This window comes from Desulfovibrio piger (assembly GCF_900116045.1).
In the GTDB taxonomy this organism is placed as follows: Bacteria; Desulfobacterota; Desulfovibrionia; order Desulfovibrionales; family Desulfovibrionaceae; genus Desulfovibrio; species Desulfovibrio piger_A.
Genome location: NZ_LT630450.1, coordinates 2,452,547 through 2,564,760, shown reverse-complemented (window position 1 = coordinate 2,564,760; position 112,214 = coordinate 2,452,547). Strand labels below are relative to the sequence as shown.

The following is a 112,214-nucleotide window of genomic DNA, read 5'->3' as shown; positions in this document are numbered from 1 at the left end:
CTGTGGCGGCATCATTCGTCCCAGAGCAGGCGCAGGGGACCGGCCGGGGCCAGTTTTTCCAGCGGGATGAAGACGCGCTGCGCCCCCGCGGCCCAGGGGGCCACCTGATAGGGCTGGAAATAGACGCGTACCCCGCCGGGCACCAGGGCCAGCGCGGAAAAATTCTCCGCCACGGGCACGGTGCCGTCATGGATCATGCTGTCCTCCCGGCCGCCGCCCAGACGGATGGCGAGCTCCTTGCGGGATGCGTCGGACATGATCTCCAGGGCCTTGTCCACGTTCTCGAAGATGTCCACCAGCCCCAGGCGCTGCCCGGAGATCAGGCTGTACGTCAGCGGGATCACGTCCAGGTTGCCGTGCGCGCCGCCGGTGTAGGTCCAGATCTCGAAGACGATGCTCAGGGCATTGGCCGAAGGGCGCGTCAGGGTATAGGAGCCCATGAGCTCGCAGGGGGGGCGATCCTGCTGCTCCAGCTCGAGGGACCGCGGCGCCAGCTCGGCTTCGAAGGTCGAGGCGATGCGCTCCACCCAGCCGGCCACGTCGCGGTCCACGTCCTTGCGGCCCAGCATGGGATAGCTGACGGTGATGTCCGGTTTGCCCGGCCGGGAGACACGGCGGAGATTGCACTCCGTGACGGAGATGGGGGCATGGGCAGGCTCGGGGCGCGAATCGGCCATCATGGTCCCGTAGCCGTGCGCGGCACGGGCCGTGGGGCACAGGTCGGGAGACAGGGCAAAGCACGACAGCAGGGCCGCCAGCGCAAGCAGGCGGGCGGGACGGCAGGATCCCGGCAGGTGACGAAGATTCCCGGAGCTGGACATCATTTCCCCCAGACGACAAAAAAAGAGATGGCGGCATGGTGCCGCAAGCTGCTTGTAGAGGGCTCCTGCGGCCCTGTCAAGCCTTACGGGGCCAAATAAAAAGGCCGGTCCCCCCAACCCGTGTGAACAGGGGGAAGACCGGCCGTGCGGCGCCTTTCCTCCGAACGGAGGAAGGGAAGCTAATGATGCACGATATCCCGCACCTTGACATGGAAACCGTAGCGCAGCTCGGCCACCAGGCGCCAGTGGCGCAGCAGGAACAGGCCCGCCAGGATCAGGTACGTCCAGGCATAGAAGTTGTGCAGGCGCAGCGGGTCATGGGGCAGGCCCAGCAGGGCTTCCAGCTGCACGTCATAGAAGGGCGAGAACAGCTGGGCCAGGAAGAGCACCAGCAGGGCCGTCGCCTCGCGCAGGCCCAGGCGCAGGTCCAGCAGCAGGGCCACGGCAAAGATGGACTGGGCGGCGGTGAGGAAGATCTCCTGGAACTGGTGCGGGTCGAGGTTGATGGGGGCGGTGCCGCCGGAAGACACGGCGTAGACGCCGGGGATCATGCCCACCAGCAGGGTCCACTGGTTGAGCTTGGAGGACAGCAGGCTGCCCAGGGCCAGACCGGCATTGCCGCGGAAGGCGAACATCAGGGCCACGATGAATTCCGGCGCTTCGGACGCGATGGGCGCCAGCCACTGCACCAGCAGGAACTCGTTGATGCCCAGGATCTTGCCGCTGGCCACCAGGCTTTCACTGAAGGGCTCGGCATTGAACAGGATCACCAGGGCCGCGAAAAGAAAAAGACCGGCCACGGTGCGCATGCGGGCGGGACGCGAGAGCCTGGCCAGGGTGGCCGCCGGGCCTTCGGGCTCCTCTTCCTCGCAGGGACGGCGGGCGATGATGCACATGTAGCCCACATAGATGCCCAGGAAGACCACGCCGTCGAACAGGGTCAGGGAGCCCTTGAGCGGGATCAGCAGGGCATAGAGGGTGGCCAGGCCCAGGAAGAGGACATCGGTGCGCTTTTCCTCATGCAGGGCCACATAATTGTGGAAACGGCCCGCGAAGATCAGCACGATGGCTGTCCAGCCGATACCGATGAGCAGCCGGTTGGCCCCTGTCATGTTGGCGATGGCATAATGCGAGTAGGCGCTCTCGGGGTGCTGGCCCGCCATCCAGGTGAAATACATGTCCACGGCGTATTCGGGCAGCACGGCGATGAAGGCCACCACGGCCACGGCCACGGCCTGGGGGATGTCGAGCTGGGCCACCTCACAGGCCCAGGTCAGCAGGAAGGACGCGCCCAGGATGGCCAGACCGGCCAGCACGGCCACCAGCATGGGGGAAACATCCGCCGGGGCAAGGCGCAGGGCCAGGCCCGGCAGGGTCATGAGGACAGCCAGAAGATAGGGACGCAGGTCGCGCAAAGACATGACGGTCTCCTTGGCGGTGTTGGGGGTTGCACATAAAAAAAGACCCTGGCTGCATGCAGTCATGCGGCCAAGGTCTCACTAGTCGGCAGGGCCAACGGCAGCACCAGACGTGATGTCAGGCTGTTGATGCTGCCAGGGTCTCAAGGACCCAGTTACTCCCCTCAGGTACGGTAAAGGATAGTCGCGCTCCTCCCGTCTGTCAAGCCCGCACCGCCTTTTCCGCCCCGCGCCCCCTGCCGCCGGATTGCAGGGCTGGTGCCTCTCTGCTATGAGTAGCGTCATGAACATCATCTGCCCACACTGCGGCTTCAGCCGTCCCTTCCCTCCCGACCGTGCCCCGGCGCATTCGGTGATCGCCACCTGCCCCCAGTGTTCCTGCCGCTTCCGCTTCCATCCCCAGGACGGCAGCAGCGAGCAGCTTTCGCCCGTCCGCCACGACGCCGCCCCGGCGGCCGGCGACCTGCCCCCCGGTGCCGTCATCCCCGGCACGGGTGACGACGGGACAGGCGGGGCCCCCTGCCGCCGTGAACCTCCCCGCGAGGAGCTCCCCCCCTTCCGTCCCCGTGACCGGCAGGAAGAGCCCGCGCCGCAGGCGGACCACGAGCCGCCCGAAGACGACGAGGTCCGGGATGAGGACGGCGACGACCGCCCCGGCCTGCCTTCCGGCAACCCCTGGGACATGGCGCCCGCGCCTTCGGGCTGGATGGTGGCCTTCTACCGCACGGCCACACGTGTCATGTTCGGCGCACCCGCCTTTTTCAGCTGTCTGCGGCCGCACCGCCGCTCCCTGCGCGCCCTGGGCTTCTACCTGATCGTCAGCGTCATCCTTTCCGTGGTGCAGCTGCTCTGGATGCGCGGCATGACCTCCATGCTCATGGACGGCGGCATGGACCCGCAGATGCAGCAGATGATGGCCAGCACCCTGACCATCCATGAGAGCATGCCCCTGTTCGTGCTCAAGCAGGTGGCCTTCGTGACCCTGCAACTGTACGGACAAAGCGCCCTGCTCTACCTCATGTACAGGCTCATCCTGCGCGACAAGCCGGAATTCGACCTTATCTTCCAGGTGAGCGCCTACGGCTCGGCCCCCATGCTGCTGTGCGTCATCCCGGTGGTGGGCGCGCTCACCGGCCTGGTCTGGAGCCTGGCCTGCACCCTTGTGGGCTACAAGACCGTCCTGCGCCTCGACTGGGGCCAGACGCTGGCGGGCTACGCTCCGGTCTTCCTGCTGGAGATGTTCCTGCTCCTGCAGGTGATGCGGATGTTCTAGTCCCCCTGCCGTCCCCTGACCGTCCCGGGCCCGCCGCTGCCGCCAGCGCGGGCCCTTTCCCCCCTTCTGACCCGTGCATCCCATGAACGAGACCCCTTCCCCACCCGTCCAGGAGGCTCCCGCCCCTGCGGAAAAACACGCTTTCGACCCGACCCGGCTGCTGCTGCCGGGAGGCATCGTCCTGGCCCTGTGCCTTTTGCTCTGCGTCTGGCTGTGCATCGACATCTTCACCTGGCCGCTGGGCACGCGCCAGCGCATCCTCATGTGCCTGCTGCTGCTCGCCCTGATCCTGCTGCTGGGCCTGGGCGCCTGCCTGTGGCGCGGCATCTACCTGCCCCTGCTCACGGCCCTGCGCGAACTGGGCCCGGACGCCGACGGCCGCATGCCGCAGGGCGCGCCCGTGCCCGCCATCACCCGCCGCATCCGCCGCATGCACGAGAACATGCAGCGCACCCGTCTGGCCCTTGAGGAAAGCCACGAGAACCTGCGCCAGAACCTGCGCCAGACCGAAAAGATGGCCCTGGTGGGCAAACTGGCCGCCGGTGTGGCCCACTCCATCCGCAACCCGCTGACAGGCCTCAAGCTGCGCCTGTTCTCCTTCACCCGGGGCATGGAACTCTCCCCGGCCCGGCAGGAGGACGTGCAGGCCATGAACGAGGCCGTGCGGCACATGGAAGCCATCACCAGCAACTTCCTGGAATTTTCCCGCCGTCCGCGCCTGAGCAAGGAACCGCTGGACATGAGCGAGGTGCTGGACCGTACCCTCATCCTGCTGCAACCGCGCATGGAGGCCTACAAGGTGACCCTGCGACGCACGCGCCACGCCCCCCTGCCGCGGGTGGACGGCGATGCCGAACAGCTGCGCGAGGCCCTGGCCAATCTTATCATCAATGCCTGCGAAGCCGCCGGTACCGACGGGGAAGTGCGCATCAGCGAAGAACGCGGCCGCCTGGCCCCGCTGGGGCCCGTGGTGGTCATCCGCATCGAGGACAGCGGCCCCGGCGTGCCCGAGGAGCTGCACGAGGTCATCTTCCAGCCCTTCATGAGCACCAAGGTGGAAGGCACGGGCCTGGGCCTGCCCATCGCGCGCCGCATCTTCGAGGAACACGGCGGCTGGCTGCACCTGCACAACGCGCCGGGCCACGGGGCCAGCTTCGTCATGGTGCTGCCTGTCCGCAAAGGGGACGACGTATGGCTGAGATCCTCATAGTCGACGACGACCACCACCTGCGGCAGGGCTTCCAGCGCCTGCTGGATGCCGAAGGCTACGAGACGCGCACCGCCGCCTCGGCCGAGGAGGCCCTGAACCTCATGCGGGAAAGGATGCCGCAGTGCGTGGTCATGGACGTGCGCATGCCCGGCATGGACGGCCTGGAGGCGCTCAAGCGGATGCGGGCCCTAGGTAGTGTCTACACGAGATTTATATTATGAGGAGTGCATCAATTCTGCAAGGATGTGCTTATGACGAATCCTCAACGCCGCCATGACATTTCGGATGCTGCGTGGGCCTTATTGGAACCTCATCTACCTGGGCAAAGCGGGCAATGGGGAGGTGTAGCAAAGGATAATCGCCTCTTTATCAATGCCGTCTTCTGGATATTGCGTACTGGTGCGCCGTGGCGAGACCTGCCACCGGAATATGGCAAATGGGGAACCGTTCATCAACGCTTTATTCGTTGGCGAGACAAACGAGTATGGGAAAAACTCCTTGAAATATTGATTGATGAGCCAGATTTTGAATGGTTGATGATCGATGCCAGCCATTGCAAAGTCCACCCCCATGCGGCAGGGGCTAGAGGCGGTAATCAGGGTATGGGCCGCACAAAAGGGGGCTCAACAGTAAAATACACCTGGCCGTGGATGCGCATGGTATGCCGGTCAGAGTTGCTGTTACAGCTGGTACCACAGCGGATTGCACACAAGCCGTAGCCTTGATTGACGGTATTACCGCTCAATGTTTGTTGGCGGATCGCGGATATGACAGCAATGAGCTCATAGATAAAGCAACTGAGACTGGTTGCGAAATTGTTATTCCCCCCAAAAGGAATCGTAAGACGCAACGTTGGTATGATAAGAGCCTCTATCGAGTGAGGCACTTGGTGGAGAATGCTTTTCTCCATCTCAAACGGTGGCGCGGTATCGCTACAAGATATGCGAAGATGCTCACTTCATTTGAGGCTGCTGCACAAATACGCTGTATAGCGATATGGCTTAAGGTATTAACTTAAACTCGTGTAGACACTATCTAGAGGGCTGCCCGCCGGTGCTCATCATGACGGCCTACTCCACCACCGAGACCGCCATCGAAGCCACCCGCCTGGGGGCCTTCGACTACGTGCTCAAGCCCTTCGACATCCCGCAGGTGCTGGAGCTGCTGCAACGGGCCCTGGCCGCGGGCGAGAGCCGGCGCCGCCACGAGGCCCGGTCCGCCGAAGAGGTGCTGGGCGAGGAGGACGACATCCGCCTGGTGGGCCACACGCCCCCCATGCAGGAACTGTACAAGGCCATCGGCCGCGTGGCGCCCACCGATGCCCTGGTGCTGATCCGGGGCGAATCCGGCACGGGCAAGGAACTGGTGGCCAATGCCATCTGGCGCTACAGCCCGCGCTCCCGCCGCCCGTTCTCGGTCATCAACTGCGTGGCCATCCCCGACACCCTGCTGGAGAGCGAGCTTTTCGGCTATGAGCGCGGGGCCTTCACCGGCGCGCAGCACCGCCGTATCGGCCGCATCGAGCAGGCCGCGGGCGGCACCATCTTCCTGGACGAGATCGGCGACATGCCGCCGGGCATCCAGGCCAAACTGCTGCGCCTGCTGCAGGAAAAGCAGATCCAGCGCCTGGGCGGGCACGACTCCATCGACGTGGACGTGCGCATCATCGCCGCCACCAACGCCAACCTGGAACAGGCCGTGGCCGACGGGCGCTTCCGCGAGGACCTGTATTACCGCCTCAAGGTGGTGACCCTCTGGACCCCGCCGCTGCGCGAACGCCGTGAGGACATCCCGGCCCTGGCGGCCTTTTTGCTGCACCGGCAGGCCGCCGGGCTGCACCGGCCCGACCCCGGTCTGGAAGAAGAGGCCCTGCGCTATCTGGCCGGTCTGGACTGGCCCGGCAACGTGCGCGAGCTTTCCAATGCCCTGCAGAAGGCCCTGGTCTTCAACAGCGGCGCCCCGGTGAGCATCCGTGACTTGCAGCTGGTGCTGGACTCCCCGGCAGGGCACCCCCCCGCCGCGGGCCCCGGCCCCAACGGCAACGGCGATGCCGCTCCTGCCCCGGGCATGCGCCGCGCCCCCGCCGGCATGACCGGGAACGCCATCCCCGAAAGGGAAAGCCCCGGTGCGGACACCGCTGCCCCCGTCCCTGCCGCTCCCGCCGCAGGCCACAGCGACGGGCAGCGCAGCCTGGACGACATCGTCACGGCCTGCCTCCGGTCCGGCGATCCCTCGCCCTTCGACACCTGCATGGACATCATGGGCAGGGCCGTGGTGCGCGAGGCCCTGCGCCAGTGCGGGGGCAACCGCTCGCAGGCCGCCCGCCTGCTGGGCCTTTCCCGCCCCACCCTGCTGGCCCGCATGGAAAAATACGGCCTGAAGATCGAGACCCGCATCAGCGACGAATGAGGCCACCGGGGCAAAAGCGCCTCGCCGTCCGTCATCTGCGGCAGTCCGGGGCCCTGCCGCCATCCGGCGGACCTCTTTTTTCGCCTGCCCGGCACAACAGCCTGCCCGGTACTCCCCGCGCGCGCTCCACGGCAAAGACCGCCCCGGCCACAGGCGCGCCACGGCGCCGCCCCGTCGACCTGCCCGCGCCGCCCCCTGCCTCAGCCCCGAACGGTCCGGGCGCCAGGCGGCGGCTGCCCCCGTCAACCAGGCTTCCCGCCACGGCAAGGGCATCGTGCCCGTCCGGCGGGCACAAAAAAAGGCGCCACCCCGAAGGGCAGCGCCTGGAAAACCCGGACAGGCGAACTTACTTGTTCAGGCAGCAGACATCGTCCACCTTGATGAAGGCAGCGGCCTTGGCGCCGCACACGGGGCAGCTATCACAGGGGCCTTCGTGGGTGTAGCCACAGACCTTGCAGACATAGAAGTCCACGTTGTCGAACGCGTGGTTGTCAGCGGCGGCCTTCTTGTACAGGTTGGCGTGCACTTCTTCCACCTTGTTCACCATTTCCATGTACTTGGCCACGGCGGTCTGGCCTTCGGCCTCGGCTTCCTTGATCATTTCAGGATACATCTTGGTGAATTCGTAGGTCTCACCACCGATGGCGTCCTGCAGGTTGGCAGCGGTGTCACCGATCTTGCCGGCGTTCTTCAGGTGGGTGTGGGCATGGATGGTCTCGGCAGCGGCAGCGGCGCGGAACACCTTGGCCACACCGGACAGACCTTCCTTGTCGGCAGCCTGGGCATAGGCGAGGTATTTGCGGTTGGCCTGGGATTCGCCGGCGAAAGCAGCCATCAGATTTTCAAGGGTCTTGCTCATCATGGTTCTCCTTGGAAGGTATATGTTCAAAAAATCTTGCTCAATCAGGAACGATTCCTATTTACTGGAAAGCCCTGCCTTTGTAAAGCACTTTTTGGCATCTTTTTTTACTTTTCCTGCCTCCAGAAAAGATAAGACGGGAACGGCCGGCGTCAATGGCGCCTCCCCGTGCCGGCGGCCCGTTTCCCGGCGGACAGGGGCCGGGCCCGCGTTCCCGTGGCCGCAGAGCTTGCGGGCCGGGCCAAGGCAGGCTAAAAAACAGGTATGACAGTGATCCAATCCCATGTACACGCCCTTTCGGCCCAGGAGATCATCCGGCACTACGACCTGATGCCCCATGTGGAAGGCGGCCATTACCGGCGCGTCTGGTGCAGCACGCAGGACCTGCAGCCGGAAAGCCTCCCCTGCGGCATCTGCGGCAGCCGTCCGTGCAGCACGAGCATCCTGTATCTGCTGCAGGCGGGCGAGCGCTCCCGCCTGCACCGCATACGGCAGGATGAATTGTGGCATTTCCATCTGGGCGGGCCCCTGCGCCTCTATTGCCTGACGCCCGACGGCCGGGAACTGGACCGGGTGCTGGGGGCCGACATCCTGGCCGGGCAGCATCTGCTGCTGCCCATGCCCGGCGGCTGCTGGTTCGGCGCCGAGCCCTGCCCGGGGACGGCCTTTTCCCTGGTCTCCTGCACGGTGGCGCCGGGCTTCGACTTTCGTGATTTCGAGCTGGCCCGGGCGGCCTGTCTGGTACGCCGCTACCCCTTTGCCAGGGAGCGCATCGAACATTTCTGCCGGCTGCCTGACGGCTGTCCCGCGCCCGGGGAAGGCGGGCAGGCATGAGCCGCTTTCCCGTCCCTGCCGCCGATGCCGCGTCCCCGTTCCAGACCGAGATCATCATCCGGCGCAGCCGCTTTTTGACCCATTGCGCGCATACGCCAGGCATGGAGGCCGCCCGCGCCTTCGTGGAGCAGATCCGCACCCGGCACGCCGACGCCACCCACAATTGCTGGGCCTTCGTGGCCGGGCCTCCGGGGCACAGCGGACAGGTGGGCTTTTCGGATGACGGCGAACCGCACGGCACGGCCGGACGCCCCATGCTGCAGGTGCTGCTGCATTGCGGCGTGGGCGAGATCACCATGGTGGTCACGCGCTGGTTCGGCGGCGTCAAACTGGGCACCGGCGGCCTGGTGCGGGCCTATCAGGACTCGGTGCGCGAAAACCTGGCCGCCCTGCCGCTGGCGGAAAAAGTGCCCACCGTGGAGCTGGACGTGCAGCTGGACTATGCCCATCTGGACCGCCTGCACCGCCTGCTGCCCGCCTTCGAGGCCCGCGTCAGCGCCGAGGCCTATGACCAGGCCGCCCGGGTGCGCATCCGTCTGCCCGAGGCCCTGCGCGGCCCCTTTGAGGAAGCCCTTGCCGGCCGCACCGACGGCCGCGCCCGCTGTACGCCGGCCGGGGACGCGTGATGCATGACGCCCTTGCGGGCGGTGGAGGCGGACGTCCCTAGGGCAGCACCTCCACCGGCACATCGGGGGCCAGACGCACGATGCCGTCGATGATGACCCTTTCCCCGGCCTTGAGCGCGCCTTCCACCACGCTGGTGTCACCGGTCTCGAAAAGGATGTCCACCTTGCGGTAGGAGGCCTTGCCGTCAGCACCGGCCACATAGAGGTAATGTTCCTCGCGCCCGCTCTGCACCGCCCGGCTGGGGATGGCCAGGGCCTGGCGCGCCATGCCCAGCGGCAGTTCCACGGTCACGAACTGGCCGGGCCAGAGGCGGCGGTTCTCGTTGGCGAAGGTGGCACGCAGCTGGATGGTGCCGGTGGTGGTATCCACGCTGTTTTCCACCAGGGTCAGCAGGCCCTTCTCGGCCTGCCCGCCCGTGGGGGTCACGTCCACTTCCACCGGCCCGGCGTGCATGCGGTCGAGGATCAGCGAAAGATGCCGTTCCGGCACCGAGAACGTCACATAGATGGGGGAAAGGGTGTCGATGCTGACGATGGGCGTGGTATCGGAGCTGCGCACCATATTGCCCTTGTCTACCTTGAGCCCGCCCACGCGGCCGCTGATGGGGGCCCGCAAGGTGCAGTAGGAAAGATCCAGGGCGGCGCTTTCCACCGCGGCCTTGTCGGCCTGCACGGTGGCGCGCAGGGCCGCGGCCTCGGTGGCGGTCTGTTCGTAGGCTTCGCGGCTCACATAGCCGTTGCCCACCAGTTTGCCGTAGCGGCCCGCGTCATTGGTGGCCTTGCGCAGCTGGGCCTCGGACTTGGCCAGCTGGCCCTGCTTCTCGCGCAGGGTGGCTTCAAAGGGGCGGGTATCGATGGTCAGCAGCACATCGCCTTCCTTCACGTCCTGCCCTTCCGTAAAGTGCACCTTTTCTATCTCTCCGGTCACGCGGGGGGTGAGCCCCACACTGGCGGAAGCCCTGACATTGCCCACGGCGCCGAGCACGCGCGGCACGTCCCGCGGCTGGACCGTCATCACATGCACGGGGGCGGCCTGTCTGCCGCCCTTTCCGTCCTTTTCGCCGGAGCAGGAGGCCAGCACGGGGACGAGCAGGAGCAGGAAGATGACAAGATGTTTCATGGCAGTCCTCACGATTTTCTGGATGATGCCCCAAAAACGTTGCACACCCGACACACCGCGTCAAGAAAACAAGTGGGGGACCCGCCCGGGAGGGCTTGCCCGCCCTGGCTTCCCGGACCTGACCGGAAGGCGGGACAATTGACTTTCCCCCCTGTGCGGGCATAATACTCCCGCGGCGGGAGCGCCCGCATGACCCATCTGAAATTTCCGATGCTGGAGGCACAAGAATTGGCAAAAAACCGCGCATTGCAGCAGTGGCGGGTGGAGGATTCCATCGAGCTGTACGGTATCCGCAACTGGGGGGCCGGCTTTTTTACTGTGTCCGACGAAGGGGACGTGGTCGTCTGCCCGCAGGGCCCCAAGGGACCGCAGATATCCATCCCGGAGGTCATCTCCGGCCTGCGTGAGCGCGGCTACGACATGCCCGTGCTGCTGCGCGTGGAAAACATCCTGGACTCCCGTATCGCCAGCCTGCACGAGTCCTTCCGCAAGGCCATCAAGAACCTGAACTATCAGGGCGAATACCGCGGCGTCTTCCCCATCAAGGTCAACCAGCAGCAGCAGGTGGTGGAAAAGATCGCCCAGTTCGGGGCCCGCTATCACCACGGCCTGGAAGTGGGCTCCAAGGCCGAGCTCATCGCCGCGGTCTCCCTGATGCGCGACACCGAGGCCTGCATCATCTGCAACGGCTACAAGGATGAGGAGTTCATCGACCTTGGCCTGCAGGCCCAGCGCCTGGGCCTCAACCTTTTCTTCGTGCTGGAGATGCCCGGCGAACTGGACGTGCTGCTCTCCCGCAGCCGTGAACTGGGCATCCGGCCCCACATCGGCGTGCGCGCCAAACTTTCGGTCAAGGCCAGCGGCCACTGGACCGACTCCGGCGGCGAGCGCTCCACCTTCGGCCTTTCCCCGGCCCAGATCGTGGACGTGGTGGACAAGCTCAAGGCCTGCGACATGCTGGACTGCTTCCGTCTGCTGCACTACCACCTGGGCTCGCAGGTCTCCAACATCCGCGACATCCGCACCGGCGTCATGGAAGGCGCACGCCTCTATGTGGGCCTGGTGCAGGAAGGCGCGCCCATGGGCTACCTTGACCTGGGCGGCGGTCTGGCCGTGGACTACGACGGCTCGCACACCAATTACATCTCGTCGCGCAATTACAATCTGGACGAATACAGCGCCGACATCGTGGAAGCCATCATGAGCATCCTCGACGAGCAGCAGGTGCCGCATCCGCACATCATCACCGAATCCGGCCGCGCCACCGTGGCCTACTATTCCGTGCTGCTGTTCAATGTGCTGGACGTGAGCGCCGTGGAAGAGGCCCAGCTGCCCGCCGAACTGCCCGAAGACACGCCCGAGCCCGTGCTGAACATGCGCGAGGTCTACGGCAACATCAGCCTGCGCAACCTGCAGGAATGCTACAACGACGCCATCTACTACCGTGACGAGATGCGCAAGCTCTTCTCCACGGGCCGGGTGAACCTGCGCCAGCGCACCCTTTCGGAGCGCTTCTTCTGGGCCATCATCATGCGCATCGCCCAGGAGAAGGTGAAACTCAAGACCGTGCCCCGCGACCTGCAGGACATCGACGTGAGCCTGGCCGACATCTACTACGGCAACTTCAGCGTCTTCCAGTCCCTGCCGGACAGCTGGGCCATCGACCAGCTCTTCCCGGTGATGCCGGTGCACCGCCTCAACGAGTTCCCCTCGCGCCAGGGCATCATCTCGGACATCACCTGCGACTCTGACGGCCGCATCGACCACTTCATCGACCCGCAGGGCCTCAAGACCACCCTGGACCTGCATCCCCTGAAGGACGGCGAGGAATACTACCTGGGCGTCTTCCTGGTGGGTGCCTATCAGGAGACCCTGGGCGACCTGCACAACCTCATGGGCGACACCAACGTGGTCTCCATCCGCGTCAATCCCGACGGCGGCTATGAGTACGTGCGCGAGATCCGCGGCGACTCCGTGGCCGACATCCTGAGCTATGTGGAATACGACCCCCGCCGCATCCTGGACGACCTGCGCGCCACGGCCGAACGCGCCGTGCGGGCCGGACGCCTGACGCCCAGCGACCGCTTTGCCGTGCTCCAGGCTTTTGAAGACGGCCTGCGCGGCTATACCTATTTTGAACGCTAGGAAAAGAGGCCTCAAGGGGAAGGACTTTTCCTGACGCTGAAAGGCCCCGCCTCCTCGTGGCCCGGCCCCCAAAAGCGCTTTCCTGCAACATCAAACGCCCGGCATTTCCTGCCGGGCGTTTTCGTTTTGCCGCCAGGGATGCACCGCGCGCTGCACGCATGGCCGCATGCGGCCATCGCAGACCGGATTCAGCTCCGGGGAGCATGCTCTCCCGATGCGGGCATCGCAGGAAGCGCGGCCATCACTAGCCCTTCAGACCGCGTTTGGACGCCTTGAGGGGGTTGATCTTTTTCCTGGTCTCGTCGGTATAGACCGGGATGCGGTGGGCATTGGCCTCGGCCAGACGGACGGGGTCCAGATCAAGGGCCAGCAGGCGGGCTTTGGTGGTGGCCCGGCTGCCGGAATAGCGGTGGGGGTCGGCCAGGTTCTTGTCCAGATAGCGGGCGCTGGTCAGATACAGGCCGCGCTCGTCGATGGCCAGACAGAGTTCCTGCCCGTTTTCCATGACGGTCTGGATGACCATGCCGGAGGTGGTGCCGAAGCGATTGTCCATACGGTCTCCTTTGCTGGGGATTTGCTCCAATTTATAGAAAAAGAATTTCATTTTCAATATAAATCTCCCAGCACGGACAAAGACAACGCTTCCCGCCGCCACGAACAGCCAGGAAGGCCCGGAACGACCGCGCATCCCCATCCCGGTGTCCGGTGGACGCGCACGGCATCCCGGAACACGCCACGTCCCCGCCTCTCCCGATAAAATACGCCCGGGGAGGAAGATGCAGGGGGAGGGCGCGTTGCGCACGCATTGGCGACCAGACGGCGGCCCGCAGGGCCGTGCCCGTGCGATGAAGGCAGCTACGGACACGGGCAGCAGCGCGAGGGCCGCTTCCCTCCCCCTGCCCTGAAACAGCGCTCACGCATACAGATGGCAGCGGACCCGCCAGCCCGGCTCCAGCTCCTTCCACGACGGCGCTTCCTCGCGGCAGCGTTCCGTGGCCTGCGGGCAGCGGGGATGGAAGCGGCAGCCCGACGGCGGATCCAGCGGGCTCGGCAGCTCGCCCCGGATGTTCTGCCGGGGGGCGCGCACCGGGCTTTTGCCGTCACGCAGATCCTCGAAGGAAGGCACCGAGGCCAGCAGGGCGCGGGTATAGGGATGGGCGGGCTCCCGGAGCAGACGCTCGCGCGGGCCCTCTTCCACGAAGCGGCCCAGATACATGACCAGGATGCGGGGACACATGAAGCCCACCACGGCTAGATCGTGGGAAATGAACAGATAGGCGGGGCCGAAGTCCTCCTGCACCTGCCGCAGCAGGTTGAGGATCTGCGCCTGCACCGAGGCATCCAGCGCCGAGACCGGCTCGTCGCAGACGATGAGATCGGGATGGGTCATGAGCGCCCGGGCCACGGCGATGCGCTGCCGCTGGCCGCCGGAGAACTCGTGCGGGTAACGGCGCTCCAGGCCGGCCAGGCCCACGGTGGCGAACATGTCCCGCACCCGCTCCCGGCGTTCCTTGCGGGCCGGGCGCTTCCCGGCAAGCAGGCTCTCCTCCACCGAGGTCCCCACGGGGCAGCGGGGATCGAGGGAAGAGAACGGGTCCTGAAAGACCATCTGGATGCGTCCGGCCGCCATGCTGCCCGCGCCGGCAGGCGGCAGCGGCTCGCCCCTGAACAGGACACGGCCGCCGGTAGGACGCTGCAGGCCGCAGGCCAGGCGCCCCAGCGTGGACTTGCCGCAGCCGGATTCGCCCACCAGCCCGAGGCTCTGGCCGGGCCGCAGGACAAGGTCCACCCCGTCCACGGCCCGCAGATGGCGCACTTCGCCCAGCATGCCCTGGCGCACCGGAAAGTGGCAGCGCACATCCTCCAGCGCCAGCACATCGTCCCTGTTCCCGGTCTCCATCACAGGCCTTCGTCCACCTGGGCTTCGGCAAAGGTGGCCATCTCGTTGAAGATGTTCACGGCGCAGCGCAGCAGGTGATAGGCCACGGCACCGCCGGTGCCCTCGCCCAGCCGCATGTCCAGATGCAGCAGGGGCGTGCCGCCGTCCAGCGCGCCCAGGGCGGGCACATGGCCGGGCTCGGCCGAAGCGTGGGACAGGATGGCGTACTGGGCCACCAGCGGGCAGATGCGCACCGCGGCGGCATAGGCGGCGCTGCAGATGAAGCCGTCCACCAGTATGGGCAGGGAACGCGACGCGGCCCCCAGCATGATGCCGGCCATGATGGCCAGCTCGAAACCGCCCAGCGCGGCCAGGATGTCCACCCCGTCGCCCTTCAGGGCCTCGGCGTTGACCTCCAGGGCGCGGCGCACGATGGCGGCCTTGTGGCGCACCCGTTCGGGATCGGAACCTGCCCCCGGGCCCGTGGCCGCGTCAGGGTCGAAACCGAAGAGCGCGCAGTTGATGGCCGTGGCCGGCGTGGAGTTGCCGATGCCCATCTCGCCGGTGCCGAAACAGCGGTAGCCCTTGTCCGCGAACTCTTCCACCAGGGCGATGCCGTGGCGCAGGCCCCGCAGGCAGGTCTCCCGGCTCATGGCCGGGCCCTTGCTGATGTCGGCGGTGCCGTCACCCAGGCGGCGGTCGATGAGCAGCTCGTGCGGCTCATAGGGGCCGCCGGCGCAACCGGCATCCACCACGCGCAGGTCCATGCCGCTGCTGCGGCACAGCACGTTGATGCCCGCGCCGCCATTGAGGAAATTGCGCGTCATCTGGCGGGTCACGGCCTGCGGCATGGGCGAGACTCCCTGGAGCGCCACGCCGTGATCCCCGGCCACGGTCAGCATCAGGGCCGGGCTCACGCTCAGGGGGGTGACGCCCCCGGCCATGGCGTACAGACGCCGGGCCAGCTCTTCCAGGCGGCCCAGACTGCCGCGCGGTTTGGTCAGGTTGTCCAGATGGGCCCGGGCCTGCTCCAGCAGGGAGCTTTCCAGAGGACGGACAAAAAGGCCCGGCAGGGCGGGCACTTCCACAGCCTCACGATATACGGGAACGTGTTTCATGTTTTCTGTGTAACGTCTTGCCCGGTCCGGCGCAAGCATGGCCCGTCTTTACCTGCGTGGCGGCCTGTATTAGAAAGGGCGGGTCTTGACGGGAAAGCCGCACCGGGCATGGCCTGCCCGGGCAGCGGCACGTCATCGCCGCTGTCCGTCCGCGGCGGCCCGCCCCTGCCTTTCCGGCCTTCCCGTCCTTTTTCCATCCGCAACGATCACGGAGTTGACCATGCATCCGTCGTTTTTCCTGTTCCCCGGCCTGCGCCGCGCCGCAGGCACCCTGGCCTGTCTGGCCCTGCTCTGCGCGGCCACGTCCCCCGCCGCCGCGCCCGTGCCGGATTCCAGCCCGCGCATGACCCCGGTGGTGCGCGCCGTCCAGGCCACGGCCCCCGCCGTGGTCAACATCACCAGCACCCATGTGGTGGAGCGCCAGCGCATCTCGCCCATGGAGCAGTTCTTCGGTTTCGGCCCGGGCTTCGACCAGCCCCGCCGGCAAAAACGCGTGAGCCTCGGCTCCGGCGTCATCGTGGACGGCAAGCGCGGCCTGGTACTGACCAACGCCCACGTCATCGCCGGTGGTGACGAGGTCATGATCAACCTGCAGGACGGCCGCCAGTTCCCCGCCGTGGTCAAGGGCGCGGAGCCGGACTTCGACCTGGCCGTGCTGGAGATCCAGGGGCCCCATGACCTGCCCGCCGTGCCCCTGGGCGATTCCTCCGACCTCATGCCCGGCGAGACCGTCATCGCCATCGGCAACCCCTTCGGTTTCAACCACACCGTCACCACGGGCGTGATCTCGGCCCTGGGCCGCACCATCCGCAGCGAGAGCGGCGTGTTCACCGACCTGGTCCAGACCGATGCCGCCATCAATCCCGGCAACAGCGGCGGCCCCCTGCTCAACCTCGAAGGCCGTCTGGTGGGCATCAACACCGCTGTCCACGCCCGCGGCGAGGGCATCGGCTTCGCCATCCCGGTGAACAAGGCCCGCCGCGTCATGGATGACCTTGTGGGCCAGGGCCGCGTGGCGCCCCTGTGGCTGGGCCTGGCCGCCGACGACGTGGACCAGCGCATGGCCATGGCCCTGGGCCTGCGTGAGCCCCGCGGCATCATCGTCACCCGCCTCTACCCCGGCAGCCCGGCGGGCAAGGCCGGCATCGAGCCCGGCGACGTCATCGACAGCATCAACGGCTCGCCCGTGCGCGACCGCCGCGAATATGTGAACATCCTGCGCAACCAGGTGCCCGGCGCCGAGCTGACCCTGGGCGTGCTGCGCGGGGACACGCCGGAAAAGATCCGCGTGAAGCCCACCTCCTTCGACGATGCCACGGCCCTTTCCCTCATGCAGGAGATCTGGGGCCTGCGCGTGCGCGAGGCCGACGGCCTCATGCTGGTGCGCGAGACGCGCCGCCCCGGCCCCACGGACTTCCTGCGCCCCGGCGACGTCATCGCGGCCATCGGCGGCATGCGCATCCGCTCCACCGCCGACCTGGTCAATGCCTTCCGCCGGGAACGCCTGGCCAATCAGGTACTGATGCAGATCGTCCGCGACGGCCGCCCGTATTACGCGCGCGTGCTGCTGCAATAAACGCGCCGGGGGGCCACGCCACGCACCTGTGCAAAAAAAATCTTCCCTTGACAGCCCAGGGGGGGGACGCTATGCATTCCTTTGGGTGGGAGCCCCTTCCCCCCGAGGACTACAAGAAACGTACGTTTCAACATCTGGAGGACACAATGGGCTACAATGTGAATGTCGATACCGACAAGTGCGTGGGCTGTGGCGAATGCGTGGACGTTTGCCCCGTGGAAGTTTACGAAATCAAGGACGGCAAGTCCGAACCCGTGAACTCCGAAGAGTGCCTGGGCTGCGAATCCTGTGTGGAAGTCTGTGAAACCAGCGCCATCACCGTTGAAGAAGCCTAAGCCCTGAGGGTGCCCAAGCACCTGCAAATCAAAGTGCCGCCGGGCGTTTCGTCTGGCGGCACTTTCATAACCAGCGGAACGATCCCAATGATTCCTGATCTTCAGCCCATTTTTGCCGAATACGAAAAACTCCGCGCCAGCTGTGACGCCGTGTTCGAACGTATCCGGCACGACCATGCCCAGTGCGTCACCTGCAAGGAAGGCTGCAGCGACTGCTGCCATGCCCTGTTCGACCTTTCCCTGGTGGAGGCCATGTACATCAACCGGGCTTTCCAGCAGGCTTTCGACTACGGTCCGCAGCGTTCGGCCATCCTGACCAGGGCCGCCGAGACCGACCGCCATCTGACCCGCCTCAAGCGCGAGCTCTTCCGGGAAGAAAAGTCCGGCAAGAGCCCCGAAGCCATCATGGAAGAAGCCGCGCGCATCAAGTGCCGCTGCCCCCTGCTGGGCGATGACGACCGCTGCCTGCTCTACCAGGCCCGTCCCATCACCTGCCGCCTCTACGGCGTGCCCACCGCCATCGCCGGCCAGGGCCACGTCTGCGGCTTCGCCGCCTTCGAAAAGGGCAAGCAGTACCCCACCGTCTATCTGGACAAGATCCAGAGCCGCCTGGAAGACCTGAGCCGCGAGATCGGACGCGCCGTCAACAGCCGCTTCCGCGAGCTGCACGAAGTCTACGTGCCGCTCTCCATGGCACTCATCACCAATTACGACGAGGCCTACCTGGGCATCGGCCCGGCCAAGCCTGAAAAATAGGGAGCGCACCATGCCTTCCGAGCTCAGTTTCATTCCCGCTACCGTGTTCCGCGACGGCACGCCCCAGCGCCTCAACGCAGAACAGGAACAGCTCAAGCGTGAGATCTACGAGCGCATGAACCCGCGCCGCCGCAAGTTCGTGGACCGCATCGGCTACGACAACTGGGACCCCTTCCAGAAGCCCAACGATCCTCTGGACGTGCGCCTGGACGTGACCAAACGCACCACCCAGCAGCTGGTGCGCGAGTTCCTCCAGCTCAAGGCCGCCAGGAACGAACAGTACGGCAACGACTACGGCCGCGGCGTGCTGGAATGCGCTCTGGGCATTGTGAACCGTGACGAAAAATTCCAGGGCATCACCGACTTCTGCCTCTGGTATCATGATCTGCTGAAAAAAGAGGGCCACATCCTATGAAACAGCGTTACGACGATATCGACGAATATATTGCCGACCTCAAGATGGAAATCGCGGCCAACGAGCAGTGCGCCAACCATCACTACAACCTGGGCCTGGCCCTGCTGAGCAAGCGTGACTTCGTGGGCGCCGAAGAGGCCCTGCTCAACGCCGTGCGCAACTCCCCCCACCTGGCCGAGGCCTATGTGCAGCTCGGCGGCATCTGCCTGGAACGCGGCGACCTGGAAGGCTGCCTGCGCTACAACGAAGAAGCCGCCCAGTGCCGCGCCAAGTTCCCCGTGCCGTGGAGCAACATCGCCTTCGTGCACCTGCAGCGCGGCGAGCCGGACAAGGCCATCACCGCCCTGAAGAAGGCCCTCAAGTGGGATCCCGACTTCGTGCAGGCCAAGAACGCCCTGACCACCGCCTACTACATGCAGGGCGATTTCGAAGCCTGCGAAAAGCTCTGCAAGGAGATCCTGGACAAGGAACCCGGCTTCGCTCCCGCCTGGAACAACATGGCCCTTGCCCAGTTCGACCTGGGCAAGTACGCCGAAGCCCGCCAGTCCGCCGACAAGGCCGCCGAGCTGGGCTTTGAAGTGCCCGAAGGCTTCCTGGAAGAGCTCAGGGCCAAGGGCGTCTAGCACACGACGCGCGCCACCGCTGCCCTGGGGCAGTGTTTTTTTGATGAGGGGGAGAGGAGACCTTTTTCCAAAAAGGTCTCCTCTCCCCCTCCTGCTCCCCCGCTCCTCCCAAAAACTTTTATTCTGGTCTGTATGGCGGGTCCCCGTCTTCGGATGACGGACAGGACATCCCCCCTGACCGCCAAGGGGCAGACATGACCGGACTGGGGGAGTGAGCACCCGTCCGCGCCTGCCGCCTCCGAAAAATCTTTTTCGCACGAAGCCAGCCCCGCCCCGATTCCTTCGCATCAAGCGGCCCGCACACTGCCCCGCCAACAGACAGCACGCCACCGAATGACGTCATTATCCCGCCTGAAAACAGGAAGCGGGCAGCCGTACGGCTGCCCGCTTCCTGTAATAAAGCGCGTTTGGGGGAGGATGGGGGGCCCGGGGGGAAGGGACCCCCTTTTCGCGCTAGCTAAAGGGGGTCCCTTCCCCCCGGACAGCCCCGCTCTCCTGCTCTCCGGCATCCACTACATCGGGCAGACTGTTCTTTTCCAGCTGCCAGCGGCTCAGACCGTTGAGGATGCAGCGGCGGGAATCCCTGGCCACACCGTACAGGGCCTTGAGGGTCTCGCCCATGTCGCTGCGGGCGGTATGGCCGGCCGAAGGGCAGGCATTGGCCCACAGGGGCAGCTCCCACTGTTTGGCGGCCTTGATGATGTATTTCTTCTCCACCAGCAGCAGCGGCCGGATCAGATGCAGCTTGCCGCCGAAAAAGGGCTCGTTCATGCTCATGCCGTCCACGCGGCCGTTGCGGCACAGGTTCATGAAAAAGGTGGAGACCAGGTCCTCGGCATTGTGCCCCAGGGCCAGATGGGTGAGCCTGTACCGCGCGCAGAGCTCGAACAGGCGCTTGCGGCGCAGCCAGGCGCAGCGGAAACAGGGGGAACGGCGCTGGTTCCCGGCCGAATGGGCATGCGGGCCGAAGTCCGTCACCTCCAGATGCGAGGGGATGCCGTGCCGCGAGAGCCAGGCGGCCAGCGGCATATGGCTTTGCGGATCGAAGCCGGGGTTGAGATGGATGGCCATGATCTCGAAACGGAAGGGCACGATGCCCTGCCGGATGTGCAGGGTCTTGAGCAGCACGAAGCTGTCCACCCCGCCGGAAACGGCCACGCCGATGCGGCAGCCGGGCCGGATCATGCCTGTCCGCTGCATGGCCTTGCCGGCGCTCTTGACGCAGACCTCCTGCGCATAGGAGCGTTTTTCGCGCATATGTCCTCCTGCCCCGCAGGGCATGTGTTGCGTTGATTGGGGACGGCAGGCAGGGCAGGGACGATTTTCCGCGCCTCCGGCCTTGACAGCCGCACGAAAGACCAATAGCATAACTCGCTTGGGCAGGCAAAGAGTTCTGCCCCTCTTGCGCCGCGCCCGCTGCTGTCGGGTACGGCGGCATTCATTTTTACACTCCGCCCGCTGTCTCGCGGGCAAGCCGGAGGAACTATGGCCCGCATTACTGTGGAAGATTGCCAGGAACGCGTGAACAACCGCTTTTTGCTGGTCCAGATGGCCATCAAGCGCGTGCGCCAGTACCGTGAAGGCTATGAGCCCCTCATCGAAAGCCGCAACAAGGAAGCCGTGACCGCGCTGCGCGAGATCGCCGCGGGCAAGGTGCTGCCTGACGACATGAGCCTGTACAATCCCCTGCCCGAAGGTCAGGAGCCCGCCAAGAACGAAGGCTAGAGGTCATGGTAGAGCGAGACTATTACGAAGTTCTGGGGGTGGAACGCGACGCCGGCGAAGAGGAGATCAAAAAAGCCTACCGCAAGCTGGCCATGCGCTACCATCCCGACCACAACCCCGGTGATGCCGAAGCCGAACAAAAGTTCAAGGAAGCCGCCGAGGCCTATGACGTGCTGCGCGACGCCGAAAAGCGCGCCCGCTATGACCGCTTCGGTCATGCCGGCGTGCAGGGCGGCATGGGCGGTGCGGGCTTTACCAGCAACGAAGACATCTTCGCCCACTTCAGCGATATCTTCGGCGACCTTTTCGGCTTTGCTTCCGCCGGCGGCGCACGCGGTCCCCGTCCCATGCAGGGCGCCGACCTGCGCTACAACCTGAAAGTCACGTTCGAGCAGGCCGCCACAGGCGACGAGATACCCCTGACCCTGCCCAAGCACGTGACCTGCCCCGACTGCTCCGGCAGCGGCGCCGCCCCGGGCAGCAAGCCCGAGACCTGCCCCCAGTGCCACGGCACCGGCCAGGTGCGCCATTCCCAGGGCTTCTTCCAGATCGCCATGCCCTGCTCCACCTGCCAGGGGACCGGTCAGGTCATCAAAAAGCCCTGCCCCCGCTGCAAGGGCCAGGGCATCGTGGAAGAACGCCGCGAGATCGTGGTGCGCGTCCCTGCCGGTGTGGATACCGGCACCCGCCTGCGTGTGCGCGGTGAAGGGGAACCCGGCGAGCACGGGGGGCCCCCAGGCGACCTGTATGTGGTCCTGCATGTGGAGCCCAGCAAAAAATACGAACGCCAGGGCCAGGACCTCATCTATACCTGCGAGATCAGCTTCGTGCAGGCGGCCCTCGGCCACCGTGTGGACGTGCCCGGCCTCAAGGGCCCGCTGCCCCTGGACATCCCCAAGGGCATCCAGAGCGGCACCCTGCTGCGCCTCAAGGGCGAGGGCATGCCCTATCCCGGCCGCAGCAACCGCGGCGACCTGCTGGTGGAAGTCAAGGTCCTGACCCCCACCCGCATCTCGGACAGGCAGGCCGAGCTGCTGCGTGAATTCGAGCGCCTGGAAAGCGAAAGCCCGCTGGAAAAAGTCAAGAATCTTGGCAAGAAGCTGAGCAAAAAAATGGGCCTGGACTAGGGCGCTGATGCGCACGGGGACGGGATTCCGCCTTTACAGACAAGCTCTCATACGAAAGGGTGACAGTCACGAAGACCGTCACCCTTTTTTGTTTGGCTTTCCGTGGCACGGGCCGCCGTTTCCATGCGCCCTGAACTGTCGGCAATCTATCGAGGAAGCGGAGACAGCGGGGGAACGCCCTTCCGCGCACTGCCACGCACTGCACGCAGCGGGCGCTGTGCCGTCCTCTGCCCGGGCCGCGGGCTCCTGCCCCCGCGCTCCCGGCTACCTGCCCTGTCCGTCCCGCATGGCCAGGGCCCGCAGGCTCCGGTGATCCACCTTGCCCGAGCCCAGCAGGGGCAGGGCCGCCAGCCGCTGCACCCGGCGCAGCATATGCAGGCCGGAGAGGCCTTCCTCCCGCAGCACGGCATTGGCCCGGGCGCAATCCAGCGGCAGGGTCGTGAACAGCACCAGCACGGTCTGGCCCTCCTCTTCCAGCGCATCCACGGCCAGCACCGGGCCTTCCTGTCCGGCGGGGGCCGTGAAATGGCGCCCCAGCACGGCTTCCAGCTGCGGCAGGGAGATCATCTCCCCGCCCAGCTTGACGAAACGCTCCCGCCGTCCCGCAAAGGTCATGTGACCGCCGCCGTCCGCCCGCACCAGATCGCCGGTGCAGTACCAGTCCTCGCCGTCCAGGCGCAGGAAGGGCGACGCCGGGCCGCCATCGCTCCCCTGCCCCAGATAGCCGCTGAACACATTGGGGCCCCGTACCAGCAGCAGTCCGATCTCTCCGGCCGCCAGCCGCTGCCGGGGCTCCTGCAAAGACACGATGGCCGTGCGCACCGAAGGCAGGGGACGGCCGATGGTGCCTGCGCGGGCATCGCCGGGCAGGTTGAGGCTGATGACCGGCGAACATTCCGTCACACCGTAGCCCTCGCACAGCAGGCCACCGCCACTCAGGCGGGCGAAGTCATCATAAAGGCGCCGCGGACAGGCTTCCGCGCCCACGAAGGCCACACGCAGGGATGCCAGATCCCCGGGCCGGGCCTGACGCAGCATGCCGTCCAGAAAGGTGGGGGCCGCCACCAGCAGGGTCGGCCGCCACTGGCGGCACACGGCATCCAGACGGGCGCCTTCCGTGGGGTTGGCATGGAAGACCACCGGCATGCCGAAACAGAGGGGCAGCACGATGTTGCCCGTGAGGCCCAGCGTATGGAAGGGCGGCAGCATGGCCAGCATGGCGTCATGGCTGTCCAGGGCCAGGATGGCCGCCACGTCCCGGCAGTTGGAAAGGATGTTGTCATGGCTGAGCGGCACGCCCTTGGGCGCCGCCGACGAGCCCGAGGTGAACAGAATGGCCGCCAGCGGGGACGGCTTCCGGGGCACGACGCAGCCTTCGAGCCCTGCCAGCGAGAGGAACGCACGGCAGGCGGCCTCCAGACGCAGACAGGGGGACAGGGAGGACGCCGCATCTTCCAGCGGCAGCCATGCGGCCCCGGCCTCTCCGGCGGCTTCGCGCAGGCCGCTGCCTTCCAGACGATCCAGCAGGGCCCGGGCAGTGAGGATATGGCGCACCCCGGCCAGACGCAGGCAATGGCACAGATTGCGCGGGCCTGTGGTCCAGTTCAGCATGACCGGCGTCTGTCCGGCCAGCAGCACGGCCAGCCAGGCCACACAGGCCGCTGACGAGGCGGGCAGCATGATGCCCACCCGCTGCCCGCCGCCCGGACGGCGGCGCAGATACAGGGAAAGGGCCACGGCCCGTATCCAGAACGCACGCGCCGTCAGTATCCGGCCGTTGTCGGCCAGCAGGGGGCGGGACGGGGCGCGCCGCGCCTGCCGCAACATGACCAGCGGCAAATGGGGAGCATCAGGCAGGCCGAGCGCCCGGGCGGGCCGGGCCCGCACGGCATCCAGCCAGGGAGAGGGAGCTTCCTCCGCCTCCGTCGGCGCGGCCTCCGGCAGCTGCCCGGCGGCCAGCAGCAGACAGTCCCCCACAGTACGCAAGCCTTCCAGACTGGCGGGCGCGTGGCCGGAGCGCCCTTCCAGCTGCACGGCCAGTTCGGCCAGGGCCAGGCTGTCCAGCCCCAGATCAGTGTCCAGGCGCTGGTCTTCCTTGAGGCCGGCCCACTCCGGGCCCAGGGGCGACGCGTCCGCCAGCAGCCGCAGCACGGCTTCCCGGTCAGCAGCGGCGAGCGGGGGCGGCGTGGCGGCCGTCCGGGCCGGTGCAGCCCCCGTGCCCGCCACGGACAGCACTCCGGCGCGCCAGGGAAAAAGGATCTGCGGCCGGGCCTTTTCCCCGCCGTCGGCATCATAAAAGGCTTCCAGCAGGGCATTGTACGCACGGGCCCCCTCCCCGGCCACGGGACGGCGGGACGGCAGGGCGCAGGTGATGCGCACCTCCCGCCGGGGCAGGAAGAACAGGCCGTGACAGAGCAGCGACACCAGCCCGCGCAGCAGGGCCCGGCCCAGCACGGGTTCCCCCGCCGCCCGGCTGAAGGACGAGCCCCAGAGACCGCGCGTGCGCACGAGGACCAGACCGCAGTCGGGCACGGCCTGCAACAGCCGGAACGCGCCGCTGTTGCCGCCCAGATGGGTGCCGCCGTCCCGGCTCAGGCCCCCGGAGGGATACAGAAGGACGTTCTCGCCCCGGGCCAGCGCGGCGGCGCAGCTGTCCAGCGCCTCCCTCACCCGGTCACGGGCGGAGAGGCCGTCACGGCACAGGTCCGGCAGGGCGATGCAGCCCGTCAGCGCGGCCAGCGGCCGCAGCCATGGACGGCTTATCTGATGGCTGTCCGCCAGCGGCCGCAGGTCGAAAGCGGCGAGCTGCGTACACAAGAGGGCCGGATCCATGAAGGCGGGATGGTTGGGCAGGACAAGCACCCCCCTGCCCCGCTCGCGTGCCCGTTCCGCTTCGGCCTGCAGGATGTCCAGCCCTTCCAGGCGGACACGGTAGCGCAGGGACAGTAGGGCGCGGCCGCAGGCCAGCAGCATGCGGGAGAACAGAATACGGACACGGCTCCCGGCCCGGTGCGGGCCCCGGGGCCCTCCAGTCTCCCCCTCGCCGCCCCCTGCCCCGCCGTTGTGTCCGCTGTCGCCGCCATCAGGAAAAGCGTCCCGGAGACGGCGGGACAGAAAGACGGCCCAGATCAGGGCAAGGCCGCCCAGCAGCATGTGGGCCGCGGAGGGCGGCAGGAAGGACAACAGGGCGTAGACCGGCCCGGCCAGGGCCATGCCGGAAAAGGAAAAGAAATTGCTGGTGCCGAGGATGCGGCCCTTTTCCTCCGCTGCCGGAAGCAGCTGGATCTGGCTGGACACCGGCACGATGTACAGGCTGCCGCAGATGCCCACCGCCGCATAGCAGGCAAAGAGCAGGCCGAAACGGAAGGCCCCGGGCGCGGCGGGCACACCACCGGCGACCGCCAGCAGCAGGCCGATACCGGCACAGGCGCGGGGCACGCTCCGCCGCCAGTCCGCGCGGGCACGGCGGGCCGCCAGACCGGCCCCGGCGCAGATGCCCAGCATGAGCCCGCCGGGCAGCAGGCTGGCCAGGGTGGGGCCAAGGCCCAGCTGGGCCACGCCGTAGGCATTGATCTCCAGCAGGACGAGGGTGGACAGGGTGTAGAAGAAGGCGTCGGCGCACAGGCACCCAAAGATGCCCTTGCGGGCGCGCAGGCGCCACAGCTCACGGGCGGAATCCAGGGCCCCCAGCCAGGGGAAGGGCGGCAGCTCTTCCCTGCGGGCGGCGGCGGGCCGGCAGGGGATGAAGAACACGGAGAGCAGGCCCAGCACCGCCACGCCCACGGCCACGGCCGCCACCAGCCAGCGCCCGAAGGGGATCTCCGTGGCGAGCCATTGCCGTTCCAGGGCCCCGCCTGCCAGCGTGATGCCCAGCAGGATGGACGCCGTGGTGGTCAGCTTGAACAGGGCGTTGACGCGGGGCACGTCCTCGCGGGCGAACAGTTCCGGCAGGGAACCGTTGAGGGCCGGGCTGAACAGGGTGGCGCTGGCCCCCATGCAGAAGAGCATGGCCAGCATGCCGCTCCAGTGCAGCTGGAGCAGCCCCCAGCCCCCGGCCAGCATGGCGCACACTTCCAGGGCCTTGGCAGCCAGCACCAGACGGCACTTGGCATAGCGGTCGGCCAGCCAGCCCGCCCAGGCGGAGAACAGGACGAAGGGCAGCGAAAAAAGCACGGTGCCCCAGGCCTGCACGGCCGTATGGCCCATGCCCACGGCCAGCAGCAGGATGGCCTGCTTGAAAAAATTGTCGTTGAAGGTGCCGAGGGTATAGCTCACCCCCAGCGAGACGGTCTGTCGCAAAAATCGCCTGCTCATGCGCACTCCTTGCAGCACCCGTGCATGGCGGCGATCCCTGCCGGAGGCCTGCCCGGCCGGGCGGCTCAGGAACGGTCGCCCTGCTCCGCGGCCAGCTCGGCCAGCGCGTAATCCCGCACCCGGTCGAGCATCTCCAGGGCAAAGGGCAGGTCGCGCCGGTAAAGCACTTCCCGGCCCTGCCGCCGGGGGATCAGCAGCCCGGCCCGCACGAGGACGTTCACATGATGGCTCACGGCCGTGCGGCTCAGGCCCACAGTGGTCACAAGGCTGCTGAGACTGATGCTTTCCCCGGGTTCGAAGAGCAGAAGGATCTTCTGCCGGGTGGCATCCCCCATGGCGGAAAAGACCCGCGCCACGCGTTCCCAGTCGTCCGGCAGGGCGGTGATGTACGAGGAATTCATGCCCTTGGTGTAGACGCTGGGAAAGTATGCTGTCAACAGCAAACTAAAAAAGTAGTTTTATCATGTCAACTAAAAAACTAGTTTTATAGTTTTATTATCGGATCTTCCCGACCTGTGCGCCCCCGGACACACGTCCTTGCCTGCCGGGCGTGACACGTTCCCCCTGGAGAGGGCACAAAAAACAGGGCCGCACGACACCGGTGCAGCCCTGCCCATATTGACATATTCAACAGATATTTCTGTATGTTACTGATAAAAATAGTGCCGTATGGCGCTCAGCGGCGATGACAGGCCGACAGCCACACGGGCACGGCCTGCCGCCTCCATGCCCGAAATCCGCCGGCCCGCGCGGGACGGAGGCCCCACCCCACGGCACGGCTCCCCTGGCCTCCTGCCACCGCAGGCCCAAGGAAGTCAGGCCAGGGAGGCCGAGGCCAGCCGCGTCATGGGCAAGCGCTCCGGCAACTGCTCCTGCGGCAGGGAAAGGCGCAAGGCCCGGCCCCCGGCCAGCGCCACGGCCAGCACGGCGCAGATGCGCAGCCAGGCCCGGCCCGGCTCCTCCGGCAGGGCCCCCAGACACAGGAAAAAGGCCAGGCCTTCGGGCGGCGGATCGCCCAGCAGGGCCTGCTCGGCCGCTGTCAGCCGCAGAGGCACGGCACAGCCCAGGGCGCAGGCCTCGCCCAGCAGCAGGCCCTCTTCCGGCCGCCCGGCAGGGTGCAGCACGCCCACGGGGCTCCCCGCTGCCCGGCGCCAAAAGCGGAAGGCCCGCGCACCGGGAAAATCTGCCAGCCCGGCCGGGAACTGCCACTGCGCCGGGATGGCGTCTCCTGCCGGGGACAGGGGACGGCACAGCGGCCCGGCGTCCGCCCCCTCCGTCAGGGCGTCGTGCCGGCTCACGCGGCCGGCCCCGCCAGCTTCCGGGCCATCTCCCGCCCCATGACGAAGGCCTGGCGGCAGTCCTGCGGGAACTGCTCCTCGCGCTGGCGCCGTTTGTCCGCCACGGAAAAGCGGTCGGCCTTGTATCTGGCGTAGTCGTCGAACTGCCAGGTATCGTTCACATAGAGGACGGCGGGCTCGCTGAAGATGCGCCCCAGATAGCCCTCCATGACGGCCAGGGTCGCGGGATAGCCGTACTGCCGCATGGTGGCCGCATCCACGTTCATGGTGTAGATGCAGGCCGTGGCCAGACGGCGGGGCGCGATGGTGCTGCCCTGACGGTCATAGACCACATAGGGGAAGCACAGGCGTTCCTGGAACGAACGCATGGCGCCCGTCACGTTGCCGAAATAGACAGGGCTGCCCAGGACCAGGCCGTCGGCCTGCTCCAGGGCGGCCAGCACGGGCGCAAGATCGTCCTTCAGGGCGCAATGTCCGTACGAGGCCCCGCCCAGGCGCTTGCAGGCGAAACAGCTGCGGCAGCCGGAAGCATGCAGGCCGTAAAGGTGGACCAGTTCCGTGTCCGCCCCGGCGCTGCGGGCCCCTTCCAGAAAATGATCCAGCACCGTGGCCGTATTGCCCTTTTTGCGCGGGCTGCCGTTGATGGCGATTATCTTCATGGCATCGTTCCTCCGGTTCAGGCGGCCTTCGTGCCGCTGCGGTTGCGGGCCAGGGTACAGCCCACGGCCAGCAGGCTCAGGACGCCGAACAGCACCATGTCCACCCGCATGCAGTGCAGGAAGGCGCCGATATTGTCCCTGCCCACCGGCTCATGGCCCAGAAAAAGGCTCAGGGTCAGGGTGATGATGGTCAGGTTGCCCAGCATGCCGGCCGTGCGCACCGTGCCCACCAGCCCGGAAGCCTGTCCCACCCGCTGGGGCCCGGCCGCCTCGAGGATGATGGTGGTGTTGGGCAGGGCGAACAGGCTGACGCCGGCGCCGATGAGGCATTGCGCGCCCACGATGACCCAGAGCGAGGAATCCATGTCCAGGAAGGCGGCGCTCAGCAGGCCCAGGCCGCAGAACACCGTCCCGGCGGTGCTGATGAGGCCCTGGTCATAGCGGTCGCAGAGGCGGGCGGCCAGCGGACTGGACAGGGACTGCACGGCGGCCTGCAGCGCCAGCAGCAGACCGGCTTCCTGCACGCTGAAGCCCCGCCCCACCTGCAGGTAGAGGCTGAAAAAAAAGACCATGCCGAAAAAGGAACAGTAGTTGACGAAGGCCGCCACCAGCGACAGGCTGAGGACCCTGTTGCTGCGCAGCAGGCGCACGTCCACCATGGGGAAGGGGCTGCGCAGCTCCCGCCAGACGAAGCAGGCCAGCAGCACGAGGCAGAGCAGGAAGAGCCCCCCGCCCAGCAGATGGTCGTCCGCGATGCAGGAGGCGCCGAAGGTCAGTGCCGCCATGGCCCCGCCGTAGAGCAGGCAGCCCGGCACGTCGAAGGGTTCCTCGCCGGCGGTGCGCCATTCCAGGGGCACCCGGAAGACCATGATGCACATGGCGGCCAGGGCGGCCAGGCCCGTGCCCCAGAACAGCCAGCGCCAGCCCAGCCAGCCGGCCACAAGGCCGCCCACCGGCGGCCCGCAGGCGATGCCCGCGTAGACGGCCACATTGCTGAGGCCCAGATAGCTGGCCCGCATCTCCTTGGGCGCGGCGGACGCCAGCAGGGCCAGGCTGGCCGAGCTCAGCATGGCGGCCCCCATGCCCTGGAACAGGCGCAGGCCGATGAAAAGGTCGATATACGGGATGAAGCCCAGCACAAGGGCCAGCACACTGAACAGGCTCAGGCCGAAAAGGAAGATCCGGCGCCGCCCGTAGATGTCGCCCAGGGTGCCGCCGGCCAGCTGGAACACCACCAGCCCCAGCGTGTAGACGGCCCCCAGCAGGCTGAGCTCGCGCGCACTGGCGCCCAGGCTTTCCCCCAGGGGCGGCAGGACGGCGTTGACCCCGGCCACCATGAACGGCATGAAGAACTGCGCCGCGCAGACAGCCAGCAACAACCAGCGATGTTCTTTTGCGATACTCATGGGCAACCCTAAAACCCGGGGGCGGGGACGGTCAACAGGAGACGAGTATCGTGAAAAAAAGCACATCCCCCGCGGGCGCTATGCTGCGCGGGCTGCGGGGCTGTCCCCGGATCTGCCGCACCGGAGGCGGACGCCCTGCACGCGCCGGGCAGCCCTGCCCGCCACGAAGGCGGCCCCTGTCCCTGCGGCGGTCCCGTCGCGGCGGCCATCAGAAACGGGAAGGGACATGCCCTTCCCGCCCGGCGCCGGGACCGCGGACGATCCCGGCGGCACCCTTATGCCGCGGCCTTCCGCCATGCGGCACGGGATCTACAGGCCCGCTTCTTCCACCAGGCGCAGGCACATCTCGGATTTGTTGAGGCTGTACAGATGGATGCCGGGCGCGCCGCAATCCAGCAGCTGCCGGATCTGGCGCACGGCGAAGCGCAGGCCCGCCTCGCGCACGGCCTCCACGCCCCCCTTGTTGTGGGCCGCTTCCAGCTCCAGATAGAGCTTGCCCGGGATGTTGGCCCCGCACAGCGACAGCACGCGGCGCAGGGAGTCGAAGCTCTGGATGGGCAGGATGCCCGGGATGACCGGCGCCTCCAGTCCGGCGGCGCGCAGCGAGCTGACCAGGGACTCGTATTCGCGCACGTCGAAGAAAAGCTGGGTGATGACGAAGTCCGCCCCGGCGCGCAGCTTGTCGGCCAGATAGGCCCGATCCGAGGCGAAGGTGGCCGCATCGGGATGGGGCGCGGGATAGCCCGCCACAGCGATGCCCAGGTCGGGATGCTCCGAGCGCAGGAAGTGCACGAGATCACGGGCATTGTGGAAATGCCCCGCGTTCCAGTCCCAGCCGCTCGCGCCGCGCGGCGCATCACCGCGCAGGGCCAGCACGTTGTGGACCCCGGCACGGCGCAGCTTGCCCACGAAATCGCTGATGGCCTGCGGCTCGGCGCCCACGCAGGTCAGATGGGCCATGACGGTGAAGCCCCGCCGGGCCAGTTCTGCCGTGACGTCCAGCGTGTTCTGCTGCTTGCCGCCGCCCGCACCGTAGGTGACGGACAGGAAGAGGGGATCGACCGAACGCAGACGCTCCACGGTCTTGTAGAACTCCGGCAGATGACATTCCTCGGCAGGGGGAAAAAATTCCAAAGAAACAAAAGGCCTGGTTGCCTGGCGAAGAGCCTGGGCGATCTGCATGACATAACTCCTGGGAACGGTGGATCGGAAAAAACGGTTTCGATGCCCCCAACTATATCAATATAACTTGATAAGTCAATATAGTTTCTCCTCCTCTCCCGGCCGTGCCGTGATGCTTGCCAAAAAACCAAGGGCGCTCTATGTCAGCAGGTATGGACGCTTCGGTCGCACCCGTTTTTTTTCGCCCCGCCACCCTCCTGCCCGCCGGCCGGCCCCGCCGCGGACGGCAGGACAGCCTCGCCTGCTGCCTCCGTCCGCTCTGCCTGCTGCTCTGCCTGCTGCTCTGCCTGCTGCTCTGCTGCCCCTGGGGAGCCGCTGCCGGAGGGAGCGCCCCGCCCGCGTCCCCTGCCCCCTCCCTGGAGCTGGAGCAGCTCGACCTTTCCGGTCTGCCCGGTCTGCCGCCCCTGCCCGCCGAGGACGACATCCTGCCTGCGGCAGCCTCCCGCTCCCTGCCGCTCCCGGAAGAGGCCCCGGCAGCGGACGCCGGTGCCGGGGCCGATGCGGCCCTGCCGGAAGCCCCCCGCTGGAATGCCCTGGAAGCGGGGCTTGAGTATGCGGAGTTCTCCCTGCAGTCCGAAGCCGGCCAGCAGGCCTCCCTGACCGTCCTGCGCATCGACCCGGAACGGTTCGATTTCCGCCTCTATGCCAGCGCCGCCCACAGCCACCCGGCCCTGACCCTGGGCCAGTGGGCCGACAGCCATGATCTGGTGGCCGCCATCAATGCCAGCATGTACCTGCCTGACGGTGTGACCAGCACCGGCTACATGCGGCAGGACGACTATATCAACAACAAACGCCTCGTCCGCCGCTTCGGCGCCTTCTTCGTGGCCGGCCCCCGGCAGGAGGGCCTGCCCCGCGCCGACATCCTGACCCGCGAGGATCCCCGGTGGCAGGAACTGCTGGGGCAGTACCGCCTGGTCATCCAGAACTACCGCATGATCAATGACGAGCGCCGCATCCTCTGGTCCCCCGGCGGTCCCCTGTACGCCATCTCGGCGGTGGCCGAGGACGGTGACGGCCAGATCCTCTTCCTGCACTGCCGCGAACCGCTGGAAGCCTACAGCTTTGCCCATGCCCTGCTCCACCTGCCCCTGGATGTCCGCACCGTCATGTATGTGGAAGGCGGCATGCAGGCCGGCCTCGTGATCCGTTCCCCCGGGCTGCACCAGGAGCTGCGCGGCCGCCACCTGGCCGATTTCTGGGTCACGGGCAATGTGCGGGCCCAGCTGCCCAACGTGCTGGGCATCCGGCGCCGCCATGACCCGCCGCTGCCGGACTGCCCCGTCATGCCCCGGCAGGCGCCCGCCCCCTCCCCCGAGGGGCGCTGACGCGCGGAACAGGGCAGCCATGCTCGCTTTTTTATCTGTGATGCCTGCTGCGGGAAGGACAGCGTTTTTGTGAAAATCTTCTTTATTGATAAAAATTACTATTGCACGCTAAAAACCCCTTTACAGCGGGCCCGTCTTGGTTCAAAGTAATCCCGTCGGAACACGTTCCGGCACCCCCATACACGGTTCCCAACTGTCCGGTTGCGGACAAAGGTAGACAAATATCATGCCGAACCAGCTTGAAGTTTATAAGTGCACCCATTGCGGCAATATCGTTGAAGTCCTCCACGGCGGCGGCGCCAGCCTGGTCTGCTGTGGCGAGAACATGAAGCTCATGAAGGAAGGCTCCACCGACGGCGCCATGGAAAAACATGTGCCCGTGATCGAAAAGATCGACGGCGGCTACAAGGTGAGCGTGGGCAGCGTGGCCCACCCCATGGACGAGAACCACTACATCCAGTGGATCGAACTGCTGGCCGGCGACCAGAGCCTGACCTGTTTCCTGAAGCCGGGCGACAAGCCTGAAGCGGTGTTCAAGACCGACGCCGAAAAAGTCACCGCCCGCGAATACTGCAACCTTCACGGCCACTGGAAGGCCGAAAACTAGGCCCACAAGGAGAGACACCATGAAATACGTTTGCAGCGTGTGCGGTTACGAATATGATCCCGCCGAAAACGACAACGTGCCCTTCGATCAGCTGCCTGATGACTGGACCTGCCCCGTCTGTGGCGTGAGCAAGGACCAGTTCGAACAGGCCTAGGCCCTGTTTCCTCCGCCTTTTCCGCCTGCCCTGCCGCCTTGCGGCAGGGCAGGCTCGTTTATGCCCTTTTGGGCATCCTGACCGCGAACACTATCCCCCCAATGGAGATTTTTCATGCAGCCCGTTGAAATCAAAAAAGATATTTTCTGGGTCGGTTGCGTGGACTACGATCACCGTGACTTCCACGGCTATTCCCGCTCCCCCGAAGGCTCCACCTACAATGCCTACCTGATCCGCGACGAAAAGAACGTCCTCATGGATACCGTGTACCCCGGCTGGGCCGGCAGCATGCTGTGCCGCATCGCCAAGGTCATGGATCCCGAAAAGATCGACTACATCGTCTGCAACCACATGGAACCCGACCACGCCGGCAGCCTGGCCGAAGTGGTGGCCCGCGTGAAGCCCGAAAAGATCTTCGTCTCCACCCTGGGCTACAAGTCCATGCAGGGTTACTTCGACTGCAAGGACTGGCCCGTCGAAGTGGTCAAGAGCGGCGACAAGCTGAACATCGGCAAGCGCAACATCATCTTCCAGGAGACCCGCATGCTGCACTGGCCCGACAGCATGGTCTCCTACATCCCCGAAGACAAGCTGCTCATCAGCAACGACGCCTTCGGCCAGAACATCGCCACCAGCTACCGCTATGCCGATGAGCACGACCAGGGCGACTTCGTGCGCGCCATCAAGGAATACTACTACAACATCGTGCTGCCCTACTCTCCCCAGGTGCTGAAGACCCTGCCCATCGTGGAGAGCCTGGACATCGACATGATCGCCCCTGACCACGGCCTGATCCACCGCGGCGAAAAGCCCGTGAAGTTCATCGTGGACATGTACCGCCAGCTGGCCGAGCAGAAGCCCCAGCAGCGCGCCATGGTGATCTACGACACCATGTGGCATTCCACCGAGAAGATGGCCTATGCCGTGTGCAGCGGCCTGGAAGAAGCGGGCGTGCCCACCCGCCTGATGTCCGTGAAGAGCAACCACCACAGCGACGTGATGACCGAACTGGCCAGCTGCGGTGCCGTGATCGCGGGCTCCCCCACCCACAACAACACCATCATGCCCCTGATGGCCTCCACCCTGACCTACATGAAGGGCCTGCGCCCCCAGAACCGCGTGGGCGGCGCCTTCGGCTCCTACGGCTGGTCCGGTGAATCCGCCAAGGTCCTGCACGAGATGCTGGCTTCCATGGGCATGGACATGCCCGCCGATTTCGTGAAGTGCAACTGGACCCCGCGCCACGAAGCCCTGCGCGCCTGCGTGGAGCTGGGCAAGACCGTGGGCGAGGCCCTGAAAAAGAAGTGCCAGGGCGAATAGGCCCGCCTTTTCCTGCATGCCCGCGACGGCGTCCCCGAACGGGGGCGCCGTTTTTTATGCCCTGCACGCATCTGGGGCGGGCTGCCCCCCATCCCGCAGGCGGGCATCGTCCGGCAACGTGGCGGGCCGGGCCTGCGCCGCCTCCGTCAGATAGCCACAAGAGGCCAGCAGGCGGGCCGCCTCGGCCACGGAAAATCCCTGCCAGGGGCCCCGGACCGCCCCTTCCTCGTCCCGGGGGATGGCACCGGTCTCCACCACCAGGACATTGGCTCCCCAGTCCACCGCCTGCGCCACGGGCGGATGCACGCAGATGTCCGGTGTCCCCGGCCCGCAGCAAAGGCGTGTCACCGCCACCAGCTGCGCCAGCCGCCCACCGCTCACCGGCGGGAAGGATGCCAGCGGACTTCCGGGCACCGGGACCCGGGCCATGACGCCACAGACCTTCGTCCCGGACTCCAGACCGGCCAGCAGTACGTCCGCGATCTCTTCGTCGGTATGCTCACTGCCCACCGGTTCCACAAGATGGGCCGGGCCCAGTCCCTCCGCATGGATCCTGTGCAGGCTCTGCCGTCGTGCCCGGGGATCAAAGGGCGTGTCCCGCCCCTCACCCAGCCGCAAAGCATGGTAGAGCAGTCCCACGCCGGCCCGCCGCAGGGATGCGGCCCCGGGGCCGTCAAGCTGGCGGGTATTGGCCACCAGGCAGCAGGAGGACGGCAGGACGTTGCGGACCCGCGCCGCCAGCCCGCACAGGGCCTCCAGGCCGTAAGCCTCCGTCGTGCGCAGCACCACCCAGGATGCCCCGGCTGCGGCAAACGCTGCGGCGGCCCGAACCACTTCTTCACCGCGCCAGCGCCGGGCCCGGCGCACGATGCCCCGGCTCTGCCCGAAAGCGCAGAAGGCACAGTCCATGGGGCAGGGGACGCAGTCCACACCTATGGCTGCCCAGACCTTTCCCCTGTTGCCTGCCAGCAGGCGCGCCATATGGCGGGCCGTCTTTCCCAGCAGGACCGCCTGCGGCGAGTCCGCCTTCCAGGCCAGCATGGTCAGGATATCGTCCCTTGCCGGCAACTTGCCCTCCAGTGTGCGGCGGCGTACCTTTTCCAGCAGCAGGACGTCCTCCCGGCCAGCGGCAGGGGCGTCCCCCTCTCTCTTGATGCCCGTCATGACAGCACCTCCCGGGAAATGGTTTGACAGGAACCTTTTCCCTGCCTATGTTCAACCTATAGTAGACTAACTCCAATATTATGTTCGTGCAAGAAAGTTCCCTTTTTGACGGCTGCCCGTGCAGCGGCTGCCACCTGCCACGCTTCGTCCTGCCCCTGCTGCTGGGCCTTCTGGCCGATGGCCCGCAACATGGCTACCAGCTCTTGCAGCGGCTCAGGGACTTTCCCACCCTGCGCGACACCCCGCCGGACCAGGCCGGGATGTACCGTCTTTTGAAACAGATGGAGGACAACGGCCTTGTGAGCGGCGAGCAGGGGCCCGGCCGCACCGTGGGCAAGCGCAGTTTCACCCTGACGGCACGGGGGCAGGCCTGCCTGGCCACCTGGGCCGGGACGCTGGACCGCTATCAGGAAGACATAGCCTGTATCGTCAGCTTCCTGCGCCGCGGGAAGGTCGGGGGCGACCATTCCTGATATCCGCACAGGCCCGGGCCTCCTGCCGTCCGAAAACACTTTGGAGGCATCATGGATCATCAGGAGATCGCACGTCAGTTCGCGGCCTGCATCGCTTGCAGCCAGCAGATATGCCGCCATTTCGCGCCCCGGCTGGGCATCGACGACAGCCTGGCCCTGCGCATGGCCGCGGCTTTCGGCAGCGGCATGGGCCATGCCGGGACCTGCGGCTGCTTCACCGGCGCCATGCTCGTCCTCGGCCTGCGCTTCGGACCGCATGAGAGCGCCACGGCGTCCGCCTGTACGGAACGGCTGGCCGGAGAAATCCGCCGCTTCGAAGGGCTGTTCCGGCAGGCGCACGGCAGCCTGCTCTGCCGCGACATCCTCGGTATCGACATCTCATCCCCCGAAGGACTGGCCCGGGCCTGTGCACAGGGGCTTTTCAGCTCCGTCTGTGCGCCGCTGGTGGCCCGGACATGCGCCCTGCTGGAATGCGGCTGGGAGGGGCCGCGGGTGGAGGGCTCTCCAGAGACGCCAGGCCCCGGTGCTGCGGATGCTCCCTGCCCGCAGCGCCCGTGAAGGCCCTGCGGGCTCTGGGGCCGGGACAGCCTGCCCCAGCAGCAGGACGGTCTCCTTTCCTCCGGCAGGCTGCTACCGGCACGGCCGCGCCTGTCAGAAAGGCCTCCCGCCTCCGTACGGTACGCCCTCTGGCAGGGCCCAGCAAAAAAGGCCGGAGCCTCAAGGGCCCCGGCCTCCGGTTGTCCGTTGTCAAAAAATGCTAGCGTCCGCTTTCGCGTTCTTCCTGGCAGGCGCGGCACAGGCCGACGCCGGGCAGGGCCTCCAGACGCTTCTGGGGGATGGGCTCACCGCATTCGCGGCAGCAGGCCACGCCGTCGATCCAGTCGGGACCGCCCTGATCCAGGGCAGCGCGGGCGCGGGAGAGGGCAGCTTCACGGTCCAGACGTTCAAGTTCAGTGGCCTGGTCAAAAACATCCATGCATCTGTCTCCTTAAAGCAAGCGGCAATCCCGCATACGCCGGGATTGCCGTAGTGGATTGGTGCGGGCCTGTGTAGCACAGGCGCCCCATCCTGTAAAGAGGCCGCCCGCAGGCCCAAAGAAAAAATCAGGATGGCGGGCCCCCGAGACGGCCGTGATGGGGCCGCCCCCCAAAAGACGGTAAAAAGAGGCCCCCGCGCCGGCCGGCGGCACGGGGGCCCGGAGGGTCTCTGGGGAAGGCGTGCCTACTTCGCCGTGCGCAGGATGTCTTCCAGCGTGTCGATGAAGGCGTCGAGGTCGGCCTTGTCGATGGTCAGGGCGGGCAGCAGACGCAGGGTCACGCCGTGGCTCAGGTTGCAGATGAAGCCGCGGGAGATGAGTTCGCGCCACACGGCGGCGGCATCCACGGCCAGCTCGATGCCGATCATCAGGCCCAGGCCGCGCACTTCACGCACGGTACCGGGCAGCTTGTCCTGGATGGCGCGGACGCGGTCCATCACATGCCTGCCCAGCACGGCGGCACGGTCGGCCAGCTTGTCGCGGAGCATGATCTCCACGCACTTGGCCGCCACACCTGAGGCCAGCGCGCCGCCGCCGAAGGTGGTGGCATGGCTGCCCGCCTCGAAGCCCCTGGCCATCTCGTCGGTGGCCAGCATGGCGCCCATGGGCAGGCCGTTGGCCAGGGATTTGGCCATGCTGATGGCGTCCGGGGTCAGGCCGTGCTGCTGGAAGGCCCAGAAGGTACCGGTGCGGCACAGACCGGCCTGCACTTCGTCGCAGATGAAGAGGATGTCGTGCTTGCGGCACAGGGCTTCCACACCGCGCAGGTAATCGCCCGGCAGGGGCACGATGCCGCCTTCGCCCTGCACCACTTCCAGCAGCACCGCCGCCGTGGCGGGCGTGATAGCGGCCTCCAGGGCGGCCAGGTCATTGGCGGGCACCTGCTTGAAGCCGTCGGGCAGCGGCGTGAAGCCGTCGCTCAGGCTCTCGCGGCCCGTGGCGGCCAGGGCGCCGAAGGTACGGCCGTGGAAGCAGCCGCCCAGGGTGATGATCTCGTAGGCGTCGCGCTGCTTGACCTTGCGCATGTAGCGGCGGGCCAGCTTGATGCAGGCCTCGTTGGCCTCGGCGCCGGAATTGCAGAAAAAGACCTTGCCGTGATGGCTGGTGCCCAGCAGCAGGCGGGCCAGCTCCAGCTGCTCTTCCTGATAGAAGAGGTTGCTGACGTGCCAGAGCTTGTGGGCCTGGGCTTCCAGGGCGGCGCAGACCTCATCGTTGCAGTGGCCCAGGGCGGTCACCGCGATACCGGCCAGCAGGTCCACATATTCCTTGCCGTCCACGTCCCACAACCGCGAGCCCTTGCCTCGGACCACAGCCACGGGATATCGGCTGTAGGAACGGCAAAGCAGTGCTTCTTCCTGGGCTTTGATGGCGGAAAATGCGTCGGACATGGTCAACTCCTTTGCTGGGAGGCCTTGCGCCCTCCCACGGGGCACGCGCCCCGGCAATGATGAAACAGAAATGGCTTCGCAAAAAACGGGAGGGCCGCCGGAAACACATGCCTCCGGCCCGCCGGCGGGCTGGGCCCGCGGCGCACGCGGCCCCGGGCGGCGGCATCCCTCTGGCGGCTAGCGCCCCGTATGTCCGAAGCCGCCCGCACCGCGCTCCGTGGCGGAGAGGCTCTCCACCTCCTGCCAGACAGGGCGGACAAAGGGCTGGAAAACAAGCTGGGCCATGCGCTCCCCACGCCTGAGGACGCGCTCCTCGCCCGAGGTGTTGAGCAGCATGACGAGGATCTCGCCCGTATAGTCGGGGTCGATGACCCCCACGCCCTGGGCCACGGTCAGGCCCTCACGCGCGCCGAGGCCGCTGCGGGAATAGAGGAAGCCCGCAAAACCGGCCTCGCAGGGCTGCACGCTGATGCCCGCGGGCACGCAGAAGCGGCCCCCGGCAGGGATGCGCACGCAGTCCTCGTCCAGACAGGCGCGCAGGTCGATACCGGCCGAAAAGGCCGTGGCCGGTTCAAGCCGGCCGGCATACAGGGAACGGGCCCCTTCGCGCACGAAAGCGAGGCGCACGGGGCAGGCGGGTACGGAAAGAGTGCTCATGGCGTGAGATGTAGCGCACATGCGGGCAGCGGGCAAGAGGCGCAGGCCGCCGCACGCCCGCAGGCCGCGTCCCGGGGACGGCCGTTTCGTGCCCGCGCTCACGGACAGGCCGTGCCGGCGGCCCCGGACAGCCCTGGCGGCGCCCTGTCCATGTCCTCCCCACGGCGCGGACCACGCCGCCTGCCGGGATTTTCAGGAACCATTGCCGGCAGAGCTCCGGGCGGAGCCCCGGCAAAAAAATTTTTTTCAGTCCGCCCTGCCGGATGCCCTGTGACGGCCTGTGTTCCCCCAGCCTTCTTCCTTGCAAGGGAGGCCCGCGCCCCGCCGGCTTCCCCCGCTCCCTTCCCGGGCCCTCCGCTCCTGGCCCCTTGCCTTCCCGGCCCGTATCAGGCAAAGATGCGGCCAACAAAAGGAGATGGCGTGACTGAACACAGCTATGCGGTTATTGGTGGCGGCCTGGCCGGTTGCGAATGCGCCCTGCGCCTGGCGCGGGCAGGCCTGCAGGTGACCCTGTTCGAACAGAAGCCGGCGTTCCGTTCCCCGGCCCATGTCAGTGACGGGCTGGCGGAGCTGGTCTGCTCCAATTCCCTGCGCTCGGACGAGCTGACCTCCGGCATCGGCCTGCTCAAGGCCGAGATGCGCGAACTGGGCAGCGACTTCATGGAGCTGGCCGACGCCCACCGCGTGCCCGCGGGCAAGGCCCTGGCCGTGGACCGCGAGGCCTTCTCGGCGGCCATGACGCGGCGCATCCTGTCCACGCCCGGCATCACGCTGGTCCACCGGCAGATCACCTCCCTGGACGATCCCGCGCTGGACGGCTTCGGGACCGTGGTGCTGGCGGCCGGGCCCCTGGCCTCGGAAAACCTCTCCGCCTCGCTGGCCGGGGTGGTGGGCGGCGACCACTGCTATTTTTATGATGCCATCGCGCCCATCGTCTGGACGCATTCCCTGAACAGGGACATCGTGTTCCGTGCCTCGCGCTACGGGCAGGAAAAGGGCGAGACGGGCGGCGACTATCTCAACTGCCCCATGAACAGGGAAGAATACGAGGCCTTCTATAACGCCCTGCTGGAAGCGCAGAAGGTGGGCGCACGGGACTTCGAGAAGGAAAAGCATTTCGAAGGCTGCATGCCGGTGGAGGCCCTGGCCGAGCGCGGCCCGCGCACCCTGACCTTCGGGCCGCTGAAGCCCGTGGGCTTCGTGGACCCGCGCACCGGCCGCCGCCCCTGGGCCATCCTGCAGCTGCGGGCCGAGACCCTCAACGGCGAGACCTGCAACCTGGTGGGCTGCCAGACCAAGCTGACCTATGGCGAGCAGGCACGGGTGTTCCGCATGGTGCCCGGTCTGGAGAAGGCGGAATTCGCCCGCTTCGGCAGCATGCACCGCAACACCTATGTGAACGCGCCCGTGGCCCTGAACGCCGACCTTTCGCTCAGGGCGCGGCCCCGGGTGTTCCTGGCCGGGCAGATCACCGGCGTGGAAGGCTATCTGGAATCCGCCGCCTGCGGCATGTGGCTGGGCATGCTGCTGGCCGCGCGCGCCCGGGGGCGGGAGCTGGCCCTGCCGCCGCTGGAATGCGCGCTGGGCGCCCTGCTCAACCACCTGCGCACCCCGGCGAAGCACTTCCAGCCCTCCAACGCCCATTTCGGCCTCATGCCGGAGCTGGACGAGAAGGCCAGAAAGAAGGACCGCAAGGCCCTCTACTCGGCCCGGGCGCGCGAGCGCTTCGCCAGCTGGCGCGCGGAACAGGGGCTGCTGACGGCCGGGATGTGAGGAGGGCCGGGGAAAAACTTTCTGCCGGACATGCCTTCCTTTGCCCCTGTTGTGCCGGGGCGGACGGCCGCCTGTGACGCCCATGCCGCAAAACGCTCAGGCACAGGGGCCGCAGTGCGTCCATAACCACCTGAAAAGACAAAAATAAAAAAAATCCCCAAAAAGTTGTTGACTCGCAAGGTGGTTTTCGCTAGATAAGACTTCGCCTCTTGGAGTAGGAGCGTAGCTCAGGTGGCTAGAGCACTTCCTTGACACGGAAGGGGTCAGCAGTTCAAGTCTGCTCGTTCCTACCAAATAAAATAATAAGGGCATGAGCCCGTGGCGACAGGGGCGGTGCCCGCCAGATAGCTGCATGAAAGCAGCACGTTTTTTGAAGATGGGGAGGTTTTTCAGCCTCCCCATTCCTTTTTTTGTACCATACGCCCGACAGGGCGCCTGAAGGAGTATAAACATGGATGTCCGCGTGGAAGGACAGGTGGTGGACGCCCCCGAACAGGGTGATGTGGCCGCTGTTCTGCAGAAAGCGCTGAGCGGCAAAAAATTCAAATCCGTGGTGGCTGCGCGCGTGACCGCAGGGGGCACGGAGACTTTGTGCGACCTTTCCGCCACCGTGCCCGCCCAGTGTACCGACATCACTCCCGTGTACGCCGATTCTCCCGAAGGCCTGAGCATGATCCGCCATTCCACGGCCCATGTCATGGCCGCCGCGGTGAAAAAGCTTTATCCCTCGGCCAAGGTGACCATCGGTCCCGCTGTGGAGAGCGGCTTCTACTACGACTTCGACGTGGAAAAGCCCTTCTCCAGCGAGGACTTCCCGGCCATCGAGGCAGAGATGCAGAGTATCGCCGGCGAACGCCTGCCCTTCGTGCGCACCACCATGAGCAAGGCCGACGCCATCGAGAAGTTCCGCAAGATGGGCGAGAACTTCAAGGTGGAGATCATCGAAGGCATCGAGGGCGACACGGTCTCCCTGTACACCTGCGGCGATTTCACCGACCTGTGCCGCGGCCCCCACGTGCCGCACACCGGCTTTTCCAGGGCCAGCAAGATCCTTTCCGCTGCCGGCGCCTACTGGCGCGGCGACGAAAAGAACCCCATGCTCTCCCGTCTGTACGGCACCGCCTTTGCCGACGAGAAGGCCCTCAACGCCTATCTGAAGCAGCTGGAAGAAGCCAAGCGCCGCGACCACCGCAAGCTGGGCCGCGAACTGGGCTTCTTCACCTTCCATGAAGACGTGGCCCCGGGCATGGTCTTCTGGCTGCCCAAGGGCATGCTGATGCGCACCATCCTGGAAGACTTCTGGCGCCGCGAGCACCTCAAGCGCGACTACGACCTGGTGCAGGGCCCGCAGCTGCTGCGCGTGGAGACCTGGCAGCGCTCCGGTCACTACGACCATTACCGCCAGAACATGTATTTCACCCAGATCGAGGACGATCAGTACGGCATCAAGCCCATGAACTGCATCTCGCACATGCTGATCTACCGCAACGATCTGCGCAGCTACCGTGACCTGCCCCAGCGCTACTTCGAGCTGGGCGTGGTGCACCGCCACGAAAAGAGCGGCACCCTGCACGGCCTGCTGCGTGTGCGCCAGTTCACCCAGGACGATGCCCACATCCTGTGCACGCCCGAACAGCTGGAAGGCGAGATCCTCGGTGTCATCCACCTGATCCGCGACCTGATGCACCTGTTCGGCTTCGACTACAAGGTGGGCATCTCCACCCGTCCCAAGGACAGCATCGGGACCGACGAAGCCTGGGAACTGGCGACCAATGCCCTGATCGAGGCCGTGAAGAAGGCCGGCATGCCCTACGAGATCAACGAGGGCGACGGCGCCTTCTACGGCCCCAAGATCGACGTGCGCCTGCTGGACTGCATCGGTCGTGAATGGCAGTGCTCCACCATCCAGGTGGACTTCACCCTGCCCGAACGTTTCGACCTGACCTATGTGGGCCAGGACGGCGAACGTCATCGCCCTGTCATGGTGCACCGGGCCATCATGGGCTCGCTGGAGCGCTTCATCGGTGTGCTCATCGAGCAGTACGCCGGCGCCATGCCCACCTGGCTGGCGCCCGAACAAGCCCGGATCCTGACGGTCACCGATGCCCACAACGAAGCCGCGCTCAAGGCCTGCGAGGAGCTGAAAGCTCTGGGGATCCGCGTGACGGCCGATACGCGCAACGAGAAGCTGGGCTTCAAGGTGCGCGAGGCGCAGCTGGCCAAGGTACCGTATATTCTGGTGGTTGGGGAAAAGGAAGCGCAGACGGGCGGCGTCAATGTGCGTCTGCGCAATGGGGACAACCTGGGGCTCAAGTCCGTGGCGGAAGTGGCTGCCCTGATCCGTACGGACAGCGAAGAGCCTTTCAAGAATGGAGGGATGCGCTATAGCTTCTCCTAACATGAGACCCCGGCGCGACATGCCGCAGGACGGCGTGCGCCGCAACGAGATGATCCGCGCCCGCGAAGTGCGCGTCATCGGCGCCGATGGGGAACAACTGGGTATTTTGCAGCGCAACGAGGCTGTTGCCCTTGCCAAGGAAGCCGGTATGGACCTGGTGGAAGTCGCTTCCACCTCCGAACCGCCTGTCTGCCGCATCATGGACTACGGCAAGTTCAAGTACGAGCAGCAGAAAAAGAAGCAGGAAGCCAAAAAGCGCCAGAGCGTGGTGCAGATCAAGGAGATCAAGGTCCGTCCCAAGACCGACGACCACGACTACGAGACCAAGCTGCGCCACATCCGCCGCTTCCTGGAAGACGGCGACCGCTGCAAGGTGACGGTGTTCTTCCGTGGCCGCGAGATCGTCCACAAGGACCGCGGCGTCAGCATCCTCGAACGCGTCGTGCAGGACCTGGCCGATGTGGCCAAGGTGGACCAGGAGCCCCGTGCCGAAGGCCGCACCCTGCAGATGCTGCTGGTGCCCAAGAAGTAGCCCGCGCCAGAACCTTTTCTGCCTGGCGTCACAGGTGGCCTGTGCCGTCGGGCCCGCCTGCGCGCTCCTGCATTTTTGCACTTGCGCCGCACGGCTTTTTCAGGCAATATGCCGTTCCTGTCCGTACTGTACGGGCAGGCCATTCGCTAAGGAGTATAACATGCCCAAGATCAAAACCCGGCGTTCCGCGGCCAAGCGTTTCGAGCTCACCGGCAGCGGCAAGTACAAGCGTCGTCGTCAGAATCTGCGCCACATCCTCACCAAGAAGGCTCCCGGCCGCAAGATGCGCCTGGGCCAGGCCGCCCTCGTTGACCGCACCAACGAGAAGGCCGTGCGCCGCATGCTGCCCAACGGCTAGCGCAGCGGCCCTTGCGAAAGCTCCGTACGCGGAGCATCCGCCGGCACGCGGGAGCGTGACGGTGTGGATTCTGATCCGTCCGGATTGCGCGCCCGTATGCGGGAGGCGGCATGACCGCCGCAGCACCGCCGCGCGGCGCGGCGCCCCACAGGGGCAACGGCCAGCGCAAAGCCGTTCTTTTCAAGCAATTTGCGCCCCATCTGGGATCAATTTTTTTCCCCGGCAGGCACAAAACCTCCGCCTTGGCCGGGCGAAAGGAGGGTACCCCCCATGCGTGTGAAGAGAGGTCTCGCCGCCCATCGTCGGCACAAAAAGTACCTGAGCGCGGCCAAGGGTTTCCGTGGTGGCCGCAGCCGTCTGTATCGTACCGCCCGTGAGGCTGTGGAGCGTTCGCTCCAGTATTCCTTCATCGGCCGCAAGCACCGCAAACGCGACTTCCGCACCCTGTGGATCCTGCGCATCAACGCCGGCGCGCGCCTGAACGGCCTGTCCTACAGCCGCCTCATGCACGGCCTGAACAAGGCCGGCATCGCCCTGAACCGCAAGGTCCTGGCCGACCTCGCCGTCTACCACAAGGACGATTTCGCCAAGGTGGTGGAAATGGCCAAGGCTGCCCTGTAGCCGGCACGCCACAGCTTTCCTGAGCGCGCGGCACGTCTTGGCGTGAGGTTTTTCCTCGTGCGGGATGTGCCGCGCTCTTTTTTTCCGCCGGAGATTCCGGTAAGATCGGGCGCGCCCCGGGTGCCGCGCATCATGCGGCCCCGGCGGCATGCGCCCCTGTTGTCATGTGGCGGCGGGACATGGTGTTCCTCCGCCGCTGTTGTGTGCGGCCCTCCGGGCCGTTCCTTTGACCGTAACGCCGCCTGCGGCGGCTCCGGGTATTCGCATGGATTTGATGACTGTACTGGAAAGCCTGGTTACAGACCTCGAAGCAGGTCTTGACCGGGCTTCTTCGTTGGATGAACTGGAAGGACTGCGGGTGGACTTTCTGGGCCGCAAGGGCAAACTGGCCCAGGCCATGAGTTCCATGGCCAAGCTGCCCCCCGCGGAACGCCCCGCCGTGGGTCAGAAGGCCAACAGCGTCAAGGAGCGCCTCACCGCCCTGTTCGACGCCCGCAAGAGCGCTCTGGAAGCGGCCCTCGAAGCCGAGGCCCTCAAACGCTTCGACGCCTCCCTGCCCGGCCGCGCCCCCTGGCGCGGCTCCCTGCACCCCACCACCCTGGTGATGGAAGAGATCTGCGGCATCTTCAGCAAACTGGGCTTCGACATCGCCTCCGGCCCGGAAGTGGAGAACGACTTCTACAATTTCGAGTCCCTCAACATGCCGCCGGAACACCCCGCCCGCGACATGCAGGACACCCTCTACATCACCGAACGCGTGCTCATGCGCACCCACACCTCCCCCGTGCAGGTGCGCACCATGCTGGGCCGCAAGCCCCCCCTGGCCATCGTGGCCCCCGGCAAGGTCTACCGCCGCGACTCCGACCTGACCCACACCCCCATGTTCCATCAGGTGGAAGGGCTGGTGGTGGGCCAGGACATCAGCATGGCCCATCTGCGCGGCACCCTCACCGCCTTCGTGCGCTCCGTGTTCGGCGGCCATACCGAAGTGCGCTTCCGTCCCAGCTTCTTCCCCTTCACGGAACCCTCGGCCGAGGTGGACATCAGCTGCTGCATGTGCGGCGGCAAGGGCCACATCGACGGCGAGCCCTGCCGCGTGTGCAAGACCACCGGCTGGGTGGAGATCCTGGGCTGCGGCATGGTGGACCCCGCCGTGTTCGCCTCCGTGGGCTATCCCGCCGACGTGAGCGGCTTCGCCTTCGGTCTGGGCGTGGAACGCGTGGCCATGCTCAAGTACGGCATCGGCGACCTGCGCATGTTCTTCGAGAACGACGTGCGTTTCCTCGGCCAGTTCGGCCTGTACGCCTAGGGTGGGTCCCGTGTCCCTGTCCGTCTGCCTCCGCCGCGCCTGCGTGCCCGTGCTGCTGGCCCTGCTCTGCGCCGCAGGCTCCGCCGCGCTGGACGCCGGCGACGCCCGGGCCGCCTCGGCCCTGAGCCCGCGCCACAGCGGCCTGGAGCCGCCCGGCGGGCCCAAGCCCATCGAGGGCCTGCCCGCCATGGGCAATGCCGGCAACACCACCGAGCGCGGCATGGGCTATACCGATGCCTACGGCCGCCCGCTCAAGGACTACGGCCCCGAGGAGGTGAAACCCCGCAAGCGCCCCCGCGGCGGCGCTTACGGCACTTACGGACGCAAACAGAGCCGCCCCCTGCCGGATCCCGACGCCGACACACCGGGCAAACCGGCCTGGGACTTCAACTGAATCAACTGCTAACCGGCCCTGCGGGGCCAGTGAGATGACATATGCTGCTTTCTCTTTCGTGGCTGCGCGAATTCGTCCCGTATGAAGGTACGGCACAGGAGCTGGGCGACCGGCTGACCATGCTGGGCCTGGAACTGGAAGAGATCGTGCGCCCCTATGACGCCATCGCCCCCATCGTGGTGGGCCATGTGGTGGAATGCGTCGACCATCCCGAATCCGACCACCTGCACATCTGCAAGGTGGACGCCGGCCAGGGCGAACTGCTGGATATCGTCTGCGGTGCCCCCAACGTGGCCGCCGGCCAGAAAGTCCCCGTGGCCCTGGTGGGCACCACCATGCCCGGCGGCCTGGTCATCAAGAAGGCCAAGCTGCGCGGCGCGCCCTCCTGCGGCATGATCTGTTCCGAACGCGAACTGGGCCTCACCGAGGATCACAGCGGCATCATGGTGCTGCCCGACAGCGCCGTGCCCGGCGCCCGTCTGGTGGACACCCTGGAGCTGGACCGCGAGGTGCTGGACATCTCCATCACCCCCAACCGCGCCGACTGCCTGTCCGTGCTGGGCCTGGCCCGCGAGACCGCCCTGGCCTTCAACCTGCCCCTGACCATCCCCGAGCTGCCCCTGAGCGAGGACGGCCCGGCCCGCGACCTGCCCCCGGTGGAGATCAGCGATCCCGAGCTTTGCAACCTCTATGCCGGCCGCGTCATCACCGGCATCAAGATCGCGCCCTCGCCCATGCGCATCCGTCACCGCCTGCATGCCGTGGGCGTGCGTCCCATCTCCAACATCGTGGACGTGACCAACTACATCCTCTTCGAATGCGGCCAGCCCTTGCATTCCTTCGACCTCGACAAGCTCAAGGGCGGGCGCATCATCGTCAGCCCCGCCGCCCAGGGCGAGAAGTTCGTCACCCTGGACGGCCAGGAACGCACCCTGGACGCCCGTGACCTCTGCATCCGCGACGCCGAGCGCGCCGTGGGCCTGGCCGGTGTCATGGGCGGCCTGAACACCGAGATCGACGAGAACAGCAGCAACGTCTTCCTGGAAAGCGCCGTGTTCCGTCCCGGCACCATCCGCAAGACCTCGCGCCGTCTGGGCCTCTCGTCCGAGGCCTCCTACCGCTTCGAACGCGGCATCGACCACAAGCGCGCCATCTGGTCCCTGGACCGCGCCTGCGCCATGATGGTGGCCGCCGCCGGCGGCAAGGTCTGCCCCGGCTACACCCTGGCCGAGCCCAGGCCCTTCGTGCCCGTGCAGATCGAGTTCCGCCCCGCCCGCGCCAATGCCCTGCTGGGCGTGGAACTGAGCCCCGCCTTCGACGAAAAGGTGCTCTCCGGCATGGGCTGCGCCATCACGAAGACCAGCGACGACAGCTGGCAGGTCACCCAGCCCAGCTGGCGCCCCGACCTGACCCGCGAAGCCGACCTCATCGAAGAGGTGGGCCGCGTGCACGGCCTGGACACCATCGCCCCCGAGCTGCCCGCCTTCCTGCAGGATCTGGACCGCGCCGGAGAACCCATGTCCACCTTCCAGTTCTGGTCCCGCCTGCGCCACTGGGGCGCCGGCCTGGGCCTCAACGAAGCCGTCAACTACAGCTTCGTGGGCCACAAGGACCTGGACCTGCTGGGCCTGCCCGCCGAAGGCCGCATCTCCATCATGAACCCGCTCTCCGCCGAACAGGATGCCCTGCGCACCGTGCTGGCCCCCGGCCTGCTGCATGACCTGCGCAACAACCTGGCCCAGGGCGCCGCGGGCGTGCGCCTGTTCGAGCTGGCCAACACCTTCACGGCCGCTCCCAGCGACGATCCCCACGCCACCGGCGCCACCGAGACCGGCATGCTGGGCGTGCTCCTCTACGGCCAGCGCCACGACAGCGCCTGGCCGCATGCGGAAGCCGACATGGACTACAGCGACCTCAAGGGCATCGTGGAACACCTGCTGCACTTCCTCAACCTCGCCGCCCCCGTGTGCCGGCTGGACGAGAGCCACCCCTACCTGCTGCCCTGCGTGCGCCTGAGCGTGGACGGCACCGGGGTGGGCGTCATGGGCCGCGTGCGCCCCGAGATGGCCGACAGCTTCCACGCCCGCAAGGACGTCTGGCTGGCCGAGCTCGACCTCGGCGTGCTGCGCCGCCTGCATGACGCCGCGCAGGTGCGCTTCAGGAGCCTGCCCGTCTTCCCGCCGGTGCGCCGCGACATCACCGTGGCCGCGCCCCTGGGCGTGACCGTGGGCGCCATCCTGGACCAGATCATGGCCCAGAAGCAGCCCCTGCTGGAAGGCGCCGTGCTGGTGGACAGCTTCAGCCCCGAAGGCAGCGACGAGCGCAACCTCACCTTCCGCCTGACCTTCCGCCATGCCGAACGTACCCTCAAGGATGCGGAAGTGGACAAAGTGCGGGAAAAGGTGGCACAATCCCTGGTGCAGACGCTGGGCGTGCGCATCTAGCGGCCTGCCCCTTCCGCAACGGGCGGGCCCCTGCCCCCTGCGGCGGAAGTGCTGCTGATACGGTTTTCCACGGGCTGCGGCCCCCTTGCGGGGCCGCGGTCCGTGGCGCTGCGTGCGGCCCGGCCCCGCGCGGTGAAACCCGCAAGAGAGGGAGCATGTCGGAAAAACTCTACAAGATCGGCCAGGCCGCCGCCCTGCTCAACCTCAATACTTCCGTGCTGCGTTTCTGGGAAACGGTGTTCCCCCAGCTGGCTCCCCGGCGTACGGACTCGGGCCAGCGTTTCTACACCGAAGAGGACATGGCCCTGCTGCGCCGCATCCAGCAGCTGCTGCACCAGAAGGGCATGACCATAGAAGGCGCGCGCCGCATCCTGGACGGCAGCGCCACCCTGGACGAGATCCTGCCGGAACGCGCCGCCAGCAAGCGCGATCCGGCCCTGATGCTGAAGCTGAAAAACGAGCTGACCGAGCTGCGCCGCCTTCTGGCCGGCCGGTGATCCCCTGTCCTGCCGCTCCGGCAGTACGCCGCGGCGGTCCTGCACGACAGGCAGCGCACCACAGGATGCCGCATGATCCTTTCTCCTTCCCTGCTCTCCGCCGATTTCTCCCGCCTGGCCGACGAGCTCGCCGCCCTTGAGGCCGCGGGCATCTCCTGGCTGCACCTGGACATCATGGACGGGGCCTTCGTGCCCAACATCACCTTTGGCCAGCCCGTCATCCAAAGCCTGCGCCAGCGCAGCAGCCGGCTTTTCTTCGACGTGCACCTCATGATCGAGGAACCCGCCCGCTATCTGGAGGCCTTCCGTGATGCGGGGGCCGACATGCTGGTCATCCACGCCGAGGCCGACCGCCATCCCCAGCGCACCCTCAGCGAGATCCGCCGCCTGGGCATGAAAGCCGGCCTGGCCTTCAATCCCGGCACGGACATCGCCCCCCTGCGCTGGCTGGCCCCCGATCTGGACATGGTGCTCATCATGAGCGTGAACCCCGGCTTCTCCGGCCAGAAGTTCATCCCCCAGAGTTTCGACAAGATCCGCGCCACCCGCACCATGCTCAATGCCGCCGGGGCCGGGGACGTGCTCATCCAGGTGGACGGCGGCGCCTGCCCCGAGAACACCGCGCAGCTGGTGGCCGCCGGGGCCGACGTGCTGGTCTCGGGCTCGGCCTTCTTCGGTCATCCCCCCTATGACCGGTGCCATCAGCGATTCCAGGCCGCTGCCCGGACCGCGGCCGACAATGCCCACGATGCCCGTTGCGCTGCGGCCGCCCTGTGGCAGCCCGGCCGCGCCCTGAAAAAATAACTCAACAAAGGACCGCATCATGCCTACCCGCAGACAGTGTGCCAACGCCATCCGCGCCCTTGCCATCGACGCCATCGAGAAGTCCCGTTCCGGTCATCCCGGCGCCCCCCTGGGCATGGCCGACATGGCCGAAGCCCTCTGGCGCCACGGCTTCAAACACAATCCCGCCGATCCCGGCTGGATGGATCGAGACCGCTTCGTGCTGTCCAACGGTCACGCCTCCATGCTGCTCTATGCCGTGCTGTACCTCACCGGTTACGACCTGAGCATGGACGACATCCGCAACTTCCGCCAGCTGGGCTCCCGCACTCCCGGCCACCCTGAGTGCCACGTGACCCCCGGCGTGGAGATGACCACCGGTCCCCTGGGACAGGGCATCTCGTCCGCCGTGGGCATGGCCCTGGCCGAAAAGATGCTGGCCACCCGCTTCAACACCCCCGAACATACGGTCATCGACCATCACACCTATGTGTTCCTCGGTGACGGCTGCCTCATGGAAGGGGTGTCCCACGAGGCCTGCTCCCTGGCCGGTGTGTGGGGCCTGGGCAAGCTCATCGCCCTGTACGACTCCAACGGCATCTCCATCGACGGCAAGATCGACGGCTGGTTCACCGAAGACGTGGCCGCCCGCTACAAAGCCTACGGCTGGCAGGTCATCGGCCCCGTGGACGGCCATGACGCCGGGGCCCTGGACGCCGCCCTGGCCGAGGCCCGCGCCGACGCCGACCACCCCAGCCTCATCATCTGCAAGACCCACATCGGTTTCGGTTCCTCCAAGGCCGACTCCGCCTCCTGCCACGGCTCGCCCCTGGGCGTGGACGTGGCCGCCGCCACCTGCGCCGCCCTGGGATGGCATCAGCCCCCCTTCTCCGTGCCGGACGACATCGCCGCCGCCTGGGACGCCCGCGAAGCCGGCAAGAAGGCCGAAGCCGAGTGGCAGGCCCGTTTCGACGCCTACCGCGCCGCCTGTCCCGAACTGGCCGCCGAGCTGGAACGCCGCATGAAGGGCGACCTGCCCGCCGACTGGGCCGGCATCGCCGCGGCCATGATCCAGAAGGCCGTGGACGCCGGTGAGAGCATCGCCACCCGCGTGGCCTCCAAAAAGGCCCTGGAAGAACTGGTGGGCAACCTGCCCGAGATGCTGGGCGGCTCCGCCGACCTGACCGGTTCCGTGGGCACCAAGACCAGCCATTCCGTGGACTTCGATCCCGCCACCTGCACCGGCAACTATCTGGCCTACGGGGTGCGCGAGTTCGGCATGAGCGCCATCATGAACGGCCTGGCCCTGCACGGCGGCTTCATCCCCTACGCCGGCACCTTCATGGTCTTCTCCGACTACGCCAAGAACGCCCTGCGCCTGGCGGCCCTCATGGGCACCCGCGCGGTCTGGGTCTTCACCCACGACTCCATCGGCGTGGGCGAGGACGGCCCCACCCACCAGCCCGTCGAACAGGTGCCCGGCCTGCGCCTCATGCCCGGCCTGGATGTCTGGCGCCCCTGCGATACCGTGGAGACCGCCGTTGCCTGGCAGTGCGCCCTGGAGAACGCCCACCGTCCCACCTGCCTTTCGCTCTCGCGCCAGAACCTTCCCTTCGTCAGCCGCGACGGGGCCCAGGTGCAGGCCATCGCCCGCGGCGGCTATGTGCTGCGTGACTGCGACGGCACCCCCGAGCTCATCCTCATGGCCACCGGCTCCGAAGTGGGCATCACCCTTGAGGCCGCCGAGGCCCTCACCGCCGAAGGCCGCAAGGTGCGCGTGGTCTCCATGCCCTGCTGCGAACGCTTCGACGCCCAGGACGCCGCCTACCGCGAAAGCGTGCTGCCCGACGCCGTGCGCGCCCGCGTGGCCGTGGAAGCCGCTGCCGCCGACTACTGGCGCAAATATGTGGGCCTTGACGGCGCCGTGCTCGGCATGACCACCTTCGGGGCTTCCGGCCCGGGCAAGGCCCTGGCCGAACACTTCGGCTTCACCGCCGCCCACCTGGCCGACATGGCCCGCCGGCTGCTGGGCTAGGGCGGGACGGATATGATCCGTTGAGGGGAGAGGAACGTTGCTTTAGGCCCTTCCCTCAAACTCCCCTCCCGAACCCGCGCATAAAAACTATGGCCCGGGACCGCAGGATGACATATCCCCAGGTCCCGGGCCTTGTTGCGTCCTGTCCAAGGACGACAGATGGTAGGGGCATGGACGGGACGGGCCGCGGCAGATATCCCGGCCACCCGGCAGCAGAACGGACATGGCGTGACGTGGGCCCCGAGGATGCCGGACCGTGTCCCCTGCCGGGGCCCGGCACTCGGAACGAACAGACGCTCTCCCGATGGCATCGCGCATGCCGTCCTCCCCCTCCGGGGCGGAACGGCAGCCGCCGGATCTTCCGCTGACGGCATTCCCGCTGACCTTCGGGGCCGGGCTGGACTTTCCTCCTCGGGGAACATATCTTTTTGACAAACCGGACGCCGTGTCCCGGCCCTTCCCGGTGATCCCTTCCCTGACAAAAAGGAGGCAGACATGCCCATCAGACTGTTGCAGGACATGGAGTGCAGCGGCAAGACCGTTGTCATCCGCCAGGATCTCAACGTGCCCATGAAGGACGGCCGCATCACCAATGACAAGCGCATCCGTGCGGCCCTGCCCGGCATCCGCATGGCGCTGGACAAGGGCGCGGGCGTGATCCTGCTTTCGCATCTGGGCCGTCCCACCGAGGGCGTGGTGGAGGAAAAATTCTCCCTGGCGCCGGTGGCCGCCCACCTTTCCGGCCTGCTGGGCCGCCCCGTGAAGCTGGCTGCCGACCTGGACGCCGCCAAGGCCGCGCCCGGTGAGGTGGTGCTGCTGGAGAACATCCGCTTCTTCAAGGGCGAAAAGAAGAACGACCCCGCCCTGGCCGCCAGGCTGGCCGCTCTGGGCGACATCTATGTCATGGACGCCTTCGGGGCCGCCCATCGCGCCCACGCCTCCACCGAAGGGGCCGTGCGCGCCGCCAGGGTGGCCTGCGCCGGGCCGCTCATGGCCGCCGAACTGGCCGCCTTCGCCAGGGTGCTGGACGCTCCCGCCCGTCCGCTGATGGCCATCATCGGCGGTTCCAAGGTCTCCACCAAGCTGGGCCTGCTGGACAACCTGCTGGGCAAGGTGGACACCCTCATCGTGGGCGGCGGCATCGCCAACACCTTCCTGGCCGCTGCCGGTTACGGCGTGGGCACGTCCCTGTACGAGCCCGAGCTGGTGGACGATGCCAAAAAGGTCATGGCCAAGGCCAGGGAACTGGGCAAGGCCCTGCCCCTGCCCGTGGACGTGGTCACGGCCAGGGAACTGGCCCCCGGCCAGACCGCCACGGTCCGCGACGTGGACAAGGTGCCCGCTGATGAGATGATCCTGGATGTGGGCCCCAAGACCGTGGAACTGTACGCCGGTCTGCTGCAGAAGGCGGCCACCGTGGTCTGGAACGGCCCTGTGGGCGCCTTCGAGACCGATCCCTTCGGCGCCGGCACCAGGGCTCTGGCCGAGGCCCTGGCGGCCTCCCCCGCCTTCGTGGTGGTGGGCGGCGGCGACTCCGTGGCCGCTGTGGAAAGCTACGGTCTGGCCGACAAGATGGGCTACATCTCCACCGGCGGCGGCGCCTCCCTGGAGCTGCTGGAAGGCAAAGTGCTGCCCTCCGTGGCCGCCCTGCAGGATCGCGGCGCGTAACTGATACCTTTCCCGGAGGGGCCCTCCCCTCCGGGATCTTTTTCTGTCCCCTGTCCCGGGCGGCGGACGCCCGGCGACGCCCGTCCCGCCCGACGGGGCCCGCGGGCCCGCTTTCCCAGGCCCCTGTCCCGGGGCAGCCGCTCTTCCCCGGAAAGACGGGGCTTCCCCTCCGCCCTGCCCGGGACCGGCGGCCCGGCGCTGGCCCGTCCTCGGGGAGAAGGGGCCCTTCCCCGTCTGTCACCGTCCGCCGGCACGACGCTTCCCCGCCCCGGCAGCTCCCCCAGGGCCCTGCATCACGGCAAATGCCTTCCGGCACGTTGCGCGGACGGCCCGGCTGGGGTATCATCGCGCTGCGTCCGGCAGGGGGCCCCTTTGCCGTGCCACTGTCCGCGGGCCTCGCCCCGCCCCTCTTTTGTCTTTTATGGAGGAAAATGTGCGGCGTTTTTATCAGGAAAGCTGGCAGGGAATCCCGTTCACGTCATTCTCGCACATTTCTTTTTTCCATCTGGCGGAACCCAAGTTCTACGCCACCTTTTACGAGGAGCTGTTCCGGCGCTTCAAGGACTGGGACGACCTGCCCGCCGTCTGGCGGCAGAACAAGCGCAAGGATGCCCAGTGGCTGGCCGCCCGCCTGCGCGAACAGGCCGCCCTGCGCCCCGAGGGCTCAGGCCCGCTGCGCGTCCTCTCCATCGGCAGCGGCGTCGGCTACATGGAGCATTGTCTCGTGGAAGAGATGCCGGAAGACGAGCTGGAGCTGCACGTCAACGAACCCAGCACCGTGAGCATGCGCTGGCTGCGCCGTCATGTGCCCAACGAGCGCATGTACATCGGCATGCCCCCGGCCTGCCTGCCGCCGGACGTCTTTTACGATGTCATCTATCTTTCCGCGGTGGACTACAGCATCCCCACCCGCGAACTGCAGCACCTGCTGGGCGAATTGCGGGCGCAGCTCGTGCCCGGCGGCCAGCTCATCTGCCTTTCGGCCTCGCTGCTGCAGGAAGACAGCTTCATCGGCAGTTTCGTCAATGCCATCAAGATCGTCATCCGCGGCATCCTGCACTTCCTGGGCATCCGCCGTCAGCAGTTCTGGGGCTGGCGCCGCACCCGCGACGAGTACCGGGAGCTGCTGCGCAAGGCGGATTTCCGCCATCTGGAAGACGGCTGGCTGGACGACGGTTTCGAGACCTACTGGATACGCGGGTGCTGACCACGCTCCCGAGAGCCTTGCCTGCTATGTCATCCCGGATGCGCCTGCCGTGTCCGGGATATCTTTTTCCCGGCCGGCACCGGCCAGGGCAGGGCCTGCGGCAAGGCGGGCAGGAAAATCCTCGGGCAGGCACAGATGCAGGGCCCCGGCACGGCCGCCCAGCAGGGCCCTGAACGCCAGGTGCCAGACCGGCTGCCCATCGGGCGTCAGCAGGGCCAGGCGCGGCAGGGACAGGCTGCGGCCGCAGCAGGGATGCCAGGACGATGGTTTGCCGGCCAGGTCGAAGGCAGCCAGGAAGCGCTCCGCGAACTTGCGGGCCAGCATGGTCTCCAGAGCGGTCAGGGGGCGCTGCCCCGGACGTGCGAAGCCCCCCGCCCCGAAGAATTCGTCCAGCAGGCTGAACACGAAATCCCTGTCCAGTACCAGCAGCGCGGGCTCTTCCAGGCCGTCCAGGCGCACGGCACAGCAGCAGGAGGCTTCGCGGATGCTGTCCGCCACGACACCGAAGGGACGATACCGGACGGGCAGCGGCGTCAGCACCAGCAGGCGCCCCCGCTGTTCCTCCATGCTGGCGGCGCACAGGCGGGCGCAGCGCGCGGCCAGGGCATCCAGCCGGGCTCCGGCGTCCGCAGGGGCGGCCGTTCCGGCGGGGGGCGCCCCATCGCCGCCGGCGGCAGGCAGGCCGTGCAACAGGGCGGCGATCTCTTCCTGTGAAAGTATGCTGCTCATGACTGTCGATTTCCCGTGATGTGCGAAAAAACATGCAAGAACGAGGCCAGACGGGGAAGGCTCCAAGGCTTGCCTTGGCCGGCGGCTTGAGGCAGTGTGGCGGCATGAAACTTTGTGTCCATGAACTGCCCGGCATGCGTGCCGGGCAAGGTGACGTCCCCGCCGCGCCCCCGCGCTGCGGCCGGGCGGCCCCCGGCGACGATCTGGCCCGGGCCGTCTGGCTGGGCGGGCTGGCGGCGCCCGTGCCCCTTTGTTCCGGTCTGGGCCGTTGCGGCCGCTGCCGGGTCCGCTTCCATGACCTGTCCGTGGCGCCCGATCCCCTGCCGGAAGAAGAGGAGATCCTGGGCCCCTCCCTGCTGGCGGAGGGCTGGCGCCTGGCCTGCCGTCGTCAGATAACTGACGTCATGGGCCCGGAACTGCATCTTGACGTGCCCGCGCCAGAAAAAATGACGGTCACGACCACGGCCGCGTCCTCCCTCCCGGCGCAGGCGCCCCTGGCCCTGGCCGTGGATCTGGGCACCACGTCCCTGTACTGGCGCCTGCTCGCCGTCCCCGATGCCCGGGAAGCACAGGCCCCTGACGATTTTTCCCTGCTCTGCCGTCCGCCCCTGCCGGTGTCCGTGGTGGCCGAAGGGCACGACCTCAACCCGCAGGCCGGGGCAGGAGCGGACATCATGTCCCGCCTGGCCGTGGCCAGCTCGCCTGAAGGACGGGCCCGGCTCGCCCGGCTGGTGCGCGACCATCTGGCCGCCCTGCTGCGGCAGCAGACGGCCTCCCTGCCCGGCATCCCCGTGGAGCGTCTGGTGCTGGCGGCCAATACCGCCATGACCGACATCTTTCTGGACAGGGACATCAGCGGCCTGTGCGCCGCGCCCTACCGGCGCAGCCATGCGGGCGGCTGCGGCCTGACCGTGGAAGGGCTGCCGCCGCTGCTGATCCCGCCCCTGCCCGCGCCCTTCGTGGGCGGCGACATCAGCGCCGGGCTGCTCCGCCTGCTGGCCGGCGGCCTGCCGCGTCCGCTGCTGCTGGCCGACCTGGGCACCAACGGCGAGCTGGCCCTGGTGGATGCCCGGGGCCGTCTGTGGCTGGCCAGCGTCCCGCTGGGCCCGGCCCTGGAAGGCATCGGGCCCCAGTGCGGGCGCATGGCCGGGCCGGGGAGCATCACCCGCTTCGAGGTCTCGCCCCCGGGCCTGGCCTGCCACAGTGTGGACGGCCCCCTGGCCGCCGGGGCCCATGTGCAGGGCATCAGCGCCACGGGCTATCTTTCCCTGCTGGCCCTGCTGCTGCGTCTGGGCTGTCTGGACGCGGACGGGCATTTCCGCACGCCCGCCTCACCGCTGGCCCGGCGTGTGGCCCCGCCGCCGCAGCAGACGCGGACGGGGCTGCGTCTGCCCCTGCCGTTCGGGCAATGGCTGGCCGCCGCCGACGTGGAGGAACTGCTCAAGGTCAAGGCCGCCTTCTCACAGGCCCTGGAGGCCCTGCTGCGGGCGGCGGGACTGGCGGCGGCCGATGTGGCCTGTCTGGCCCTGGCCGGCGCCCTGGGCGAGCATTGTCCGCCCGCCTGTCTGGAAGAGCTGGGCTTTCTGCCCTCCGGCATGGGGCGGCGTGTACGGGCCGTGGGCAACAGTTCCCTGGACGGTGCCGCCCTGCTGGCCGCCGAACCCTGGCGCCTGCCCGCGCTGGCACGCTGGTGCGCCACGGCCACGCTCGTCCCTGTTGCTGAAGATCCCGGCTTCCATGCCGATTACCTGCGCCATATGCGCTTTGGAGTCTGAATGTCCGATACCCGACAGAAAAACAACGGGGGAGACCCGGCCCACCGCGGGCCGCGCCCCGCAGGCCGTACGCCGGAACGCCGCTCTTTCCATGAAGAATCCCGCAGCGACCATCACTGCGGGCGCCGTCCCGCAGCACCGCGCCGCCAGTACTCTTCCTTTGCCGGAGAACAGCCCGCGCGCGCGCCGCGACGCCCGGAGGAATTCTCCGGCTGGAGCCGTGCCGGGCAGCGGGAAGTCCGCACGCCCCGTGACGGCCGCCTTTCCCCGTGGCGGATGGACTCCGAGCTCCTGCCCGCCCTGCCCGACGTGGTCCGGCGGGAGCTGGACGCCCTGGGCCAGGCCCTGCGCACGGTGCGCCCGCTGCGCAGCGCCCATTACCGTGACCTGCCCGCGGACATCGAGGCGCTGTCGCGCCTGCTGACCTGCGAACGCTCCGGCCTCTACCGGCCCTACTGGAGCTCCCCGGCCAGCACCAGCGCCTATCTGTATTATTTCCTGCCCTGGAACGTGCTGCGCCTGGCGCGCCTGTTCCGCTCCCTGCCCCTGCCCGATCCCCGCCTCTGGCTGAAGAAAGGCCGGACGCCCCTGCTGCTGGACGGCGGCTCCGGCCCCCTGAGCGTGCCCCTGGCCCTGTGGCTGGCCCGCCCCGAATGGCGTGCCCTACCCATCCAGGTGCTGGCCGTGGACAATGCCGTGCAGCCCATGGAACTGGGCCGCGACGTCATGGCCGCCTGGGGCGACATCCTGGGCCAGCCCGTCTGGCAGGTGCGTGTGGAGCGGGGCTCGCTGGAGCACATGCCGCGTCTGGAACGCAAACTGGCCGGCACGCTGGAGCGGCAGGAACGCCACCTGCGCCCCTGGCTGCTCACGGCGGCCAACGTGCTCAACGAACTGAGCGCCGAGAGCCGCCGGATGAACCGCGAGGACGACGAGGACGAGGATGGCCCCGGCGGCGTGCGCCGTCTGGAAAACCTGCTGGACGAGCTGGAGCCCCTGTGCTGGCCCGCCCCGCTGAACGAGGACGAGACCGGCACTGCCGACGAGGCCCTGCTGCCCGCAGCCCTTTTCGTGGAGCCCGGCACCCGTCTGGGCGGCAAGACCATCAGCCGCCTGCGTGATGCCGCCCTGGAACGCGACCTGATACCGCTGGCCCCCTGCACGCACCGGGGCCCCTGCCCGCTGGCCCATGCCCCTGCCGGGCGCGGCTGGTGCCACTTCACCTTCGATTGCGAGGGCGCGCCGCACTGGCTGCAGGAGCTGTCCTCCGCCGCCGGACTGGCCAAGAGCGCCCTGAGCCTGGCCCCCCTGCTGCTGCGGGCCGACCCCGCCGCCGGGGAGGACCTGTTCGACGACAGGGACGGCTTCGATGACGCCGACCCGGACAACGCCCGCCGCGAAGCGGCGGACATGCTGCACCGGCCCCGGCCCGTGCGCGTGCTCTCCTCGCCCTTCGTGGTGCCCGGCCTGCGCGGTCAGGCCCGCTATGCCTGCTGTGCCGCCGGTCTGGCCGTGGTGCCCGATGCCGCCGCCCTGCCCCCGGGCGCCAGCCTCACGGCCCGGGCCCAGGCGGACATGGAACGGCCCGGCACGCCCCGCCGCGACCGCAAGAGCGGCGCCCTGCTGCTGGCCCTGCCCGCTGCTGCGGGCGCCGGAGGAACGCGCCGGAACTTCCCTGACCGGCGGGAAGACAGCCGCATGGACCAGCCCTCCGGCGGACGCTCCGGCCATGACGGCACCTTCCGCGACCGCCGCAACGGCAACGACCGCCCGGCCCGCCGTGACGACCGGCGCGTGGCCCCGGAAAGACCGGCCCGCCATCAGGACCGCCGTCCCGGACGCCATGAGGACGGCCGCTCTGACCGGCGCGACGATCCCCGCGCCTTCCCCCGGAACGACCGCAGGCCCGACGGCCGCCGCCCCGGAGACAGGCGCCAGGGCGATGCCCGCGGCCACGGCCGTGGCCGCGGGGAGGACTAGCCCGTCCTCCTCCCGCGGAGGGCCCGTGACGGGCAACAGCGCCTTCCGCGCATGTCCGCACGTCCGCCGCACGGGCGTCCCGTCTGACCGGCGGCCACCGCACCACGGCTGCCTGAGCCTGACGGATGCCCATGAAGAAAAGTGATGGGGAAGGGGTCCCGGGCCCCTTCCCTTTTTTGCCCGGCGTCCGATGCCGCCACCGGCAACGGCACGGACCGCGCGGCACAGCCCGGCAGGCTCCGCCGGAGCGGCCTTCCCGGCGCCCTGTGACAAAAATCTTTTTCCGGGCCCGGAAAAATTTTTCTTTCCCCGTCTTTTCCTTTGCAGGCCAAGGCCCTGCGGGGATTTGCCCCCCGTGGGTCCTCCGCCGCTGACAAGATCCGCTTTCTTCAAAAAACATCCTGATTTTATTGGATAAGATCAAAGCGGGCTTTTCTTCTCCACTGGAAGAGGGCCTTTATTTTCCCCCGGGGAACGCGTATAAAGGGCTTTCGCCGTGCGGTTCCAGTACCGCCCGGCCCGTCAAAGCCAGTTCAGCGTGCCGACTTTCCCCCTGCGGGAGGCCAGCCGCTTTTCTTTTTACCCAAAGGTCTGCCATGATCCCTCCCATGCCTCACGATCTGCCCGAGCCGCGGCTCAAGCCCAATACGGAAGTGGTGCTGCAGAAACGCTATCTGCACAAAAAAGCAGACGGCAGCACCGAGACGCCCCGTGACCTGTTCTGGCGTGTGTCCAGCGCCATCGCCGCTGAAGAAGCCAAGTACGAACGCTCCCCCTTCACCGTCGACGACCTGGCCCGCCGGTTCTATGACCTGATGACCAGCTGGCGCTTCCTGCCCAACTCCCCCACCCTGATGAACGCCGCCAGTGAGCTGGGCCAGCTCTCCGCCTGCTTCGTCCTGCCGGTGGGCGACTCCATCGAAGAGATCTTCGATGCCGTCAAGTTCGCCGCCATGATCCACAAGTCCGGCGGCGGCACGGGCTTTTCCTTCTCCCGCCTGCGCCCCAAGGCCAGCCGTGTGGGTTCCACCGGCGGCGTGGCTTCCGGCCCGGTCTCCTTCCTGCGCATCTTCAACACCGCCACGGAGCAGATCAAGCAGGGCGGTACCCGGCGCGGTGCCAACATGGGCATCCTGCGCGTGGACCATCCCGACATCGTGGAGTTCATCCGGGCCAAGGAAAAGGAAGGGGAATTCAACAATTTCAATCTTTCCGTGGGCCTGACCGAGGCCTTCATGCAGGCCGTGGAGCGCGACGGGAACTACGACCTGACCGATCCCCATACCGGCCAGGTCACCGGGAGCCTGCGCGCCCGCGAGATCTTCGACCTGCTGGTCTGCCGCGCCTGGCAGACGGGCGACCCCGGCATCGTCTTCCTGGACCGCATCAACCGCGACAACCCCACGCCCGCCCAGGGCGAGATCGAATCCACCAACCCCTGCGGCGAACAGCCCCTGCTGCCCTACGAGGCCTGCAACCTGGGCTCCGTCAATCTGGCCTGCTTCTTCGTGCCCGGCCACGAGCATGACGAGGATCCCGCCGCGGCCGGTATCGACTGGGACGGCCTGAAGCAGGTGGTGCACCTGGCCGTGCGCTTCCTGGACAACGTCATCGACGCCTCGCGCTTCCCGCTGGAGCGCATCGACGAGACCGTGCGCCGCAACCGCAAGATCGGCCTGGGCGTCATGGGCTTTGCCGACCTCCTCTTCCAGCTGGGCATCCCCTATGATTCCGAGGCGGGCATCGCCCTGGCCGAACGCATCATGGGCTTCATCAATGCCGAAGGCCACGCCGCCTCGGCCCGTCTGGCCGAAGAGCGCGGGCCCTTCCCGGCCTATGCGGAATCCGTCTTCCCCCAGCGCGGCGAAGGCCCCTACCGCAATGCCACGGTCACCACCATCGCGCCCACGGGCACCCTGTCCATCATCGGCGGCTGCTCCTCGGGCGTGGAGCCCCTGTTTGCCCTCTGCTTCACCCGCAACATCCTGGACGGCGAGCGCCTGGTGGAAGTGAACCCCTATTTCGAGGCCGCCCTCAAGGAAGCCGGCCTGGGCACGCCCGAACTCATGGAACAGGTGGTGGAAAAAGGCTCCATCCAGTCCCTGGATGCCCTGCCCGCCGCCATGCGCAAGGTCTTCGTCACGGCCATGGACATCGACCCCGTCTGGCACCTGCGCATGCAGGCCGCCTTCCAGCGCCATACCGACAACGCCGTGTCCAAGACCGTGAACCTGCCCCACAGCGCCACCGAACAGGACATCCACGACATCTACTGGCTGGCCTACAAGGAAGGCTGCAAGGGCGTCACCGTGTACCGCGACGGCTGCAAGAGCCTGCAGGTGCTGGCCACCGGCGAAGGCCAGAAGAAGATGGACGGCGAAGCCCCCGCGCCCGCGGAAAAGCCCCGCCTGGGCGTGGTGCGCAAGCGCCCCGACGTGGTGCAGGGCTTCACCCAGAAGATCCAGACCGGTCTGGGCGCCATGTACCTGACCGTCAACGAGATCGACGGCAAACCCTTCGAGGTTTTCGCCACCATCGGCAAGTCCGGCCGCTCCATCACGGCCAAGGCCGAAGCCATCGGCCGCCTGGTGTCCCTGGCCCTGCGCTCCGGCGTGGAAGTGCGCGACATCGTGGCCCAGATCAAGGGCATCGGCGGCGAACATCCCGTGTTCCGCGGCAAGGGCCTGCTGCTCTCCATCCCGGACGCCATCGCCTGGGTGCTGGAACGCCGCTACCTCAAGGACGAACATCTGGGTTCCGGTGTGGCCGATATCGAGGAACACCGCTGCCCCGAATGTGACGAGCCCCTGGTCTTCCAGGAAGGCTGCCTGATCTGCCCCGCCTGCGGTTTTTCCCGCTGCGGCTAGAACGATCCGCACAGGGAGGCCGCCGGGACGCCCCCGTCGCCCTGCGCGGCGGGCCTGCCGGTGGTCCCCTTTTTTTCGCAGCCTGCCGCCGCAGGCAAAAGCGGATGCCGCCGCAGCGCCCGCATCCCCACCCGCATGTGCCCGGCAGCATGCGTCCGCCACCGGCACCGGCCAGCGGAGGCCCTCTCCGCCCGCCCTTTTGACCGCAGCCCGCGCCCGGCCTTCCGGGACGGCATCCCAGTCCTATGGAGCTCCCATGAAATGGATCACCCACCAGACGGCGGGCGTCGGCGCCGCCCTGGCCCTGCACCTGCCGCTGGAAGGCGTGGTCGCCGCCTGCCTCGGCGCCATCCTGCCCGACAAGCTCGACCAGGCCATCGCCAAGCGCTCCCGCAACCCGCAGCGCACCTTCAACCAGATCCACCGCGGCACCACCCACTGGTTCGGCTGGTGGGTCGCCATCCTGCTGCTGGCGTGCAGCCATCTGGTGCCCCCGCACTGGCAGCCCGCCCTGCTGGGCATCGGCCTGGGCGGCATCAGCCATGTGGTGCTGGACATGCTGACCCCTTCGGGCATCCCCCTGCATCCCTTTTCCCGCAAGAACAAACTCTCGTTCAAGGTCTGCTCCACCGGCAGCGTGGGCGAATATGTCTTCCTGGGCGTGATGCTCGTCCTGCTGGGCTTTTTGCTGGGCCCGGAAATGAAGGAGCTCATCCGCCACGTCCGCCAGCTGGGCATGCCCGTGCTGCATTTTTAGCTGGAAATTCATGACGAAAAAGCCCCCTGAAACCAGGGGGCTTTTGATTATCCTTTTTAAGCGAGTCCTAATAAGTACTGCTTCCACGATTTCAATGTACTATCCTGATACCATTGTGAATAAACATAGTATCCAGAGATTTTCTTTCCCCACGATCTATGATAACCATGCTTATCCAGCATAGGTTCATGAGAAATTAACGGGAAATCATGCATTGTAATATATTTTTTACAAAATGAAATATCCTTTAGATTTTTGAGTTCCTGTTCTGTTAGGACGGAAAACAACTTAGGAAGAACTTCTGAAAAATATCTTCTGCTGTTACTTCCTGTACGCTCAAGAGGGATTTCTATTCCTCGAAGCATAATTTTTTCCACAGGAAGTGCGTTTTCCTCTCGTGAAGCAGGATTGTTACGCAGCCTTGCCTGCCCGGAACAGCTCTGGACATCGGTATGGCCCTGAACAGGTGCGGACGTTGTGGGCACAGACCGTCCTCGTTGCGTTTTAAGCAAAAATCTGGTGACCGTAGCATCATCTGGACGATAGCCGCATGTTTTCTCAATCTTGTCACAAATCACGTCCAGAAATTCTCTGGGCGGATTTGTGATGAGCTCTTTCCAGACAGCCGGAAACACCGCTTTGATGACAGCATGTCTGTTTTTTTTGACAAAGATGTCTTCAGCCTTTTCAACAGCTGTCCTGTCTTCCACAGCCTCACGACGCAGGATATCCACGAAGAACTTTTCAATCTCGTCTGGGCTCTGGTTTTCAAAATCCACTGTATAAAACAGGCGCTGCTCCCATTCACCGGATTTGAGCGGCAGAAAAAACTGCCATGTGATGCCGTTGGTCAAGCAGGCCAGCTCGACACCAAAATGAAAAGCGTAGCCGAGAAGCTGTTCCTGATGGCAGGCCAGGTCGACATTGCAGCGCTTCGTCTCGATGAAGAAGCGGTTCTGCCCCAGAATGCGGAGGGAATAATCGACCCTTTTGGAACCGACAGGATATTCAGGATAGACACTGTCTCGGGAAAAAATGTCCCAGCCCAGCTTGCTTAACATCGGCAAAATGATGCTGTTTCTGGTCGCCGCCTCATCATAGGCTCGGTATTCCGGGATATTCTGTTTGATACGCTCGATCAGAGCCTGCATACCTCACTCCGCTTGCCGCGAAACTACTTCTTCACCTTCACCGGCTCGGTATCCACCGGCGTCCCGTTGATGGCCACCAGCGCGGCCGTGCGGGCGTGGATGAGCGTGGTATCGAACAGGGGCACGGCGATGTCCTCCTGCTGCACCAGCATGCCGATCTCGGTGCAGCCCAGGATCACGCCCTGGGCGCCCCGGGCGGCCAGATCCCGGATGGCCCGCAAAAAGGCCTCGCGTGAGCTGTCCCTGACCTCGCCCCGGCAGAGCTCCTCGAAGATGACGCGGTTGATCTCGGCCCGGGCTTCCGCTTCGGGCACCAGCACCTGCAGGCCGTTGGCTTCCAGACGGCCGGTGTAGAAATCCTCTTCCATGGTGTAGCGGGTGCCCAGCAGGCCCACGCGCTGCACGCCCGCCATGTGCAGCTGCCGGGCCGTCACGTCGGCGATGTGCATCAGCGGGATGCCCACGGCGGCGGCGATCTGCGGGGCCACCTTGTGCATGGTGTTGGTGCAGATGACCAGGAAGTCCGCCCCGCCCCGCTCCAGGGCCTGCGCGGCCTCGGCCAGGATGCGGGCGCTTTTGTCCCAGTCCCCGGCCTGCTGGCAGCGTTCAATCTCGTCGAAGTCCACGCTGTAGAGCAGGCAGCGGGCCGAATGCAGACCGCCCAGGGTCTGGGCCGTCACCATGTTGATGATCTGATAATAGGTCAGCGTGCTTTCCCAGCTCATGCCGCCCAGAAGACCGATGGTTTTCATGTGGCTTCACCTCTGATGCTTCAATGACGCGTGCCTGCCGGCACGGGCATGCCGGCTAGACGCCCGGGGATGACGGCGAAGGCCCTGTCTGTACGGACAGGGGCCGTACCTCCGGCCGCGGCGCTGCTCCCGGCAGGGATACCGTCCGGGCCTGCCGGGCTAGATGTCCAGCTCCAGGCCCACGGGGCAGTGGTCCGAGCCGTAGACGTCGTCCTCGATCCAGGCGTCGCGGATGTACGGTTTCAGCTCTTCCGAAACAAAGAAATAGTCGATGCGCCAGCCCACGTTCTTCTCGCGGGCGCGCATCTTGTACGACCACCAGGAATAGCGGCCTTCCACGTCGCCGTGCACGTGGCGGAAGGTATCCACATAGCCCAGGGCCGTGAAGCGGTCCAGGAAGGCGCGCTCTTCGGGCAAGAAGCCGGTGTTCTTCTCGTTCTGCCTGGGCCGCGCCAGGTCGATGGCCCTGTGGGCGATGTTGAAGTCCCCGCAGACCACGACGGGTTTGCTTTTGCGGCATTCTTCCGCATAGGCCGTGAAGGCGTCGAAAAAGCCCATCTTGTAGGGCACGCGCTTGAAGCGGCCGGGGATGGGCTTGCCGTTCTCGTCCAGTTCCTCGGCGCCGCCGTTGGGGAAATAGCCGTTGAAGAAGTGGAATTTTTCAAATTCCAGATGCAGGATGCGCCCTTCGCCCTGCCATTCCGGCTGGGGCAGCTCGCAGTGTACGGCCAGCGGTTTGATGCGGCTGAACACGGCCACGCCGGAATAGCCTTTCTTCACCACGCTGGACGCCCAGTGCGCTTCCCAGCCTGCGGGGCTGGCCACCTCGGGCCGGAGCTGTTCGGGCATGGCCTTGGTCTCCTGCAGGCCGATGACATCGCAGGTGTTCTCGGCGAACCAGCGCCATTCGGGCTTGGCGGACACGGCACGCAGGCCGTTGACGTTCCAGGATACGAGTCTGATGGACATAGGACCTCCGCCGCCAGCATAGCGGCAGGCGCTGCCGGCCGCAAGCGCGGCATTGCGGACGGGCCGTTTTTCTGGCAAAATCGCCTGCGGCAATAATGCCAACATGAGCCAAGGAGAATCCGTATGGATATGCTTCCTATCCGTCGCGCCATCCTGAGCGTGACGGACAAAACCGGTCTGGTGGAGTTTGCCACCTTCCTGTCGCAAAACGGCGTGGAGCTGGTCTCCACCGGCGGGACCATGAAGGCCCTGCAGGCAGCCGGTCTGCCCGTGACGGCCGTCAGTGACGTCACCGGCTTCCCCGAGATCCTGGGCGGCCGCGTGAAGACGCTGCATCCCAAGATCCACGGGGGCATCCTTGCCAACAAGGACCTTCCCGAGCACATGGCCACGCTGGAAGAAAAGGGGATCAAGCCCTTTGACCTGGTCTGCGTGAACCTGTACGACTTTGCCGGTGCCGTGGAGCGCAAGCTCTCACTGGAACAGGCCGTGGAGGAGATCGACATCGGCGGTCCCTGCATGATCCGCGCCGCTGCCAAGAACTTCCACAGCATCCTGGTGCTGCCCGGCACCAAATGGTATGCCACCGCCATGCAGGAGATGAAGGAACACGGCATGAAGGTCAGCCTGGACTTCCGCCAGGCCATGGCCTCGCGCGCGTTCGAAGCCACCTCGCGCTACGACGCCCTCATCACCTCCTACCTGCGTCCGGGGGCCTAGCCATTTCCAGGCTCGAAGGCAACCTGCAGGGGCTCAAGCCCAGCCAGTTGAAGGCCCTCAACCGGCTGACCACACGGCGTTTCCCGGCCACCGATGTCTACACCATCGACCAAGCCCGGGAACTGTCGCTGTTGTCGCGCGCCCTGGGGCGCCAGCTGGGCATGCTCATCGACCGTAAAGGCCGCGTGGACATGGTGCTGGTGGGCGAGGCAGGCGGGATCCTGATCCCGGAACTGCCCCGCGCCCGCTCCGGCGCCGACCGTCTGCGCGGCCTTCGTCTGCTCCACACCCACCTCACGCCGGACGGCCTCAGCCAGGAAGACCTCATGGACCTGCTCTTCCTGCGTCTGGACGCCATCATCGTGCTGACCGTCAACCCCGACGGCGACCCCGTGCAGTGGCAGGAGGCCCATCTGCTGCCCACGCCCGTGGCCGGGCAGCCCTACCGGGTGGAGCAGCTCCGCCCCTGGGACCAGACCAGCGCCCATTTCGCCGCCACCGCCGAAGCCCTGGAAGAAGAGCTGGCCCGCAGGAGCGACGACACGCGCGAGGCCTCGGACGCGCCCCGCGCCCTGCTGGTCTCCGTAGCGGCCCAGCCCCGCATCATCCAGGAACGCAACCTCGACGAGCTGGCCGAGCTGGCCCGCACCGCCGGGCTGGCCGTGGCCGGACGCATGGTGCAGCGCGTGGCCCAGGTCAACCCCAAGTTCATCCTGGGCAAGGGCAAGATGGCCGAGCTGGAAGTGCTGGCCCTGGAAGGCCGCGCCGGGATCCTGGTCTTCGACGGCGAGCTTTCCCCGGCCCAGCTCCACAATCTGGCCGACATCACCGAACGCAAGGTGCTGGACCGCACCCAGCTCATCCTGGACATCTTCGCCCAGCATGCCGTGACCCGCGCGGGCAAGCTCCAGGTGGAACTGGCCCAGCTGCGCTACACCCAGCCCCGCCTTACCGGCAAGAACCGCGCCATGGACCGCCTCATGGGCGGTATCGGCGGACGCGGCCCCGGCGAGACCAAGCTGGAGACCGACCGCCGCCGCAGCCGCGAACGCATGGCCCGCCTGCGCAAGGAGCTGGACCAGCTGCGCCGTCAGCGGGCCTTCACCCGTTCCCGCCGCGCCCGTCGCGGCATCCCCCTGGCCGCGCTGGTGGGCTACACCAACGCGGGCAAGTCCACCCTGCTCAACAACCTGACCCGCTCCGAGGTGCTGGCCGAGAACAAGCTCTTCGCCACCCTCGACCCCACCACCCGCCGTCTGCGCTTCCCGGCCGAGCGCGAGATCATCCTGGCCGATACCGTGGGCTTCATCCGCAACCTTCCCAGGGAGCTCATGGATGCCTTCCGCGCCACGCTGGAAGAGCTGGAGTCCGCCGACCTGCTGGTGCATGTGGCCGACGCCTCGCATCCCGACCTGCTGCAGCAGATCACCTCTGTGGAGACCATCCTTGAGGAACTGGAGCTGCAGCACATGCCGCGCATCCTGCTGCTCAACAAGTGGGACCTGCTGGACGTGCCCGCCCGCGCCGAACTGGCCGATGCCTTCCCGCACGCCATCCCCGTCTCCGCCCGTACCGGCGACGGCCTCAAGCGCCTGCTGGAGGTGCTGGAGAACATGCTGCTCAGCACCCAGCAGACACAGCTGCTCATCCCCTTTGAAGAGGGCGGCCCCGTCCTGCAATGACACGCCGGCGGCCGGAGCGGGCGACGCCCGTTTTTTTCAGGACAGCCGCCGGACACAGCCTGCCCCCGGGGCCCTTCCCCGACCTTTTCCCGGGAGCCGCATCGCTTTGGACGAAAAACGACCGTAACCGGCCGCCCCTTTGCATGACATGTTGTCCCCACCCGCCTGACAGATGGATTTCCGGTCTGTGCCTCAGGTGCCCCACCGGCTGGCGCCATATGAAAAAGGGCCGCTCCCGGAGCGGCCCTTACGGCATCATGACGACATCCTGCCGTCACACGACGGCGACCTTGCCGTTGTCTACAAGGTGACAGCGCCGTCGCCCTTGGGGGCGGGCTTGGGCGCGGGCGTGGCGGCGGGCTGCTGCGCCTTGGCCGGAGCGGCGGGCGCGGCCTTGGCCTGCCCGGCCTGGGCGAAGGCGCGGGCCATGTTCTCCATGACGGCCCGGCCCACCACGCGCCAGTTCTCGCCCTGCTTCCGCAGGGCCAGCCAGGAGGTCATGCCGGCGGGCGTGGTCACGGAAGCCACGGCGGCATCGGGGCCCAGCTCCACGACCCTGGCGTTCCTGAGCGATTCCGGCACCCACGGGCAGTCGGGGCGCTCGGCCTTGCGGCAATGGGCCATGAGCTCACCGGTGGAGACTCCGCGGGTCAGGCTCTTGCGGAGTTTGTCCTCCATGTTCAGGGCGCTGCCCAGCAGCTGGTCCATACCGCCCAGCCCCAGGTCCTGCCCCAGGGAATCCAGCATGTTCAGGGCCTCGTTCTCGCTGGTCATGTTCCGCGCCTCGTTGGCGGCGAACAGGGGCATGTCCATCTGGGCCAGGAAGGCCGCGCTGTCGTTCTTTTCCATGGCATCGGCCATGGCGCCGAGCGGCTTTTCCGGGCCGGACGAAAGGCAGGACGCCAGCAGGCCGCACAACAGGATGAGGGCCGCCGGCAACAGGGATCTGTAGGTTCTACGCATAGGAGCCTCCATGCAGCAAATACTTTCGGGCGACATACACCATAGCGCAGACGCCGGTGCTTGCCAAGCGCCGCATCTGCGGCCGGCGGCCGGAAAACAAGGGCTTTTTTTCCGTCACGCCTTTTGCTAGCATCGCCCCCGGCCGACCGCGCCATCCCGGCCGGTCGCGATACGAAACCTTTGGCAACTGCTGTCCCGCTCCCGCGGCGGACAGGCGGAGGCTGTATGAAAGTCATCATCATGTGCGGCGGCAAGGGCACCCGGCTGCGGGAAGAGACCGTCATCAAACCCAAGCCCATGGTCGAGATCGGCGGGCGGCCCGTGCTCTGGCACATCATGAACATCTATGCCCGCTTCGGCTTCAAGGACTTCATCCTGCCCCTGGGCTACAAGGGCGAATACATCAAACAGTATTTCCACGACTACAACATCCGCAACACGGACTTCACCGTGGACCTGCGCAGCGGCGCCGTCACCCCCCATCCCCGCGAGATCGAGGACTGGCGCGTGACCCTGTGCGACACCGGGCAGGAGACCCTCAAGGGCGGCCGCCTGAAGCGCGTGGCCCGCTACATCGATACCGACCGCTTCATGGTCACCTACGGTGACGGCGTGGCCGACATCGACATCAACAAGCTCATCGACTTCCACATGAAGTCCGGCACCATCGGGACCTTCACCGGTGTGCGCATGCCCTCGCGCTTCGGCACCGTGCGCACCGACGGGAACGGCAATATCCTGTCCTGGGAAGAAAAGCCCGTGCTCAACGAGTACATCAACTGCGGCTTTTTCGTCTTCAAGCGCGAGTTCCTGGACTATCTGGACGAAGACGAATCCTGCGACCTGGAAAAAGAGCCCCTGCAGCGCCTGGCCGCCGAAGGCCAGCTCTCCATGTACCAGCACCCCGGACAGTGGCAGTGCATGGACACCCTGCGCGACTCCATCAAGCTCAACGAGCTGTGGGACAGCGGCAAGGCCTTCTGGAAATAGACCCTCCCGGCGGGGCCGCGGCCCCGCCTTCCTTCAGGGCGCCGTCCGGCGGCCCTCCCCCCTTCCGTCAGACGCCGGCGCAAGCGCGACCGGCAGGAGAAGACCATGTTTGCCAACTGTTATGAAGGCCGCCGTGTGTTCATCACCGGCCATACCGGTTTCAAGGGCTCCTGGCTGGCCGCGTGGCTGAGCCGGATGGGCGCCACCGTCTGCGGCTTTGCCGACTGCGTGCCCACCAGCCCGTCCCATTTCGAGGCCATGCATCTGGGACGGCATGTCCAGGACGTGCGCGGCGACATCCGCGACCGTGACGCCGTGATCCGCGCCATGAAGGAATTCCGCCCCGATGTGGTCTTCCATCTGGCCGCCCAGGCCCTGGTGCGCAAATCCTACGAAGACGCGCCCCTGACCTTCGAGGCCAACATGCTGGGCACCCTCAACATGCTGGAGGCCGTGCGCCGGTGCCCCAGCGTGGAAGCCGCGGTCTTCATCACCTCGGACAAGTGCTACCGCAACGACGAGTGGGTCTGGGGCTACCGCGAGACCGACCATCTGGGCGGCGACGATCCCTATTCCGCCTCCAAGGGCTGCGCCGAGATCATCGCCCATTCCTATTTCAAGAGCTTTTTCAAGGACGGCCCGGCCTGCGCCACCGTGCGCGCCGGCAACGTCATCGGCGGCGGCGACTGGGCCGCCGACCGCATCGTGCCCGACTGCGCCCGCGCCTGGGCCGCCGGTCAGGCCGTGCAGATCCGCAGCCCCTGGGCCACCCGCCCCTGGCAGCTGGTGCTGGAGCCCCTGTCCGGCTATCTGTGGCTGGGCGCCCATCTGCTGGGCGCGCGCAAGGGCCCCTTCGAGACCCGCGGCGAGGCCTACAACTTCGGCCCTGCCGCCAGCGTCAACAATACCGTGGCGGAAGTGGTGGAGGCCCTGGCCCTGCACTGGCCCGGCTTCCGCAGCGAGATGGACAAGGCCGGACAGGCGGGCATGAAGGAATGCACCCTGCTCAAGCTCTGCTGCGACAAGGCCCTGGCCCACCTGGGCTGGAAAGCCACCCTGACCTTTGAGGAGACCATCCGCTTCACCGCCGAATGGTACCATCGTTTCTATCGCGGCGACGGCGCCGGGACGGGCTCCATGCTGGACTTCAGCCTGGGCCAGATCGCGGCCTATGTGAACGCCGCCGAACAGCGCGAACAGCCCTGGACCAGATAAACCGGCAGTCCGCCCGGCCCCGCCGGGCGGGTCCGCTGTCCAGAAAAGGATACCCTCATGGAACGTTCCGAACATCCGTGCCCGGACATGGGCATCATCGGCGTCTGCTTCCAGCCCCTGAAGGTCATCGACACCCCAGGCGGCCCGGTGCTGCACATGCTGCGCCCCGACTCCCCCCTGCGCCCCGGCGCCGGGACGGCCGACGGGGAACTGCATCTGGGCGAGGTCTATTTCTCCGAAGTCCTGCCCGGGGCCGTCAAGGCCTGGAAGCGCCACCGCCGTCAGACACAGTATTATGCCGTGCCCCACGGCCTGCTGCACCTCGTCCTTTACGATGCCCGCCCCGACTCGCCCACCCGAAACGTGCTGCTGGAACTGCTGCTGGGCCGCCCCGACCACTACGGCCTGCTGCGTATCCCCACAGGGGTCTGGTACGGCTTCACCGCCGCCGGTGACGGACCGGCCCTGATCTGCAACTGCGCCGACCTGCCCCACGACCCTGAAGAAGGCGAGCACCTGCCCGCCGATACGAAGGACATCCCCTACAGCTGGGACTAGAAAGGCCTTTGTGAGGGGAGGGGGAACCACGCCCGGACCAGGGGAAGGTTTCCCCTCCCCTCTCCACTACGCTCCGTTCCGCGATACGCCGCACCATGCGCTGCGCCCCCACATGGTATGCCGGTGAGATATGACGGCACCCACGAGAGCAGGCGACCCTCCCTTGCCGGTTCGCATCGCCGCGGCATCAAAAAAAGCCGGGAGCCGCAGTTGAGCGGTCGCCCGGCTTTTTTGCAAATACCGTTTGCCTACACCGTCGGGGAGCAGCATCGTGCGTCCACCTCCACGACACGATGCCCGTCAGCCTCCCTGACACACTGACAAAACGCGTTCAGGAGGGAAAGGGCCCCCCGCCCCATGCGTCTATACGCCGAAGAAACGGCGGGCGTTGTCGCCGCAGAGCCGCCAGAGTTCTTCGGGCTCCATGCCGCGGGCGGCGGCCATGTGGCGCACGGTGAACACCGTGAAGGCGGGCTCGTTGCGCTTGCCGCGCCAGGGCACGGGCGAAAGGTAGGGGCTGTCGGTCTCCAGCAGCAGGCGGTCGTCAGGGATGACGGCCAGGGCCTCGCGCACGGCCTTGTTGGCCGGATAGCTGACCGGGCCGGGGATGGAGATGTGCCAGCCGTTGCGGATGATGCGCCGGGCCATGTCGGCATCGCCGCCAAAGCAGTGCCAGAGCAGCGGGTACCCGGCAAAACCGCGCGCCTCAAGGGTCGTGAGGGTCTCGGCCTCGGCATTGCGGCAATGGATGACCACGGGTTTTTCCAGCTCGCGGGCCAGTTGCAGCTGGTCGTGCAGGGCCTGGTACTGGATCTCCCTGGGGCAGTCGTCCCAGTAGAAATCGAGCCCAATCTCGCCCACGGCGCGCAGGCGCCCATCCCCGGCAAAGGCGTCCCGGATGGCGGCCATGACCTCGGGCGTGCACTGCTGCCCGTCACAGGGATGGATGCCCAGCACGAAGAAGACCTCGGGGTGCGCGGCGAAATACGCGCGCTTCTGCCGCCAGGTATCGGGATGCAGGAAGATGTTGCCGATGGTGGCCACACCGGCGGCACGGGCGCGGGCCAGCACCTCCTCGCGGTCGGCGTCGAATTCCTCGCCGTCCAGATGGGCGTGGCTGTCACAGCCCACGCAGGGCAGGGCCTGGGTCAGGGGGTCGATACGTTCAACTTTCTTGTGGCTCATGGCTGATCCGGGATGGCGGGCATGCGGGATGCGGGCGGCACGGCCCGGGGGCGGACACCGCCCCATCCCCGGCGGGCGCCCGTCTGGCATGGCTTCTAGCAGGGGCGGCCGCGGGACGCAAGCCCCTGCCCCGCCGCGAAAAAAGCCCTGTTTCAGGCATTGCCAGTCCCGGAACAAGGGCGTACACTCTCTGCGCCTATTGGTCATTTTACGTTGAGAGGCTATCATGCATTTGCGAAAACGGGTTCTTGTCACCGGTGGTTCGGGTTTTCTGGGCTCGCATCTGTGCGCACGTCTGCTGGACGAGGGGCACGAGGTCCTGTGCGTGGACAATTTCTTTTCCAGCGCCCGCTCCAATGTGGAAGAGCTCATGGACAACAAGCGCTTCGAGCTGCTGCGCCATGACGTGACCTTCCCCCTGTTCGTGGAAGTGGACGAGATCTACAACCTGGCCTGTCCGGCCTCGCCCGTCCACTACCAGCACGACCCCGTGCAGACCATCAAGACCTGCGTCCACGGCGCCATCAACATGCTGGGCCTGGCCAAACGCCTGAAGGCGCGCATCTTCCAGGCCTCCACCAGCGAGGTCTACGGCGACCCCGACGTGCATCCGCAGCCCGAGAGCTACTGGGGCCATGTGAACCCCAACGGCATCCGCTCCTGCTATGACGAAGGCAAGCGCTGCGCCGAGGCCCTGTTCTTCTCCTACCGCCGCCAGAACAATGTGAACATCAAGGTGGGCCGCATCTTCAATACCTACGGCCCCAAGATGCATCCCAACGACGGCCGCGTGGTCTCCAACTTCATCGTGCAGGCCCTGAAGGGCGAGCCCATCACCATCTACGGTGACGGCAGCCAGACCCGCTCCTTCTGCTATGTGGATGACCTGGTGGAATGCATGTGCCGCCTCATGGCCACGCCCGACGACTTCACCGGCCCCGTGAACATGGGCAACCCCGGCGAGTTCACCATCCGCGAACTGGCCGAGAAGGTCATCGAACTCACCAACAGCAGCTCCAGGCTGATCTGCGAGCCCCTGCCCGGCGACGACCCCAGACAGCGCCGTCCCGACATCAGCCTGGCCCGCGAGGTCCTGGGCTGGGAGCCCAGGGTCCAGCTGGAAGAAGGCCTGAAAAAGACCATCGCCTATTTCGACGCCCAGATCCGCAAGGGTCTGGCCTAAAAGCCCGTGCCCGGAGCAGGGGATGCCGACGAGCGCAACACCGTCCCTGAGCGGACAGCGCGCCGCCGTCCCTGCTCCGGTCGAACTCATATATGATGCGCCGCCCGGGGAAGGCGGCGCAGGGGGGATCCGTACCGGCCGGTACGGACGCGCAACCACAACCCTTGACGGACAGGGAGTCCGTCTGTCCGTCCGGCATGGACGCTGCAAGTCTCCGGGGAAGGAGCGCTCGGACCATGCCGCCAGAAAAGTTCGCACAGATGCGGTCCTGCCCACGGCAGGGCCGCATCGTGTACTTTGACGGTCTGAATGTCGGAGTGTGCCCATGTTTCTGATTTTACTGGCTCTGTGTGTACTGGCGGTCAGCGCCGCCGGTCTGGGGCTGCTGGCCTTTGCCCGCCCCACGCCCGCCACGACCCGGCTGGCCGACCTGTCCGGCCCTCTGGGAGCCGCCTGCGGCTGTGCCCTGGGCATGGCGGGCCTGTTCACGGACAGCTGGACAGACAGCCTGCTGTGGACCCAGGCCTGGGGCCTGCCCGTGGGCAGCCTGAGTCTGGGGCTGGACGCCCTTTCCCGCGTCTTCCTGCTGCCGGTCTTCGGCCTGGGCTTCGTCTGTGCCTGCGCCGGGGGCATCTCGCTGCGCCATACCCGCGCCAGCGAGCATAACCTGGCCGCCCACTGGCTCTTCTATCTGCTGCTGGTGCTGGGCATGGCCGTGGTCATGATGGCCCGTGACGCCGTGCTCTTCCTGCTGGCCTGGGAAGTCATGTCCCTGTCGCCCTTCTTCCTCATCGACTTCAACGACAGCGACCGCAACGTGCGCGACGCCTCGTGGGTCTATCTGGTGGCCGCCCACCTGGGCGCCGTGCTGCTGCTGGCCTTCTTCGGCCTGCTCTGGCAGAACGCGGGCGACACGGCCTTCGCCGTCCTGCCCCTCAGGGAAGGCCCCGCTGTGCCGCTGGCCTCGGTCCTGTTCGTGCTCTCCCTGCTGGGCTTCGGCGCCAAGGCCGGTATCGCGCCCATGCACGTCTGGCTACCCGAGGCCCACCCGGCCGCGCCCAGCCACATCTCGGCCCTGCTCTCCGGCGCCATGATCAATGCGGGCCTGTACGGCATCATCCGCAGCTGCGAATTCGTGGCCCCTCTGAGCGCCGCTCCGGCCTGGTGGGGCTGGCTGGCCCTGTTCCTGGGCCTGGGCACGGCGCTGATGGGCATCCTCAAGGCCCTGGCCCAGAGCAACCTCAAACGCCTGCTGGCCTACTCCAGCGTGGAGAACATGGGCCTCATGCTCATGGGCGTGGGGGCCTGGCTCATCGGCAGCCACAGCGGCAACAGCTGGATCGGCACCCTGGGCCTGGCCGGTGCCATGTTCCACATGCTCAACCACTCGGCCTTCAAGGGCCTGCTCTTCCTCACCGCCGGCGAGGTGCTGCACGCCACCGGCACGGTGCGCATGGACCTGCTGGGCGGCCTGCAGCAGCGCATGCCCCTGGTGGGCGCCGCCTTCGGCATCGGCGCGGTCTCCATCGCCTGCTTCCCGCCCTTCAACGGCTTTGCCGGTGAATTCGTGCTGGCCCTTTCCCTGCTGGACGGCTCCAGCCTGCCCGGTGTGGAACAGCAGCTGGGCCTGCTCATGGCGCTGGTGGTGCTGGGCCTGGTCTCCGGTCTGGCCGCCGCCACCTATGCCAAGGCTTACGGCATCACCTTCCTGGGCGCGCCGCGCAGCCGCTGCGTGGAAGAGGCCCACCGCCCCCGTCCCCGTGACCTCTGGCCCCTGGCCATCCCGGCCTTCCTCTGCGTGGCCGGCGGCCTGGCCTCCGGCCACTGCTTCCGCTGGCTCATCAGCACGGTCAACGCGCCCCTGCCCGATCCGGCCGCCGGACAGCAGGTCATGCTGCGCGTGGCCGACATGCTGGGCACGGTCTCGCTGGTGGGCATGGTGCTGCTGGCCCTGGTGGCCGCCCTGTGGCTGCTGCGCAAGGCCTGCATCGCCGGCCGTCTGCGCCGCGAGGAGACCTGGGGCTGCGGCTACCGGTACGGGACGGCGCGCGTGCAGTACACGGACGCTTCCTTCTCCGAGCCGCTGGGCCGCCTCTTCGGCGGCGCCATGGGCCTGAAGGTGCATCAGGAGCTGGACGGCCGCTACTTCCCCGGCAAGGCGTCTGTGGCCATCTCCGCCCCCGACCGTCTGCGCACGGGCCTGTTCACGCCGCTGTTCGAAGGCGTGGAGAAGCTCTGCAACATGTGCAAGATCCTGCAACACGGCAAGATCCATCTCTATATCCTTTACATCCTCGCCACGCTGGTGGCGTTGCTGGCCTGGGGGCTGCACGCATGAGCGATCTCGCCTTCTACTGTTTCCAGTATGCGCTGGCCCTGCTGCTGGCGCCGCTGCTGCCGGGCATCATAGCCCGTGTCAAGGCCAAGGTGGCGGGCAGGCACGGCAAGCCTGTGCTGCAATTGTACTTCGACATCGTCAAGGGCCTGCGCAAGGGCGAGGTCATCAGCCATGTGACCACGCCCGTCTTCACGCTGGGCCCGGTGGTGGGCCTGGCCACGGTGCTCTGCGCCCTAGCCCTGCTGCCCCTGGGCGGCATGGCCTCGCCGCTGCGTTTTTCCGGCGACTTTTTGCTGGCCGCCTACCTGCTGGGCCTGGGCCGCTTTCTGACCATGCTGGCCGCCCTGGACACGGGCTCCTCCTTTGAAGGCATGGGCGCCAGCCGCGAGGCCGCCTTCTCGGCCCTGTCCGAGCCGGTGCTCTTCCTCTGCCTGCTGACCCTGGTGGGCGTGGGCTCCGCCCTAGGCATGCACGATGCGCTTTCCCTTTCCGGCATGCTGGGCGGCCGCCCGGCCCACGAATGGCTGCTGGGACGCGCCGAGCTGCTGCTGGTGCCGATGGTCTTCTTCGTGCTGCTGCTGGTGGAGAACAGCCGCATCCCCGTGGACGACCCCACCACCCATCTGGAACTGACCATGATCCACGAGGTCATGATCCTGGACCACTCCGGCCCCAGCCTCTCCTTCATCGAGTACGGCGCGGCCCTCAAGCTGTGGTTCTTCGCGGCCCTGCCCGCGGGCATCCTGGTGCCCGACCTGCCCCTGTGGCAGCAGAGCCTGTGCTGGCTGGCCTGCATCTTCGCCGTGGCCGTGCTGGTGGGCATAGTGGAATCCGTCATGGCCCGTCTGCGCATGCAGAAGGTGCCCGTGCTGCTGGGCGGCGCGGCCGTGCTTTCGGCCCTGGCCCTGATCCTGACCCAGGTGAGGTAAACCATGAGCGCTCTTTTCCAGTTCTTCCTCTTCCTGCTGACGCTCAACAACCTGGCCCTGCTGGGCATGGGCCGCCTGCGCACGCTCATCAATCTGGTGACCGCGCAGGGCATCCTGCTGGGCGGCCTGCTGCTCATGCATGACCATGCCCTGCTGGCCGTGGCCGTGCTGCTCATCAAGGGCGGCCTGCTCCCCTGGCTGCTGCACCGCACCCGGCGCCAGATCGGTGCCGATCCGCACATCAAGCCCCGTCTGGGCTTCGGCCTGGCCGTGCTCACCGGTCTGGCCTGCCTGGTCTTCTCGCTCTGGCTGGAAGGCCGCCTGCCCATGACGCCCGGCCTCTTCCCGCCCCTGCTCCTGCCCGCCGGCCTGACCACGCTGTTCTGCGGCCTCTTGCTGGTGGTGGGCCGCGCCACGGCGCTCTCGCAGGTCATGGGCTATCTGGTGGCCGAAAACGGCATCTTCCTGCTGGGCATCCCGCTCATGACGGCCGGTGCCGTCTGGTTCGAGCTGACCCTGCTGCTGGACATCTTCGTGGCGGTCTTCGTCATGGGCATCGCCATCAACCACATCAGCCACACGTTCGAATCCATCGACGTAGGCTTCCACGATCTGCGCGACTAGGGGGCGACCATGCTGGAATGTCTGCTGTTTGCGCCCCTGTGCGCCGGACTGCTCATGCTGCTGCTGGGCAATACCACCGTCTGCCGCGGCCTGCTCCTGCTCACGGCCGTGCTGCACACGGCCCTTTCCCTCAAACTGGCCGCCGACGTGAGCGGCGGCCTGCATCCGCAGGCCCTGGCCGGTCTGCTGGCGCCTGACGCGCTGGGCACGCTCTTCCTCGTGCTGGCCAGCGTGCTCTTTCTGGTGGCCTCGGTCTACGGCGTGGGCTATCTGCGCGACGAGGCCCGGATCACCGAACGTGCCAGCATCCTGGACGGCCGGGCCTTCACCAATGCCCCGGAACGCCGCTTCACGGCCTGCCTGTGCTTCTTCCTCTCGGCCATGACGCTGGTCACCACCACGCGCCATCTGGGCGCCCTGTGGGTGGGCATCGAGATCACCACCCTGTCCAGCGCGCCCCTCATCTACTTCCACCGCCACAAGCAGTCGCTGGAAGCCACCTGGAAATACCTCATCATCTGTTCCGTGGGCATCGCCCTGGCCCTGCTGGGCAACATCCTGCTTTCCGTGGCCTTCTACGAGCCCGGCGTGCCGCCGGTGGAGAGCATGGACCAGGTGGAGGCCTTCCGCCATCTGGCCCGGCAGCGCGCCGATGCCCTGGCCGTGCTGGATGCGCCCCAGAGCGCGGCCACCTATCTGCCCTGGCTCAAGGCGGCCTTCATCTTCCTGCTGGTGGGCTACGGCACCAAGATGGGCCTGGCGCCCCTGCACAACTGGCTGCCCGACGCCCACAGCCAGGCCCCCTCGCTGGTCTCGGCCCTGCTGTCCGGCGCCCTGCTCAACTGCGCCTTCCTGGGCATCCTGCGCGGGCACCAGATCATGCTGGGCGCGGGCCTGGGCGGGTTCAGCGGCACGCTGCTGGTCTTCTTCGGCCTGGTCTCCATGTTCGTGGCCGCCATCTTCATCGTGGGACAGGGCCACTACAAGCGCATGCTGGCCTACTCCAGCGTGGAGCACATGGGCATCCTGGCCCTGGCCGTGGGCCTGGGCGGCGCCGCGGCCTTCGGCGGCATGCTGCATGCCGTGTGCCATTCGCTGACCAAGTGCATGCTCTTCCTGCTGGCCGGCAACATCCTGGCCCGCTACCACACCTATTCCAGCTACGACGTGCACGGCCTGCGCTGGACCATGCCCGTCACCGGCGCCCTGTGGATGGGCGGTTTCCTGGCCATCGTGGGCTCGCCGCCGTTCGGCCTGTTCGTCAGCGAGTTCCTGATCCTCAAGGGCATCCTGCAGCAGGGCCAGTGGCTGGTGGCCGCCCTGTACCTGCTGGCCCTGGCCATCATCTTCGTGGGCATGTCCGTGGCCGTGCTGCGCATGTTCCAGGGCACCCGCCCCACCGACATGCCCGAATGCCCGCGTGAGTCCGCCCTGAGCGTACTGCCGCCCATGACCCTGGGCCTGGGCGTGCTGCTGCTGGGTTTCTGGATGCCCGACGGCGTCGAAAAGCTGCTGCGCGCCGGCGCGGCCCTCATTGGAGGCTAGACCATGCGTTTTTCCTATGCTTCCCCGGCCAGACTGGCCGACATCCCCTGTCTTGACGCGGCCTCCCTGAGGGCCGCCATCCTGACGCAGGTGGCGCACGGCTGGCGCGTGCTGGCCTTCTTCGGCCTGCCCCGGGCCCTGTACGCCCCGGGCGAGCTGGCGCTGGTGGCGGGCAATACGGCCGCCGCCGGTCTGTGCTGCGTCATGGCCCATGACCGGCAGCAGGAACTGTGGGCCTCCCGCTGCCTGCCGCTGGACCGCTATGCGTCCATGAGCCTGGAGTGCCCCCAGCTCCAGCGCTTCGAGCGTGAGGTCCACGAGGCCTGGGGCATCGTGCCCGAGGGCCACCCCTGGCTCAAGCCCGTGCGCTACACCACGCCCGCCCCGGGCGCGGAGCGTCCCGGCCCGGCCCAGTGCGACCACTACCGCGTGGAGGGCAGCGAGGTCCACGAAGTGGCCGTGGGCCCCGTGCATGCGGGCATCATCGAGCCCGGGCACTTCCGCTTCCAGTGCTACGGCGAGAACGTGCTCAATCTGGAGATCAGCCTGGGCTTCCAGCACCGCGGCGTGGAAAAGATGCTGGCCGGAGGCCCGCACCTGCGCGATGCCGCGCTCATGGAATGCGTGGCCGGGGATACCAGCGTGGGCCACTGCACGGCCTACTGCGTGGTGCTGGAACGTCTGGCGGGCGTCAGCGTGCCGCTGCGCGCCCAGCTGCTGCGGCGCATGGGCCTGGAGTTCGAACGCCTGGCCAACCACACCGGCGATCTGGGCGCCATCGCGGGCGATACGGGCTTTTTGCCCACCTCGTCCTGGAACGGCCGCATCCGCGGCGACTTCCTCAACATGACCGCCGAGATCTGCGGCAACCGCTTCGGGCGCGGTCTGGTCTGCCCCGGCGGCGTCAGCCGGGATCTGGATCCCGCCGCCTGCCGCGGCCTGCTGGACCGCCTGCGTGCGGGCTGGCGCGATGTCAGGGGCGCCGTGGACGTGATGTTCGCCTCGCCCAGCGTGCTGGACCGTCTGACCGGCACGGGCTGCGTCAGCCTGCGCACCGCCGAGGTCTTCGGCATGGTGGGCGTGGCCGCGCGTGCCTGCGGCCTGCCGCGCGATGCCCGGCGCCATGCGCCCCTTTCCCGCCTGCCGCTGGAAGATACCGACATCCGCACCGCCCAGGGCGGCGACGTGCTGGGCCGCGCCACGGTGCGCCGTCTGGAAGTGGCCGACTCCGTGCGCCTGGTGGAGGCCGACCTCCAGCATCTGGCCCGTCTGGGCGAGGAGGAAAAGCTCAACGGGAGCGAGAGCGATGCCGCCCTCTGGCGCGCGCCCATGCCCGGGGCCCTGCCCGGCGGCATGCTGGCCGTGGCCCAAGTGGAAGGCTGGCGCGGCGAGCTGTGCCATGTGGCCGTCACGGATGCGGAAGGCCGCTTCGGCGTCTACAAGATCTACGATCCTTCGTGGCACAACTGGAGCGGTCTGGAGATGGCCCTGCGCGGCGAACAGATCTCCGACTTCCCGCTCTGCAACAAGAGCTTCAACCTTTCCTATTGCGGCCACGACCTGTAGGCAGGAGGACTGACATGCTGGACATCTTCAAGGAACGCCTGCACCAGAAATACAGGACGCTGGACTTTCCCCGCAAGGCGCCGGGCCTTTCGCCCCGCTACATGGGGCGCCCCGAGATCGCGGCCGGGGACTGCGGCGCCTGCCGCGCCTGCCTCGACGTCTGCCCCACCGGGGCCCTGCGCAAGCTCTCGCCCGCCGGGCCCGGCCCCGCCGGCGAGACCGGCGGCATCGCCCTGGACATGGGGCGCTGCCTGTTCTGCGGCGCCTGTGCCCGTGCCTGTACCGCGGCACGCGGCGAGGGCCTGATCCGCTTCACCAAAGACTACCGCGTGGCCGCCTTTACCCGTGAGGACCTCATCGTCACGGCCCGGCCCCGCCCCCCGCACACGCCCACGGCCTGCCACGGCCTGTTCTCCCGCTCGCTCAAGCTGCGCGAGATCAGCGCCGCCGGCTGCAACGCCTGCGAGGCCGATACCAACGTGCTGGGCACCCTGGTCTATGACCTGGGCAAATTCGGCATCAGCTTCGTGGCCTCGCCCCGCCATGCCGACGGCATCCTGGTCACCGGCCCCGTGAGCCGCAACATGCGCGACGCCGTGCTGGCCACCTGGGCCGCCGTGCCCGAACCGCGCATCGCCATCGCCGTGGGCTCCTGCGCCATCTCCGGCGGCCTTTTCGCCGACAGCGACGAGTGCTGCGGCGGCCTGCCGCCCCTGTGCGACGTGCAGCTCTTCGTGCCCGGCTGCCCGCCCAGCCCCTGGAGCATCCTCGACGGCCTGCTGCGCCTCAAGTCGGAAAAAGACGTGCTGTAAAGGCTAGATGAGGGGAGGGGGAACCCCTCTGCTGACGCGAGAGGGGCTTCCCCCTCCCCTCAAACTCCCCTCCCCCTCCCCAGCGCGTTTTATTTTGTCCTGACGGACAGATAAAAAACGTGCCGCTTTCCCCGGTCCTTGCCGCCCCGGATGCTCGCCCCGGATGCGGACGAGCGACCGCTCTCCTCGTAATACAAAGCAATCTGCGCTTTTCATCGCCCCAAACGCGCCCACAACGTCTGCAAGGCCTTCCTCCCAGCCCCTGATAGCTCCATCACGAACAGACAATCAGTCTATCCTGTTCTGCCAAGAGGAACTTCCACGCCACTGGCGGCACCCTTCCACACGACGCTCCTGCACATCCATCCCCCAACCAGCGGCCGCTCTGCCATCGTTATACCTCCCTTCCCCATCCATTGAGCGCGCCGATCGGGCGGCGTACGCCGAAGGCGTCGTGCCGCCCGCCGCGCAGGCGAAGCTCTTTTACGTTGCCTTCCCCCCGGGCCGGTGGCATACTGCCGCCATGTCCATCTTCACCACATCCACCCCCGTCATCGGCAGGCCGGAAAACGGCGAATGGCCTCTGGTGCACCCGCTGGCCTGCCTGCCCGAACCGGCCCTGGCCCCTCCCGCGCAGGGCGGCATCCCCGATGATGCCGCCTGCATGGCCCTGTGGGACAAATATGGCATGCTGGACAATATCCGCGCCCATTCGCGCCTGGTGGCCCATATCGCCACCGAGCTGGCCCGGCGGGCCCGCGCGGCCGGCTTCCCGGTCAATGTGGCCGCTGTGCGCGCCAGCGCCATGCTGCACGACATCGCCAAGACCTACAGCGTCCTGCACGGCGGCAGCCATGCCCAGCTGGGGGCCAGCTGGGTGGTGGCCGAGACCCGCAACCATGCCCTGGCGCAGGGCGTGCTGCTGCACGTCCACTGGCCCTGGGCCGTCCCGGAACGGGAGCCCGGGCGCCTGTTCTCCATCCCGTTTTTCGTGATCTATGCTGACAAGCGGGTCAAGCACGACCAGTGCGTGCCCCTGCGCCAGCGTTATGAGGACCTGCTGGTGCGCTACGGCCACACGGAAAAGGCCCGCAAGGGCATCCGCCTTTCATGGCAGCAGGGCGAATGTATCGAACGCGCCTTCGAGGCGCATCTGGGGTATGCCATCCATGAAGATTCTTTTGATAGCGGGCGGCTGGTCCAGCGAGCGTGAGGTCTCGCTGACCGGTGCCCGCGGCATGCAGGAAGCCCTGGTCAGACGCGGCCATGCCGTGACCTTCTTCGACCTGCTGGAACATTTCGACGACCTGCTGGAGACCGCCCGGCAGCACGACTTTGCCCTCATCAACCTGCACGGTTCGCCGGGCGAGGACGGTCTGGTGCAGGCCATGCTGGAAAAGGCCGACTGTCCCTACCAGGGCTCCGGGCCTTCCGGTTCCTTCCTGGCCCTGAACAAGGCCGCCGCCAAGCAGATCTTCCGCATGGCCGGCCTGCCCACGGCCGACTGGGAATTCCTGCCCGTGCGCCCCGCCGCAGGCTGGGAACCGCGCCTGCCCTGGCCGCTCTTCGTCAAGAGTACCACGGGCGGTTCTTCCCTGCGTCTGGGCCGTGCCGCCAACCGGCAGGAGCTGGATGCCATCATGGACGAGATCTTCGCCGCCGGGGAAGGCGTGCTCATCGAGCCCCAGCTGCCCGGCAGGGAGATCACCTGCGGCATCCTGGGCGAGGAAGCCATGCCGCCCATCCTCATCGAGCCCGTGGCGGGCGATTACTTCGACTACGAGAGCAAGTACGCCGCCGGCGGCGCGCGCGAGCTCTGCCCCGCGCCCGTGTCCCCGGCCGTCACCGCCGAGGTGCAGCGCCTGGCCCTGGCCGCCCACAAGGCCCTGGGCCTCAAGGGCTACAGCCGCGCCGACTTCATCCTCGGCCCCGGCGACAGCCTGCACCTGCTGGAGGTCAACACCCTGCCCGGCATGACGCCCACCAGCCTTGTGCCGCAGGAGGCCGCCCAGCTGGGCATGGATTTTGGCCAGCTGCTGGAAAAACTCATCGAGCTGGGCATGGAGCAGCACGCCAAGGCCTGAGCCCTGCCCCCTTCCGCCGTCAGGCGCGCTGTCCGCGGGCAGCGCGCTTTTTCGTTCCCGGCCCGCGGGCCGGGAACGGCCCCGCCCTGACCGCGCGACCGCACATCGTGCACGCCTGCCCAAGGAGGCAGCCCCATGAATCCCACCCTTGCCGCCCACGCGGCCGCCATCCTGACCATCCTCATCTGGGGCGCCACCTTCACCTCCACCAAGGTGCTGCTGCAGGCCTTTGCGCCCATCGAGATCCTTTTCCTGCGCTTTCTGCTGGGGGCCTGTGCCCTGCTGCTGGCCTGCCCGCGCCTGCTGCATGTGCGCGACCGTCGCCGGGAAGTTATCTTTGCCCTGGCGGGCCTGTGCGGCGTGACCCTCTACTTTTTGCTGGAAAACATCGCCCTGAGCTACAGTACGGCGTCCAACGTGGGCGTGCTGGTGGGCATCTCGCCCTTCCTCACGGCCCTGCTGGCCCGCATCGTCCTGGGCGAGAGCCTGCACCCCGGCTTTTTCGTGGGCTTCGTCTGCGCCATGTCCGGCATCATCTGCATCGCCGTCAACAGCAACGCCGTGCTCCGGCTCAATCCGCTGGGCGATGTCCTGGCCCTGCTGGCGGCCCTGACCTGGGCATTCTACTCCATCCTGACCCGCAAGATAGGCGACTACGGCTACAACACCCTGCAGGTGACGCGCCGCATCTTCTGCTGGGGCCTGCTCTTCATGCTGCCCACCCTGCCGCTGTCCGGCTTCCGCTGGGACCTGGCACGCCTGGCCCGGCCCGAGATGCTGGCCAACCTGCTCTTCCTGGGCCTGGGGGCCTCGGCCCTGTGCTTCGCCACCTGGAACTTCACCATCCGCATCCTGGGCGCCATCAAGACCAGCGTCTACATCTACGCTGTGCCCGTGGTCTCGGTCATCACCGCCACCCTCTTGCTGGGCGAACGCCTGACCGGGCTGGCCCTGACCGGCATGGCCCTCATCATCCTCGGCCTGGTCATCTCCGAAGGCCGCCTGCCCCTGCGCCGCCCCAAAGCCTGATCGCGGCCGGGCCGCGGCCCCGGGATACGACGGCCCCTGCCCCCAAAACAGCCAAACGCCCCGCGCCGTCACCAGGACGGCACGGGGCGTTTCAGCCACGGGCCCCGCAGGGCGGTACCCGTCTAATTCCAGATCAGATGCAGCAGCCAGTAGGAACAGAATCCCACCGTGGCCGCCGCGGGCAGGGTCAGCACCCAGGCCGTGACCAGCTGGCCGGCCACGGTCCAGCGCACGGCGGAAAGGCGCTTGGTGGAGCCCACACCGAAGATGCAGGCCGAGATGGTGTGCGTGGTGCTCACGGGCGCGCCCAGCACGGATGCCCCGGAGATGACCAGGGCGGCCGACGTTTCGGCGGCGAAGCCGTGCACGGGCTCCAGCTTGAAGATGCGGTGGCCCATGGTCTTGACGATCTTCCAGCCGCCGATGGCCGTCCCTGCGGCCATGGCCAGGGCGCAGGCCAGCTTGACCCACAGGGGCACGGCCACCTCGTCGATCTCGCCGAAGATGAACAGGGCCAGGGTGATGATGCCCATGGTCTTCTGGGCGTCATTGAGGCCGTGGCTGGTGGCCATGAAGGCCGCGGACACCAGCTGCATCTTGCGGAAGATGCGGTTGACCTTGCTGCGCATGACCCGTGCGAAGAGCCAGTAGATGAGCCACATGATGAGGAAGCCCATGCCGAAGCCCGCCAGCGGCGAGAGCACCAGCGGCAGCAGCACCTTGTTGACGATGCCGCTGAAATTGAGGGCCTCGGGCCCGGCATGGGCCAGGGCCGCGCCCACCAGGCCGCCGATGAGCGCATGGGATGACGACGAGGGGATGCCGAAATACCAGGTGAGACAGTTCCAGAAAATGGCGCCCAGCAGGGCCGCCAGCACAAGGATGTGGCTGCCCTGCACCACCTCGGGCAGGACCAGGCCCGCCCCCAGGGTCTTGGCCACCTCGGTGCCCAGCAGGGCCCCGGCCAGATTGAGGGCGGCCGCCATGCCCACGGCGAAGCGGGGCGTGACCACCTTGGTGGAGACCACGGTGGCGATGGCATTGGCGCAGTCGTGCGCGCCGTTGGTAAAGTCGAATACCAGGGCGACAAGGACGATGAGAATGAGGAGGAAGGGTATCTCAAACATTCTTCAGCACCGCTTCTTCGATGGTTTCAGCCAGATTGTTGACGTTTTCCAGAAGCATGCTGATGCGGTCGTAGGCCTGGCTCCACTTCATGATGTTCATGAGCCGGGCGGGGGTGATCTCCTGCTGGTCGTCCATGAGCTCGGCCAGTCCCACGGCCAGCAGCATGTCGCACTCGCCGCGCAGGTAGCGGAAGGCGCGCGTCTTGTGGCAGTCCTCACGCCGGGTCAGGCCGTCCAGCATCTCGCCGGTCAGATCCAGCATGGAGCAGATGGTGCGCACCAGCTGCATGGCCGGGAAGCGCATGGTGGGGAACTCGAAGATGTGCAGCCGGGTGCTCAGGGTGTGCAGGCCGTCCAGGGCTTCTTCCTGCTCCTGGTTGATGCGCAGGATGTCCTCACGGTCGATGGGCGTGATGAAGGTCTGCGACAGGTCGCGGATGATGCGCACGTGGAGCTTGTCGGCCTCCTCCTCGATCAGGGCGATCTCCTTGTGGGCCTCGTCCATCCTGGACAGGTCCTCCAGCATGCCGAGCAGCAGTCGCGACATGTGGCGCAGGTGACTGTTTTGCTCCAGCAGCATTTCGAAAAACGGAGCGGACTTGGGAAGCAGGGATGCGAACATGCGCCCTCCTCTTGATGTGAAAGATCCCTGGACGGGGTTCCCGGTCCCTGTACCGGACGGCCGGAAGGGACGATGAGCCGGGATCCCCTGACGTCATTCCTTATCGTGTACGCCGGCATGCTTGCTGCCGGGCGGATACCGCCTTGTGTTACAATGGATAATGATATCTGTTTAGTATCTTTGCAGTGATTATACTGTGTCCATGAAATCGTTTTCAAGCCATTTCCGGCCTGCCGTTGCGATTTCCCCTTCCGGCAGCCAGCCGGGCGGCAGCATCCAGCGGGCTTCCGGCAGGTACAGGGCGCCGTGGTGCAGAAAAAAAGCTCCCTGCCCGTCCACGGGGGACTGCGGCAGGGAGGAAGGACCATAGAGGCCGTCCAGCCACAAGGCATGGCCCAGGGCGGCGGCATGGGCCCGGATCTGGTGCCGGGCGCCCCGGTGGATGGTGCAGCCCGCCAGGGTCAGACTGTGGGGCAGGGACGGGACGGACAAGGAAAAGCGCCGGCACAGTTCGCGGGCAAAAGCACGGCAGGCCTCCCCCTGCCAGCGGTACAGGGGACGGAACCAGGTCCAGCGGGTGGCGTCGGCGGTCTCGGCGTCCAGCACACGGACCCCACGGCGCTGTGCCATGTCCAGGGCCAGGCGCACGCAGGCCGCCCGCTCCAGGCCGCCGGACAGCAGGGCCAGATAGCCCTTGCGGCACCGGCCCCCGGCTTCGGCCCGGCGGAAATCCCGCACCGTGGCGGCCAGGCTGTCCGCATCATCCGCCACGGCGGCGCAGACGATGCCCGAGGTACGGGCATCCAGGCGTTGCAGCAGGGCCCAGGCCGCAGGGCCGCCGCCCCCGGGCCACAGCGAAGGGATGGCGGCCTCGAGGCTGCGGCCGCTGCCCCCTGCCAGACTGACGCTGTGCCAGCCGGCGGGTTTGAAAAAGGCCTGCCAGCGTCCCTGGCGGGAAAGGGCGCGGGGAAGGTCCCCACCGGCGGCAGGATCAGGAAAAAGTTCCGGGAGGGCCGGGGACAGGCAGATGCCGTCGCCCTGACGCACACGGTAGGCTGCGGGGGCCTGACGGCCGTTGACCCGCACCCGCCCCTCTTCCAGCAGGCGCCGGCGGCCGCGCAGACCGGGCACGGGCTGGCCCAGGGCCTCCAGCACCACGGCCAGGGCCGCGTCCAGGCGCTGACCGGCAAGGGCGGCACCGGCCACATGACAGGCTTCACGCAGGGCGTCCATCAGGCATCCTCATCCGAAGCCGCGGCCGTCCCCGCTTCCGGGGCACGCGCACGGGCACGCAGATCCTCCACCAGCTCCAGCAGGGCCACGGAGGTCCGTTGGGGATCGTGGTGCTGCGGGTCGTCCGGGCAGACCATCTCCCGGTCCACCACCTCGATGCCGCGGCGTTCCAGCTCCTTCCATTCAATGCCGCCGGGGTAGCGCCCGTGGCGGCTGTCCAGCAGCACGGCCTGCAGCAAATCGCCGGGGCCCGCCTGCGGTGCGTCCTGCTGCAGGTGGCGCAGCAGCATGTCCACCTGGGCGGTGAGGCTCAGGCCCTGGGCCTCGGTGTCCCTGCCGGAATTGGGGATGTAGATCTTGGGGCAGCGTGCCGCGGCCACGGCACGGCCCACGCCGTCGGGCAGCAGGTTGGAGAGCACGCTGGTGTAGAAACTGCCCATGGGATAGCAGATGGCCCCGGCGCTTTGCAGATAGGTGGCCGCCGTGGCCGACAGGGGCGGACGGCAGGGCGTGAGGGCCGTGGAGGTGCGCCCCGGTTCATGGACCGTGAGGTAGAGGCGCCGCACCGGCTGGGTCAGGCGGCAGAAGTGGTGCTGCCCCACCAGGACGGAACCGTCGGCCAGCTCGGCAGCCAGATGCAGACAGGCATTGACGATGGGCAGGACCACGCCGCGCACCTGCAAAAGACGGCTGAACAGGCTCAGTACCGGGGTGAAATTGCGCTGGAAATGCAGATAGCCCCCGGCAAGCAGCAGGTTGCCCATGCTGGCTTTCTGGGGGCGGAAATCATCGGGCATGCGCTCCAGGAAATAGCCCAGATGCACCCGCATCACATCGGCCATGACCGGCGGCAGGAGACGCCAGCAGGGGTGCCCGGCGCTGCCCATGGCGCGCAGGCGGGCGCGCAGGGCCTCGGAATCGCCTTCCGCGGGCAGGCGCATCTCCCAGAAGTCCAGCACGCTCTGCGGGACCATGCTGTCCGCAAGGGCGGCCAGGCGGTTGCGGATGTCCCCCACGGCGGGCAGGGCAAAGGCTTCGCGCAGGGCGGCGGAACTGCCGCCCGAATCGAAGGGCGTCACCAGATGGACGGAATTGTGGGTATAACGGGTAAGGCTGCGGCTCAGGCCCCTGAGGGCCGTACCGCCGGTGAAGAAGACCAGCCGGGGACCAAGGGCGGGCAAAAGGACGCTCACGCCGCTTCTCCGGTCATGCCCAGCTCGCGCATCCTGAGGTAGATGGCGCGGCCGATCCAGGCATCGGTGGCGGCGTAGATGACCTGGCGTTTGCTCAGCTCCGGGACGCTCCAGTTGGAACACTGGGGCCCCTTGGAGATGCGCTGCCCGAACAGGTTGGCGGCCAGGGTGCGCAGGCCCTGCGTGGTCAGCTGGTGGGCCCGGGCCACCATGCCCAGATCCACCGTGCCCGCGGGCGTGAAAGGATACAGCCGCCCCAGCTCGCGCATGTCGTCGCCGATGGCCACCCCGGCCTTGATGACGCCGGGGTCGGCCAGCAGGCCCGCCAGCTCGGGCCCGAAAGGCCACCAGGAAAGCTGCACCAGATAAACGGCCCGGCCCGTGGCCAGCTGCACCAGGGAAGGCGTGTTGAGCCGGCCCTTGCGGAAGGAGGGACGGGTCTCGGTATCGAAGCCCAGCACCTGTTCCCGCGCCAGATCCGGCAGGGCCTTTTCCCAGTCTTCCAGACTGCGCACCAGATGGATGGGCCCTTCGTAATGGCACAGGGGCAGGGCGTTGATTTCGTCGCTGCTCAGGCGGCGACGCAGACTTTCCAGATTCATGCCGTTCGGGGGTTCGTGTCCTAGGGGGAAGTACCGCGTGCCTGCGGCACGCGCATACCTGCCCTGTATACCACAAATCACTTGCCGATGCAAAAGCTTGAAAAGACGCGGTTCAAGACCTCTTCCGGGCTGTCCAGGCCGGTGACCTCGCCCAGCAGGGCCGCGGCGGCGTCCAGGCGGACGGAGCAGCAGTCATAGGGACTGCCGGCGGCGATATCGGCCAGCAGGGCCTCCAGCTCGTGCAGGGCGCGTTCCAGCGCCAGCGACTGGCGCGCGTTGGGGGCCAGCCCGTCGGAGGGCGGCGTGTGGCTGCCGTCGTCCAGCAGCAGGGCCCGCAGACGGCGGGCCAGGGTATCCACGTTGTGGCCGGTGCTGGCGCTGATGCGCACACAGGGCCGGTCAGGGGCCCAGACAGGGGGCCACACGGCGGGCTCGGCCAGGTCCACCTTGTTCCAGACCAGCAGCACGGGGATGTCCCCGCACTGGGACAGCACTTCGCGCACGGCCTCGTCGGGGCAGATGTCGGCAGCGGCCCCGGCAGGGCCCAGACGGCCGCCGTCCACCAGCAGCAGGATGGCGTCGGCCTGGCGCACCTTCTGGCGGCTCAGGGCCACGCCCATCTCCTCCACGCTCTCGCCGGTCTCGCGCAGGCCCGCCGTATCGGTCAGGCGCACGGGCAGGCCGTCCAGCTGGCAGCTCTCCTCAAGGAAATCGCGCGTGGTACCGGGGATGTCCGTGACCAGGGCGCGGTTGCGGCCCAGCAGGGCATTGAGCAGGCTGGACTTGCCCGCATTGACGGCACCGGCCAGCACCACCACGGCGCCCTGCTGCATGACCTGCGCACGGCGCTGGCCGGTCAGCAGGCCGCGCACGGCGGCGGCCACCTCCTCCACCACGGCGGCGAAGGCCTCGGGGGCAAGGCATTCCACCTCTTCGTCGGGAAAGTCCACGGCCAGGCTCATCTGCACGCGCAGCCCTTCCAGCTGCCGGCGCAGGGCCGTGACCTTGCGGCCCAGCAGGCCGTCCAGACGGTTGAGGCTGTAGCGCAGGGCCTCGCGCGAAGGCGCGGCGATGAGTTCGGCCACGGCCTCGGCCTGGCTCAGGTCCATGCGGCCGTTGACGAAGGCCCGGCGCGAGAACTCGCCCCGTTCCGCGGCCCGTGCCCCCAGCCGCAGGGCCGTCTCCAGGACGGCCTGCACGATGAAGGGGCCGCCGTGGCAATGGATCTCGGCCACGTCCTCCCCGGTGAAGGTGCGCGGGCCGGGCATGAACACGGCCAGCACGTCGTCCAGCGGCACGCCTTCATGGTCGAGGACGCGCCCGCGGTGCAGCATCCAGGGCCGGAAGCCCGTGAACTTCACCGACGCAGGCCTGAACATGCGGGAAAGGATCTCCCGGGCCTGCGGCCCGGAAAGGCGGACGATGCCGATGCCTCCCGCACCGGGGGCCGTGGCTATGGCGGCGATGGTGGGCATCAGGAACGCTCGGGCCGGCGGCGCATGATGACCACCCGCTTCATGGGGCCGTCACCGGAACTGCGGGTCTGCACTTCCTCGGCATCCTGCAGGCAAAGATGCACGATGCGCCGGTGATAGGAACTGAGCGGACGGGTGGAATAGGAGCGGCCGGTCTGGCGCACTTTTTCGGCCAGGGCCAGGGCCATCTCGCGCAGCTTCTCGTCCTGGCGCTGGCGGTAGCGCCCGGCATCCAGCTGCACGCGCACGGCGGCGTTCATGCCGCGCGAGACCACGCGCGAAGCCAGGTACTGCAGGGAGGCCAGGGTCTGGCCCTCGCGCCCGATGAGCAGGCCGGAATCCTCCTCGCAGTCCACGGCCACACGCACGCGGCCGTCGGCCACGGTCACCTCCAGCGTCACTTCCTCGCCCACGATGGGACGGACGAGCTGGCGCACGGCCTCCTTGGTCAGGGCTTCGAGACGCTGGGGATCCAGTTCCTCCACAGGGGTGAAGGGCAGGCTCTCCTCCGCTTCGTCCAGCACGTCTTCGGTGTTCTCGGCAGGAGCGGGCACGGCCGGGCCCTGCGGACGCTGACGGCGGCGGCCTTCGCCCTCACCGCGCAGCGAAGGACGGGGGCGGGCACGGCGGCCCTCGCCGCGACGGCCGCCGGCTTCGGGGGCCGCGCCTTCGGCAGGGGCTTCCCCGGCCTGGGCTTCGGCCGGAGCGGCGGCCCGGGCCTGGTCGCGGCCACGGCCGCGGGCACGGGAGGGGCGGGCGTTCTCGGCGGGCTTTTCCTGCCGTTCGGCCTTTTCCGCCCTGGCGGGCTTTTCGGCCCGTTCGGGCTGCTCGGCCTCTTCCGCCTTTCCATCCTTGCGGACCGGGCATTCTTGGTCAGGAGCGCTCTCCGCGCGCATCTCTTCCGGGGCGGGCGCGGCCGGAGCGGCCGCGCTGTCCTCACGGGCGGCCGGCGGCATCTTCCCGGCGGAGCGGCGGGGCGTCTCCTCGCGGCCCAGGGACGGCCGTTCCAGCCGGACATCGCAATGTTTCTTGCCGAGGACGCTTTCCACGGCTTCGCGCAGGGCGGCACGGCGCGCCCGGATCTTGGCCTTGCGGGCCCCCACGATACCAAAGATGCCGCTCTTGGCGTCCTGAACTATCTCGATCTCCAGCTTTTCGCGGGCGACGTTGTAATAGCTGCAGGCCTCCTGAATGGCGGCATCCAGATTCTTACCCTGAAACTCTTTGAATCCGTCCATAAACTCTCCCAAAAGGGGCGGCAGCGGGGAGACCCCGCTGCCACCACATATGGACTCTTTTCCGTGTCGCAAGACCGCTCCGCGCGGCCTGCCGTGACCCCGCTACTGGGCCAGCAGCTTGTTCCTGCGGCCCATCCGCCACTGCTGGGCGATGGACAGGATGTTGTTGACCAGCCAGTACACCACCAGACCGGAGGGGAAGCTCAGGAACAGGGCGGTGAAGACGATGGGCAGGAACATCATGATCTTCTGCTGCGTGGGATCGGTGGCCGGCGGGCTCATCCTCTGCTGCAGGAACATGGTGATGCCCATGATGATGGGCGTGATGTAATAGGGGTCCTTGGCGGACAGGTCAGCCAGCCAGATCAGGTCCGTGCCGGGCAGATAGGTGATGAAGGGCGCATGACGCAGCTCGATGGAGGTCAGCAGCGCCTGATACAGACCGAAGAACACGGGCAGCTGCACCAGGATGGGCACACAGCCGCTGGCGGGGTTGACGCCGTAGGTCTTGTACAGGGCCATGACTTCCTTGTTCATGGCTTCCTTGTTGTCCTTGTACTTCTCGCGGATGCTGGCCATCATGGGCTGGAGCTTCTTCATCTTTTCCATGGAAGAGTAGCTCTTGGCCGTCAGGGGCCAGAACACGGCCTTGATGACGATGGTCAGCATGATGATGGAAAGGCCCCAGTTGTGGGTATACTGCTGGAAGAACTCCAGCAGCCACAGCAGGCCCTTGGCGATGATGCTGAACATGCCCAGGTCCACGCTGAGGGCCAGCTGGTCGGACACGGCGGCCAGCATCTTGCGAACCTTGGGGCCCATCCAGTAGGAGACTTCGAGGGTGGTCTCCTGGCCGGGGGCCACCACCACTTCCTTGGGCTCCAGGGCCACACGGTAGACGCTGCCCTGCATGCGGCCCACCATGCGGGCCTCATCGGCATTGCCGGGCATGACGGCGGACAGGAAGTAGGTGCTCATGGGGCCGGCCCAGTAGAGCTTGCCGCTGGCTTCCACGCCTTCCTTGGTCAGCTTGTCGGTGGAGGTCTCCTCGCCCAGGGAGCCGCCGTTGTCCCAGGCCACGCGCATGGCGTCATAATTGGTATTGGCGGCATTGCTGGTGTCGGCGGCCACGGTGTAGCGCACGCGCACGCTGCGGGTGTCGTTGCCCAGGGTGGCCAGGCTCACTTTTTCGGAGATCAGGTAATTGTCGGCGTTGAAGGTCAGCTCGCGGGTCACGCGCAGGTTGTCCACCTCGCCCACCAGACGGACGACGCCCTTGCCGCCCTCGGCCACGCTCACGCCGCTGTCGGATTCCAGGGCCCACTTGCCGGTGCTCCACGACGGCTGGCCGTTGATGACCAGGCCCAGGGGCGCCACCGCGGCGGTCTGGGGATCGACCATATTGATGCGGGGGGAATCCTCGTCCAGGCCGGAGGTGTACTTCTTGAGCTCGAAGGAGCGCAGCACGCCGCCGCCGGAATGCAGCACGGCCTTGTACAGGGGGGCGTCCACCGTCACGTCCACGCCGGGGGCGGGAGTGAAGGCAGGCAGGGGCTCGGCCTGGGCCTTCTGCTTGGCTTCGGCTTCGGCCTGGGCCTTCTGGGCCTGCTCGGCCTGGGCAGCCTCCATCTTGGCTATCTCGGCCGGGTCGGGTTTGACCACCCAACCCATATAGTCGGCCAGATAGCTCCAGCCGACGACCACGAGCAGACACAGGACAATTGCCATGATAAGATTTTTGCCGTCTTGCATGCGGGGAGGTACTCCATGAAGCAGAGACTACGGGTGACGCCGCGCAGGGGGCACGGGATCATATCCCGAGCCGCCCCAGGGATGGCAGCGGGCCAGCCGCCGCAAGGCCAGCCAGCCGCCGCGCAATACGCCGTGGGTCATGATGGCTTCCAGGGCGTAGGCGGAACATGTGGGGTAAAAACGACAGGCAGGGGGCAGGACCGGAGAGATGAACAGCTGGTAGAAGCGGATGGGCAGGACGAAGAGACGGCGCAGCATGGCTAGTCCCTGTCCCGGCTGCCGTTGTCCCTGGCCGGGTGCAGACGCGGCAGGCGCTGCAGCAGCGGCAGCAGCTGGGCGTTGACGCGTTCCTGGCTCAGGTCCGCCGCGCCGGTATGCTTTTTGGCAACGGCCACGATATCCAGATGTTCGGGCAAAAGTGCCCGGTGCAGGCGAAAGAATTCCCGCAGCAGACGTTTGACCCGGTTGCGCGTGACCGCTTTGCCCACCTTGCGGGATACAGCCATGCCCATACGCGTACAGGCCCCGTTTTCGCGGGGCCGTACAAAAACAAGGAAATGCTCCGTATGGTAACGCCTGCCCCGCTCGTAGCACGCGGAATACTCCGCTTGTTTGCGGATGCGGCTCTGGCGGGGCAGAAAAAGGCGTTCGGCCATGATGGCTCGCTTCTGGGATCGCGGGGCGCAGCCCCCCATCGACTAGGCGCTCAGATGCTTGCGGCCCTTGGCGCGACGACGGCGCAGGATGGCGCGGCCGCTGGGGGTGGCCATGCGGGCGCGGAAACCGTGGGTGCGGGCTCTTCTGACTTTACTGGGCTGGTATGTTCTCTTCATTGCTCTAGCTCCTTGCGTGTGGCTGCGGCGACGGACAGCAGGCCAGGTGGCCCGGCGCGAGTTTTGCGCGACATAAGCGGGAAGGCTTGCCCGTGCCCGCAGCACTGTCGCTGCACGGGATACGCCTTGCAGCCTGTAAATTTGAAAGGGTTACATACACGGCATAAGGCCCGCCGTCAAGGCTTGTTCCCCATCCCCTGGCGGGACAATGAACAAAAAACGCCGGCGGGACCGCTCCCTGCCTGTCGGCAACGCCGTTTGCGCCTTGACAGGATGTGCCTGCGGCGGCACAATTTTTTTTCCATTATCATCAAGGAGACCGCATGTCCACGCCAGAACACCTGCTGCCCCCGCCGCCCGCCTGCCCCTGTGTGATCCTCATCGGCATGGCCGGCGCGGGAAAGTCCACTGTGGGCATGGCCCTGGCCCAGAGCCTGGGCTGGGCCTTCATGGACAGCGACTACCTTATGGAAGCCCTGTACGCCGACCGGCTGCAGGCCGTCACCGACGCCCTGAGCAAGGAGGCCTTCCTGGATCTGGAAGCCGTGATGCTGGGCTCCATCCGTGTCCAGCGCACGGTCATCGCCACGGGCGGCAGCGCCGTCTACCGGCCGCAGGCCATGGCCCATCTGGCCAGCCTGGGCCCTGTGGTCTTCCTGGACGTGCCGCTGGAGACCATCGAGGAGCGCATCGCCCGCAACCCCGACCGCGGCCTGGCCATCGCCCCGGGCCAGACCCTAGCCGACATCTTTTATGAGCGCGAGGCCCTCTACAGCCACTATGCCACCCTGCGCTGCGACGCCCGCCAGAAGACGCCCCAGCAGTGCGCCCGCTGGATCGCCGCGCACCTGCCCCCGCTGCCGGGCCAGCCCGCGGCCTGATCCGTCCCCGTGGTCCGGGAGCACGGCCCGGCACCCCACAGGAGCCCCCGGCATCCCTGCCCCAGTCTCCATTCCCAGCTTCCGGCTGGCGGAGCGCGTCCATGCGCATGCTCCCGTTGCCGGACGCCATCCCCGCAGCGCCACCGGCAGCGGACGGAGCTCCGGCCTGCCGCACAGGCCGCGGATGCGGCGACACGCGACAGCATCAGGCCCGTTTGCGGGGCTGACGGCCGCTCCCCTCCTCCATGCCCGCGGCATCTGCACCGTCGCTCCGACCGGATGCGGGCGGCCGGTACTCCCGCCGCTGAAGACATCCCCGCAGCCGGACAGGCCCCCCGGGCCTGTTTCCGGGGCCCGGGCGCAGGCCGCAAAAAAGCCCCCTTCCCGTGCGGAGAAGAGGGCCCGTCATCAGGCAGGACGTGTGGAGCTAGTACTGCCACTTCTTGCCGTCGTAGCGGATCATCTCGTTGAGGTTGCGGGTCTTGATCTTTTCGCAGGGAGCGGACAGGGCCGCGCTCTTGCTGGCGCCGCGGCATTCATAGACATGCTCGGCATAGCGGATGAAGCCCACATAGCCGCGGGCGCCCTTGCGCACCTCGGTGGTCAGGCTGTCGGTATCCACGTCCACATAGGTGGCCACGTATTCCTTGCCCACCTTGCGCACTTCCTTGTGGGCCTTGGAGGGCATCACCGTGCGGGAGGCACGGCCCACCAGGCTCTGGCCGGTCTTGTACAGATCGGCTTCCAGTTTGGACTGGGATACGGGGGCCGCCTTGGCCGGGGCCTTTTCAGGGGCTGTGGCGGTCTCGGTGGTGGCGGGGTCTCCAGCAGGGGCGGCCGTGGCCGGGCTGGAACCTTCATCCCCGCCGAACAGGGCGCAGCCGCCGCACAGCAGGCTGGTCAGCAGGCTGACTGCCAGGATCTTTTTCATCAGTCATTACTCCTTAATGGAAAACCCGGCGTTTCCGCCGGGTTTTGTTCAAAGGGGGAAAGGGGCGCCGTTTAGTCGAAGGAGATCTCCGTACGACGGTTCATGTAACGGCCTTCTTCGCTGTCATTGCTGTACTTGAAGGACTTGCCCTTGCCGATGGCGGTCATGCGGCTGGCGGGCACGCCCTGCTTGGCCAGGTAGCCCTTGACGGCTTCGGCGCGGTTCTTGGACAGCTTGGCGTTGTAGGCGTCGGTACCACGGGAGTCGGTCCAGCCGGTCAGCACGATCTTGGTGTTGGGCTTGGACTTGATGAGGCCGGCGGCTTCATCCAGGATGCCCATGGCCTTGCTGTCCAGGGCATAGGAGTCGAAGGCGAAGTTGACGCCGCGCAGCACGATCACGGTTTCTTCCTGGCAGAACACGGCCAGCACGAAGCGTTCCACTTCGGCGTCGCTGGTGGCCAGGTCTTCAGCGCGGACCAGCACGGAGTCAGGGTTCATGCCGGCAATGGCCTTGACGGTGGCTTCGCCCTGCGGGGTGTCGGCCAGGGAGATCACGTGGATGACCAGGTTGCGCTGGGTGGCGTACACCTGACGGGCCACTTCCACCAGATCCATGCCGCGGTTGTTGTCGCCGTCGGTCACCAGGATCAGGGCAGCGCTGCGTTCCATGGAGCTCAGGAAGGGCTCGTAGGTCTGCAGGCCGTCGCCCATGTTGGTCATGCGGCCGAAGGTATCGAAGCCGCTGCGCAGGGTGTTGATGCCGCTATCCATGGCGGCGCGGTTCCAGGGACCCTGCTCGATGATGGTGCCGTTCGGAGCGATGGTGTGCAGGCCGCCCTTGAAGTCCAGGGCGGGGATGGCGGCGTTGACGCGCTTCAGGGCGATCTTGGCCACTTCGATCTTGTCCTGCTTCATTTTGTCGTTCTTCATCATCATGGAGCCGGAATAGTCCACGACGAAGTCGAAGCTGTTGACCTTCTTGCTGCAGACAGGAGCGGCCACGGCTGCCACGGCGAAGCTCAGAAGAACCGCGGCGGTAAGGGCCAGCAGGCGGAAAGATTTCATGATGCCTCCCAAAAAAGTTGTTGTTTTGCCTGCAACATGCCAGGCAATATGCGCCATGTGCCTTTCCTTTCACTGGAAAGGGTATTGACACCTTTACAAGGTAGCGCTTTTCGCAGCAAAGGGCAAGCGTTCTTTCTTCCGAAAGCCTCCCGTGCAACGCCTTCCGGCAGGGCGGAAGGCACCCGCAGCCCCCGTCCCCGCCGGGGATGCCCGGTGGCTGGACAGCCGGGCCCGCCTGTAGCATACTGAATAGATACAAAAGGATGGGTTATGCCAGCACTCGATTTTTCCAAATGGAGCCCCGGGGGCAACACCACGCTCTTTTTCCCCGCCGCGGGCCTGGATGCGGCCCGGCAGGCGGAGCTGGCCCGGCAGGCCATGCGCCCCGACAACCTGGGGGCGGAACAGGCCGGTTTCGTCTCCGTGGAGGAACGCCGCCTGCGCATGGCGGGCGGTGAGTTCTGCGTCAACGCCACCCGGGCCTTCGGCGCCCTGCTGGCCTTCCGCGAGAGCGCCTCGCCCGAGGCCACGCTCCAGGGCATCGCCCGCCAGAAGCTGGCCAACGGACACCGCTACGAGGTGCAGGTCTCCGGCTGGCAGACCCCCATCCGCCTTCTGGTGCGGGGCACCTCCCCCCACTGGGAGGTGCGCGCCGAACTGCACCTGCCGTCCTGCCCCATCACCCACCCGGAGCAGGGCATCCATCTGGTGCGCCTGCCCGGCATCTGCCATCTGCTGCTGGACGGCGAGGTCCACATGCAGCCCGAGGACTGCATCGCCGCCTCGCGCATGCTGCGCCGCCAGTACGGCATGACCGGCGAAGTGGCCAGCGGCGTCATCTGGTGGGGCCGCCGTGCGGGCCTGCTGGACATGCTGCCCGTGGTCCATGTGCGCGATGCCCACACCACCTGCATCGAGAACGCCTGCGGCTCCGGGGCCCTGGCCCTGGCCCTGCTGCTGGCCGCCAAGGGCAACCGCAAGCCCCTGGACATCATGCAGCCCGGCGGCAGCTCCCTGCATGTCCACATCCCCGACGATGACCAGGGCACGGCCATCATCGACGGCCCCGTGGACCTCGTGGCCCGCGGCCGCGTCTGGCTGCCCGACGCGCAGTCCTGACATTTTCGGGGCGGCCGCCTGCCGGGCCCGCGTCCGGCCGCCGCGGCTGTCTTTTTTTTTGCGCGCCCGGTGCGCCCTGTCCCCGCTCCTTTCCGACCAGAGATACATGAGACAGCAGAACCTCCTCCCCGGCATCAGCCTGCCCGCTCCCCGTCCCGCCCGTCCGGCCGACACGCCGCCGGCACCGTCCCCGGCCGCGTCCGATACGGATGCCTGGTCCCCGCAGGAAGACCTGCTGCGTTCCGCCTTCGTCTTCGAGCCTGCCGGCGCGGCGGCCGAGCCTGTCCTGATCCTTGGCCTGGACTGCGCCCTGCCCCCGCGCGAGGGCCTTGCCCCCGCCCGCCTGCGCCTCATCGAACAGGCCGATGTCCTGTGCGGCGGCCGTCGCCTGCTGGCGGCCTTCGACGACCTCCCCGCCCTGCAGCTCCCCCTGACCGCGCCGCTGGAACCGGTGCTGGCCCGCATCAGCCATTGGCGCGCCGGCGGCAAGAAAGTGGTGGTGCTGGCCGACGGAGACCCCCTGTTCTACGGCATCGGCACCACGCTCCTGCGCCAGCTGGGCCCCGACGCCGTGCGCATCCTGCCCGGGGTCAGCTCCCTGCAGCAGGCCTGCGCCCGTCTGGGCCTGCCCTGGCATGACGTCATCTGCCTTTCCCTGCACGGCCGCGACGACCTGACGCCCCTCCATGCCGCCGTCCAGCGGCAGCGGCCCGTCAGCCTGCTCACCGATGCCCGCATGACGCCCGACCTGCTGGCCCGCCATCTGCTGGACAGGGGCGTGGACTGGTTCACCATGCATGTCTTTGAACACATGGGGAGCGACAGGGAAAAGGAACATCATCTTGCCCTGGAAGAAGCCGCCGCTGCCCGCTTCGGCGCTGTCTGTACCGTTTTGCTGACGCCCGCGGGCGGGATGCGCCGCCCGCATCCCGGCCTGCTGCCCGCCGAGCTGCGTCACGAGGACGGCCTGCTGACCAAGCCCGCCGTGCGTGCCGCCGCCCTGGCCCTGCTGCGGCCCGAGCCCCGGCATACGGTCTGGGATCTGGGCGCCGGTTCCGGTTCCGTGGCCCTGGAGGCGGCCTGTCTGGCCCACGAGGGCCGCGTGGTGGCCGTGGAGCAGGTCCCTTCCCGCGCTCTGGACATCCAGGAGAACCGCCGCCGCTTCGGGGCCGCCTCGGTGGATGTCTGTCTGGGCACGGTGCCCCAGTGCCTGCCGCGCCTGCCCGACCCGCACCGGGTCTTCATCGGCGGCGGCCTTTCCGGCGAAGGGGCCCCCGCCCTGCTGGAACAGGTCTGCCGGCGCCTGCTGCCCGGCGGACGGCTGGTGGTGAGCTGCATCCTGCTGGATACGCTGGCCCGCTGCCGCGCCTTTTTCAAAGACCTGGGCTGGCCCGCCGAAGTGATGCAGGTGCAGGCCGCCCGTTCCCGGCCGCTGGGACAGGACATTTTCCTGGCCGCCGCCAACCCCGTCTTCCTGCTGGCCGCGGACAAGCCCGGGCGGGAAGGGGACGAAGGCTAGGGAAGAAACTTTCTGGCATGCCGCATGAGGGAGGCGTCCTCCCTGTGGACGCCAGTCCCCGGCATGACATCGCAGGGACGCGGGGGAGCGACGCTCCCCGCCGCTGGAGGAGAACATGGACAAACAGCCAGGCATGGTCAGTTTCGTCGGCGCGGGTCCCGGTGACCCGGAACTGCTCACCCTCAAGGGCAAGCGCCTCATCCAGGAGGCCGCCCTGCTGCTCTACGCCGGTTCCATGATCCCGCCCGCCCTGCTGGATCTGGCTTCGCCCCGGGCCAGCGTCATAGACGCCGCCCCGCTGGATCTGGAAGAGTGCCATTCCCTCATGCTCCAGTTCGCCCGCGCCGGCCAGCCCGTGGTGCACCTGCATACCGGCGACCCCGCCGTCTACAGCGCCCTGCGCGAACAGCTGGCCCTGCTGGACAGGGACGGCATCCCCTGGCAGGTGGTGCCCGGCATCACGGCCGCCAGCGCCGCCGCTGCCGCTGCCGGATGCAGCTTCACCGTGCCCGGCGCCACCCAGAGCCTGATCATGACCCGCATGCCCGGCCGCACGCCCATGCCCCCACAGGAAGCCCTGCGCCATCTGGCCAGCCACGGCACCACACTGGCCGTCTACCTTTCGGCCATGCAGGCCCGCGCCATGCAGGAGGAACTGGAACACTGCCTGCCCGCCGCCACGCCCGTCATCTGCGCCTTCCGCCTGGGCTGGCCCGACCAGCAGCTCATCCGCACCCGCCTCGACCTGCTGGCCGAGACCATCGAAAAGAACGGCCTCTCCCGCCAGACCGTGGTCCTCGTCCTGCCCGGCGAGGGAGAGGACGCCCCGGCGCCGCGCACCCGCGGCCCGCATACCGACCACGACTGAGCGCTCCGGGAAAGCGCCCCGGAGCCTTTCCCGGATCATTCCTCTCTTAGTCTTCCTTCCCATCCGTCACCAGCCAGGCACGGCAGCGCGCCATGGCCGCGTCCCTGCCCAGCCTGCGGGGGCCCATGCCCTTTGTCCACGGGACGCCCCGCTTTTCACAATTCCTCATTTCATACCGCAACGCTTGCAAGCGGTAAAAAGCTTGGGTAAACTGGCACTTTCCATTATCCCGCAGCAGGAGTGCAGGAACATCATGCCAACCCCCATTCTGGAAAAAGAAAGCCTCATCCCGGGCAAGACCAGCAAACTGGTGCTGCATGCGCCGGCCATTGCCGGCCACGCCCGGCCCGGACATTTCGTCATGCTGCGCATGAGCCCCACGGGCGAGCGCATCCCCCTGACCATCGCCGATACCGATGCCGAAAAGGGCACCATCACCATCGTCTATCTGGTCATGGGCAAGAGCACGGCCATCCTTGAGGACCTCAAGGCCGGTGACGAGATCCTGGACGTTTGCGGTCCCCTGGGCAAGCCCACCCATATCGAGAAAAAAGGTACCGTCATCTGTGTGGGCGGCGGTACCGGCATCGCCGCCATGCACCACATCGCCAAGGGCCATTCGCGCATCGGCAACAAGGTCGTGGGCATCATCGGCGCCCGCAACAAGGACCTGCTCCTGTTCGAAAAGGAACTGGCCAGCTTCGTGGACGAGCTGCTCATCTCCACCGACGACGGCAGCTACGGCCACAAGGGCCTGGTCACCGACCTGCTCCGCGAACGTCTGGAATCCGACAAGGACGTCTTCGAAGTGGTGGCCGTGGGTCCCGTGCCCATGATGGCCGCCGTGGCCAACACCACCCGTCCCTACGGCGTGCGCACCACCGTCAGCCTCAACCCCATCATGGTGGACGGCATCGGCATGTGCGGCGCCTGCCGCGTGACCGTGGACGGCAAGACCAGGTTCGCCTGTGTGGACGGCCCCGAATTCGACGGCCACAAGGTGGACTTCGACGAACTGCGCCGCCGTCTGGGCGCCTACCGCGATCAGGAAAAGGTCTCCATCGACCAGTACAGGAGCACCCATGGAAACTAAGCCCAAAAAGACCATTGCTCCGCGCGTGGACATGCCCTGCCAGCCCGCGGACGTGCGCGCTCACAATTTCGACGAAGTGGCCACCGGCTACACCAAAGAGATGGCCATGCAGGAAGCCTCCCGCTGCCTGCAGTGCAAAAAGCCCCTCTGCATGAAGGGCTGCCCCGTGGAAGTGCCCATCCGCGACTTCATCGCCGAAGTGGCCCGCGGCAACTTCGACGCCGCCTACCGCATCATCAAGACCACCAACAGCCTGCCCGCCGTGTGCGGCCGCGTCTGCCCGCAGGAACACCAGTGCGAAGGCAAGTGCATCCTCAACGCCAAGGGCCAGCCCGTCGCCATCGGCCGCCTGGAACGCTTCGTGGCCGACAGCTACATCGCCACCAGCGCCTGTGAGCAGGTGACCGGCACCAATTCCTGTGCCATGCCCGTCAAGGGCAAGAAGGTGGCCTGCATCGGCTCCGGTCCCTCCTCCCTGACCTGTGCGGGCGTCTGCGCCGCCAACGGCCTCAAGGTGGACGTGTTCGAAGCCCTGCACGAACCCGGCGGCGTGCTCATCTACGGCATCCCCTCCTTCCGTCTGCCCAAGAACGTGGTGGCCACCGAAGTGGACGGCCTGCGCCGTTCCGGTGTGGACTTCCACCTCAACAGCGTGGGCGGCCGCACCTTCACCGTGGACGAACTGCGCAAGGAATATGACGCGGTCTTCATCGGCGTGGGCGCCGGTCTGCCTGTCTTCCTGGGCGTGCCCGGCGAGAACCTGGTGGGGGTGTTCTCCGCCAACGAATACCTGACCCGCGTGAACCTGGGCCGCGCCTATGCCTTCCCCGAACAGGACACCCCCGCCTACCTCGGCAAGCATGTGACCGTGTTCGGCGCCGGCAACGTGGCCATGGACGCCGCCCGCACCGCCCTGCGCATGGGCGCGGAAAGCGTGCACATCGTCTACCGCCGCACCAAGGCCGAGATGCCCGCCCGCCGCGAGGAAGTGGAACATGCGGAGGAAGAGGGCGTGAAGTTCGAGATGCTGGCCGCCCCCGTGCAGTTCAACGGGGACGCCGAGATGAAGCTCACGTCCGTGACCCTGCAGAAGATGGAACTGGGCGAGCCCGACGCCTCCGGCCGCCGTCGCCCCGTGCCTGTGGAAGGCGCCACCTACGAACTGGCCACCGACCTGGCCATCGTGGCCCTGGGCACCCGCTCCAACCCCATCCTGCTGGAAGCCACCGAAGGCCTGGAAAAGACCGAACGCGGCTACATCAAGGTGGATGAAGCCACGGGCGAGACCTCGCTGCCCAACGTCTTCGCCGGCGGCGACATCGTCACCGGCGCGGCCACGGTCATCCTGGCCATGGGCGCCGGACGCCGGGCCGGTCAGGAGATCTGCCGCCGCCTGCTCGGCTAGCCGGCCATACCGTCAGCACATCACGGGGAGGGTCCGCCCTCCCCGTTTTTTTCCCTCGGGCCCTGCCCCCATCACAGCCGCGTCCGCGACCTGCCGCCATCACGGCCATCCCGTCTGTCCCTGACAGGCCGGGGCGCTCCCCGGAGACCACCATGATCACCGCCGACCTCCACAGCCATACCCGTTATTCCCACGGCGCCAGCACGCCCCAAGAGATGTACGCCGCCGCCTGCACGGCCGGGCTCAAACTGCTGGGCTTCACCGAACATTCCCCGCGTCCGCTGGGCTTCGACTATACCAACGAATACCGCGAACAGCTGAGCCGCTTCATGCCCACCTATGCCCGCGAGGTCTGCGAGCTGCGCGACAACGCCGCCCCCGATGCCTGCCAGGTGCTGTTCGGCATGGAGATGGACTGGCTGGAAGGGCAGGCGGACTTTGCCCGCCAGGCCTGCACCGCCTATGATTTCGACTATCTGCTGGGCAGCGTGCACTTCATCGGCCACTGGGGCTTCGACGACCGGGCCTCGGACTGGGACATCCTTTCGCAGGAAGAATGCGAACGGAACTATGTGCGCTACTTCCAGAGCTGGCGCGAGATGATCGCCTCGGGCATGTTCCAGATCGCCGCCCACCCCGACCTCATCAAGATCTTCTCCGTGGACCGCTTCCACATCTGGCTCAACAAGCCCGGCAGCCTCGACATCATCCGCACGGCCCTCACCGAGCTGCGCGACGCGGGCATGGCCATGGAGATCTCGTCCGCCGGGCTGCGCAAGCCCTGCCGCGAGATCTATCCCTGCGCGCCCATCATGCAGCTGGCCGCCGAGCTCCGCGTGCCCGTGACCTTCGCCTCCGACGCCCACATCACCACCGACGTGGCCTTTGCCTTCCCCCGCCTGGAAAGCTACGCCCGCGCTTTCGGCTTCACCCGGAGCGTCTGGTACAGGCAGGGCCGGCAGCACGTGCTGCCGCTGTAGGCAAGGACACGGCGCCCGGATGTCGTTCCGGGGAAGGGGAGCCCTCCCCCCACCGTCGATGCCCCTGACGCTCCTGCGGCGCTCACGGGCACGGCCCTGCAGGCCGCCATCGGATCGCTGCCCGCACGGGAAGAGTCTCCCTTTCCCCATTCCTCTCCCCTCCCCTGTGCGCCTGATCCGAAACAATGACGTTCGCGGGAGGCCGCGGGCATGCCCGCAGCGCGGGTCCCCCGCGAGCTTCCGGGCCGGAGCGCCCGGCCTGTTTCCCGCCGCCCGGTCTCCGGCCGGCTGTCCTTTTTTTTGACGTCCCGCACGACGGCTGCGATCCGTCCGGGACAATTCTGCACGAGTTTTGTATGGAAACCCCGTCCCCCCTTGTTCCCGGCAGTCCCCTGGTGGACATCGAAGACCTGAGCCTGTTCCTGCCCGGCGATGCCCGGCAGAAAATGATCCTGCACCACATCGACTGGCATCTGTGCCGCGGCGAGCACCATTTGCTGCTGGGCCACAACGGCGCCGGCAAGACCACGCTCATGCGCCTCATGCACGGCCTGCTCTGGCCGGCGGAAGGCCGCATCGTCTGGCATACCAGCGAAGGCGAGGAGACCTCGCCCATCGCGGGCCGTGCCGTCAGTGCCCTGGTCTCGCCCGACCAGCAGGAGAACTACCAGCGCCAGCGCTGGTACATCACCGGCCGGGAACTGCTGCTCACGGCCTTTGAGGATACTCCCCTGCTCTACACCAGCAGCTCCGAGCAGCGCCACGCGCAGGTGGAAGACATGGCCCGGCGCCTGCGCGCCCTGGACCTGCTGGACAGGATGGTGCCGGAAGTCTCGCAGGGGCAGCTCCGCCTGCTCCTGCTGGGCCGGGCCCTGGTCCGGCAGCCCGACCTGCTTCTGCTGGACGAATGCAGCGACGGCCTGGACGCCGACCACAGCCGCCGTTTCTACGAAGTGCTGGACGGCGTGCGCGAACACTGCACGGTCATCATGAGCAGCCACCGCCCCGAACAGGTGCCGGACTGGTGCCGCAAGACGCGCGTCATCCACCAGGGCCGCCTGCTGGCCCCCGGCAGCGCCCTGCCGCCGCAGGAAGGCGAATACGAGGACATCAGCCTGGCCGGCGCCGTGACGCCCGCGCCCGAGCCTGCCGCCCCGCTGCTGGACGTGCGCCACGCCACGGTCTTCATCGACGGGCAGGAGATACTGCACGATGTGGACTGGACGCTGCGCAAGGGCGAACACTGGCGCATCGAGGGCGAGAACGGCTCGGGCAAGTCCACCTTCCTGCGCCTGCTGGCCGGGGACGAGTTCGTGGCCGTTGGCGGCACGCTGGTGCGCCATCTGCCCCATCACGGCGGCGAGACCGTGCTGCTGGAAGAGATCCGCAAGGGCGTGCGTCTGGTCTCCGACCTTTCCCAGGCCCTGTACGGCTACAGCATCACGGCGCTGGAACTGGTCTGCACCGGTCTGGAAAACACCGTGGGCGTCTACCGCGACTACAGCAGGGCCGAACAGGAGCAGGCCCGCCGCGTCATGCGGGAACTGGGCGTAGGCCATCTGGCGGAGCGCTCCATCCGTCTGCTCTCCACCGGCCAGCTGCGCCGCCTGTTCCTGGCCCGCGCCCTCATGGGCGAACCGGACATCCTGCTGCTGGACGAACCCTGCTCCGCCCTGGACGAAGACTCCCGCCGCCAGTATCTGGACCTGCTGGACCAGCTGGCCGCCCGCGGCATCTCGCTGGTCTTCGTCTCCCATTTCGAGGGCGATGCGCCCTCCTGCATCAACCGCCGGGCGCGCATGCATCAAGGCCGTCTGGAGATATTGGAGTAAGAAGTCTCCCGAAACGTTTTTTTCACGGGGGAGGCCCCCTTTCCTTGCGGCAAAAAAGGGGGTTCCTCCCCCCTGGCCCCCTTCCTCCCCCAAAACCCGCCCACGAAAAAGCCCCGCGCAGTGCGGGGCTTTTTTCATGGGAACCATGACACCAGACGACCAAGGCGCCCTGTACAGATTCCGCATCACATGGGGCATCGCTTGTGGGCACTCTGACCTTATGATGATTAGAGTGAGACCTTGAAGTTCGTCTCCAGATGGGCCTTAGAGGGGTAGTCGAGAAAAGAACGTTGATAAGATTTTTCCTTTACCAATAAAAAGAAAATCGAAAAAGAAAGTGTTGGGAAACGGGAAGAGAGAATCTTGGATGCTCTTGGGGGAAAAGGATAGAATTGGCTTCCAGAAAACTTTTTCAACGAATAGCCACCGGGGAAACACTCTGAGAGAAACTGTAATATATCACCTTTTGAAAAACAGCGAACATGTGCAGAACAACTCTTTGCTTGTGTAGGTTGCTTTCCAAAAAGTAATCCAACTCTGTTATGTAAAGAAGCAACATTTGGAACACCAATAATGAGGCTCCCACCAACCTTAAGAACCCTCGTTATTTCATGAAATATCCAAAATAGTTCCTTCGTATGTTCCAAAAATTGGTTACATATACATAAAGATATACTTTCATCAGCAAATGGAAGCCGCTCGGATTCTATATTAATTTTGTGAGTCTCGATATTCTTTGACTTAAGTTTTTCTATATTTTCAGGAAGAAATTCAAGACCATACAGTTTTGCCTGAGGAAATGCCTCATGTATGAATCCCAGGTCACGTCCACTCCCGGCACCAAGGTCAAGTGCTGTATCTACGAATGATGTCGACTTCAAGAAATCTCTGATGACATCTGGACCATATGTCTCATGGTGGTCAACAAAACGCAGCCAGCCAGAATGTTCACAACCTATGATACGCATCTCCATGTCCTTCTTTATTAGATATCTTATCTCTTCTCGAAGGGGTTCTTCAACTCTTCCACCTGTTCCGGCTTCTTGCCCAGCCTGGCGCGCAGGACTTCGATGGCCACCGGCAGCACGGAGATGATGATGATCAGGTAGACGATGATGCCGAAGTTCTGGCGCACCCATTCCAGATTGCCCAGAAAGTACCCGGCCGAGACCAGACCGCCCACCCAGAGCACACAGCCCGTGATGTTGAACAGGAAGAAGCGGTGCGGGCACATGAGGGCGATACCGGCCACGAAGGGCGCGAAGGTGCGCACGATGGGCACGAAGCGGGCCAGGATGATGGCCTTGCCGCCGTGCTTCTCATAGAAATGGTGCGCCTTGAGCAGATGCTCCTTCTTGATGAGGCGGGAATCGCGCTGGAAGATGGCCGGGCCCACATGGCGGCCGATGAAATAATTCACCGCATCGCCCGTGATGCCGGCGGCCAGCAGCACCAGCAGCACATGGCCGTAGCCCATGAGCCCGGTACCGGCCACGACGCCGGAGGCGAAGAGCAGGGAATCGCCCGGCAGGAAGGGCGTGACCACGAGGCCGGTCTCGCAAAAGACGATGATGAACAGGATGGCATAGATCCACGTCCCGTACTGTTCCACCAGCTCGAAGAGATGGGCATCGATATGCAGGATGAAATCCGCCAGATATGTCAAAAATTCCATGGACACCTCGGTAAGGGATTTGGACTGAAAGCCTTTCCCTTGTATCCCAGCCATGCCTGTGGCACAACACCTGCAGCGGCCCTGTACCCCGTTTGCGGGGACATCCCCACCTATTTTCCCGTCGTGCGAGGTCCCATGCCTGTCCGTTCCGCCATCATCATGGCCCTGCTCTGCCTGTCCTGCCTCACCGCCGTCCCGGCCCTGGCCGAGAACGGTTACAATCCCGGATTCCGTACCCTGGGGTTCTGGCAGCAGGAAAGCGGCATCCGCGTGGACGTCAATGTCTGGTATCCGTCCGTGCGCGCACCGCGTTCCCTGTCCTACGCGCCCTGGACCATCCGCGGTGCCCGCAACGGCAAGCCCGTGCCCGGGCGCTTTCCCCTGATCCTGCTCTCCCATCCCTCATCGGGGACGCGCTTTTCCTTCCACGATACGGCGGCGGCCCTGGCGGCACGGGGGTTCGTGGTGGCCGCGCCCACCCATCCCCGTGACTGCATGGCGAACATGGATCATCTTTTCCTTTGGGAGCAGCTCAAGAACAGGGCCCTGGAACTGTCGGCCACCATGGACCTGCTGCTGGCCGACAAGGACATCGGTCCCAGCATCGACCCCAAGCGCATCGGCGTCCTGGGCTACGGCAGCGGCGCCACGGCGGCCCTGCTGCTGGGCGGCGCCCTGCCCGACTGCTCCGGCTGGATGGACTACTGCCGCAAGGCGCCCCTGGACGATGCCTATTGCTATGAGCAGCCGCGGGCCCGTATGGACAGCATGTGCACCCATTTCCCGCTGGACCCGCGCAGCCTGACCGATCCCCGCGTCAAGGCCATCGCCGCCGTGGGCCCCGTCTTCGGCATGCTGTTCAGCAGCCAGGGGCTGGCCGGCCTGCACCCCCACCTGCTGCTGGTGAGCCTTGAGCATGACGACCTGAGCATCCCCTCGCTGCATGCCGATGCCCTGTATGAACGCATGGGCAGGAAGCCCGCCCACCTGTTTCTGGACAAGGCCGACATGTCGCTGCTCATGGCCCCCTGTCCGCCCAGCCTGGCCAATGAACTGCCCGAGATGTGCCATGACGAGCTGGATCCCCTGCGCCAGCAGCTGTTCAGCACACTGACCCGCAGGCTGGCCGCCTTTTTTCTGGAATGGCTCGGGACCCAGGAGGCCACGGAGGGCTTCTTCTCCCTCGGCACCGGGGAATGATCCGGCCTTTGGCTTGACAAGGCCCCGTCATTCTTCCTAGGAAGGGAAATCATCCCCCATCAAGGACATAACGGCATGCGCCATCTCCAATCCCTGCTGGCCTGCGCCCTGCTGGCCCTGGCCGCCCTGGCCTGTGCGTGGCCCGCGCTGGACACGGGCCCCCTGCTCAGGGCAGCCGGCATCACCACGGCCCAGACGCCACCGTCCGCGGCACCGGCCACCGTCAGCGGCCGGGCCCTCCCGGAAGGCTGGACGGCCATGCCCGCGGGCGCCCGCTCCACCTATCTGGGCATCCACGGCGGTACCGTGCCGGTGAGTCTGCTGGTGAGCCGTGACGGCATGTCCCTGGTCTCCTTCGTGGGGCAGACGGGCAATGATTTTCTGGAACTGCTGCGCCGCGCCGACGTGCGCCTGCCCTCCCTGCTCTCCAGTGTCCTGGGCAGCAGCTACGGCGGCAGCATGCTCCTGGCAGGACGCGCCCAGCGCAGCATGCCCGTCCTCTATGTCCTGGGCGACCGTCTGGCCGCCATGCCCCAGGGCCTCCAGGGCCTGCAACCCTTCGGGCTCTCGGACAAGCCCCTGTCCATCGAAGGCAGCATCTCCCTGCCGCCCCGCCGCAGTCCGGCCGCACAGACCTACCGCCTGCACATCGATCCCCGCTATCTCGACCCCCGGCGCTGAACCGGGCCCACCGCCGGAGAAAGGCGACGACAATGCAACGCTGCCCTCCGGGCCATTCCGCATGACATGCCGGCGATGCATTTTCCCGTCCACTCTTCATGACAAATAATATTGCTTTTGTATATTTATTATCCTATAGTCCGTAGAAAACAGGAGCCTCCCGGTGAGTATTCGCGAAAAACGTACCTCCATCAGCCAGTTCGCCGCTGCATTGCGGCAACGGTCCTCCCAGGACAAACGGGATCTGCTGGTCGCCGATACTCTGGATTCCCTGTGCCGGCACTGCGACCTGTACGATGCCGCCCGTGTCAGCAGCAATCCCTTTCATCCCGAGCTGCTGCGGGCCATCGCCGCGGCCGATTTTTCCCCTGATGCCCTGTTCTCGCTTTTCGAGTGCCTGGCCGTCCTGGTCCATCTGCGCAAGCTGGCCCACCCCGCCATCCCGCTGGACGACGCGGAAGAGGAGCTGCTGTTCCAGTTCGAACACAGCGGGGAATGGCTGCCTGACGACCTGACCCTGGTGGCGCACTGGTACTGGCGTGCGCCGGCTGTCCTCCTGGGCAGTTAGCCCCTTGTCCTCCTCCAGCCCCTCCTCCACCTGCCGAAACCACCCGCCCGGGTGGTTTTTTTGTGGCGGCGCGCACCGTGCACGCCGGAGGACGGCATGAAAAAAGCCCGCCGGGGCGGGCTTTTTTCACAGGGTTGCAGCCGTTCCGCTACAGGACACGGCCAATAAGATAGAAGCACACCGTGCCGGCCACCAGGCAGTAGAGGACGAAGGGCCAGATGGTGCGGCGCAGGATGATGCCTTCCTTGCCGATCATGCCCAGCACGGCGCACACGGCCACGATGTTGTGGATGCAGATCATGTTGCCGGCGGCACCGCCCACGCCCTGGGCAGCCACGATGATGTACTTGCCGAGAGCGGGATAGTCCAGCAGACCGCCCATATCCCACTGGAAGTTGGCGAAGAGCATGTCGGACACGGTGCAGGAGCCGGTGATGAAGGCGCCCAGGCCACCCACGAAAGCGGCCAGCATGGGCCAGGCGGAGCCGGCCACGTCAGAGGCGAACAGCGCCATGGCCATGGGCATGGACGGCAGGGCGGCACCGTCGGGGCCGGCGGTGTTGACGCCGGAGCCGCGCAGGATGGACACCAGGGCCACGGCGGCCACCAGGGCGATGGTGGGGGCCGTCATCTTTTCCAGAGC

General features: G+C 66.9%; 105 protein-coding genes and 1 tRNA gene (2 of these 106 running past the window's edge). 65 read left to right on the top strand and 41 right to left on the bottom strand.

What is annotated here, in order from left to right; translation table 11 throughout:
* The 3 genes from DESPIGER_RS11405 to DESPIGER_RS11395 form a co-directional block, all read right to left on the bottom strand.
* On the bottom strand, window positions 1-15 hold the 5' portion of the coding sequence (locus tag DESPIGER_RS11405; protein WP_162273863.1) for a hypothetical protein. Its footprint begins 300 nt before the window's first position; the window shows 15 of its 315 coding nt (coding positions 1-15); the start codon lies at window positions 13-15; its stop codon lies off the left edge, out of view.
* Entirely contained in the window at window positions 12-824 is an 813-nt protein-coding gene (locus DESPIGER_RS11400; RefSeq protein ID WP_072337047.1) for a DUF3298 and DUF4163 domain-containing protein, read from the bottom strand. The genes DESPIGER_RS11405 and DESPIGER_RS11400 overlap by 4 nt, the downstream gene beginning before the upstream one ends.
* A 176-nt stretch (window positions 825-1,000) precedes the next feature.
* The gene (locus DESPIGER_RS11395; protein ID WP_072337044.1) at window positions 1,001-2,242 is read right to left on the bottom strand and encodes a sodium:proton exchanger; all 1,242 of its coding nucleotides are present in this window, start codon (window positions 2,240-2,242) and stop codon (window positions 1,001-1,003) included.
* Between the two features lie 280 nt (window positions 2,243-2,522).
* On the opposite strand from DESPIGER_RS11395, the gene DESPIGER_RS11390 reads away from it, so the two are divergent.
* From DESPIGER_RS11390 to DESPIGER_RS11365, 5 genes are all read left to right on the top strand, one after another.
* Window positions 2,523-3,512, top strand: coding sequence for a YIP1 family protein (locus DESPIGER_RS11390; RefSeq protein WP_072337042.1), 990 nt, complete (start codon window positions 2,523-2,525; stop codon window positions 3,510-3,512).
* Window positions 3,513-3,594: 82 nt separating this feature from the next.
* Complete coding sequence (locus DESPIGER_RS11385; RefSeq protein WP_072337039.1) at window positions 3,595-4,722, top strand: sensor histidine kinase; 1,128 nt, start codon at window positions 3,595-3,597, stop codon at window positions 4,720-4,722.
* A complete protein-coding gene (locus tag DESPIGER_RS11380) occupies window positions 4,704-4,943 on the top strand; it encodes a response regulator (protein WP_072337037.1) in 240 nt (79 codons plus the stop codon). The genes DESPIGER_RS11385 and DESPIGER_RS11380 overlap by 19 nt, the downstream gene beginning before the upstream one ends.
* 30 nt (window positions 4,944-4,973) lie before the next feature.
* Window positions 4,974-5,740, top strand: a protein-coding gene (locus DESPIGER_RS12690; protein ID WP_156831586.1) for an IS5 family transposase whose coding sequence is annotated in 2 segments (ribosomal slippage) — window positions 4,974-5,334 and window positions 5,334-5,740 — 768 coding nt in all. Because the reading frame shifts where the segments join, the coding sequence is not laid out codon by codon here.
* Window positions 5,731-7,131 carry a sigma-54 dependent transcriptional regulator gene (locus DESPIGER_RS11365; protein WP_231927671.1) on the top strand — a complete coding sequence of 467 codons (1,401 nt, stop codon included), beginning with the start codon at window positions 5,731-5,733 and terminating at the stop codon, window positions 7,129-7,131. Before DESPIGER_RS12690 ends, DESPIGER_RS11365 begins: the two co-directional genes overlap by 10 nt.
* Window positions 7,132-7,477: 346 nt before the next feature.
* Here the strand turns inward: DESPIGER_RS11365 and DESPIGER_RS11360 are convergent, their stop codons facing one another.
* Entirely contained in the window at window positions 7,478-7,990 is a 513-nt protein-coding gene (locus DESPIGER_RS11360) for a rubrerythrin family protein (RefSeq protein ID WP_072337035.1), read from the bottom strand.
* A gap of 264 nt (window positions 7,991-8,254) precedes the next feature.
* Here DESPIGER_RS11360 and DESPIGER_RS11355 point away from each other — a divergent pair, with 264 nt between their 5' ends.
* Entirely contained in the window at window positions 8,255-8,824 is a 570-nt protein-coding gene (locus tag DESPIGER_RS11355) for a cupin domain-containing protein (RefSeq protein ID WP_072337033.1), read from the top strand.
* Window positions 8,821-9,450 (top strand): YigZ family protein, encoded by a 630-nt coding sequence (locus tag DESPIGER_RS11350; RefSeq protein ID WP_072337031.1) that lies wholly within the window; start codon window positions 8,821-8,823, stop codon window positions 9,448-9,450. Before DESPIGER_RS11355 ends, DESPIGER_RS11350 begins: the two co-directional genes overlap by 4 nt.
* Window positions 9,451-9,487: 37 nt before the next feature.
* Here the strand turns inward: DESPIGER_RS11350 and DESPIGER_RS11345 are convergent, their stop codons facing one another.
* Window positions 9,488-10,570, bottom strand: a complete 1,083-nt coding sequence (locus tag DESPIGER_RS11345; protein ID WP_072337029.1) for an efflux RND transporter periplasmic adaptor subunit — start codon at window positions 10,568-10,570, stop codon at window positions 9,488-9,490.
* Window positions 10,571-10,798: 228 nt separating this feature from the next.
* On the opposite strand from DESPIGER_RS11345, the gene speA reads away from it, so the two are divergent.
* Window positions 10,799-12,715 carry a biosynthetic arginine decarboxylase gene (gene speA / locus DESPIGER_RS11340; protein WP_072337744.1) on the top strand — a complete coding sequence of 639 codons (1,917 nt, stop codon included), beginning with the start codon at window positions 10,799-10,801 and terminating at the stop codon, window positions 12,713-12,715.
* A gap of 244 nt (window positions 12,716-12,959) precedes the next feature.
* Here the strand turns inward: speA and DESPIGER_RS11335 are convergent, their stop codons facing one another.
* The 3 genes from DESPIGER_RS11335 to cobT all read right to left on the bottom strand — a co-directional run bounded on the left by DESPIGER_RS11335 (window position 12,960) and on the right by cobT (window position 15,712).
* Window positions 12,960-13,268, bottom strand: coding sequence for a hypothetical protein (locus tag DESPIGER_RS11335; protein ID WP_072337027.1), 309 nt, complete (start codon window positions 13,266-13,268; stop codon window positions 12,960-12,962).
* Window positions 13,269-13,628: 360 nt separating this feature from the next.
* Complete coding sequence (locus tag DESPIGER_RS11330) at window positions 13,629-14,615, bottom strand: ABC transporter ATP-binding protein (protein ID WP_072337025.1); 987 nt, start codon at window positions 14,613-14,615, stop codon at window positions 13,629-13,631.
* Entirely contained in the window at window positions 14,615-15,712 is a 1,098-nt protein-coding gene (gene cobT, locus DESPIGER_RS11325) for a nicotinate-nucleotide--dimethylbenzimidazole phosphoribosyltransferase (RefSeq protein ID WP_072337023.1), read from the bottom strand. The genes DESPIGER_RS11330 and cobT overlap by 1 nt, the downstream gene beginning before the upstream one ends.
* Window positions 15,713-15,932: 220 nt before the next feature.
* Between cobT and DESPIGER_RS11320 the strand changes: the two genes are divergently transcribed.
* From DESPIGER_RS11320 to DESPIGER_RS11300, 5 genes are all read left to right on the top strand, one after another.
* Window positions 15,933-17,288 carry a trypsin-like peptidase domain-containing protein gene (locus DESPIGER_RS11320; RefSeq protein WP_072337021.1) on the top strand — a complete coding sequence of 452 codons (1,356 nt, stop codon included), beginning with the start codon at window positions 15,933-15,935 and terminating at the stop codon, window positions 17,286-17,288.
* A gap of 146 nt (window positions 17,289-17,434) precedes the next feature.
* Window positions 17,435-17,623, top strand: a complete 189-nt coding sequence (locus DESPIGER_RS11315; protein WP_040369804.1) for a ferredoxin — start codon at window positions 17,435-17,437, stop codon at window positions 17,621-17,623.
* 87 nt (window positions 17,624-17,710) lie between these two features.
* A complete protein-coding gene (locus tag DESPIGER_RS11310) occupies window positions 17,711-18,379 on the top strand; it encodes a hypothetical protein (RefSeq protein ID WP_072337019.1) in 669 nt (222 codons plus the stop codon).
* Between the two features lie 10 nt (window positions 18,380-18,389).
* The gene (locus DESPIGER_RS11305; RefSeq protein WP_072337017.1) at window positions 18,390-18,794 is read left to right on the top strand and encodes a hypothetical protein; all 405 of its coding nucleotides are present in this window, start codon (window positions 18,390-18,392) and stop codon (window positions 18,792-18,794) included.
* Window positions 18,791-19,417 carry a tetratricopeptide repeat protein gene (locus DESPIGER_RS11300; RefSeq protein ID WP_072337015.1) on the top strand — a complete coding sequence of 209 codons (627 nt, stop codon included), beginning with the start codon at window positions 18,791-18,793 and terminating at the stop codon, window positions 19,415-19,417. Before DESPIGER_RS11305 ends, DESPIGER_RS11300 begins: the two co-directional genes overlap by 4 nt.
* Window positions 19,418-19,870: 453 nt before the next feature.
* Here the strand turns inward: DESPIGER_RS11300 and DESPIGER_RS11295 are convergent, their stop codons facing one another.
* Window positions 19,871-20,674, bottom strand: coding sequence for a tRNA lysidine(34) synthetase (locus tag DESPIGER_RS11295; protein WP_072337012.1), 804 nt, complete (start codon window positions 20,672-20,674; stop codon window positions 19,871-19,873).
* Between the two features lie 228 nt (window positions 20,675-20,902).
* Here DESPIGER_RS11295 and rpoZ point away from each other — a divergent pair, with 228 nt between their 5' ends.
* Together rpoZ and dnaJ are read left to right on the top strand one after the other, a co-directional pair.
* Window positions 20,903-21,142 (top strand): DNA-directed RNA polymerase subunit omega, encoded by a 240-nt coding sequence (gene rpoZ / locus DESPIGER_RS11290; protein ID WP_006008148.1) that lies wholly within the window; start codon window positions 20,903-20,905, stop codon window positions 21,140-21,142.
* 5 nt (window positions 21,143-21,147) lie between these two features.
* Window positions 21,148-22,269 carry a molecular chaperone DnaJ gene (gene dnaJ / locus DESPIGER_RS11285; RefSeq protein WP_072337009.1) on the top strand — a complete coding sequence of 374 codons (1,122 nt, stop codon included), beginning with the start codon at window positions 21,148-21,150 and terminating at the stop codon, window positions 22,267-22,269.
* Between the two features lie 264 nt (window positions 22,270-22,533).
* Here the strand turns inward: dnaJ and DESPIGER_RS11280 are convergent, their stop codons facing one another.
* From DESPIGER_RS11280 to DESPIGER_RS11255, 6 genes are all read right to left on the bottom strand, one after another.
* Window positions 22,534-26,583 carry an MFS transporter gene (locus tag DESPIGER_RS11280; RefSeq protein ID WP_072337006.1) on the bottom strand — a complete coding sequence of 1,350 codons (4,050 nt, stop codon included), beginning with the start codon at window positions 26,581-26,583 and terminating at the stop codon, window positions 22,534-22,536.
* Window positions 26,584-26,648: 65 nt separating this feature from the next.
* Window positions 26,649-27,020 carry an ArsR/SmtB family transcription factor gene (locus DESPIGER_RS11275; protein ID WP_231927574.1) on the bottom strand — a complete coding sequence of 124 codons (372 nt, stop codon included), beginning with the start codon at window positions 27,018-27,020 and terminating at the stop codon, window positions 26,649-26,651.
* 378 nt (window positions 27,021-27,398) lie between these two features.
* A complete protein-coding gene (locus DESPIGER_RS11270; protein WP_072337000.1) occupies window positions 27,399-27,881 on the bottom strand; it encodes a hypothetical protein in 483 nt (160 codons plus the stop codon).
* Window positions 27,878-28,540 (bottom strand): flavodoxin family protein, encoded by a 663-nt coding sequence (locus tag DESPIGER_RS11265; protein ID WP_072336997.1) that lies wholly within the window; start codon window positions 28,538-28,540, stop codon window positions 27,878-27,880. The genes DESPIGER_RS11270 and DESPIGER_RS11265 overlap by 4 nt, the downstream gene beginning before the upstream one ends.
* A gap of 17 nt (window positions 28,541-28,557) precedes the next feature.
* Complete coding sequence (locus DESPIGER_RS11260) at window positions 28,558-29,946, bottom strand: MFS transporter (RefSeq protein ID WP_072336994.1); 1,389 nt, start codon at window positions 29,944-29,946, stop codon at window positions 28,558-28,560.
* 309 nt (window positions 29,947-30,255) lie between these two features.
* Window positions 30,256-31,128, bottom strand: coding sequence for a methylenetetrahydrofolate reductase (locus tag DESPIGER_RS11255; protein WP_072336991.1), 873 nt, complete (start codon window positions 31,126-31,128; stop codon window positions 30,256-30,258).
* A gap of 152 nt (window positions 31,129-31,280) precedes the next feature.
* Between DESPIGER_RS11255 and DESPIGER_RS11250 the strand changes: the two genes are divergently transcribed.
* The 4 genes from DESPIGER_RS11250 (at window position 31,281) to DESPIGER_RS11235 (ending at window position 34,537) form a co-directional block, all read left to right on the top strand.
* Window positions 31,281-32,456: a phosphodiester glycosidase family protein gene (locus tag DESPIGER_RS11250; protein ID WP_083575388.1), complete on the top strand. Its 1,176-nt coding sequence runs from the start codon at window positions 31,281-31,283 to the stop codon at window positions 32,454-32,456.
* Between the two features lie 226 nt (window positions 32,457-32,682).
* Window positions 32,683-33,063, top strand: a complete 381-nt coding sequence (locus DESPIGER_RS11245; RefSeq protein ID WP_072336988.1) for a desulfoferrodoxin — start codon at window positions 32,683-32,685, stop codon at window positions 33,061-33,063.
* Between the two features lie 19 nt (window positions 33,064-33,082).
* A complete protein-coding gene (locus DESPIGER_RS11240; protein WP_006008124.1) occupies window positions 33,083-33,217 on the top strand; it encodes a rubredoxin in 135 nt (44 codons plus the stop codon).
* A 114-nt stretch (window positions 33,218-33,331) separates the two neighbouring features.
* A complete protein-coding gene (locus DESPIGER_RS11235) occupies window positions 33,332-34,537 on the top strand; it encodes an FprA family A-type flavoprotein (RefSeq protein WP_072336969.1) in 1,206 nt (401 codons plus the stop codon).
* Window positions 34,538-34,591: 54 nt separating this feature from the next.
* Here the strand turns inward: DESPIGER_RS11235 and DESPIGER_RS11230 are convergent, their stop codons facing one another.
* The gene (locus DESPIGER_RS11230; RefSeq protein WP_072336918.1) at window positions 34,592-35,701 is read right to left on the bottom strand and encodes a hypothetical protein; all 1,110 of its coding nucleotides are present in this window, start codon (window positions 35,699-35,701) and stop codon (window positions 34,592-34,594) included.
* A gap of 80 nt (window positions 35,702-35,781) precedes the next feature.
* Here DESPIGER_RS11230 and DESPIGER_RS11225 point away from each other — a divergent pair, with 80 nt between their 5' ends.
* Window positions 35,782-36,174, top strand: coding sequence for a PadR family transcriptional regulator (locus DESPIGER_RS11225; protein WP_072336916.1), 393 nt, complete (start codon window positions 35,782-35,784; stop codon window positions 36,172-36,174).
* A 51-nt stretch (window positions 36,175-36,225) separates the two neighbouring features.
* Entirely contained in the window at window positions 36,226-36,732 is a 507-nt protein-coding gene (locus DESPIGER_RS11220) for a C-GCAxxG-C-C family protein (protein WP_072336914.1), read from the top strand.
* A gap of 199 nt (window positions 36,733-36,931) precedes the next feature.
* On the opposite strand, the gene DESPIGER_RS11215 is transcribed toward DESPIGER_RS11220, so the two are convergent.
* From DESPIGER_RS11215 to dut, 3 genes are all read right to left on the bottom strand, one after another.
* Entirely contained in the window at window positions 36,932-37,150 is a 219-nt protein-coding gene (locus DESPIGER_RS11215) for a TraR/DksA family transcriptional regulator (protein WP_072336912.1), read from the bottom strand.
* 245 nt (window positions 37,151-37,395) lie between these two features.
* Window positions 37,396-38,598 (bottom strand): aspartate aminotransferase family protein, encoded by a 1,203-nt coding sequence (locus DESPIGER_RS11210; protein WP_072336909.1) that lies wholly within the window; start codon window positions 38,596-38,598, stop codon window positions 37,396-37,398.
* 177 nt (window positions 38,599-38,775) lie between these two features.
* Window positions 38,776-39,255 carry a dUTP diphosphatase gene (gene dut / locus DESPIGER_RS11205; protein WP_083575387.1) on the bottom strand — a complete coding sequence of 160 codons (480 nt, stop codon included), beginning with the start codon at window positions 39,253-39,255 and terminating at the stop codon, window positions 38,776-38,778.
* Between the two features lie 396 nt (window positions 39,256-39,651).
* Between dut and trmFO the strand changes: the two genes are divergently transcribed.
* From trmFO to DESPIGER_RS11135, 14 genes are all read left to right on the top strand, one after another.
* Window positions 39,652-41,028, top strand: coding sequence for a methylenetetrahydrofolate--tRNA-(uracil(54)-C(5))-methyltransferase (FADH(2)-oxidizing) TrmFO (gene trmFO, locus DESPIGER_RS11200; RefSeq protein WP_072336903.1), 1,377 nt, complete (start codon window positions 39,652-39,654; stop codon window positions 41,026-41,028).
* Window positions 41,029-41,244: 216 nt separating this feature from the next.
* Window positions 41,245-41,321: transfer RNA gene (locus DESPIGER_RS11195), tRNA-Val, on the top strand.
* A 158-nt stretch (window positions 41,322-41,479) separates the two neighbouring features.
* Entirely contained in the window at window positions 41,480-43,426 is a 1,947-nt protein-coding gene (gene thrS, locus DESPIGER_RS11190) for a threonine--tRNA ligase (protein ID WP_072336900.1), read from the top strand.
* 1 nt (window position 43,427) lies between these two features.
* On the top strand, window positions 43,428-43,958 hold the full coding sequence (gene infC / locus DESPIGER_RS11185; protein WP_072336897.1) for a translation initiation factor IF-3: 531 nt from the start codon (window positions 43,428-43,430) through the stop codon (window positions 43,956-43,958).
* A 160-nt stretch (window positions 43,959-44,118) separates the two neighbouring features.
* Window positions 44,119-44,316, top strand: coding sequence for a 50S ribosomal protein L35 (rpmI, locus tag DESPIGER_RS11180; RefSeq protein WP_072336895.1), 198 nt, complete (start codon window positions 44,119-44,121; stop codon window positions 44,314-44,316).
* A 270-nt stretch (window positions 44,317-44,586) separates the two neighbouring features.
* Window positions 44,587-44,937 carry a 50S ribosomal protein L20 gene (rplT, locus tag DESPIGER_RS11175; RefSeq protein ID WP_006008100.1) on the top strand — a complete coding sequence of 117 codons (351 nt, stop codon included), beginning with the start codon at window positions 44,587-44,589 and terminating at the stop codon, window positions 44,935-44,937.
* A gap of 265 nt (window positions 44,938-45,202) precedes the next feature.
* The gene (pheS, locus tag DESPIGER_RS11170) at window positions 45,203-46,246 is read left to right on the top strand and encodes a phenylalanine--tRNA ligase subunit alpha (protein ID WP_072336892.1); all 1,044 of its coding nucleotides are present in this window, start codon (window positions 45,203-45,205) and stop codon (window positions 46,244-46,246) included.
* Window positions 46,247-46,256: 10 nt separating this feature from the next.
* Window positions 46,257-46,640 (top strand): hypothetical protein, encoded by a 384-nt coding sequence (locus DESPIGER_RS11165; RefSeq protein ID WP_072336889.1) that lies wholly within the window; start codon window positions 46,257-46,259, stop codon window positions 46,638-46,640.
* A gap of 41 nt (window positions 46,641-46,681) precedes the next feature.
* A complete protein-coding gene (gene pheT / locus DESPIGER_RS11160; protein WP_072336886.1) occupies window positions 46,682-49,084 on the top strand; it encodes a phenylalanine--tRNA ligase subunit beta in 2,403 nt (800 codons plus the stop codon).
* A 155-nt stretch (window positions 49,085-49,239) separates the two neighbouring features.
* Window positions 49,240-49,581, top strand: a complete 342-nt coding sequence (locus DESPIGER_RS11155; protein ID WP_072336883.1) for a MerR family transcriptional regulator — start codon at window positions 49,240-49,242, stop codon at window positions 49,579-49,581.
* A gap of 72 nt (window positions 49,582-49,653) precedes the next feature.
* A complete protein-coding gene (rpe, locus tag DESPIGER_RS11150; protein ID WP_072336880.1) occupies window positions 49,654-50,385 on the top strand; it encodes a ribulose-phosphate 3-epimerase in 732 nt (243 codons plus the stop codon).
* A gap of 19 nt (window positions 50,386-50,404) precedes the next feature.
* Window positions 50,405-52,399 (top strand): transketolase, encoded by a 1,995-nt coding sequence (tkt, locus tag DESPIGER_RS11145; protein WP_072336877.1) that lies wholly within the window; start codon window positions 50,405-50,407, stop codon window positions 52,397-52,399.
* A 495-nt stretch (window positions 52,400-52,894) separates the two neighbouring features.
* Entirely contained in the window at window positions 52,895-54,067 is a 1,173-nt protein-coding gene (locus DESPIGER_RS11140; RefSeq protein ID WP_072336873.1) for a phosphoglycerate kinase, read from the top strand.
* 433 nt (window positions 54,068-54,500) lie between these two features.
* A complete protein-coding gene (locus tag DESPIGER_RS11135) occupies window positions 54,501-55,274 on the top strand; it encodes a methyltransferase domain-containing protein (protein ID WP_072336870.1) in 774 nt (257 codons plus the stop codon).
* 24 nt (window positions 55,275-55,298) lie between these two features.
* Here the strand turns inward: DESPIGER_RS11135 and DESPIGER_RS11130 are convergent, their stop codons facing one another.
* Entirely contained in the window at window positions 55,299-56,003 is a 705-nt protein-coding gene (locus DESPIGER_RS11130; protein ID WP_072336867.1) for a hypothetical protein, read from the bottom strand.
* Window positions 56,004-56,107: 104 nt separating this feature from the next.
* Here DESPIGER_RS11130 and DESPIGER_RS11125 point away from each other — a divergent pair, with 104 nt between their 5' ends.
* The 4 genes from DESPIGER_RS11125 (at window position 56,108) to DESPIGER_RS11110 (ending at window position 63,382) form a co-directional block, all read left to right on the top strand.
* Complete coding sequence (locus DESPIGER_RS11125; protein ID WP_156831699.1) at window positions 56,108-57,778, top strand: ASKHA domain-containing protein; 1,671 nt, start codon at window positions 56,108-56,110, stop codon at window positions 57,776-57,778.
* Window positions 57,779-59,758, top strand: a complete 1,980-nt coding sequence (locus DESPIGER_RS11120; protein ID WP_072336864.1) for a small ribosomal subunit Rsm22 family protein — start codon at window positions 57,779-57,781, stop codon at window positions 59,756-59,758.
* 608 nt (window positions 59,759-60,366) lie between these two features.
* Entirely contained in the window at window positions 60,367-62,625 is a 2,259-nt protein-coding gene (locus tag DESPIGER_RS11115; RefSeq protein WP_231927573.1) for a vitamin B12-dependent ribonucleotide reductase, read from the top strand.
* A 256-nt stretch (window positions 62,626-62,881) separates the two neighbouring features.
* On the top strand, window positions 62,882-63,382 hold the full coding sequence (locus tag DESPIGER_RS11110; RefSeq protein WP_072336859.1) for a metal-dependent hydrolase: 501 nt from the start codon (window positions 62,882-62,884) through the stop codon (window positions 63,380-63,382).
* A 56-nt stretch (window positions 63,383-63,438) separates the two neighbouring features.
* Here DESPIGER_RS11110 and DESPIGER_RS13005 read toward each other — a convergent pair whose 3' ends face one another.
* From DESPIGER_RS13005 to DESPIGER_RS11095, 3 genes are all read right to left on the bottom strand, one after another.
* On the bottom strand, window positions 63,439-64,533 hold the full coding sequence (locus DESPIGER_RS13005) for a hypothetical protein (RefSeq protein ID WP_156831698.1): 1,095 nt from the start codon (window positions 64,531-64,533) through the stop codon (window positions 63,439-63,441).
* A 23-nt stretch (window positions 64,534-64,556) separates the two neighbouring features.
* The gene (locus DESPIGER_RS11100; protein WP_072336853.1) at window positions 64,557-65,285 is read right to left on the bottom strand and encodes an aspartate/glutamate racemase family protein; all 729 of its coding nucleotides are present in this window, start codon (window positions 65,283-65,285) and stop codon (window positions 64,557-64,559) included.
* Window positions 65,286-65,444: 159 nt separating this feature from the next.
* Window positions 65,445-66,254, bottom strand: a complete 810-nt coding sequence (locus DESPIGER_RS11095; RefSeq protein WP_072336851.1) for an exodeoxyribonuclease III — start codon at window positions 66,252-66,254, stop codon at window positions 65,445-65,447.
* Between the two features lie 123 nt (window positions 66,255-66,377).
* On the opposite strand from DESPIGER_RS11095, the gene DESPIGER_RS11090 reads away from it, so the two are divergent.
* Window positions 66,378-66,974, top strand: coding sequence for an IMP cyclohydrolase (locus DESPIGER_RS11090; RefSeq protein WP_072336848.1), 597 nt, complete (start codon window positions 66,378-66,380; stop codon window positions 66,972-66,974).
* A 47-nt stretch (window positions 66,975-67,021) separates the two neighbouring features.
* Entirely contained in the window at window positions 67,022-68,656 is a 1,635-nt protein-coding gene (gene hflX / locus DESPIGER_RS11085; protein ID WP_231927572.1) for a GTPase HflX, read from the top strand.
* Between the two features lie 300 nt (window positions 68,657-68,956).
* Here hflX and DESPIGER_RS11080 read toward each other — a convergent pair whose 3' ends face one another.
* Window positions 68,957-69,619 carry a hypothetical protein gene (locus tag DESPIGER_RS11080; protein ID WP_231927571.1) on the bottom strand — a complete coding sequence of 221 codons (663 nt, stop codon included), beginning with the start codon at window positions 69,617-69,619 and terminating at the stop codon, window positions 68,957-68,959.
* Between the two features lie 225 nt (window positions 69,620-69,844).
* Here DESPIGER_RS11080 and rfbF point away from each other — a divergent pair, with 225 nt between their 5' ends.
* The 3 genes from rfbF (at window position 69,845) to DESPIGER_RS11065 (ending at window position 72,382) form a co-directional block, all read left to right on the top strand.
* Entirely contained in the window at window positions 69,845-70,609 is a 765-nt protein-coding gene (rfbF, locus tag DESPIGER_RS11075; protein ID WP_072336842.1) for a glucose-1-phosphate cytidylyltransferase, read from the top strand.
* 105 nt (window positions 70,610-70,714) lie between these two features.
* Window positions 70,715-71,824 (top strand): CDP-glucose 4,6-dehydratase, encoded by a 1,110-nt coding sequence (gene rfbG / locus DESPIGER_RS11070; protein WP_072336839.1) that lies wholly within the window; start codon window positions 70,715-70,717, stop codon window positions 71,822-71,824.
* A gap of 57 nt (window positions 71,825-71,881) precedes the next feature.
* Entirely contained in the window at window positions 71,882-72,382 is a 501-nt protein-coding gene (locus DESPIGER_RS11065; protein WP_407934727.1) for a dTDP-4-dehydrorhamnose 3,5-epimerase, read from the top strand.
* Window positions 72,383-72,745: 363 nt separating this feature from the next.
* On the opposite strand, the gene DESPIGER_RS11060 is transcribed toward DESPIGER_RS11065, so the two are convergent.
* Window positions 72,746-73,567, bottom strand: a complete 822-nt coding sequence (locus DESPIGER_RS11060; RefSeq protein ID WP_072336836.1) for a TatD family hydrolase — start codon at window positions 73,565-73,567, stop codon at window positions 72,746-72,748.
* A 226-nt stretch (window positions 73,568-73,793) separates the two neighbouring features.
* Here DESPIGER_RS11060 and DESPIGER_RS11055 point away from each other — a divergent pair, with 226 nt between their 5' ends.
* From DESPIGER_RS11055 to DESPIGER_RS11010, 10 genes are all read left to right on the top strand, one after another.
* Complete coding sequence (locus DESPIGER_RS11055; protein WP_072336833.1) at window positions 73,794-74,750, top strand: UDP-glucuronic acid decarboxylase family protein; 957 nt, start codon at window positions 73,794-73,796, stop codon at window positions 74,748-74,750.
* Window positions 74,751-75,075: 325 nt separating this feature from the next.
* Window positions 75,076-77,088, top strand: coding sequence for a proton-conducting transporter membrane subunit (locus DESPIGER_RS11050; protein ID WP_083575386.1), 2,013 nt, complete (start codon window positions 75,076-75,078; stop codon window positions 77,086-77,088).
* Window positions 77,085-78,017, top strand: coding sequence for a respiratory chain complex I subunit 1 family protein (locus DESPIGER_RS11045; RefSeq protein WP_072336827.1), 933 nt, complete (start codon window positions 77,085-77,087; stop codon window positions 78,015-78,017). The genes DESPIGER_RS11050 and DESPIGER_RS11045 overlap by 4 nt, the downstream gene beginning before the upstream one ends.
* 3 nt (window positions 78,018-78,020) lie before the next feature.
* On the top strand, window positions 78,021-78,641 hold the full coding sequence (locus DESPIGER_RS11040; protein WP_006008036.1) for a hypothetical protein: 621 nt from the start codon (window positions 78,021-78,023) through the stop codon (window positions 78,639-78,641).
* 9 nt (window positions 78,642-78,650) lie between these two features.
* The gene (locus DESPIGER_RS11035; RefSeq protein ID WP_072336824.1) at window positions 78,651-80,186 is read left to right on the top strand and encodes a proton-conducting transporter membrane subunit; all 1,536 of its coding nucleotides are present in this window, start codon (window positions 78,651-78,653) and stop codon (window positions 80,184-80,186) included.
* Between the two features lie 3 nt (window positions 80,187-80,189).
* The gene (locus DESPIGER_RS11030; protein ID WP_072336822.1) at window positions 80,190-81,752 is read left to right on the top strand and encodes a hydrogenase; all 1,563 of its coding nucleotides are present in this window, start codon (window positions 80,190-80,192) and stop codon (window positions 81,750-81,752) included.
* A gap of 14 nt (window positions 81,753-81,766) precedes the next feature.
* Window positions 81,767-82,564 (top strand): 4Fe-4S dicluster domain-containing protein, encoded by a 798-nt coding sequence (locus tag DESPIGER_RS11025; protein WP_072336819.1) that lies wholly within the window; start codon window positions 81,767-81,769, stop codon window positions 82,562-82,564.
* A 523-nt stretch (window positions 82,565-83,087) separates the two neighbouring features.
* The gene (locus DESPIGER_RS11020; RefSeq protein ID WP_072337735.1) at window positions 83,088-83,777 is read left to right on the top strand and encodes an HD domain-containing protein; all 690 of its coding nucleotides are present in this window, start codon (window positions 83,088-83,090) and stop codon (window positions 83,775-83,777) included.
* Window positions 83,734-84,648, top strand: coding sequence for a D-alanine--D-alanine ligase family protein (locus tag DESPIGER_RS11015; RefSeq protein WP_072336816.1), 915 nt, complete (start codon window positions 83,734-83,736; stop codon window positions 84,646-84,648). The genes DESPIGER_RS11020 and DESPIGER_RS11015 overlap by 44 nt, the downstream gene beginning before the upstream one ends.
* A 135-nt stretch (window positions 84,649-84,783) precedes the next feature.
* Window positions 84,784-85,677, top strand: coding sequence for a DMT family transporter (locus tag DESPIGER_RS11010; protein WP_072336813.1), 894 nt, complete (start codon window positions 84,784-84,786; stop codon window positions 85,675-85,677).
* A 122-nt stretch (window positions 85,678-85,799) separates the two neighbouring features.
* Here DESPIGER_RS11010 and DESPIGER_RS11005 read toward each other — a convergent pair whose 3' ends face one another.
* The 11 genes from DESPIGER_RS11005 to rpmH form a co-directional block, all read right to left on the bottom strand.
* Entirely contained in the window at window positions 85,800-86,804 is a 1,005-nt protein-coding gene (locus DESPIGER_RS11005; protein WP_072336810.1) for an inorganic phosphate transporter, read from the bottom strand.
* Window positions 86,797-87,426 (bottom strand): DUF47 domain-containing protein, encoded by a 630-nt coding sequence (locus DESPIGER_RS11000; RefSeq protein ID WP_072336807.1) that lies wholly within the window; start codon window positions 87,424-87,426, stop codon window positions 86,797-86,799. Before DESPIGER_RS11000 ends, DESPIGER_RS11005 begins: the two co-directional genes overlap by 8 nt.
* A 189-nt stretch (window positions 87,427-87,615) precedes the next feature.
* A complete protein-coding gene (locus DESPIGER_RS10995) occupies window positions 87,616-88,659 on the bottom strand; it encodes a pseudouridine synthase (RefSeq protein WP_072336805.1) in 1,044 nt (347 codons plus the stop codon).
* A complete protein-coding gene (locus DESPIGER_RS10990; protein ID WP_072336802.1) occupies window positions 88,659-89,852 on the bottom strand; it encodes a GAK system CofD-like protein in 1,194 nt (397 codons plus the stop codon). The genes DESPIGER_RS10995 and DESPIGER_RS10990 overlap by 1 nt, the downstream gene beginning before the upstream one ends.
* Window positions 89,849-90,454 carry a 3'-5' exonuclease gene (locus tag DESPIGER_RS10985; RefSeq protein WP_072336799.1) on the bottom strand — a complete coding sequence of 202 codons (606 nt, stop codon included), beginning with the start codon at window positions 90,452-90,454 and terminating at the stop codon, window positions 89,849-89,851. Before DESPIGER_RS10985 ends, DESPIGER_RS10990 begins: the two co-directional genes overlap by 4 nt.
* A 77-nt stretch (window positions 90,455-90,531) precedes the next feature.
* Entirely contained in the window at window positions 90,532-91,929 is a 1,398-nt protein-coding gene (gene mnmE / locus DESPIGER_RS10980; RefSeq protein ID WP_072336797.1) for a tRNA uridine-5-carboxymethylaminomethyl(34) synthesis GTPase MnmE, read from the bottom strand.
* Window positions 91,929-93,167 carry an RNA-binding cell elongation regulator Jag/EloR gene (jag, locus tag DESPIGER_RS10975; protein ID WP_072336794.1) on the bottom strand — a complete coding sequence of 413 codons (1,239 nt, stop codon included), beginning with the start codon at window positions 93,165-93,167 and terminating at the stop codon, window positions 91,929-91,931. The genes mnmE and jag overlap by 1 nt, the downstream gene beginning before the upstream one ends.
* Window positions 93,168-93,269: 102 nt before the next feature.
* Window positions 93,270-94,919: a membrane protein insertase YidC gene (yidC, locus tag DESPIGER_RS10970; RefSeq protein WP_072336792.1), complete on the bottom strand. Its 1,650-nt coding sequence runs from the start codon at window positions 94,917-94,919 to the stop codon at window positions 93,270-93,272.
* Window positions 94,920-94,946: 27 nt separating this feature from the next.
* Entirely contained in the window at window positions 94,947-95,177 is a 231-nt protein-coding gene (gene yidD, locus DESPIGER_RS10965; protein ID WP_006007998.1) for a membrane protein insertion efficiency factor YidD, read from the bottom strand.
* A 2-nt stretch (window positions 95,178-95,179) separates the two neighbouring features.
* Window positions 95,180-95,575, bottom strand: coding sequence for a ribonuclease P protein component (rnpA, locus tag DESPIGER_RS10960; protein ID WP_072336789.1), 396 nt, complete (start codon window positions 95,573-95,575; stop codon window positions 95,180-95,182).
* Window positions 95,576-95,617: 42 nt separating this feature from the next.
* Window positions 95,618-95,752, bottom strand: coding sequence for a 50S ribosomal protein L34 (gene rpmH / locus DESPIGER_RS10955; protein WP_006007995.1), 135 nt, complete (start codon window positions 95,750-95,752; stop codon window positions 95,618-95,620).
* A 323-nt stretch (window positions 95,753-96,075) separates the two neighbouring features.
* Here rpmH and thrB point away from each other — a divergent pair, with 323 nt between their 5' ends.
* Window positions 96,076-96,633: a homoserine kinase gene (gene thrB, locus DESPIGER_RS10950; RefSeq protein ID WP_072336786.1), complete on the top strand. Its 558-nt coding sequence runs from the start codon at window positions 96,076-96,078 to the stop codon at window positions 96,631-96,633.
* A gap of 427 nt (window positions 96,634-97,060) precedes the next feature.
* Here the strand turns inward: thrB and DESPIGER_RS10945 are convergent, their stop codons facing one another.
* Window positions 97,061-97,564, bottom strand: coding sequence for a translation initiation factor 2 (locus tag DESPIGER_RS10945; protein ID WP_072336783.1), 504 nt, complete (start codon window positions 97,562-97,564; stop codon window positions 97,061-97,063).
* 71 nt (window positions 97,565-97,635) lie between these two features.
* The gene (locus tag DESPIGER_RS10940) at window positions 97,636-98,631 is read right to left on the bottom strand and encodes an OmpA family protein (RefSeq protein ID WP_072336780.1); all 996 of its coding nucleotides are present in this window, start codon (window positions 98,629-98,631) and stop codon (window positions 97,636-97,638) included.
* A 270-nt stretch (window positions 98,632-98,901) separates the two neighbouring features.
* Between DESPIGER_RS10940 and DESPIGER_RS10935 the strand changes: the two genes are divergently transcribed.
* The 7 genes from DESPIGER_RS10935 (at window position 98,902) to DESPIGER_RS10905 (ending at window position 107,447) form a co-directional block, all read left to right on the top strand.
* A complete protein-coding gene (locus DESPIGER_RS10935; protein WP_072336777.1) occupies window positions 98,902-99,750 on the top strand; it encodes a hypothetical protein in 849 nt (282 codons plus the stop codon).
* Window positions 99,751-99,856: 106 nt separating this feature from the next.
* On the top strand, window positions 99,857-101,269 hold the full coding sequence (cbiE, locus tag DESPIGER_RS10930) for a precorrin-6y C5,15-methyltransferase (decarboxylating) subunit CbiE (protein WP_072336774.1): 1,413 nt from the start codon (window positions 99,857-99,859) through the stop codon (window positions 101,267-101,269).
* A gap of 115 nt (window positions 101,270-101,384) precedes the next feature.
* The gene (cobM, locus tag DESPIGER_RS10925) at window positions 101,385-102,137 is read left to right on the top strand and encodes a precorrin-4 C(11)-methyltransferase (RefSeq protein WP_072336771.1); all 753 of its coding nucleotides are present in this window, start codon (window positions 101,385-101,387) and stop codon (window positions 102,135-102,137) included.
* A 253-nt stretch (window positions 102,138-102,390) separates the two neighbouring features.
* Window positions 102,391-103,230, top strand: coding sequence for a sulfide/dihydroorotate dehydrogenase-like FAD/NAD-binding protein (locus tag DESPIGER_RS10920; protein WP_072336768.1), 840 nt, complete (start codon window positions 102,391-102,393; stop codon window positions 103,228-103,230).
* A complete protein-coding gene (gene gltA, locus DESPIGER_RS10915) occupies window positions 103,220-104,635 on the top strand; it encodes an NADPH-dependent glutamate synthase (RefSeq protein WP_072336765.1) in 1,416 nt (471 codons plus the stop codon). Before DESPIGER_RS10920 ends, gltA begins: the two co-directional genes overlap by 11 nt.
* Window positions 104,636-104,787: 152 nt before the next feature.
* The gene (locus tag DESPIGER_RS10910; protein WP_072336762.1) at window positions 104,788-105,615 is read left to right on the top strand and encodes a histidinol-phosphatase; all 828 of its coding nucleotides are present in this window, start codon (window positions 104,788-104,790) and stop codon (window positions 105,613-105,615) included.
* Window positions 105,616-105,971: 356 nt separating this feature from the next.
* On the top strand, window positions 105,972-107,447 hold the full coding sequence (locus tag DESPIGER_RS10905; protein ID WP_072336759.1) for an ATP-binding cassette domain-containing protein: 1,476 nt from the start codon (window positions 105,972-105,974) through the stop codon (window positions 107,445-107,447).
* 227 nt (window positions 107,448-107,674) lie between these two features.
* Here the strand turns inward: DESPIGER_RS10905 and DESPIGER_RS10900 are convergent, their stop codons facing one another.
* Both DESPIGER_RS10900 and DESPIGER_RS10895 read right to left on the bottom strand, forming a co-directional pair.
* Window positions 107,675-108,415 (bottom strand): class I SAM-dependent methyltransferase, encoded by a 741-nt coding sequence (locus tag DESPIGER_RS10900; RefSeq protein WP_162273862.1) that lies wholly within the window; start codon window positions 108,413-108,415, stop codon window positions 107,675-107,677.
* Between the two features lie 26 nt (window positions 108,416-108,441).
* A complete protein-coding gene (locus tag DESPIGER_RS10895; RefSeq protein ID WP_072336754.1) occupies window positions 108,442-109,122 on the bottom strand; it encodes a DedA family protein in 681 nt (226 codons plus the stop codon).
* 135 nt (window positions 109,123-109,257) lie between these two features.
* On the opposite strand from DESPIGER_RS10895, the gene DESPIGER_RS10890 reads away from it, so the two are divergent.
* From DESPIGER_RS10890 to DESPIGER_RS10880, 3 genes are all read left to right on the top strand, one after another.
* On the top strand, window positions 109,258-110,322 hold the full coding sequence (locus DESPIGER_RS10890) for an alpha/beta hydrolase family protein (RefSeq protein WP_072336752.1): 1,065 nt from the start codon (window positions 109,258-109,260) through the stop codon (window positions 110,320-110,322).
* A gap of 75 nt (window positions 110,323-110,397) precedes the next feature.
* Window positions 110,398-111,003, top strand: a complete 606-nt coding sequence (locus tag DESPIGER_RS10885) for a hypothetical protein (protein ID WP_072336749.1) — start codon at window positions 110,398-110,400, stop codon at window positions 111,001-111,003.
* Between the two features lie 163 nt (window positions 111,004-111,166).
* Window positions 111,167-111,571 carry a hypothetical protein gene (locus tag DESPIGER_RS10880; RefSeq protein ID WP_072336746.1) on the top strand — a complete coding sequence of 135 codons (405 nt, stop codon included), beginning with the start codon at window positions 111,167-111,169 and terminating at the stop codon, window positions 111,569-111,571.
* A 148-nt stretch (window positions 111,572-111,719) separates the two neighbouring features.
* On the opposite strand, the gene DESPIGER_RS10875 is transcribed toward DESPIGER_RS10880, so the two are convergent.
* On the bottom strand, window positions 111,720-112,214 hold the 3' portion of the coding sequence (locus DESPIGER_RS10875; protein WP_072336743.1) for an L-lactate permease. It continues 1,203 nt past the right edge of the window; 495 of the gene's 1,698 nt are visible here — the last part of the coding sequence; its start codon lies off the right edge, out of view; its stop codon occupies window positions 111,720-111,722.

Excerpts from the sequence above, each read along its gene's own strand:
- DESPIGER_RS11055 (WP_072336833.1), top strand. The coding sequence starts at position 73,794 with ATGCATTTGCGAAAACGGGTTCTTGTCACCGGTGGTTCGGGTTTTCTG.
- DESPIGER_RS11390 (WP_072337042.1), top strand. The coding sequence starts at position 2,523 with ATGAACATCATCTGCCCACACTGCGGCTTCAGCCGTCCCTTCCCTCCC.
- trmFO (WP_072336903.1), top strand. The coding sequence starts at position 39,652 with ATGCGGCCAACAAAAGGAGATGGCGTGACTGAACACAGCTATGCGGTT.
- gltA (WP_072336765.1), top strand. The coding sequence starts at position 103,220 with ATGGAAACTAAGCCCAAAAAGACCATTGCTCCGCGCGTGGACATGCCC.
- DESPIGER_RS11065 (WP_407934727.1), top strand. The coding sequence starts at position 71,882 with ATGGAACGTTCCGAACATCCGTGCCCGGACATGGGCATCATCGGCGTC.
- jag (WP_072336794.1), bottom strand. The coding sequence starts at position 93,167 with ATGGACGGATTCAAAGAGTTTCAGGGTAAGAATCTGGATGCCGCCATT.
- DESPIGER_RS11310 (WP_072337019.1), top strand. The coding sequence starts at position 17,711 with ATGATTCCTGATCTTCAGCCCATTTTTGCCGAATACGAAAAACTCCGC.
- DESPIGER_RS11350 (WP_072337031.1), top strand. The coding sequence starts at position 8,821 with ATGAGCCGCTTTCCCGTCCCTGCCGCCGATGCCGCGTCCCCGTTCCAG.
- cobT (WP_072337023.1), bottom strand. The coding sequence starts at position 15,712 with ATGAAACACGTTCCCGTATATCGTGAGGCTGTGGAAGTGCCCGCCCTG.
- DESPIGER_RS10890 (WP_072336752.1), top strand. The coding sequence starts at position 109,258 with ATGCCTGTCCGTTCCGCCATCATCATGGCCCTGCTCTGCCTGTCCTGC.
- yidC (WP_072336792.1), bottom strand. The coding sequence starts at position 94,919 with ATGCAAGACGGCAAAAATCTTATCATGGCAATTGTCCTGTGTCTGCTC.
- DESPIGER_RS11015 (WP_072336816.1), top strand. The coding sequence starts at position 83,734 with ATGAAGATTCTTTTGATAGCGGGCGGCTGGTCCAGCGAGCGTGAGGTC.
- DESPIGER_RS11000 (WP_072336807.1), bottom strand. The coding sequence starts at position 87,426 with ATGTTCGCATCCCTGCTTCCCAAGTCCGCTCCGTTTTTCGAAATGCTG.
- DESPIGER_RS10985 (WP_072336799.1), bottom strand. The coding sequence starts at position 90,454 with ATGAATCTGGAAAGTCTGCGTCGCCGCCTGAGCAGCGACGAAATCAAC.
- DESPIGER_RS11020 (WP_072337735.1), top strand. The coding sequence starts at position 83,088 with ATGTCCATCTTCACCACATCCACCCCCGTCATCGGCAGGCCGGAAAAC.
- DESPIGER_RS11225 (WP_072336916.1), top strand. The coding sequence starts at position 35,782 with ATGTTCGTGCAAGAAAGTTCCCTTTTTGACGGCTGCCCGTGCAGCGGC.
- DESPIGER_RS11315 (WP_040369804.1), top strand. The coding sequence starts at position 17,435 with ATGGGCTACAATGTGAATGTCGATACCGACAAGTGCGTGGGCTGTGGC.
- dut (WP_083575387.1), bottom strand. The coding sequence starts at position 39,255 with ATGAGCACTCTTTCCGTACCCGCCTGCCCCGTGCGCCTCGCTTTCGTG.
- DESPIGER_RS11295 (WP_072337012.1), bottom strand. The coding sequence starts at position 20,674 with ATGCGCGAAAAACGCTCCTATGCGCAGGAGGTCTGCGTCAAGAGCGCC.
- DESPIGER_RS10900 (WP_162273862.1), bottom strand. The coding sequence starts at position 108,415 with ATGCGTATCATAGGTTGTGAACATTCTGGCTGGCTGCGTTTTGTTGAC.
- pheT (WP_072336886.1), top strand. The coding sequence starts at position 46,682 with ATGCTGCTTTCTCTTTCGTGGCTGCGCGAATTCGTCCCGTATGAAGGT.
- rfbF (WP_072336842.1), top strand. The coding sequence starts at position 69,845 with ATGAAAGTCATCATCATGTGCGGCGGCAAGGGCACCCGGCTGCGGGAA.
- DESPIGER_RS11030 (WP_072336822.1), top strand. The coding sequence starts at position 80,190 with ATGCGTTTTTCCTATGCTTCCCCGGCCAGACTGGCCGACATCCCCTGT.
- DESPIGER_RS11010 (WP_072336813.1), top strand. The coding sequence starts at position 84,784 with ATGAATCCCACCCTTGCCGCCCACGCGGCCGCCATCCTGACCATCCTC.
- DESPIGER_RS11045 (WP_072336827.1), top strand. The coding sequence starts at position 77,085 with ATGAGCGATCTCGCCTTCTACTGTTTCCAGTATGCGCTGGCCCTGCTG.
- DESPIGER_RS11255 (WP_072336991.1), bottom strand. The coding sequence starts at position 31,128 with ATGCAGATCGCCCAGGCTCTTCGCCAGGCAACCAGGCCTTTTGTTTCT.
- DESPIGER_RS11260 (WP_072336994.1), bottom strand. The coding sequence starts at position 29,946 with ATGAGTATCGCAAAAGAACATCGCTGGTTGTTGCTGGCTGTCTGCGCG.
- DESPIGER_RS11110 (WP_072336859.1), top strand. The coding sequence starts at position 62,882 with ATGAAATGGATCACCCACCAGACGGCGGGCGTCGGCGCCGCCCTGGCC.
- rpmH (WP_006007995.1), bottom strand. The coding sequence starts at position 95,752 with ATGAAGAGAACATACCAGCCCAGTAAAGTCAGAAGAGCCCGCACCCAC.
- tkt (WP_072336877.1), top strand. The coding sequence starts at position 50,405 with ATGCCTACCCGCAGACAGTGTGCCAACGCCATCCGCGCCCTTGCCATC.
- DESPIGER_RS11320 (WP_072337021.1), top strand. The coding sequence starts at position 15,933 with ATGCATCCGTCGTTTTTCCTGTTCCCCGGCCTGCGCCGCGCCGCAGGC.
- DESPIGER_RS10920 (WP_072336768.1), top strand. The coding sequence starts at position 102,391 with ATGCCAACCCCCATTCTGGAAAAAGAAAGCCTCATCCCGGGCAAGACC.
- rpmI (WP_072336895.1), top strand. The coding sequence starts at position 44,119 with ATGCCCAAGATCAAAACCCGGCGTTCCGCGGCCAAGCGTTTCGAGCTC.
- DESPIGER_RS11210 (WP_072336909.1), bottom strand. The coding sequence starts at position 38,598 with ATGTCCGACGCATTTTCCGCCATCAAAGCCCAGGAAGAAGCACTGCTT.
- DESPIGER_RS11305 (WP_072337017.1), top strand. The coding sequence starts at position 18,390 with ATGCCTTCCGAGCTCAGTTTCATTCCCGCTACCGTGTTCCGCGACGGC.
- DESPIGER_RS11385 (WP_072337039.1), top strand. The coding sequence starts at position 3,595 with ATGAACGAGACCCCTTCCCCACCCGTCCAGGAGGCTCCCGCCCCTGCG.
- dnaJ (WP_072337009.1), top strand. The coding sequence starts at position 21,148 with ATGGTAGAGCGAGACTATTACGAAGTTCTGGGGGTGGAACGCGACGCC.
- DESPIGER_RS11040 (WP_006008036.1), top strand. The coding sequence starts at position 78,021 with ATGAGCGCTCTTTTCCAGTTCTTCCTCTTCCTGCTGACGCTCAACAAC.
- mnmE (WP_072336797.1), bottom strand. The coding sequence starts at position 91,929 with ATGCCCACCATCGCCGCCATAGCCACGGCCCCCGGTGCGGGAGGCATC.
- DESPIGER_RS13005 (WP_156831698.1), bottom strand. The coding sequence starts at position 64,533 with ATGCAGGCTCTGATCGAGCGTATCAAACAGAATATCCCGGAATACCGA.
- rplT (WP_006008100.1), top strand. The coding sequence starts at position 44,587 with ATGCGTGTGAAGAGAGGTCTCGCCGCCCATCGTCGGCACAAAAAGTAC.
- DESPIGER_RS11220 (WP_072336914.1), top strand. The coding sequence starts at position 36,226 with ATGGATCATCAGGAGATCGCACGTCAGTTCGCGGCCTGCATCGCTTGC.
- yidD (WP_006007998.1), bottom strand. The coding sequence starts at position 95,177 with ATGCTGCGCCGTCTCTTCGTCCTGCCCATCCGCTTCTACCAGCTGTTC.
- DESPIGER_RS10885 (WP_072336749.1), top strand. The coding sequence starts at position 110,398 with ATGCGCCATCTCCAATCCCTGCTGGCCTGCGCCCTGCTGGCCCTGGCC.
- DESPIGER_RS11400 (WP_072337047.1), bottom strand. The coding sequence starts at position 824 with ATGATGTCCAGCTCCGGGAATCTTCGTCACCTGCCGGGATCCTGCCGT.
- DESPIGER_RS11025 (WP_072336819.1), top strand. The coding sequence starts at position 81,767 with ATGCTGGACATCTTCAAGGAACGCCTGCACCAGAAATACAGGACGCTG.
- DESPIGER_RS11100 (WP_072336853.1), bottom strand. The coding sequence starts at position 65,285 with ATGAAAACCATCGGTCTTCTGGGCGGCATGAGCTGGGAAAGCACGCTG.
- thrB (WP_072336786.1), top strand. The coding sequence starts at position 96,076 with ATGTCCACGCCAGAACACCTGCTGCCCCCGCCGCCCGCCTGCCCCTGT.
- DESPIGER_RS11230 (WP_072336918.1), bottom strand. The coding sequence starts at position 35,701 with ATGACGGGCATCAAGAGAGAGGGGGACGCCCCTGCCGCTGGCCGGGAG.
- DESPIGER_RS11060 (WP_072336836.1), bottom strand. The coding sequence starts at position 73,567 with ATGAGCCACAAGAAAGTTGAACGTATCGACCCCCTGACCCAGGCCCTG.
- DESPIGER_RS11330 (WP_072337025.1), bottom strand. The coding sequence starts at position 14,615 with ATGGAGACCGGGAACAGGGACGATGTGCTGGCGCTGGAGGATGTGCGC.
- DESPIGER_RS11035 (WP_072336824.1), top strand. The coding sequence starts at position 78,651 with ATGCTGGAATGTCTGCTGTTTGCGCCCCTGTGCGCCGGACTGCTCATG.
- rpoZ (WP_006008148.1), top strand. The coding sequence starts at position 20,903 with ATGGCCCGCATTACTGTGGAAGATTGCCAGGAACGCGTGAACAACCGC.
- DESPIGER_RS11115 (WP_231927573.1), top strand. The coding sequence starts at position 60,367 with ATGCCTCACGATCTGCCCGAGCCGCGGCTCAAGCCCAATACGGAAGTG.
- DESPIGER_RS11265 (WP_072336997.1), bottom strand. The coding sequence starts at position 28,540 with ATGAAGATAATCGCCATCAACGGCAGCCCGCGCAAAAAGGGCAATACG.
- thrS (WP_072336900.1), top strand. The coding sequence starts at position 41,480 with ATGGATGTCCGCGTGGAAGGACAGGTGGTGGACGCCCCCGAACAGGGT.
- DESPIGER_RS10895 (WP_072336754.1), bottom strand. The coding sequence starts at position 109,122 with ATGGAATTTTTGACATATCTGGCGGATTTCATCCTGCATATCGATGCC.
- pheS (WP_072336892.1), top strand. The coding sequence starts at position 45,203 with ATGGATTTGATGACTGTACTGGAAAGCCTGGTTACAGACCTCGAAGCA.
- DESPIGER_RS11300 (WP_072337015.1), top strand. The coding sequence starts at position 18,791 with ATGAAACAGCGTTACGACGATATCGACGAATATATTGCCGACCTCAAG.
- DESPIGER_RS11360 (WP_072337035.1), bottom strand. The coding sequence starts at position 7,990 with ATGAGCAAGACCCTTGAAAATCTGATGGCTGCTTTCGCCGGCGAATCC.
- DESPIGER_RS11240 (WP_006008124.1), top strand. The coding sequence starts at position 33,083 with ATGAAATACGTTTGCAGCGTGTGCGGTTACGAATATGATCCCGCCGAA.
- DESPIGER_RS11120 (WP_072336864.1), top strand. The coding sequence starts at position 57,779 with ATGTCCGATACCCGACAGAAAAACAACGGGGGAGACCCGGCCCACCGC.
- DESPIGER_RS11355 (WP_072337033.1), top strand. The coding sequence starts at position 8,255 with ATGACAGTGATCCAATCCCATGTACACGCCCTTTCGGCCCAGGAGATC.
- DESPIGER_RS11050 (WP_083575386.1), top strand. The coding sequence starts at position 75,076 with ATGTTTCTGATTTTACTGGCTCTGTGTGTACTGGCGGTCAGCGCCGCC.
- DESPIGER_RS11345 (WP_072337029.1), bottom strand. The coding sequence starts at position 10,570 with ATGAAACATCTTGTCATCTTCCTGCTCCTGCTCGTCCCCGTGCTGGCC.
- cbiE (WP_072336774.1), top strand. The coding sequence starts at position 99,857 with ATGAGACAGCAGAACCTCCTCCCCGGCATCAGCCTGCCCGCTCCCCGT.
- DESPIGER_RS10935 (WP_072336777.1), top strand. The coding sequence starts at position 98,902 with ATGCCAGCACTCGATTTTTCCAAATGGAGCCCCGGGGGCAACACCACG.
- rfbG (WP_072336839.1), top strand. The coding sequence starts at position 70,715 with ATGTTTGCCAACTGTTATGAAGGCCGCCGTGTGTTCATCACCGGCCAT.
- DESPIGER_RS10905 (WP_072336759.1), top strand. The coding sequence starts at position 105,972 with ATGGAAACCCCGTCCCCCCTTGTTCCCGGCAGTCCCCTGGTGGACATC.
- DESPIGER_RS11245 (WP_072336988.1), top strand. The coding sequence starts at position 32,683 with ATGCCGAACCAGCTTGAAGTTTATAAGTGCACCCATTGCGGCAATATC.
- DESPIGER_RS11250 (WP_083575388.1), top strand. The coding sequence starts at position 31,281 with ATGGACGCTTCGGTCGCACCCGTTTTTTTTCGCCCCGCCACCCTCCTG.
- DESPIGER_RS10940 (WP_072336780.1), bottom strand. The coding sequence starts at position 98,631 with ATGAAATCTTTCCGCCTGCTGGCCCTTACCGCCGCGGTTCTTCTGAGC.
- DESPIGER_RS11125 (WP_156831699.1), top strand. The coding sequence starts at position 56,108 with ATGAAACTTTGTGTCCATGAACTGCCCGGCATGCGTGCCGGGCAAGGT.
- DESPIGER_RS11380 (WP_072337037.1), top strand. The coding sequence starts at position 4,704 with ATGGCTGAGATCCTCATAGTCGACGACGACCACCACCTGCGGCAGGGC.
- rpe (WP_072336880.1), top strand. The coding sequence starts at position 49,654 with ATGATCCTTTCTCCTTCCCTGCTCTCCGCCGATTTCTCCCGCCTGGCC.
- DESPIGER_RS11130 (WP_072336867.1), bottom strand. The coding sequence starts at position 56,003 with ATGAGCAGCATACTTTCACAGGAAGAGATCGCCGCCCTGTTGCACGGC.
- infC (WP_072336897.1), top strand. The coding sequence starts at position 43,428 with ATGAGACCCCGGCGCGACATGCCGCAGGACGGCGTGCGCCGCAACGAG.
- DESPIGER_RS11005 (WP_072336810.1), bottom strand. The coding sequence starts at position 86,804 with ATGTTTGAGATACCCTTCCTCCTCATTCTCATCGTCCTTGTCGCCCTG.
- DESPIGER_RS11235 (WP_072336969.1), top strand. The coding sequence starts at position 33,332 with ATGCAGCCCGTTGAAATCAAAAAAGATATTTTCTGGGTCGGTTGCGTG.
- DESPIGER_RS11280 (WP_072337006.1), bottom strand. The coding sequence starts at position 26,583 with ATGAGCAGGCGATTTTTGCGACAGACCGTCTCGCTGGGGGTGAGCTAT.
- DESPIGER_RS11080 (WP_231927571.1), bottom strand. The coding sequence starts at position 69,619 with ATGCGTAGAACCTACAGATCCCTGTTGCCGGCGGCCCTCATCCTGTTG.
- DESPIGER_RS10995 (WP_072336805.1), bottom strand. The coding sequence starts at position 88,659 with ATGGACGCCCTGCGTGAAGCCTGTCATGTGGCCGGTGCCGCCCTTGCC.
- DESPIGER_RS11090 (WP_072336848.1), top strand. The coding sequence starts at position 66,378 with ATGGATATGCTTCCTATCCGTCGCGCCATCCTGAGCGTGACGGACAAA.
- DESPIGER_RS11215 (WP_072336912.1), bottom strand. The coding sequence starts at position 37,150 with ATGGATGTTTTTGACCAGGCCACTGAACTTGAACGTCTGGACCGTGAA.
- DESPIGER_RS11395 (WP_072337044.1), bottom strand. The coding sequence starts at position 2,242 with ATGTCTTTGCGCGACCTGCGTCCCTATCTTCTGGCTGTCCTCATGACC.
- DESPIGER_RS11155 (WP_072336883.1), top strand. The coding sequence starts at position 49,240 with ATGTCGGAAAAACTCTACAAGATCGGCCAGGCCGCCGCCCTGCTCAAC.
- DESPIGER_RS11095 (WP_072336851.1), bottom strand. The coding sequence starts at position 66,254 with ATGTCCATCAGACTCGTATCCTGGAACGTCAACGGCCTGCGTGCCGTG.
- cobM (WP_072336771.1), top strand. The coding sequence starts at position 101,385 with ATGGACAAACAGCCAGGCATGGTCAGTTTCGTCGGCGCGGGTCCCGGT.
- rnpA (WP_072336789.1), bottom strand. The coding sequence starts at position 95,575 with ATGGCCGAACGCCTTTTTCTGCCCCGCCAGAGCCGCATCCGCAAACAA.
- DESPIGER_RS10910 (WP_072336762.1), top strand. The coding sequence starts at position 104,788 with ATGATCACCGCCGACCTCCACAGCCATACCCGTTATTCCCACGGCGCC.
- DESPIGER_RS11335 (WP_072337027.1), bottom strand. The coding sequence starts at position 13,268 with ATGGACAATCGCTTCGGCACCACCTCCGGCATGGTCATCCAGACCGTC.
- DESPIGER_RS10945 (WP_072336783.1), bottom strand. The coding sequence starts at position 97,564 with ATGAAAAAGATCCTGGCAGTCAGCCTGCTGACCAGCCTGCTGTGCGGC.
- DESPIGER_RS11140 (WP_072336873.1), top strand. The coding sequence starts at position 52,895 with ATGCCCATCAGACTGTTGCAGGACATGGAGTGCAGCGGCAAGACCGTT.